We start from the raw sequence: 115,343 nt of genomic DNA on the forward strand, positions 1-115,343 counted from the left end.
TATATAACGATAAGACAAGCGACGAATGAAAATAATAATTTAAAAATTATTCATCTAAAGATATCGACACTTTAATTTCACAATAGAAAAATTAAATTTAGAATTGTTCATATAACAAATAATTCTACATGAAAATTAAAAGTATAAGAAAATAAGCGATTTGAATATGAGAAGAGTTTAATTTTTTGAAAGAAATAATGGTGGGCGCTGACGGGATCGAACCGCCGACATTCTGCTTGTAAGGCAGACGCTCTACCAACTGAGCTAAGCGCCCTTAATGAGAAAAGATAACGAATGTATCTTTATACTCTACATTCTCTAGACAAGGGAATCAAGAGAATGGCGCAGCGGACGGGGCTCGAACCCGCGACCCCCGGCGTGACAGGCCGGTATTCTAACCAACTGAACTACCGCTGCACTACAATACTTTAAAATAAAGTATGGTCACATATATGGTGGGCGCTGACGGGATCGAACCGCCGACATTCTGCTTGTAAGGCAGACGCTCTACCAACTGAGCTAAGCGCCCCAGAAGAAAAACTAATTATTCATTAATTTATTGATATAAGATTTTAACATCTTAAATCATCTTCCAAACACAACCCGAACTGAAAAGTGGCGCAGCGGACGGGGCTCGAACCCGCGACCCCCGGCGTGACAGGCCGGTATTCTAACCAACTGAACTACCGCTGCACTTTCACAATATCGAAATTGTGGGGTAAAACGATGTTAAGTCTTAAGTGGCGCAGCGGACGGGGCTCGAACCCGCGACCCCCGGCGTGACAGGCCGGTATTCTAACCAACTGAACTACCGCTGCACTTGAGAGCTTAACGTAAAGGCTTGGTGGGCGCTGACGGGATCGAACCGCCGACATTCTGCTTGTAAGGCAGACGCTCTACCAACTGAGCTAAGCGCCCTTTAACGTCTTCATCGTTTGTGAGGTGCATTATAGAGAATCTTTAACAGGTGTCAAACGCTTTTCGACTTCTTTTTAAAAAAATGCGAATGAATGATTAAAAATAAGTCATTATTAAGTAAAAAACAATTTTTTGTATTTTATTTAAACACTTATTTCAATATTTTCTGCGTTTACACACCTCATCAAGAATATCTAAAACTCACATTCAGGTTAAAGATTGTTCAGACAAATAAACTAATGCATCTTCAGCCACTAAATCAAATAGCTCAATGATTTCTTCATTACGCATTCGAATACACCCATGTGACATTGGCACCCCCATTGGCTGCGTGTCTGGAGTTCCATGAATGTAGATATAACGTTGCATAGTGTCGTAGCCTTCCCCTTTATTAAACCCAGTCTCTAGACCATCTAACCAGAGAATACGAGAAAGTATCCAGTCTCGCTCAGGATATTGCGCAGCTAACTCAGTGCTATAAACCTCCCCTGTTGGCTTACGCGCGATAAAAACTGCATTTTGGGGAGATTCTGCACCAATTTTCTTTGCCACTCTATGCCACCCACGTGGTGTTCTACCCGTGTTTTCCTGCTCACCGATTCCATTCTTTCCTGTAGAGATAACATAAAACTTATTATGTTTAGGCAAAGTTAATGTTTGATTTGCTAAATCGATAAGAACATCTGCATCTTCGAGTTTAAATTGAGACATTGAACTTATTCTCTTATATCAACTCAAATACATTGAGTTTAAGTAAAAAATTATTGTAATGACTTCTCTTGCAGTGAAAATAAAAGATTATCAATCTTCTTCTATCTACGCGCAGTTTCACTGCTTGTCTTGCACCAAAATAAAAGATTATCAATCTTCTTTTATCTACGCGCAGTTTTACTGCTTGTCTTGCACCAAAATAAAAGATTATCAATCTTTTATTTTGGCTCAGGGCGTAGCCATAACCAAACTGCAACGATGAACATAGTAATATCAGTAAAAGCCTTCACCAAAAGTGGCGCTGAAGTAAATAGCATTATAATTCCGCTAATTGCCATCATTATGCTTGCAATCCACTTCGCTTTACGAGGTACTGTGCCATTGGCTCGCCAATCACGTAATGTTGGACCGTATTTAGGATGATTTAATAACCAATTATCCATTTGTGGCCAGCCTTTTGAAGCAGCCCAAGCAGCCAGAATCAAAAACACTATGGTCGGCATACCTGGTAAAATTGCTCCAATAATGCCTAGCGTGATAAAAATCACGACTAAAGTGCGCCAGAACAATGTTCGCATATATAAACCTTAACCTGCTGTTAGCGTTAGTATAAAGTGTTTTTCTAATATTTTTTGTTGATCCGTTATGAAATTAGGATGAATTACTTCGAGTATTAAATGTATGAATATTGCCTCAGTTAAAACGTCCTATTTCGAACCATGGCTTCAATTTCAACATCCTATCGTTCGACAGCTTGCATTTTGTATTGCTAGTCCAAATTTACTTTACCAACTACCAAAAAGTTTATGTATACAACATCGCTTTAAGCTACATCCAAGTGAGTTTTGGGAAGTTCATTTTCAAAACTATTTACCGCGTTTAATAGAACTCGATCAGTCACCTGAGCCTTTAATTCAGTTTTTATCTCAGCTTAAAAGTACACGCCTAGGTTTACGTTTTGAACATCTACTTTGGTTTTGGTTGCAAGAGGATCAGTATCATCCCTATGAATTATTGGGACATAGTATTCAAAAAATTGAGGGGGCAAAAACCTTAGGCGAACTGGATTTTTTAATTTTAAATAAAGAAACTCAAAAAATTGAACATTGGGAGGTCGCCTTAAAATATTATCTGGGTGAAGCATATTTACATTTAGAACAATGGATTGGCCTAAACCGTCAGGATACTTTAAGCAAAAAGCTTTATCACTTTACCAACAAACAATTTCAGTTTCCTGAAGCCTTAAACTTCGAAATTCAACAACGTTTTGCTGTTTTAAAGGGACAACTTTATCTTCCTTTGGATTTAAATTTGCAGCAGCCCCTACCTGACTGGATAAATTTAAAGCGTCGTTTGGGATATTGGGGCACAACAATTCCTCATTCTTCTTTTTATCGATTAGAAAGACATGAATGGCTGTGTCCAAATAAACAACCTAGTTCAGGTCCGGCACATTGGTGGACAGACGGTTTATATTGTAAAAATGGTCAGGAGGCTCTGTTTTATATGTTTAGACACCCTTCATACTTAAAATTTAAGTCCAACACGCAGAAATTTAAATAATTAACAAGAACTTTAAGATTCTAGAAACATTTTATAACGTTTTTACTATTAAACAGTCATGTTTCTTTTTCCGTTTGTTTTTTAATCTAAATTTACTTCATTATTAAATTTAAACGGAGAAAATGATGAAAAAAGTTTTAGCTGCTTCTGTCATGATTGCTGTTGTTTTAACAGGCTGTAATACGTTTAAGGGTTTTGGTAAAGATGTTTCTAAAGCAGGTGATGCTGTAACGAATACTGCTGAAAAAACACAAGATAAAATGTAAGTTAGAGTTATCACTGAAAAACCTTATCGCTCTGATAAGGTTTTTTTATTTTTACGTACCCATCACGTAGAGATTCGCCTATTATATCGGACTATATTTCACCTGATCAGTACACAATTTCCGGTATGAACCATTCAGATACTCTCTCGCTTAGCCTAGAACTTTTACAGCAACCTTCTGTTACTCCAATTGATCACACTTGCCAGACCATCATGGCAGACCGTTTAAGCCAAGTTGGTTTTCATATTGAACCAATGCGTTTTGATGAGGTAGATAATCTATGGGCACGTCGTGGAACTGAAGAACCTGTATTTTGTTTTGCAGGTCATACTGATGTCGTCCCAACAGGTAAATTAGAAGCGTGGAATTCGGACCCATTTGCACCTGAAATCCGTGATGGAAAATTATATGGTCGTGGTTCGGCAGATATGAAGACAGCTTTGGCAGCTATGGTTGTCGCATCTGAGCGTTTTGTAGCAAAACATCCAGACCATAAAGGATCTATTGCATTTCTGATTACTTCTGATGAAGAAGGTCCTGCGGTTAACGGTACGGTCAAGGTTATTGAGACTCTTGAAGAACGTAACGAAAAAATTAAATGGTGTCTGGTAGGTGAACCCTCAAGTACTCATAAATTAGGTGATATTGTTAAAAATGGGCGCCGTGGTTCACTTAATGCAGTATTAAAAGTCCAAGGTAAACAAGGCCATGTGGCCTATCCACATTTAGCACTAAACCCAATTCATGAAGCATCACCTGCTTTAACAGAGCTATGCCAAAGTGTTTGGGATAATGGAAATGAATATTTCCCGGCAACATCATTTCAGATTTCAAATATTCATTCCGGAACGGGTGCAACCAACGTCATTCCAGGTACTTTAGAAGTTACTTTTAACTTCCGCTATTCAACAGAAGTGACTGCTGAACAGCTTAAACAACGTGTTCATGAGATTTTAGATAAACACGGTTTACAGTATGAAATCGTTTGGAATCTCTCTGGTTTACCTTTCCTGACTCCAGTTGGTGAACTGGTTAATGCGGCTCAAACTGCTATTTTAAATGTAACTGGCACTGAAACCGAGCTTTCAACAAGTGGTGGTACTTCTGACGGACGTTTTATCGCTCCAACAGGCGCACAGGTTTTAGAATTAGGCGTTCTTAACGCAACAATTCATCAAATTAATGAACATGTTGACGTACATGACCTCGATCCACTGACTGATATTTATGAGCAAATTTTAGAAAATTTATTAGCTAAATAAAAATTAAAAAGGAACTCACAATGAGTTCCTTTTTTTATAGATGAAGCGAATTTTGGATATATTGCAAATTAGGAACGTGGTAGCGTTGATTCTCCATACGCACATATTTAAATACAGTTGGATGCTGTAAAGAGTCCTGTATATCTTCGTTTTCATCTACGACTTCAGAAATACGCAGACGAACTGAAACTGGCATCGATTTACATATGAGTGCAAAACGTTGGCTGATATCTTCACTTTCAATAACTAATGCCACCGCTCGCGAATCAATTTCATTATGCACTGTATAGACTGGAAGTTTTACATCATGCCATTCAATATGCTTGATACCATTTTTAACGTCCATAGCTGATAACACTATGTTTTGTGGCAATAGCATCGGCACTTGCTGATCGCATTCAATAATATATGCATCAATAAAACCAGTTGAAACAGTAATTAAATGTTGAAGTTCTTGCTGATCCATTTCGCTAATTAATGATGTACTGATATGACTATCCATTAGGCAAGTTCCTCTTCACGTGTCATGAAAAAAGCTTCAATATTGTGAAGTAAGTCTTCTTCTTGGAAAGGTTTACCCATGTATTGGTTAACCCCTAAAGTAAATGCTCGTTCACGGTGTTTTTCGCCAGTTCTTGATGTAATCATAATGACTGGCATATCTTGATGCAGATCATGATGTCGTACAAGGTTAAGCACCTCAAAGCCATCCATTCGCGGCATTTCGATATCAAGCAGCATCAGATCTGGTTTAATATTTTCCAACTGCTCAATTGCATCAATACCATCTTTAGCAGTGACCACGTCATAGCCCTGACGTTCGAGTAAACGAGTTGTTACCTTACGGACTGTGACAGAGTCATCTACAATCATAATAAGACGGCGTTCATCAGGCTCACGTTGTCTATAGATAGCGTCATTAAGCGGCTTATGTCGGCGGGTAGACTGAATTTGGCGAGCAATATTTTGTCCATCTAAAATTAGACAAACTTGACCATCACCTAAAATAGTTGCGCCTGCAATCGCGCCAATACTAGAGAACTGCTGCCCGATTGGCTTGACCACAATCTGCGCACGTGAACCAATAAGCTGATCAACTAATAATGCAATTGTTTGTCCATTATTAGTCTTAATCATTAATACTGGTAGTGAATACATCATCCCACTTAAACGTGGAATTGGTTGATTACCAACAAACTCAGATAAATAGCGTAATGGATAACGTTTATTTTCAAATTCAAAGAATTCTTGTGCGCTTCCAAAATACTGTTCTAATGATGTTGGCGAAACCCGAACAATTCGATCAATTTGAGCCAACGGAATTGCAAATTGTTGATCAGCAACTTTAACCATTAAGGCATCACTAACCGCTACCGTGGTTGGAACGCGTATTGTAAAGATTGTTCCTTGCCCATACACAGAGTCCACACTCACATGTCCGCCCAAAGCTTTAATATCACTTTGTACAACATCTAGCCCTACACCACGACCTGAAATCTGAGTGACTTGATCGGCTGTACTTAACCCTGGATGGAAAATCAACTGTAAAATATCTTGATGTTCTAATACTTGTTCAGACTTAATCAAACCAGACAATAGGGCCTTTTGACGGACCTTCTCAATATCAATACCTCGGCCATCATCCTTAAATGTAACAACAATATCCGTACCTTGACGATGAATATTCAGTTCAATACGCCCAGTCTCTGGTTTTTGCGCTTGTTCACGTTGCACACGATCTTCTAAACCATGGTCGATTGCATTTCGAAGCATGTGCTCAAGTGGTGTAACCAAACGCTCTAGCATCGTCCGGTCTAATTCACCCTCGGTATTATTAACAAAAAGCTCTGCTGGTCGATCCAACGCAGTAGAAGTCTGCCTCACAATTCTTTGTAAACGAGGTAGCAATCGAGAGAAAGGTACTAATCGTGTTCGCATTAGTCCTTCTTGAATTTCGGCCTGAATACGTGATTGTTGTACCAGCAAACTTTCGGTGTCTCTGATTTTTTCGGATAATGTATTTTTAAAATCCACTAAATCCGATGCAGATTCGGCAAGCGATTTCGACAATTGATTCAATGAAGAATATTGGTCCATCTCTAGAGGATCAAATTCTGTATAACGAGAATGCTCAATACCGTGTTTTGCAATAATCTGGCTTTCTAATTCGCCTTCCATTCGACGTAACTGGTCTGCAAGTCGCTGAATGGCTAATTCCATTTCCACGAGCGTATGACCAAATTGACTGAGATCCATTTCAATTCGTGAACGGTTAATCGAATTTTCACCAGACAAATCAATCATTTTCTCAATTAAATCTGCCGAAACCCGGATCATCTCATTATTTTGTTCAAGATGCTGTGCTTGTTCCCATGCCCCCATCATTGGCGGCGGTTCTGCACCATCACCTTGCACAAAGCTCATTACAGGTTCAGTGCTAAATAAATCAGTTCTGGTCAACTTACTTGGAATTTGTATTGCAGTTTCAATAAACTGAATATTTTCTAAACTTTGTTGTAAACCGTCAAAATGTTGATAATTTTGCTTGAAAATTGCCTCTTTTAACCAAACGATTGCACTCTCTAACAAGTTGTCATAAATATTTGAACTAAAATGATAAAGCGCAAATTTTTCAAAAGCGTTTTCAAGTTGGTAAGCAATCGCTTGTACGGTTTCAAGTCCCACCATACGGGAACCACCCTTCAAGCTGTGCACTGCTCTTTGTAGCTGAAGCAAGATACTACGATTGGTACGCTGCTCAAACCACTGCTTTAATAGGTGATCGGCCATCTCTAACAGCTCGGCCGCTTCCTCCATAAATGTCTGCTCGACAACAGAGTCAATATCCTGATCTTGGATATTGTCTGTACAGCCTTCTGCATCAAAAACTTGTAATTCTGTGTGTTCAACAAGTCTAATATTAGACTCAACAATCTGCTCAAAATTAGAAGTTAACTCATCGAGATTTAACGCAGTATTGTGTATAGCTTCTTGTTGTAATAATTCAAAATTTAATTCCGATATAACATCAGTTTCAGACTCTGCTTGCAACTCTTTAACCGCAAACCCAAGTAAATTATATACCGTACCCGCGCTCTTAAGTGCTTGAATAGTATGAGAAGCAGCATAATCTAAGTGCTGTTCACGTACTATTTGTAGACGATCGGCTAAATCATCTTGAACTAGACGAATAAAATCAATGAGAGCAGATGAAGTAACTAACTGTCTTTGAATTATGCGCTCATAAATACTTTCTAATTCATGTGCAATTAAACCAATATAATTTGCCTGAATCATATTTGCCCCACCTTTTAAGGTATGCAAATAGCGCATCAAATTATTAAGCGCAGCAAAGTTCTCTTGGTCATTAACCCAAATATTAAGATCTGTATCCATTCCTTCAAGCAACTCATCGGCTTCTTCAAGAAAAATATCTAACAGTTCTGGATCAAAATAACGGTTTACGTGCTCAGTAGACATGAACTGGCGATCTAAATGTACACTCTGGCTCATTGCTACATGATCAGTTAATACACTTTCGATAGATGCCGAAGATTCATTTGCTGTTTGTTCTACATCAACACTAAATAGCGACTCAACAACTTCTTGATGAATGTCTAATAGTTCAGAATTAAGGCTTGGAATATGCTGGGTATATAGTTTTAGCTCTTCCAAAATATTTTGGTGTTGCTCAATAATACTAACTCTTTGACCCGCAGCTAATGCATCAAATAACTGAATTAATTGTTGATGTGCTTTTTGATAAATTTCAAAAACATAATCTGATTGTAATAAATCAGGTCGATCAAGCAATACGTCATAGCTATCTTTCAACTGGTTAGTGTATTCATATAAACCAACCATTGCCTGAGACTGGGTATGTTGCAATAACAAATCAGCTTGTTCACTTAAACGCTCAAGATAGTGAGGAAATTCAGAACGAATTCCTTTCTCAAAATCTAACTCTGCATCAAGTAATTCTGAAACATCAAGCTGTAACAGCTGAGATACTAGACCATGTGGAGGCGTGAGTGGGCTCGAATGCTCCCCATGCTGCTCCATATAAGCATCCCAAACCTGATTGAATTGTTTCAGGTTAGAGTCTAATTGCTCATTAGAGTAATGCGCAGCTAATAAATCTAAACAATTTCGAATAAACTGACGGTAATCACGGAGTAGCACGATCTCTTTTGAGTGAGAAGATAGCTCTTCTTGTAATAGGATTTTGAATAAATGCTCAACCTTGGTACTGGCATCAAAAATTGCCTCTACCTGAGCCATTGCCGAGCTACCGCGCAACGTATGTAATGCACGGATGAGCGCATTGTAACTCTCGTGCTGATGTATTTCTTGTTCTAAAAACTGATCGATGGTCGCTAAGTGTTCTTCCGCTTCTTCCATAAATAGGACTAAGGTTTCAGCAAGGTTATGTTCACTTTCTATGGCGGTTTTTAGAATTAAATTATCTGATTCCGGTTCTAAATCATTTACCTCTAAACCAGTCTTCGCTTCCGCAGTAAGAGTATCCCACAATAATAAAAGTTCTTCTAAAGCAGGCTCTAAACTTTGCTGTTGTTGTAATTGTTGTCCCAATAAAATAAGAGGTCTAAAATCTACCGCATGTTCCTTTCTAGATTTAAAGTCATCTACTAATTTAAAAAAATAGAATTTAAATACCAACTGAACATATTGTTGGATGTTAGGAGTTAATCTGAGACTCTCATTGATTACCCGATTAAGCGTATCTTCTACAGTCCAAGCAAGCTCTGCGGAGGATTTAGCTCCAATCATTCGCCCGGAACCTTTCAAGGTATGAAAATGGCGACGGATTTCGGTCAGCGTAGCAAGATTTTTAGATTGCATCCATTCATGAATCAAAGATTGTAATTCAACAAAAATTTCTTCAATTTCTTCAACGAAGATTTCAAGAAATTCGGCATCTTGTTGAGAATAGCTATCTTCCGGTAGCATCATTGCTTCAGTTAAAGTTTTTAATATTTCTTTCATAGCAAAGGCTTCTTTTGCTTATCCCCTAAATGGAGAAAAACGACAGAGTCAACATCAGATAAATAACTGTGTCCCCAATATTTATCTGATGTTGTTAATACTTTTTAGAAGAATAGCGATTATAGAAACAGCTATTCTCATCCCCAATTTAATCAGGTAATTTAAAGTCCGTTACCGATTCACGTAATGACTCTGCCATATTTGCTAATTCAGAAACAGAACGCGCTGTATCGAATGTTGCAGTGGTCGTTTGCGAAGTAATTTCTTGTACGACGGTCATGGTTGTCGCAATGTGACTTGCAGATGCAGACTGAAGTTTTGCTGCATCAGAAATGCTGGCCATTAGGTTTGCCAAGTCACCAGATACTTTTTGAATCTCGTCCAAGGCAATACCTGCATCTTTTGCCAAGTTCGCTCCGCGCACAACTTCAGTTGTTGTTTGTTCCATTGAAATAACAGCTTCATTCGTATCGGTCTGAATTGTTTTAACCAGAGTTTCGATCTGTTTAGTTGCCGATGCTGAACGTTCCGCAAGACGCTGTACTTCATCTGCAACCACGGCAAAACCACGCCCCGCTTCACCTGCCATAGATGCTTGGATTGCTGCATTTAATGCAAGAATGTTTGTTTGGTCCGCAATGTCATTAATTAGCGATACGATGTTACCAATTTCTTGTGAAGACTCGCCCAAACGCTTAATACGTTTAGAGGTTTCCTGAATCTGTTCACGAATCGTGTCCATACCTTCAATTGAACGGTTTACCACTTGTGCTCCATTAGAAGCAATTTGTACCGAACGTTCTGCTACTTCGGTAGATTCGGATGCATTTGAAGATACTTGGTCAATTGATTGCGCCATTTCATTCATTGCGGTTGATGCGCCGGCAATTTCTTGTGCCTGATGCTCTGATGCTTCTGCCAATTGGTTAGTAATACTTTGCGTATCTTGTGTATAGCGGGCAACTTCCTGAGAAGTTTCATGAATTCGGGATACAAGATCACGTAATTGGTCAATCGCGAAGTTAATCGAGTCGGCAATCGCTCCAGTAAAGTCTTCAGATACCGTTGCATATGAACGTAAGTCACCATCTGCCAAGTCGGCGATTTCATCTAGTAAACGTAAAATCGCGTTTTGGTTACGGTCATATTCTTCTTGCAAGGTAGCTACACGTTGTTTATCTGCTTTACTACGAAGTGATAAAAGCTTTAAGACCGAGCTAATTAAGCCAAGAAGTGATAATGTAAGAACTGCAACTAAAGCAAAGGCTTTCCAACCATACTGTGTTTGCTCAGAAAGATCGCCCAGTACAGATAACATTTCATCAGATTCCGAGAGGATCTCACCTGATGACTGACGTACGTTTACAATCTGATCTGTATGTTTAAGAACTGATGCCGCTGCAGATTTTAAAACGTTATCATATTCAGATTTAATACCTTCCAAAGACTCACGTACTTCTGGAGACTCAACTCTAGCAACACCCAATTCAGCATTTCCGTTTAGCTGTGCATTTAAATACACACCAAATGTCTCAATATCGACACCAAAGTCATGTGCTGAGGTTTGAGAGTTTTCGGTACCCACCAAAACGGTGTTAATAGAACGTAAAATACGTTCTGCAATAAATACCTGGTTCTTCGCAATGATCACCTGATTACTTGGTGCTTTTTCGCGAACCATCTTATCAACCATCAAGTTATATTCAGCCTGAATCTCAGGAATAGAATCACTAATCGAGATATTCATGTTATATAACTGATTAATTACGTCCTGATGTGATGAGATCAAGTTAATGTCATAAGACAAAGCTTTCCACAGAACCGCAACCTTTTTGTATTCTTTTGAAGATGTACCATGAATATTTTCAACATCTTTCATATTTTTTGCAAAAAGCTGATTCGATTCAGCTAACTCTTTCATAGCTTTAGGTGATCCAGAAGCCGTTGCTTCTGTAGCCTGTCTAGAAATCGTTTGTGACAATAAGCGTAACTCACCCAAACTACGTGTTAACTGGTTATGTCGAGGTACGCTATAAAATAAATAAACGAGCGAAGCTAAAGCAAATACTAAACATAACAACGCTACATAAAGGACAGGCTTGGACTTTTCACTTTCCCCAAATAAACTGGCGTATTGCTCAATTTCCGACTGGATTTTTGCAATAAAATTGAGACCCGACTTTTCGGACGCAACACGATTGCCGCCTTTCTTTTTAAGCTTAAAGCCCATAGCTTTTCCCCAGAAAATACTCTGTTTTTCACAGCGTAAAAATTAGTTTATAAATTTTGTCGATGCATTCATGTAATGTGGGTTTTGCAATAACCGACTAAATAAAAAGACATGCCAATGCTGGTTATGTTGATGAAAATAACCTTGGCAATAATCTTTTAGATTTTCCTCTAAGTCTAAGCTTTGAGAAAAAAAACTTTTTTTATTAAAGTGCTGAATCCCCAAGACCTGATCCACAACCAACCCCACATACTGGTCGTGATGGCTAATACATAACACTTTTTGGGCAGACGAAAATGTGCTTCGTTGCCCTGAAATAAAATGAGCCAAATCAGAAACCGAAAGTAACCTTCCCCGAATGTTTGCCAAACCTTTCACCCAACTTTGAGCATTTGGAACTGGCGTATATTTCGGTGGATAGATAACTTCTGACACTTCCCCAAGTGGTGCGACGAAGTATTGCCCTCTCATTTCAAAAGCAATCCCTGACCATCGCTGTGCTTCATTTTGAACTGAAGCGTAATTCTTATTACCCCGTTTAGACAAACGAAGTAACTCGATAAATCCATTCGCTGCCATACTCGATCCTATAAAACGGGCATATAACCCCGTTATTTATGTTTTTATGGATGGATGAGTTACTTTAGAAATTGTTTAATTACATCAATCAATTGCTTTTCTTCGATAGGTTTAATCAGATAGTCGATTGCACCTTGACGCTTGCCCCATACTCGGTCAGTTGCCTGATCTTTAGTACTCACGATTACCACAGGAATATGCTTAGTATCTTCATCACGAGTGATCTGGCGGGTTGCCTGAAAGCCATTTACACCTGGCATTACAACATCCATTAACACTAAGTCAGGCTGTTCTGCTTTTGCCAAAGTTACACCATCTGCGCCATTAGATGCTTCAAGTACGTCATAACCATGCTTGGTTAGAATTTCTTTAAAACGAAAAGTTTCTGTTGGTGAATCATCAACAATGAGAATACGTGTCATTTCTTTGCCCTTAAATTACTTAATTATGAACTTACATGATTACGAATCGCGTTTAACAATTCATCTTTGCTAAAAGGTTTCGTCAAATACTCATCTGAACCTACCACACGCCCTTTTGCCTGATCAAATAAACCATCTTTACTAGAGAGCATGATAACGGGAATGTTCTGATAATTTTGAGAGTTTTTAATCAAAGCGCAAGTTTGATAACCATCTAAACGAGGCATCATGATATCGACAAAAATAATATCAGGATTTGCTTCTGCAATTTTGGACAAAGCTTCAAACCCATCCACTGCCGTAATCACTTCACAGCCTTCGCGCTGTAATAGAGTTTCTGCTGTACGGCGAATGGTTTTTGAGTCATCAATTACCATTACTTTCAGATTTTGGAATGCATCTTCCATTTAATCTTCCATCCCCAATAAATATAAAATATAAATGCAATTTAACTTAAAGTTGTTTTTACAGATTTATAAGTATTTTTAACATATCTCACGGTCTATTTTCAATGAGGCATTTCTGTCTACTTTCTCATTTATAAACAATAACTTTTAACCTCATCACACTTTAATTAAAATTATCATTTTTTTTATAATGACTATATTTTTATTCAGCTAAATAATAACTAATATAATAAAGATTAATTATTTAAAAATAAGCGATTTAGCTTTCTTTTTTTTGGGGGATTTTCAATGAATAATCGGATGAAATATGCCTTTTATAGGAACTGCTTGTCTGTATCTGTAGGTATTATTTCCTTCGGTTTGCTCTGTTTCTCAACAACCTTTGCTCTAGCCGATACTTCTAAAGTGGTCTGGTATCGTTATTATGATCAACAAGGTACAGCCAATATTAGTACATCAGTCACCCCTGCTCATATTCGTTATGGTTATGAAGTTCTAGATCGAAATATGCAAGTGATTAAAAGAAACCACTCTTATAATGCCGAGGCTGATTTAAATCAATCAAGTCAACGAGCACTGTCAGCGCGACATAGAGAACTAGATATCAAATTAAAAAAAGCCTATAGCAATAGTAAAACAGCCACGATTAAAAGAGATCAAACATTACTTGCCATAAAGAAGCAAATTAACTATCAACAGGAACAACTCGACCAGTTACAACAAGACAAAATTTTATTTAAACGTCAAGAAATGGAATATTTCAGAAAGAGAGAAGTTATTCCTGAGCACCATAAGACGTTGATTGAAAACAATCTAAATAATATTTACAGAGTCAAACAAACAATTGAAACACTTACCAAGACCTACAACCGTACCAACAGCGAGTATGAAAATATTATCGAACGTTTAAAAAAGCTTGAATAACTGTAAAGGTTTATCAAGAATAGGGGCAAAATAAAATTTGAATTATAGGACGATGCTGTATGCACAAGATGCATCTCACCCCTTCCACTATTTTTAAACTGAGTATTATTAGTTTATGTTTGATTTTAGCTGCATGTAATCAGCAAGAAACAAATAAAACAACAGCATCAGCTCCAGCAAAAATTGAACTCATTCCTCAAGACCTGATAGCTGTTAAAGAGGGAGCACTTGACTCTCAAACTAGATTTACGGGCACTATTCGTGCGGTTCAGCAAAGTTCAATTCAGGCTCAAGTGAGTGCTACGGCGACCACTGTAACTACAAATGTTGGTCAGCAGGTACAAAAAGGCCAAGTTTTAGTGAGATTGAATAATCAGGACAATGTTGCACGCTTGGCCCAAGCGCGTGCCAACCTTGCCTCAGCTCAGTCACAAGCTGAACTTGCACGCAATTTAATGAACCGAAAGCAACGACTTTTTAATCAAGGGTTTATTGCTCGTGTCGAATTTGAACAGAGTCAGGTTGACTATAAAGGGCAACTTGAAAGCGTAAAAGCCCAACAAGCTAATGTTGATATTGCCCGTAAGGCCGATCAAGACGGTATTATCACCAGTCCAATTTCAGGCGTAATTACTAAACGACAAGTAGAACCTGGTCAGACTGTATCAGTTGGGCAGACTCTGTTTGAAATCGTAAATCCAGACCAACTTGAAATACAGGCCAAGTTACCAATTGAGCAACAGTCTGCTCTTAAAGTGGGTAGCAGCATTCAATATCAGATTCAGGGAAATTCTAAACAATTAAACGCGACTCTTACGCGTATTTCACCTGTTGCAGATCAAGACAGCCGACAAATTGAATTTTTTGCAGTTCCTAAAGAAAAAATTGATTCGTTAAGCATAGGAGCTTTCATTAATGGAAATATTCTTCGTAGTGACACTCAGCACGGCCAAACAATTCCTTTAGACAGCATTCAAAATATGCAACATGATCCTTTTGTATGGGTGATACGTAATCACACCATTCAAAAAGTGAAAATTAGAGTGATTGAACAGCGCTATAACGACAATATTGCTTTAGTTGATGGTTTACAAAACACAGATCTGGTGAGCCGTATTCAATTTGAAGATTCCGACATTAATAAAAAAGTGACGGTTACAACCGAAAAAAATAAATAAGGTAGCAAATAGCGTATGTGGTTTACTCGAATCAGTGTGAAATACCCCGTTTTTACTATTATGATGATGATCAGCTTAATGGTACTGGGGCTGGCCTCTTGGAAACGGATGACCGTTGAAGAGTTTCCGAACATCGATTTCCCATTCGTTGTGGTCACTACGCAATATGCTGGTGCTTCACCTGAAGCTGTCGAATCAGATATTACAAAAAAACTCGAAGATCAGATCAATACAATTTCAGGGATTAAACAAATCACTTCACGTTCAAGTGAAGGTTTTTCAATGATTGTGGCAGAGTTTAATCTTGATACGTCATCAGCTCTTGCAGCACAAGATGTTCGTGACAAAATTGCACCCGTTACAGCCCAATTCCGTGATGAAATTGATACACCGATTGTACAACGCTACGACCCCTCTTCTAGCCCGATCATGTCAGTTGTATTTGAATCTAGTAGCATGAGTTTGGCTCAACTAAGTTCGTATGTAGATAAACGTATCGTGCCTCAACTCAAAACCGTTTCAGGTGTCGGTAATGTGAATTTATTGGGGGATGCCAAACGGCAAATACGAATAAAAATTCTTCCTGAGCAGCTGCAAAGTTACGGCATTGGCATTGATCAGGTCATCAATACGCTAAAAAATGAAAATATTGAGGTTCCCGCAGGAACCTTACAACAGAAGAATTCTGAACTGGTTGTACAGATTCAATCAAAGGTTATTCATCCGCTTGCATTTGGCGATTTGGTAATTGCCAATAAAAATGGTTCACCGATTTTTCTAAAACAAGTTGCAACTGTTGAAGATACACAAGCCGAACTACAATCAAGTGCATTTTATAATGGAAGAACAGCGGTCTCTATTGATATTCTAAAAAGTTCCGATGCCAATGTAATTCAGGTTGTCGATAAAACCTACCAAACTTTAGAGAAATTAAAAACACAAATGCCTGCTGGCCTAAATTACAAAATTGTGGCCGACAGCTCTAAAGGAATTCGTGCTTCAATTAAAGATGTGACCCGCACCATTATTGAAGGTGCTGCGTTAGCAGTTTTAATTGTTCTATTATTTTTAGGCTCTTTTCGATCTACAGTCATTACAGGCTTAACCTTACCAATTACTCTGCTAGGAACCCTAACCTTCATCTGGGCTTTTGGTTTCAGCATTAATATGATGACGCTATTAGCCCTATCACTCAGTATTGGTCTCTTAATTGATGACGCAATTGTTGTTCGGGAAAATATTGTAAGACATACTGAACTTGGTAAAGACCATGTCACTGCTGCCCTAGAAGGTACAAAAGAAATTGGTTTAGCCGTACTCGCCACCACACTGACTATCGTGGCCGTATTTTTACCTGTTGCTTTCATGGGGGGACTGATTGGGCGTTTCTTTTATCAGTTTGGCGTAACGGTTAGTACAGCCGTTTTAATTTCAATGTTTATTAGTTTTACGCTCGATCCAATGCTTTCTGCACATTGGAAAGATCCGGTCAAGAAAAAAGATAGTTGGCTACAACGCTTTTTCAACCATATTTCTAATGTGTTAGATCGACTTACCCATGTTTATGAAAAGCTATTAAAGTTGGCCTTACGTTTCCGTTTGATTACGGTCATTATTGCAATTGCTTCATTATTTGCTGCATTAGGACTTTCTAAACTCATTGGAACTGAATTCGTACCTACCCCAGATAAAGGTGAAATTCGGATTCAGTTCGAAACTCCTGTAGATGCTTCTTTGGAATATACCCAAGCTAAACTACATCAAGTTGATCAGATTATTAGACAATTTCCCGATGTCGTTTCCACTTATGGCGTGGTTAATAGTGAAGTAGACTCAGGTAAAAACCATGCAGGTTTAGGTGTTACCTTAAAACCAAAACAAGAACGTAGCTCAGATCTTAATACACTCAATAATAAATTCCGTGAACGCTTACAAACAGTCGCTGGTATTCGAGTAACTTCCATTGCTGCGGCTCAAGATTCAGTCTCTGGCGGGCAAAAGCCAATCATGATTTCTATTAAAGGAACAGATCTGAATGAGCTACAAAAAATTTCAGATCGATTTATTGCTGAAATGGAAAAAATCAAAGGTGTCGTAGATTTAGAAAGTTCACTGAAAGAACCTAAACCAACACTGGGGGTTCAAATTAATCGTGTACTGGCAAGTGATTTGGGTTTGTCTGTTTCTCAGATTGCGAACGCGATTCGCCCATTAATTGCTGGCGATAACGTAACGACTTGGGAAGATCGCGATGGTGAAACTTATGACGTTAATGTTCGTTTAAATGAAAATAAACGTATGCTTCCGCAAGATGTGCAGAATCTATATCTCAACTCTAATAAAACCAATGCAGCTGGGCAAAATATATTAGTTCCACTTAGCGCAGTTGCAACAACCGAAGAAAAACTCGGTGCTTCACAAATTAACCGACGTGATCTTGAGCGTGAAGTACTCATTGAAGCCAACACCTCAGGACGACCTAGCGGTGATATTGGTCAAGACATCGATAAAATGCAAAAGGCATTTAAGCTACCTGCTGGCTATACGTTTGATACTCAAGGTGCCAATGCCGATATGGCCGAATCTGCTGGATATGCATTAACAGCAATTACCCTATCAATTGTATTTATCTACATTGTTTTAGGCTCTCAGTTTAATAGCTTTATTCATCCAGCGGCAATTATGACCTCTTTACCATTGTCACTCATTGGCGTTTTTCTTGCCCTCTTCTTGTTCAAAAGTACCCTGAACCTTTTTTCAATTATTGGTATTATCATGTTGATGGGGCTGGTTACCAAAAATGCGATTTTGCTTATCGATTTTATTAAGAAAGCAATGGATCAGGGTATAAGCCGTTATGATGCAATTTTACAAGCGGGCAAAACCCGTTTACGTCCCATCTTAATGACGACAAGCGCCATGGTGATGGGGATGGTTCCCTTAGCTTTAGGTCTTGGCGAAGGCGGTGAGCAAAGCGCACCAATGGCTCACGCTGTGATTGGAGGCGTGATTACCTCTACCCTGTTGACTCTTGTGGTTGTACCCGTCATTTTCACTTATCTAGATGACTTGAAAAACTTTATGCTGCGTCAAACTCAACGATTCATGTCATAATGCAGCGATTATCGTATAATCTGCGTTTTTATAACGCTTAACTTTTAGGACTTTTTCCATGCGCGCAAGCCGCTTTTTATTTGCAACGTTGAGAGAAACCCCAAATGATGCTGAAGTGATTTCACACCAGCTCATGTTACGTGCGGGGATGATTCGTAAATTGGCATCTGGTTTATATACATGGCTGCCGATGGGAACACGTGTGCTTAAAAAAGTAGATGCGATTGTTCGTGAAGAAATGAACCGCTCAGGCGCAATGGAAGTTTTCATGCCCGTGACTCAACCCGCAAGTCTTTGGGAAGAATCGGGTCGATATGAACAATATGGTCCTGAATTATTACGCTTTAAAGATCGTCATGCGAACCCATTTGTACTCGGGCCAACGCATGAAGAAGTTATTACAGATATGGCGCGTAACGAACTTAAAAGTTATAAGCAGCTTCCTGTAAATTTCTACCAAATTCAAACCAAATTCCGTGATGAAATTCGTCCTCGTTTTGGTGTAATGCGTTCACGTGAGTTCATTATGAAAGATGCTTATTCTTTCCATGCAACTCAAGAATCACTACAAGAAACTTATGATGTGATGTACGACACCTATAGCCGTATTTTCACTCGCTTAGGTTTAGACTTCCGTCCAGTACAAGCCGATACAGGTTCTATTGGTGGTTCAGCTTCACACGAGTTCCATGTATTAGCTGCAAGTGGTGAAGATGACATCGCATTTTCAACTGAATCTGACTATGCAGCGAACGTTGAAATGGCTGAGGCTGTTTTAGTCGGTGAACGTGCAGCACCGGCACAAGAATTTAAATTGGTTGAAACACCAAATCAAAAAACGATTGATGACGTCTGTCAGTTCTTAAATGCTGATCCGAAGCAATCTGTTAAAGCATTATTGGTTCAAGGCGTTGCTGACGAAAAAGGTCAGGTTCCTGTCGTTGCTCTATTTGTACGTGGCGACCACGAACTGAATGAAATTAAAGCCGAGAAGCATCCTTTAGTGGCTGCGCCTCTTACTTTTGCAACTGAAGAACAACTTCAAGCATTTGGTTTAACTGCTGGCTTTACAGGTCCACAAGGTTTAGTCGAAAAAGGCTTAACTGTAATTGTTGACCGCGCTGCATCTGTTCTTTCAGACTTCGTTGCTGGTGCAAATGAAACTGATAAACATGCAGTAGGCGTAAACTGGGAACGTGATGCGCAAATTACCGAAGTTTTTGACTTACGTAATGTGGTTGAAGGCGACCCATCTCCAGATGGTAAAGGCACGCTACAAATTAAACGTGGTATTGAAGTAGGTCATATTTTCCAACTTGGTACTAAATACTCTGAAGCTTTAGGCTGTAAAGTCTTAGGTGAAGATGGCAAACCATTTACTGTAACAATGGGATGCTACGGTATTGGTGTAACACGTGTGGTTGCAGCTGCAATTGAACAAAATTACGATGACAAAGGCATTATGTGGCCACAAGCCATTGCACCTTTTGAGATTGCAATTGTCCCAATGAATGCACACAAATCTCCACGTACTCTTGAAGCAGCAGAAGCACTTTATGCAGAACTTCAAGCTCAAGGTTTTGATGTGTTGCTTGATGACCGTAACGAACGTCCGGGTGTTAAGTTCTCTGACCTTGAATTGATGGGCATTCCACACCGTATTGTGATTGGTGAAAAAGGCCTTGATGCTGGTACTTTTGAATATAAAGGCCGTCGTGATGCTGAAGCTAGCAATTTAACTAAAGAAGATCTTTTAGCTAAATTAGCGCGTTAATTACATACATAACTAAAAAAAGCAGCTTTTAAAAGCTGCTTTTTTTAACTCAATTTTATGCTTGAACTGTTAAATCTTTGATTTTCGCTGATGAACCATTGGTTTTAATAGATTCAATTCCTTTATCTCGTGAAGCTTCGCTCGCATAGAACTGACTCGTGCCAATAACCTGATGATTTGCAGCTTTTAAATTGAAATAAGGTTTCCCATTCTTTGCGGTTAAACGCTCATATCGGGCGTCATCACCACTGTTTTTCTGAATTGATTCAATACCATTTACAGCAGAAGCTTTTGCCTTATATAGCTCACTATTTAAAATAGGTTCACCATTTCCTGCCTTCAAAATAAAGCGGTATTGTCCATCACTCGCTTGTGAAATTTCGTACCATCCTGCCATAAAAACCTCATTTTTTTGTTGGTGTGGGTATGACTTTCGTTATTATTCTGGACGAAAGTTATTTGTTATTTATGACAATATAAAGGGGCAATCATGCCTTGAATAGCCTATTTTTTATACTTTTTCGTAATAAAATTATAATGATGTTAGAAATTAAAAAAGTAGAGATATAAGTGTATATCTCTACTGAAATGTAATTAAAATTAACGGTTTAAGCTTTTTTTACAAATTCAGACTTAAGCTTCATCTGCCCAATACCATCAATTTTACAATCAATATTGTGGCCATCACTTGCATCTGGAACTAAGCGAATTGTTTTTACTTTAGTTCCCACTTTCACAACCGATGATGAACCTTTAATTTTTAAATCTTTAATGACAGTTACGCTGTCACCGTCTGCTAAAACATTGCCGTTTGCATCTTTAATAATTTCTTGTTCTTCAGATGCTGAAACTTCCCCCTCTTTCCACTCATTCGAGCATTCAGGACAAATCAATAATTCGCCATCTTGGTAAGTATATTCTGATTGGCATTTTGGACAATTAGGCAAAGACATGAAAAAAACCTCAAAAAGTATATTATGCGAGATATGACTCATTTTTTAAAGTTTTATATAAAAGACTTTTACCAAAAAAAAATTTATATATTCACTTTAATTTATTGTTCAATAAATATTCCTTCAAAATAATTGCATGGTTATTTTCAAGATCTTTTGCTGAATATAAGAGCGTGAGTTTATGCTTCGATGCGATCTCGTGTAATTCTTTAACTGCTGGATTGGTCTCAAGTTCTTCTAAATAACGCTGTTTAAATTCTTGCCAATGGTCCGGCGTTGCTGCATGAAACCATTTCCGAAGTTCATTTGAAGGAGCCACTTCTTTTAGCCACAAATCTAAATGCGCATTTTCCTTACTAATTCCCCTACTCCACAGGCGGTCAACTAAAATACGCTTTCCATCACTAGGGTCAACATTTTCATAAATTCTTTTAATGTGTATATCCATTTCTGACACCTACTCAGCTTAATCTAAATAGTATTGGCTTAATCATCACATTGATTTGCCTACCTGTACAATTTGAATCTTTTGCTCTAAATATTGTCTAAATTTGCCATTATTCATTAATTCAGGCATACAAATTGCTTTTTAATTCTTCATTATTTTATCAAATGGTAAAAAATGAAATATTATATTTATCCATCTTCATCTCAGAAAGATGCTCCCTATTTGATTTTATCAGCTGGGTTAGGTGGTCATGCTAGTTTTTGGAGTCCACAACTCGAATCGTTAAGTGCACATTTCAACGTCGTGACTTATGACCAAGAAGGTTGTCACCAAGACAGTGCTTTATTACCTGCACACTACCATATGTGTGACATGGCGACTCAAGTACTACACTTATTAGAACATCTTCAAATTCATGAGTTCCATATGATCGGGCATGCTTTGGGTGGCATCATAGGAATGGAACTCGCAAAACAACTACAATCTAGCTTAATTACCATGCTCAGCCTTACACTGATTAATGCGTGGGATGAGTTAGATGCCCATACGCAAAAATGTTTTGATGCCCGTATCGCATTGTTAGCATCAGCAGGCGATGAAGCCTATGTACGTGCACAGGCATTGTTTTTGTATCCTCCAGCATGGATTTCTCAGAATCATAGTCACATTAAAAATACCGAAGATATTCAACTCCAAAACTTTCCACCTAAGACAAATGTATTTGCCCGACTCAAAGCGTTGATGGATTTCCAATTACAAGCAGAGCACGTACAGGCATTGCAAGACACCGCTATTCATATCGTTGCTAATCAAGATGATTTTTTAGTTCCAGTACATAAATCACACGATCTGTTTACTCAACTTGATCATGCTCAAATCAATATTTTGCCTTCTGGTGCACATGCTTCCACAGTGACCGAATCTCAACGACTAAATCAAACGTTCATCCAATTTTTCCATAGCATTAAGGTTTTATCATGAATGCAAAAACATTAAATATTTTAGATCAACTCTTTTTAGAAGCCAGAACCCACAGCAATTGGTTAGACAAAGCCGTCAACCCTGAGCAAATTCAACAAATTTATGATCTGGTCAAAATGGCACCGACTTCTGCCAATTGTAGTCCTGCTCGTTTTGTATTTTTAACAACACCGGAAGCTAAACAAAAACTCAAGCCAGCATTGTCGTCTGGCAATGTAGAAAAGACGATGACAGCTCCTGTCACTGTTTTGGTTGCAACCGATACAAAATTTTATGAAAAATTGCCCAAATTATTTCCCTACGCCGATGCAAAATCTTGGTTTACATCAAGTGAAGCAATGGCACACGAAACTGCTTTTCGTAACAGCTCTTTGCAGGCAGCCTATTTGATTATGGCTTGTCGTAGCTTAGGACTAGATACAGGTCCTATGTCTGGCTTCGACGCGAAACAAGTGGATGAACTGTTTTTTGCACATACCCATCACCATGTTAATCTGATAATTAATATTGGTTATGGAGATAATCAAAAGGTTTATAAGCGCTTGCCACGTTTAAGCTTTGAAGATACATGCAAAATTGAATAGCTCATTCACTTCTTTTTTTAAATTTTAAAAACTGCCTGCTCTAAACATGCAGTTTTTTTTATTTCCAAAATTGATCAAAAGATACGCAATGGAGCACTTTGGACTTATCATGGTGCATAAATGCCATATTTTTTACCATTTGATAAATTTTATACCAAACAATATATTCAAGTTACTAATAAATATTAATTTTAATAAGTTGGCACATAGTATGCATTATTAAAAACACAAAACGAGACACCGGAAATTTAAAGCTTTATATATTTTCGGTGTGATCTTACAAACTCATGATGGGGATTCCATATGAAGATCGGCATCTTTACTCCAATTGGAAATAATGGCTGGTTGCTTTCTGAGAACGCACCGCAATATAAACCGAGTTTTGAACTCAACAAACAGATTGTTCAACGCGCTGAACATTATGGTTTTGACTTTGCTTTATCCATGATCAAATTACGTGGTTTCGGCGGAAAAACTGAATTTTGGGACTATAACTTAGAAACATTTACGCTTATGGCTGGCCTAGCAGCTGTCACCAGTAAAATTAAAATTTATGCAACCGCAGCAACCTTAGTCATGCCCCCTGCAATTGTTGCACGCATGGCATCAACAATTGACTCGATTTCAAATGGTCGCTTTGGGCTAAATGTTGTGACAGGCTGGCAAGCACCTGAATATACCCAAATGAATATGTGGCCTGGGGATGAGTACTTCGGCAAACGTTATGAGTACTTATCAGAATATGTCGAAATTTTAAGAGAGCTTTGGGCAACAGGAAAATCTGACTTTAAAGGCGAGTTTTTCCAAATGGAAGATTGCCAAGTTAAACCTAGGCCTCAAGCAGATATGAAAATTATTTGTGCAGGTCAATCTGAAAGTGGACTTGCCTTTTCTGCAAAATATGCAGACTACAACTTTGTATTTGGAAAAGGGCTAAACACGCCAACAGCATATGCAGAAATCAACGACCGTCTAAAAGCACACACCGATAAAACTGGACGCAATGTTCAAACCTATGTGCTGTTTATGGTCATTGCCGCACAAACAAATGAAGAAGCAATGGCAAAGTGGCAGCACTACAACGATGGTGCAGATCTGGAGGCTATCAACTGGCTCACAAACCAAGGCAATAAAGATAAAAAATCAGGTAATGACACCAATATTAGACAAATGGCATCCAGCGTTTCTCCCGTCAATATCAACATGGGAACTCTGGTTGGTTCTTATGAAAAGGTTGCTGAAATGTTAGATGAAATTTCTAGCATTGAAGGTACTGAAGGCATTTTACTGACCTTTGATGACTTTGTACAAGGTGTTGAAGATTTTGGCCAACGTATCCAACCTCTAATGGCATGTCGTAAACATATTGAAATTGAGGTTGAACCTTCTTCTAGCTTGAATATTTTGGAGAAAACGGCATGAGCAGTGTTACCTCTAATATCGTGTGTGCCGATTTCACTGCACAAATTGGGACGGGCAAAGTATTAAAAGCTGAACCAGAAGCTATTCAGCTTGCCCCTGAACAAACTGCACTGATCGTGATTGATATGCAAAATGCTTATACATCTTTAGGTGGATACCTAGATTTAGCAGGTTTTGATGTCTCAAAGACTAAACCTGTAGTCGAAAATATTAAAAAGGCGATCGATGCTGCACATAGTGCAGGGATTCAAGTCATCTATTTTCAAAATGGTTGGGATAAGAACTACGTCGAGGCTGGTGGTTTAGGTTCACCAAATTTTCATAAATCTAATGCCTTAAAAACCATGCGTAAACGGCCCGAGTTACAAGGTCAACTTTTATCTAAAGGCGGTTGGGACTTTGCCTTAATTGATGAGTTACAACCTCTTCCACAAGACATCATTATTGAAAAGCCACGCTACAGCGGTTTCTTTAACACTGCACTCGACAGCATTTTACGTGCTCGAGGTATTCGTAATTTAGTCTTCGTTGGCATTGCGACTAATGTCTGCGTTGAATCCACCTTACGTGATGGTTTCTTTTTGGAATATTTCGGTGTTGCACTTAAAGATGCTTGCTATCAAGCCGGACCTCAAGAGGCTCACGACGCTGCCTTATATAACATCAAGACTTTCTTTGGTTGGGTATCTGATACCAATTCTTTTATAGAAAGCTTTCAAACAACACCAAAATTGCTCAGTAAATCGGCATAAACATCGCGCCTAAAATATTTCAAAAAAGACGCCTAAATGAGGATAAAGAATATGCCAAAACAAGTTGTTATTCCTGAAGGAACCTCGGCTCCTCTAGCCCCTTATGTACCTGCAACTAAAGCCGACAATATTGTTTATGTTTCAGGAACTCTAGCTTTTGATGAAAATAATACAGTGGTCTACGTAGGTGATGCTGCTGGTCAAACTCGCCATATTTTAGAAACTATAAAAAAGGTAATCGAAACTGCTGGCGGTTCAATGGACGATGTGACCTTCAATTCAATTTTTATTAAAGATTGGGCAGATTATGCGTCGATCAATACAGTTTATGCAGAATATTTTCCAGGCGATAAGCCTGCCCGTTTCTGTATTCAAACAGGATTGGTCAAGCCAGATGCATTAGTTGAGATTGCATCAATTGCCCACGTGGGATGAAGGATGGCAACAATTAAACCAACTCAAATCAGGTATAACACAATGTATTAGCCTCGATTCGTCATGAAAAAAGGTATCGGGGCCGGAGACCAATCATGCAAAAATGTAATAAAAAAAATGCTTCAGACTTATTATTATCTACATCTCATATCCAACCCAGTTCTATACATTTAGAAATTAATCAGGATATTTTTAGACAAGGAATGGCAAATCTTGGAGCAGCAGTCAATGTTATTACAACAGAAGGCCCTGCTGGACAGGCTGGTTTTACTGCATCGGCAGTATGCAGTGTAACGGATACACCACCAACTCTATTAGTTTGTCTGAATCGCTCAGCATCAGTTTTTAATACTTTTAAACAGAATGAGGTGCTTTGCGTCAATACTTTAGCTGCCCATCAAAGTACGCTATCTACAATATTCGGCGGGAAAACACCAATGCCAGAACGCTTTGCTCATGGGGAATGGAGCAAGCTAATCACTGGTTCTCCGATTTTGAATGAGGCATTGGTGTCATTTGATTGTGAAATTGTACAAAGTATGAGCATCGGTAGCCATGATGTCTTGTTTTGTGCGGTCAAAGCAATGAAACACCAAAGTGGACTTAACGCACTGATGTATTTCAACCGCAGTTATTGCGAATTACAAACAGCATGTTAATGCAGATAAAAAAATGAAAAAGAGGATCTGTTATGCGAACAAAAGAACCATGGTTTCCTAAATTTACGCCTTATACAGGTAATTTAGAAACACCTGTGCAGCTTGATGAATATCTTCCACCAGGCAAAAGTATGATTTTGGGGCTACAGCATGCCTTTGCCATGTTTGGAGCAACCGTTTTAGCACCATTGTTGATGGGTTTTGATCCAAACCTCACTATTTTTATAACGGGCATCGGTACAATCCTATTCTTTTTAATCACGGGTGGCCGCATGCCAAGCTACCTTGGTTCAAGCTTTGCATTTATTGGAGCAGTCGCAGCAGCAACAGGCTACACAGGTGTAGGAGCAAACCCAAACATTGCATTAGCTCTTGGAGGAACCATAATTTGTGGTTTGATCTATGCACTCATCGGTTTAGTGGTCATGAAAACTGGAACTGCATGGATTGAACGGTTCATGCCGCCAATTGTCACTGGGGTTATCGTCATGATTATTGGTTTAAATCTTGCTCCGGTAACAATTAAAAGTGTCTCTACTAATAGCTTTGATACATGGATGGCTGTTCTTACTATTTTATGTATTAGTACAGTTGCAGTTTTTACACGAGGCATGATTCGCCGCCTTCTATTACTCATCGGGCTAGTCAGTGCTTATTTTATTTACTTTCTACTTACCAATCTCTTAGGGTTAGGTAAACCAATTGATTTTAGTGTGATCAATCAAGCAGCATGGTTTGGTCTACCTACTTTTCATTCCCCTGTTTTTAATACCAATGCTATTTTACTGATTGCACCTGTCGCGATTATTCTATTGGCTGAAAACTTAGGACATTTCAAAGCTGTTTCTGCCATGACAGGGCGTAATCTATCTCCATATATGGGTCGTGCTTTTTTTGCCGATGGTATTTGTACAAGTTTATCTGCATCGATAGGCGGTACAGGCATGACAACATATGCTGAAAATATTGGGGTAATGGCCGTTACAAAAGTCTATTCCACCACTATTTTTGTAGTTGCGGGGCTGTTCGCAATTTTGCTTGGCCTTTCTCCTAAATTTGGAGCAGTCATCAGTACGATTCCTGTTGCCTTATTAGGCGGCGCCTCGATTGTAGTATTTGGTCTGATTACTGTTGCGGGTGCAAAAATCTGGATCGATAACAAAGTTGATTTTACTAAAAATAGTACGCTAATTATTGCGGCAGTCAGCTTAATTATGGGCGCTGGAAATTTCAGTCTACATATTGGGCCATTTGACTTAGGAGGTATTGGAACTGCGACACTTGCAGCAATTGTTCTTAACCTATTACTCAATCGTACAGAAGCAACAGGAACTAATGCTGTAGAGAAACCTGTGGAGTCTCTTAACCATGTACCACATATCTAAATCAGGAGATATCCATTGATTCAAAGTGTTTCATTTATCGGTTTAGGTGCAATGGGATGGCATATGGCTTCCCATTTAACCCAAGTATGTAGCCAAGTCTATGTTTGGAATCGTACTTTCGCTAAAGCAAAGCAACATGAACAAATCTTTGGTACGCAGGCTGTAGATCTGACACAAGCTCTGCAAGCAGATATTATCTTTTCATGCTTACCTACTAGCCAAGATGTAGAAAATTTAATTGCAGATTCTCAACTAAAACAAGGCTGTATTTGGGTAGACTGCACTAGCGGGGTACCCGACATAGCCAAAAGACTTAATCAACAACTCAAGCATCAAGGTGTGGATTATTTAGATGCTCCCGTTTCTGGGCAGACTATAGGTGCCGAACGTGGAACATTAACAGTGATGGTTGGGGGAAATCAGATCTCCTTTGAAAAAGCTCGCCCAATTATTCAAGCTTTTGCAGGTTTAATTGAATATGTCGGTGACAGTGGTTCAGCATTTGCAGTAAAGGCCGTAAATAATACTTTAATGGCAACCCATTTGTGGGCACTTGCAGAAGGACTCTGTGTACTAAAAGCTCATGGGGTTAACTTACATTCAGCTATAAATTGCATTAATCACTCCAGTGGAAAAAGCAATATTTCAGAAAATATTATGGCTCAACGTGTTCTAAGCAGAAAGTTTGATAAAACCTTTGCTCTAAATTTATTGCAAAAAGATATTGATATTGCAATAGATTTGATCACAGCAAGTAACTTAGATCTCCCCACCTTAAATCTGATTCAACAACAGTTTAACCAGATACATAAAACCGATGCTCAAAACATAGATTTTTCTGCTGTAGTTAAAATATTGGAACAACACAATCAATTAGAACTATATTGAAATATCAAAAAAGCATGGCTATAGCCCTGCTTTTTTATTTCTCATTAATCGTTTTATTGATCAGGAATATCCGCTTCTATTAACAAAGTCAGTAAAGATAAGGATTCTTGCCATCCCAAATAGCATGCTTCCACAGGGATAACTTCAGGTATGCCTTCTTGTGTAATGTATACTTCTGTACCTACTAATACCGTTTTTAATGTAATAGTGACTTGCATGGTTCCCGGTAAATTTGGGTCATCAAACTGGTCGTTATATCGAATTAACTCATTGGGAACTAACTCAACATAGGTTCCACCAAAAGCGTGAGTTGATCCTGTCGAAAAATTGGTAAAACTCATTTTGTATGAGCCACCAACACTTGCATCAAAACTATGGACCTTTGCAGTAAAGCCATGAGGTGGTAACCACTTTACTAAAGCATCTGGATCTAAAAATGCACGATAAACTCGCTCAGCTGGTGCCTTAAACACGCGATGAAATTTTACTGTTCCTGTTGCCATCATATTCTCCTTATTTTAATTTCCTTAAAATTATTGAAATTATGTTTATTAGCTTAAACCTTCCGATTTATTCGAACGTATATTTTTGGTGTTTTTTTAAACAAAAAGCGATCTTCAGGAGAAAATCAAATTACGAAAACTATGGCTGATTTTTTAGTAAAAATGGAGCAAAATAGTCAGCAATCATAAAGAAACATATTGAATTTGAGATTAATCATGAGTCTGCTTGCTTTCTCCTCATATGCTTTAAACGGCGTAGATGCACAAAAGTTTTTACAAGGCCAAGTTACTGTAGATACAGAACGTTTAGCTGAAAATGAAACTCGCTATACAGCCATTTGTGACCTTAAAGGTCGTATTCATTTTGGCTTATGGTTAAAAAAGATTAATGCGGAAAGTTTTGAAATTGTAGTTGCTCAAGATCAAGCAGAAGAGTTTGCCAAACATATTAAAAAGTTTGGTGCTTTTTCGAAAATGACTTTAAGTGAACAAGGCACTGTTTTTCCAAAAATTGCGGGTCATCAAACTGAGTTCTCCACCGTAGAAACAGATATCTCTGAATGGCAAAAACAAGCGATTCTTTCTGGTCAAGCTTGGATTACACAGGCAACTGAACACGAGTTTCAACCCCAAGAATTGCGTTTACATCAACGTGAAGGTGTCAATTACGACAAGGGCTGTTACCTAGGTCAAGAAATCGTGGCACGTCTTTGGTTTAAAGCTAAACCTAAACATTGGTTACATGTAGTACAAGGCATTGGTGAAGTACCTGCGGCGAAAGCTCAACTCCATAACGATGTTGAAGTGGTCAATAGTGTTGCAAATGATGAGGGCTATCTTGCCTTGGTCGTTGCTAAACCCGCAGTCCTTGAAGAGCTAGGCCTTAAAATTCTAGATTTACCAGAAGCCTTAAGCGGTGATGTTGCTAGACCACAATAGCTAATTTTATAGTTAGTTAAAAGCCCACCTATAATATCGTGGGCTTTTTAATAGATACAAAATACTAATGAATTCATTAAATTAGAACGTCAATTTTTTAAGTTTTATATGCCATCATTAACCCTGTTGAAATTAAAGAGAAAAAAGATGAAGACTAAACTTGCTACACTCATGTTGAGTTTGGCTATTTTCGGTTCTGCTCATGCTGACGTTAAAACACTTGAACAAACTCTTAAGACCAATTATCCCGATTTGCCTGTAAAGGGTATTTTTCAATCTCCTGTACAAGGCATTTATGAAGTGTATACAAGCGGTCGTATTGTCTATACCAACCAAGATGCCAAATATTTCTTCGTAGGTAATTTAGTCGACATTAAACAACAAAAAAATATGACTGATGAACGAATTGCTGAATTGGGTAAGATTGATGTTAAAAGCTTACCGCTCAATCAAGCGATTAAATATGTAAAAGGAAAAGGCGAACGCACCATCTACATCTTTAGCGATCCAGATTGCCCGTATTGCCAACACTTAGAACAAAATATGGTTGGGGTTGATAACGTAACGGTATATGTTTTCCTTTACCCTCTGACCAGTTTGCATCCAAACGCCGAAAAAGTATCAACTCAAATCTGGTGCTCAAAAAATCCGGCAGAAGCTTGGACAAACTATATGCTTAACCGTAAGTTACCTACGACCAGCAAAACTTGTTCAACTCCAATTCAGAAAAATATAGCTTTAGGTAGTAAATTAAATATTGATGGAACACCGACTTTGTTCTTGCAAGATGGTCAAAGAATTTCGGGTGTACCAAGTGATGCTAAACAAATTGAAGCATTACTCAAGTCAGCAAAATAATACAGATAGCCATTTTGAACTTTGTCAGAGTGGCTATTATTTTCTCCACAATTTGCCCAAAGTGCAGTGCTTTATATACAAATCGGCTGTTTACTTTCAGCGTTCAAGATTTATGATGAAAACTTGAAACTATTTAATGCATCAATGGATTGATGTAGCTACGAAGTAAAAGGTTAAAAAGAAATGAAGAAATTACTAATCGCAAGCCTAATCACCCTTTCAAGTGCATCAATTTTTGCGGCAGATAATACTACGACTGTTGCTAAAACAGATGCTTTTAAACAAGCTGAACAACTCTATGCAGCAAAAAATTACCCAGCTGCATTTCAGGAAATGCAACGCCTAGCTCAAACGGGTAATGCTCAAGCCATCTATAACTTAGGTTATATGACTCAAATGGGGCAAGGCATAGCAAAAGATTCGTCTAAAGCTATTAAATATTATGAAGATGCCTCAAATAAAGGTTATGCACAAGCGAGTTATACACTTGCGCAAATCTATGAGACAGGTGAACTAGGAGTTACCAAAGATAGCAATAAATTCAGTCAATATATTCAAAAGGCATCAGCTCAAGGTTCTGATGATGCGACTGTAAAAATTGCTACGATTTTATTTGCTCAGAAAAAACCACAGTCTCATCAAATTGCCCTGCAAAAGTTAGCGCCTTTAATTAGAAAAGGCAACTACCCTGCGATTCAGGTCAAAGCCTTTTATGATATTAGCCAAGGTGTAGAAAATAAAAACCCACTCATGAAACGTCAAGGCATTGAGTCTTTACAATCAATTGCACAAAAAGGTTATGCACCAGCTTCTATGGCTTTAGCGACAATGATGGCCAATGGCAATATCATTCCACAAAATTTGCCACAGGCTAAAAAGATTTTTACTGAGTTAGCTAACCAAAATGTTCCCAATGCTAGAGAATCTTTAGCTTCAGTTGATAAAATTATTGCAGAAAAAAGTAAACAACCAGCCGCTACTCCTGCACAGCCAGCCCCGAAAAAATAGTGAATGATTTAAGCCCCGCGAGGGGCTTTTTAATTTACCACCACAAAGCGATAAGTCCGCTCACCCCAATAAAGCCAACAACGGTACTAATCATTAAAGGTGTTAAGGCCTTTTCATTTAGGCCATATGCTTGTCCAAAAATTCCAAAAGCAATTGGCATTGGTAAAGCAGCAATTAACGTTCCTGCGTAAAGCATTTCACGGCTTACATTGGGAGTTATTAAAAAAAGCGCAAAAATAACAGATGGCATTAAGATGACTTTAAATGTCGCCAATAAAACACTTGGCATGTTTACTGTGGTGATTCCAATCCCAACTAAACTGCCGCCAATTGCAAACAAAGCCAAAGGTGATGCCGTGCGCCCAAGTAACTCTAAAGACTGATCAAGCGTGGTAGGAAGATTAACATCTAAAAGAATGCATCCCATGCCAACCAAAATAGCAATAATCACTGGATTCTTGAGTAAATTTAAAAAGGTTTGTTTTAACAGCGGTAAAAGATTTTGTTGTTGATGTAACCCAGCCTCGGCCAAAATCAGCATGAGTGCCACAATCAATAGATTTTCAATGATTAAGGTTAAAGAAATATAGATTGCTGCATGGTTGCCAATCAACATGGTCAAAATAGCAGTTCCCATAAATCCAGTATTGGACATAGAAGCGCCCATCGCGATTACGGCGCTATGGGTTAAACTATTTTTAAAATATTTTCGATAGAGAATAAAAGCCAAGAAAAATAAAATTAAAGAGCCACCGCCATAAGCAATAAAATAGGCAGGATGCCAAATATCTTGTAAATTTTTATTTGCCAAAGAATGAATTAAAAAGGCGGGTAAGGAAATTTTAATTACAAATGCACTAAGTGCCTTGATCTGTTCAGGCGTTACCAATTTGATGAGGACACAAACATAGCCCATCAATAGCAATATCAAGATAGGTAAAATAACCTGAAAAACCACCGCCCACCCTCACTCATCTAAAGAAAAACGGGCAAAGATGACTTTGCCCGATACAGTTAAAAAGAATTAAAAAGCTGTTTTACCCCATGAGGTTGGCAACGTAAATATTGAGGCGCAATTTTAACTTCCGCACCTAAAGCCGCTGCTGCATGCCAAGGCCATCGTGGGTCATATAACATTGCACGAGCAAGACCAATGGCATCAGCTTGCTGATTTTCCAAAATTTGTTCGGCATGTTCTGGCTCAGTAATTAGCCCTACAGCAATGACTGGAATAGACACATGCTTTTTGACTTGTTCAGCAAATGGAACTTGATAGCCAGCTCCAATCTGAATAGATTGATGCTCATGCAAACCACCACTAGACACATGCACATAGGCTGCGCCCAACTGCTCTAAAGCTTTTGATAACCCAACTGTAGATTCAACATCCCAGTGTTCTACACCATCCAACCAGTCGGTCGCAGACAATCTGACTCCTACTGGATAACCATCTGGAACAGCAAGTTTAATCGCCTGCAGGACTTCAAGTGTCATACGCATACGGTTTTCTAAAGAACCGCCATATTCATCAGTACGCTGATTCGCAATTGGCGATAAAAATTGATGTAACAAGTAACCATGCGCACCATGCACTTCAATTAACTCAAAGCCAGCTTCTACGGCACGTTTTGCAGCAGCTGCAAAATCCTGTTGAACTTGTTTAATCTCATCAATGGTTAAAGCATGCGGCGCAGCATCATGCACTGAAAAGGTACTTTCACTTGGAGCAACCGTTTGCCAACCATGAGGCTGATCTTTTGCAATCTGACCTTTACCTAACCACGGTTTTTCAGTAGATGCTTTACGGCCTGCATGTGCTAACTGAATTCCAAATGGCATCGGTGAAAGTGTGCGAACCTTACCCAATAATGTTTTGATTTGGTCACGTTGCTGATCATTCCAAAGTCCAAGGTCAGCATAACTAATACGTCCCTCAGCTTGCACAGCAGTCGCCTCTACAATACAAAGTCCTGCACCAGACAACGCATAATTTGCCCATTGCTGCTCATGCCAATAGGTCACTTCACCGTCATCTGTTGCCGAATATTGGCACATTGGGGCAATTACAATTCTATTGACCAGTTGTAGTGAACCAAAGTTAACCGTTTCAAATAATTTTGCCATTTTTAATTCCTAGAATTGCTTAATTACACGTAAACCTGCGCTCCAGTTACGTCCATCCGCTGGCTCAAAGTAGCGTCCATTACCGTCATTTACGATCACTGAACCTGCATAGTTTTTATCAAACAGGTTATCAACACGGGCAAAGCTATTTACTTTCCAATCGCCCATCACCCATGCATAACCAACGTTAGCTGAGGTTACACTGTAGCTTGGCGCTGCGTCACTATTGGTATCATTCACGTATACTTTATCCATATACTGTACATCTACACCACCATATAGACCGTGTGTAGGCTGCCAAGCCAAAGAGGCATAAGCCTGATTTTTAGCTATACCCGGTATCGCATTCCCTGATGGAATTTGAGCAACACTTCCTGAGGCTGGAATATCCGCATCAAAGGTCGCATCTAAATAGGCATAGCTAGCAGTCGCAGTTAAATCTCGCCACAGTTTTTTATTCCATGCAAACTCGACACCTTCACGTAAAGTTTTATCTGCATTACGGAACGTTGAACGGCCGTTAGAATTCCCTGCTGAAACAATGTCATCTTTGGTTTTAGTTTGGAAAACTGCCAAAGTAAAATCACCCAATTGATTCTGTGACTTTAAGCCTGTTTCATAGGTATCACTCGTTGATGCTGTTAAACCAAAATTAAAACCGCTCAAACCATCTGGACGATATGCCATTTCAGTAAAAGTTGGCGTTTCAAATCCTTTGGCATAACTCACATAGGCCATAAGTTCAGGTAAAATTTGCCAGCTTAAAGCAGCAGAAGGTAAAACTTTATTGTAATCAGTCTTACCACTATCATCACCGTTCACAGTCCCATACTGATCAGGCCCTGAAGTAAAATGATCTTTTGATTTGTAATGCACATTGCTATAACGCACACCCGTATCTAAACGCCATGTTGGTAAGAACTGCCACGAAGCTTGTAAATAGGGATCAATATTCCACAAAGTATTATCTTCTTCGCGGCGTAAATTACCTTTAACACCATAAGAAGGCTGACCGTTTACTAAGTTAAAGTTTTCAAAGCCTTTGCGGTCCTCATCCATCATATCAAGTGCAATACCCGCACTAATCGTCGTATTCGGCAATAGTTCTTTACCAGTCCAACGGAAGTCAGCACCATAATAGTTACGCTCAAAATCAATTACCCCACCAGCATGTGTAGGACTTTTTTGACCTGAGTAAATAGGTTTACCATCTTTTAGCGTTACTTCACCTTTTGGAATCGATTGATATTGTGTCACTTGGCGATTGCCTAAATATACCATCGCATAAAGTTCATTTTTATCATTAATTGGCTTAGACCAGGTCACGCCCGTTTGAGTTTGTTCAATATCTTTACGTACATTAAATTGCTTTAAAAAAGGCACTTGTTGTTTTGGATTAGCATTCCACTGATCATGGGTTAAGCCCTGCGGATCATCTGCATGAATTTTGACATAGTTGGTCACCCAATTGATCTTGCTTCCATCATCTAAATTCCAACTGAGCTTTGCATTATTTAATACTTTTTCTGCACCACTATGTTCTCGGTAACCATCCGTATCGAAATATGATGAACTAATAACATAACTTGGTTCATTCGCACCCTTTGCACCACCTTGTAGCACAAGCCCCGCTCGACTTTTATCGTGGCTACCACCCGAGTAACTCAGCTCAATCGAGTCTTTACCCTGTCCTTCTTTTGTAGACGTTAAAATCGTCCCGCCAGATGAGTTTCCATAAAGCGAAGAAAAAGGGCCTGTTAGTACTTCGACATGGTCCAGACTACTTAAATCAATATTAGAGGTTTGGCCTTGTCCATCTGGCATTGTTGCAGGAATACCATCAACATACAGACGAATACCTCGAACACCAAAAGTAGAACGTGCACCAAAACCACGCATGGAGAGCTGTAAATCTTGCGCATAATTTTCACGATTACGAATCTGTAAACTCGGTATGCCTTTCACAACTTCAGTTAAATTTACTTGTGAAGAAGTATCAACTTGAGGCGCATCTATTCGAAAAACCGAAGCTGGTGTTTGCAAATAAGTTGTATCTGTACGGGTTGCTTCAACATGTAAAGTTGGCAATACCGTAATGTCTTGAGCTAAGTCATCTGCCCAAACAAGTGGGCTAGAAATACAGCCCATACTCATCAAAATACAGTAATGAAGTCGGTCTAAGCGTAATAAGGACATGCTTATTTCCTTTATTTATATTGTAGTTATGATAACAAAAAGTAGTGTCTTGTCTGGATATTGAATTCGCTCTGCATTGTTATAAATCTAGAACAGCCTTTTCGTTATCTAAAAATTGATTTCTAGATTTGAGTTAACGGCTTAAAGATGGATGATCTTTCCAGCAATAGCGCTCCGGCCAATCTTTTGCTTCTTCGGCATAGTCAATTCCAATACGTGGAGTCATCACCACTTCAGGCTGCGTTGATGCCGATTCAATCCATAGCCCAGATTCTTCACCTAAAGTCTGGCCTTTTAAAGACCGATCAATGCCTAAATAGCGTGTCAGTTTGCCGGGTCCAGCTAAAAGCTTATATTCTTTTTTGGTTGAAGCCCCACTTAAAAATGCAGAACGAATCATCACCCCTTCCGGGATGCCTTTTATCTGAGTAATGAGGTTGAGCATTTCATACATGCCATAAATTAAATAGACATAAATCGTGCCACCTGAACCATACATCACATCAGTTCGAGCTGTACGTTTATCATTATAGCTATGGCAGGCTTTATCTCGAATTCCTAAATAAGCTTCCGTTTCGGTAATCGTACACCGAACAACGTGTCCATCAGCTTGTCGCTTACATAGCACGCATCCAATTAAATCATGAGCAACCTGTGAAGTTTCACGTTGAAACCAGCTTAATGGTAAAATATCTGACATAGTAATCTCTGAAATATTACATACCACACGATATACTTGATTATTCCAGTATATCTGTTAATTCTGCGAGTTGGCATGCCTGAGTTACCCGAAGTCGAAACAACCAAAACCAGTTTATTTCCTCTATTGAATCAAAAAGTTCTAAGTGTGGAAGTACGTAACCCAAGCTTACGCTGGGCAATACCTGATGATGTTCAAAAACTTGTTGGGCAACGTCTTATTGGATTAAATCGCCGCTCAAAATATATCTTGGCAGAGTTCGAACAAGATCAAATGCTTTGGCATTTAGGAATGTCAGGAAGCTTCCGTTTATGCAATCCTCAAGATGAATTACGAAAACATGATCACTTCATTATTCGCTTTGAAGAACATGAATTACGTTACCACGACCCACGTCGTTTTGGCTGCATTCTCTGGCTAAACCCTGAAACACAAGGGAAGTTAATTGATACTTTAGGGCCGGAACCTTTAACTAATGACTTCAATGCAGAATATTTAGCTTCAAAACTTAAAAATAAATCAGTCGGCATAAAAATTGCACTTATGGATAATCATGTTGTGGTTGGCGTAGGCAATATCTATGCAACTGAAAGTTTATTTAATGTCGGCATTCACCCAGCTCAGCCTGCTACTGACCTAAATTTCCAGCAGATAGAAAAACTGGTGGTCGAAATCAAACGCATTTTAAAATCAGCGATTGATTTAGGTGGTTCAACTTTACGGGACTACAGCAATGCTATGGGCGAAAATGGTTATTTCCAGCAAACCCTTTTGGCTTATGGACGTGCTGGAGAAATGTGCGTTAATTGTGAGACTACATTAGAAAATCTTAAACTCGGCCAACGCGCTAGTGTATTTTGTCCACAGTGCCAGCCCCTCAAAAAGCCCAACAAGCTCTAATTTTCAGAGGAAGATAAAATGCAAACAGCAATCGTCCGCCATATTCTGGTCAAAGATAAAGACTTAGCTGAACAGCTAAAAAAGAAGCTACAAAATGGGGCTGACTTTGCCAAAATTGCCAAGCAATATTCAACGTGTAACTCAGCAAAACGCGGTGGTGAGCTTGGTGAAGTAAAAAAAGGGCAACTGGTACCTGTTATTGATAAAATCGTTTTTACAGCCGCTGAACGCGTACTGCAAGGTCCAATAAAGAGTCAGTTTGGTTATCATCTTTTAGAAGTTAAATTCAGAATGGGCAGTTTACGTTGATTCCATTATATTAATTATGGTTTTTAAAACTTTGAGCCTGCGCATTCAGTTGGTATGTCCAGGCTTTAATCTGTTTGCCTGACTCAAGCTTTACATCCGTGACGACACGCTGATATTGAAATCCTTCAAAATCATCAAGCATTTTCCAGTTTTCTTCCAGCTTTTCTGTACTAAACACATAGCCTTCAACCCAATCGGCTTTGGGATCTAAAACAATTGCAGTTAATCCTTTATCTGGCCCCCAATCTAAAATATGAATCACGCCTCGCAAGCTGGCTTTTGTCCAACTGCCACCGATCTGCTCTAAAATATGAGCATTGGCTTTATTTGGGCATAAGGTTCCATATACAAAAAGTTGATTCATTTATTTATACCCCTTTTACAATATGCGTAGCTGAGCTTATTGGTAGCTTTTCAATTTTATCAATTTCTTCAGTCCAATATAAAATACTTAGTCATAAAAAACGGCACCTTTAGTACCGTTTTTATTTTTATGAGAAGACTGTTAAGCCTGTTTTTTCAACTCATCACGAATTTCACGTAACAATTGAACATCTTCAGGAGTTGCAGCTGGAGCTTCTGGCTCATTCTTATCACGGCGAAGTCTGTTTAATAATTTCACCATTAAGAAAACTACCCAAGCCAAAATAATAAAGTTGATTAAAATGGTGAGGAAATTACCATAGGTTAAAACATTGATACCTGCTTTTTGCAAAGCATCTAAAGATTGCAGATTGGCAGGGTTTGCTCCTAGAACAATGAATTTCTGTGAAAAATCGACACCACCACCAGTAATTACACTGATAAGCGGCATGATAATATCTTTTACTAAAGAGTCTACGATTTTACCAAAAGCACCACCAATAATCACACCAATGGCTAAATCCATCATATTGCCTTTCACGGCAAATTCTTTAAATTCTTGAATAATACTCATCTAAACATCTCCAGATGTCGGGGGTTAAAACACGTTATATTTTTCTTTTTCATTGGCATCTTATCCATTTAGATAGTACTCGCCATGATATTGATAATTTAATATTTTTATCAAAAAAAGAAAGTTATTTCACACTTTAACAACATATTGTCTGATAAGAAAAATATGATTTAACGATTAAAAAAACCGCTAAATTAATTTAGCGGTTTTTTCTTTTCATTTAAGAAAAATTATTTATCACGGTTACGTTTACGTTCGTTTTCAGTCAAGTAACGCTTACGGATACGGATTGATTTTGGTGTTACTTCCACTAACTCATCATCTTCAATGAATTCAAGTGCTTGTTCAAGCGTGTATTCAACAGCTGGTGTCAACGTTAACGCTTCATCTGTACCAGATGCACGTACGTTTGTTAACTGTTTCGCTTTAGTTGGGTTAACAACCATATCATCTGAACGAGAGTTAATACCAATGATCATACCTTCGTAAACTTCTAACTGAGGTTTAGCGAATAAACGACCACGGTCTTGCAATGTGAATAATGCATAGCCCAAACAAACGCCTTGAACCATAGAAATCAACACACCGTTTTGACGTTTCGCAACAGTACCTTGTTTCATTGGACCGTAATGCGAGAAGCTTGATGTCATGATCCCTGTACCAGAAGTCATGGTCAAGAATTCAGAACGGAAACCAATTAAGCCACGCGAAGGAACAGTTGCTTCAATACGGATACGGCCTTTACCGTCAACTTCCATATTTGTCATTTCACCTTTACGGTAACCCATTTGTTCCATCACAGAACCTTGGTGCTGTTCTTCAACGTCAAATGTTACGTTTTCGTATGGTTCTTGCTTTTCGCCGTCAACTTCTTTCAAAATTACTTGTGGACGTGATACGCCCATTTCGAAGCCTTCACGACGCATGTTTTCAATAAGAACTGAAAGGTGAAGTTCACCACGACCAGACACTTTGAAACGGTCTGGACTGTCAGTATCTTCAACACGTAATGCTACGTTGTGAATCAATTCACGATCTAAACGTTCACGAATGTTACGTGAAGTAACAAATTTACCTTCTTTACCCGCAAACGGTGAGTTGTTTACTTGGAAAGTCATCGTAACAGTAGGTTCATCTACAGATAACGGCGGTAAAGCTTCAACATTTTTCGGATCACAAATCGTGTCAGAAATATGAAGTGCATCGATACCTGTTACACAAACGATATCACCAGCATTTGCCTCTTCAACGTCAACGCGATCTAGACCATGGTAACCCATGATTTTTAAGATACGACCGTTACGTGTTTTACCTTCTTTGTCGATAACAGTTACAGGTGTGTTTAATTTAACTGAACCACGCTGAATACGACCAACACCGATTACACCAACGAAGCTGTTATAATCAAGTGAAGAGATTTGCATTTGGAATGGACCATCAACATCAACTGCTGGTGGTTCAACGATATCTACAATTGTTTGGAACAATGGAGTCATGTCGTCAGCCAATTCTTCTGGAGAAGGACCAGCAACACCACGTAAGCCAGATGCATAAACAACTGGGAAGTCTAGCTGTTCGTCAGAACCGCCAAGGTTGTCGAACAAGTCAAATACTTGGTCAATAACCCAGTCTGGACGCGCGCTTGGCTTGTCAACTTTGTTGATAATTACGATTGGTTTTAAACCACGAGCAAACGCTTTTTGAGTTACAAAGCGAGTTTGTGGCATTGGACCTTCTTGAGAGTCAACCAATAACAATACACAGTCAACCATCGACATTACACGTTCAACTTCACCACCGAAGTCAGCATGTCCTGGGGTGTCCACGATGTTAATGCGGTATTCTGTATTCGTACGAGCATCGGTCCATTTAATTGCAGTGTTCTTTGCAAGAATGGTAATACCACGTTCACTTTCAATTGCACCTGAATCCATCACACGCTCGATTTCACCCGCGCGATCACCTAATGCACCTGATTGTTGTAAAAGTTTGTCGACTAAAGTCGTTTTACCATGATCGACGTGCGCAATGATGGCAATGTTACGGAGTGTTTTAATATCTGACATGTAAATTCGATACGCCTAAAGTTTGAGGGCAAATTATACAGAAAAACACTACTCTTGAGTAGTGACAGTTTATTGACATTGACAAAAAAATTTCTAATAGCCTGTATTTCGTTTTGTAAAGATAGTTATCTCGATTAGAATAGCGCCAATTTGCAAAATTGCGGCGGACCTACACCCATGTCCAATCAACACTCTCAAGACCATTTAGACCTTGTTTATGGTTTAAATGATCGACCAAAACCTTTGATCGCTTTTTTAGCAGCTTTCCAGCATTTGCTTGCGATTATTGTACCAATTGTTACACCCGGCCTTTTAATTTGTTTAGCTTTAGGCGTTTCACGCACTGAAACTAACATGATTTTATCGATGTCTTTGGTGATTTCAGGTATTGCTACTTTTTTACAATGTAAAAAAGTTGGTCCATTTGGTGCAGGCCTTCTTATTGTTCAAGGCACAAGCTTTAACTTTATTGGTCCTATTATTGGTATTGGTAGTGCAATGGTGGCCGCAGGAACACCTGTAAACCAAGTTATGGCTGCAATATTTGGTGTGGTCATTGCAGGTTCCTTCATTGAAATGGGGGTTTCGCAAATTCTTCCATGGGTAAAAAGACTCATTACGCCTTTGGTGACAGGTATTGTTGTTTTATTAATTGGCTTAACGCTTATTAAAGAAGGCTTAATTAGTATGGGTGGTGGCTACCAAGCCATGCAAGATCATACTTTTGCAAGTGCAGACAACCTTATTATGTCATGTACCGTACTTGCCATTATTGTTGTTCTAAATCGTATTCGAGTGGTTTGGATTAAAAGTTCAGCTATTTTAATCGCTTTAGTGAGTGGTTACATTCTTGCCGGATTTATGGGCCATCTAGATTTCTCTGGTATTAAAGATGCGCCACTCGTACAAATCCCAACACCAATGCACTTTGGTTTGAGCTTCTCGTGGGGATTATTCATCCCAATGGCATTCATTTATTTGGTGACCTCATTAGAAGCAATTGGCGATGTGACAGCAACCAGTAAACTTTCCAACCAACCTGTTAACGGTCCAGTATGGATGCAACGTATTAAAGGTGGCGTGTTAGTTAATGGTGCAAACTCTTTATTAGCGGGATTATTTAACACCTTCCCTAGTTCTGTTTTCGCTCAAAACAATGGTGTAATTCAACTCACTGGGGTTGCTAGCCGCTATGTAGGTATATGGATTGCAGCCTTACTTATTTTATTAGGCTTATTTCCTGCGGTAGCTGGTGTTATACAAGCAGTTCCTCAAGCAGTGTTAGGTGGCGCTGTTATGGTCATGTTCGGTGCAGTGGCTGCATCAGGCATTAACATTCTTTCTTCTGTTCACCTTGACCGCCGAGCATTGTTAATTATTGCCATCTCACTTGCATTAGGTTTAGGTGTTGCTCAAGTTCCTCAAATTTTAGAGCACCTTCCAGAATTATTTAAAAATATTTTTAGCTCTGGCGTGGCGACAGGCGGTATTGCAGCATTAATTTTAAATGTTGTACTTCCTGAAACTCATAAATAACTAACTTTTAATTTTGATTACTGCCCAGCTCCCACTGGGCATTCTTCTTCATGAGAGATGTACATGGATCCTAGAAGTGAAGTGGTATTAAGACAGCAAGACTATTTAAAAGGTAGAATCTTGTTAATTAATGCACCGAATGATGCCTTAGTCAGTCAATTACCCGCTGGGACTGATGCGTCAGTCTGGACATGGAACCATGCCGACTATCAGGGTTTTATCAATAACGGAACAAAAGCGCACTTCTCAGTTGAGTTTCCATCACAAGACTTCGACCAAGCAATCATTTTTGTTCCAAAATCTAAAGAGCTCTTAAATTACATATTGCATGTAGTGATGAGCCATCTGAAAACCAATCAATCTGTTTTTTTAGTCGGTGAAAAAAAGGGTGGCGTAGAAAGAGCCGCTAAACAATTACAAAACTTCGGCAAAGTACTCAAACTTGATAGTGCCCGTCACTGTCAATTGTGGCACTTAAAGATTGAGAAAACAGAACAGATTAAACCTCTGGAAAAATGGCTTAAAACTTATACTGTTCAGGTGAATGAACAAGAGCTTACGATTTGCGCCCTACCCGGTGTTTTTAGCCAAAATCATCTAGATATCGGAACTGCTGTTTTACTCCCTTATCTTAATCAGGTGAAATCAGGTAGAATTGCCGACTTCGGGTGTGGTGCTGGAATTATCAGTTGCTATTTGGCAAAAATAAATTCAAGTAATATTATTCATGCCCTAGATATTGATGCTTTCGCTTTACGGTCAACGGAAATGACTTTTAGTCGAAATGGAATAAGTTCAGACCAGTTGAGATTGCAGCCCATTATAGGTATTGCAGACGCTCCAACAGAACTCGATGCCATTGTCAGCAATCCCCCTTTCCATCAAGGTATTCATACCGACTATGATGCAAGTGAAGGACTCTGCCAGAACGCTAAAAAACATTTAAAGGCATCAGGTGAGCTATGGATTGTAGCAAACCGTTTTTTAAACTATCCGATCTTAATTGAGAAGCACTTTGGTCAGTGCCAGATTAAAACTGATCTTCAAGGCTTTAAGGTGTTATATGCCTGTGCATAACAAACTATGTAAGGAATCTCCATGAGCGAAACACATGCTCCTGAAAAACTCCAGCGTAAGCTTGGGGCTCGTCATCTGAATATGATCGCCATTGGTGGTTCCATTGGTACAGGCCTCTTCCTTGCTTCTGGATCAACCATTGCAAATGCTGGCCCGGGTGGAGCACTTCTCGCCTACTCTCTTATTGGCATTATGATTTACTTCTTAATGACCAGTTTAGGTGAGCTTGCAACCCACACTCCAACTTCTGGTGCTTTTTTTACATACGGTAGTCGTTATGTCGAAGAAGGCTTTGGTTTCGCTCTAGGTTGGAACTACTGGTATAACTGGGCAATTACAGTTGCATTCGAACTTGTTGCAGTTCAGTTTATTATGAAGTTCTGGTTCCCGGATATTCCTGGGTTCTATTGGAGTGCCCTGTTCCTTATCGTTATCTTTATGATTAATGCTATGACAGTAAAGGGATTCGGCGAAAGCGAATTCTGGTTCTCAATGGTAAAAGTGATCGCTATCGTTGCCTTTATTATTATTGGATTAGCCATGATCATTAAGATTATGCTAACTCCAGGTGTCGCAGCTTTTGGAAACTGGACCTATAAAGACGCTCCTTTTGTGGGTGGTTTACAAGCCATGATCGGTGTAGCAATGATTGCCGGATTCTCTTTCCAAGGGACAGAAATGGTTGGGGTTGCTGCTGGTGAATCTAAAGATCCAAAGAAAACGATTCCTCTTGCAATCAAACAGATTTTCTGGCGAATCTTATTATTTTATATCTTATGTATTTTCATTATCGGCACTCTCATCGCCTATGATGATCCAAATTTATTACAAGCTGCTACCACTGAAAATATTGCACTTTCTCCATTTACATTGCTCTATGAAAGAGTTGGCTTTGCCTTTGCTGCTGGTTTAATGAATGCTGTCATTCTTACTGCTATCTTGTCAGCAGGTAATTCAGGTATGTACTCTTCAACTCGCATGTTGTTTAAAATGGCTCAGGAAGAACGTGCGCCAAAGTGGTTTGGAAAGCTTGATAGTCGTGGCGTTCCGATGAATGCACTATATGCCACAACATTTATCGCTGCATTTTGTTTCTTGACGACTTTTATTGGTGAAAAACAAGTATTTAACTGGCTACTTAATATGTCAGGTATGTGCGGTTTTATTGTTTGGTTAGGAATTGCTATTTCGCATTATCGTTTCCGCAAAGGTTATATTGCTCAAGGATATAAATTAGAAGATTTAGCCTATCGTGCCAAATTTTTCCCATTTGCCCCTTGGTTCGCGTTTATCCTCTGTTCAATCATTATTTTGGGACAAAACTATCAAGCCATTTTAGGTGGAAAAATTGACTGGTTAGGCCTACTTTCAACCTATATTAGCTTGCCATTGTTCTTAATTATTTGGTTAGGCTATAAGTGGAAAAATAAAACCAAACTGATCCCTTACGATCAAATGAACGTGAAGCCAGAACAAGACTAAAAAGTGGTAATTAAAAATAAATCAAAGATCAAAAACTTGATCTTTGATTTAAAAAGCGTAAAATGCCGTTCATATTTTCAACGGCGCTTTTAAATAAGGAGGACATCATGCCAACACTACAAGGTAAAACAGATTAAATAATTTGGCACGATGTCAGCTCACGGACAAGTGTACAAATTCACTTCACTTGTCCGAATGCTCAAATTTAAGACCTAGCATTCGCTAGGTTTTTTTATGCCTGCACGGACAAAAATAAGAGAAAAATTATGGGCATACAAAAAATATTAAACGAGGAAGCACTTTACGGTGTTCCCGTTAAAATTTTCACTCAAGATATAGATAGTGAAAGTATTGAACAACTGAAGAAAATGGCGCAGCTGCAATTTATCTATTCTCATATTGCAGTAATGCCAGATGTTCATGTGGGAAAAGGCGCGACCGTAGGCAGTGTTATCCCAACTAAACATGCCATTATTCCTGCTGCTGTAGGTGTAGATATTGGTTGTGGAATGAATGCAATCCGTTTAAGTCTAAAGGCTTCACAATTACCTGATAACTTAAGCCGTTTGCGCGATGCAATTGAGCGTAAAGTACCGGTTGGATTTGCTTTACATAAACAAGTCAAAGCAAAAGCTTCAAGTATTATTCCACTTGAAAAAAGCTTAGAACCGATTATCAAAAAGCATCCTGGTCTGGTTCGAATGCTCCGACAATTTGATGCAACATGGCAAAAACAGCTAGGCACTTTAGGTGGCGGCAATCACTTTATAGAACTCTGTATTGATGAAAATCAAGACGTATGGATTATGCTACATTCAGGTAGTAGAGGATTGGGTAACGTCATTGGTACTTATTTTATTGAGTTAGCAAAGAAAGAAGCTCAGCATCGTTTTGGTCATGTACCTGATAAAGATTTAAGTTATTTTGCCGAAGGCTCAAAAAGTTTCGATGATTATGTAGAAGCAGTGGAATGGGCTCAAGAATACGCTTTTGAAAATCGCAAAGAAATGATGCGTTTAATTTTAGAAGCGATTCGCCCTCTTCTACCCTCTTTTCAAATGACCAAGGAGGCTATTAATTGTCATCACAATTATGTAAGCCGTGAAACACATTTTGGCGAAAGTTTATTGATTACCCGAAAAGGAGCAATTCGAGCAGGCTTAGATGAATTAGGTATTATCCCAGGTTCAATGGGCGCACGCTCTTATATCGTCAAAGGTAAAGCCAATCCTGAGTCATTTTGTTCTTGCTCTCATGGAGCAGGTCGCAAGATGAGTCGAAGCAAGGCAAAAACTCTTTTTAACCAGCAAGATCTTATCGAACAAACCCAAGGTATTGAATGCCGCAAAGACAGTGGCGTTGTCGATGAAATCCCAAGTGCTTATAAAGATATTGATAAAGTCATGGCAAATCAGGCCGACCTCATTGAGGTTGTCCACACACTTAAACAAGTTCTATGTATTAAAGGTTAAAACATGAAAATTAAAGAAATGTCAAAAATCAAAGTCCGTAATCAAGTGGCTCTTTCCCCTTTACTTCACAAAGGTGGGATGCATGAAACGGAAAAACCTCGTGCCCAACACCGTAGAGATAGACAGGATACGAAACAGCAATTAAGAAAAGGTGATTGGTAAATAATTTAGACCAAGATCGAAAGTAATTATTATGAAGGAGATATAGAAATGACTAAATATTTTAAAAACCGCAATAAAAAAAGCGACTCTAACGAGTCGCTTTTTTACTGTTCAAGAACTCAAATTATTGAGCTGCTGCAGGAGCTGCCGCTTCTTGACCAGGTTGAACAACTACAGTACGGCTACCAGTGATTGTCGCGAATACACGACGGTTCATAGCACGGCCTTCTTTAGTTTTGTTGTCAGCAATCGGTTGATCCCAAGCGAAACCTTGAGTAGACAAACGAGATGCATCAACATTGTATTCGTTTACAAGAGCTGATTTAACAGAGTTAGCACGAGCTAAAGATAAACGTTCGTTTAACTTACGTGGACCAGTGTTATCTGTATGACCTTCGATACGTGCAGTAGCGTTAGGGTATTCAGTTAACTTCTCAGCAACTTTAGCGATTTCTGGCTTGTATTGGTCTTTGATGTTTGATTTGTTAGTATCAAAGAACACACGAAGTTCCATGTTAAGGTCTTCAGTTAGCTCTTGTGGTTGTGGAGCAACTGGAGTTGGTTCAACTGGAGCAACTTCTACTACAGGAGCAGCAGGCTTCAAGTGACCACCAAGAACTACGTTTAAACCAGCAAGAGCTGTATAGTTCCAGAATTTTTCGTCAAAGTTATAAGTACCACGAGCTTCTGTACGAAGAGATAAAGCATCGTTTAAGCGCCAGAAAGCACCAAAACCAGCGTTACCTAAAGTACCTTCTTCACCATCACGATAAGCTAAACGCGCATCATCAAATTCATATTTATAGTGACCAGCACCTAATAATACGTATGGCTTGATTTTGCTGTCATAGTTTTTAGTGATTAAATCAGAAGTAACATAGAAGTTACCGTTGATTTGTTGTTGTTTGTATTCACCATAGTTAGTGTCTACATCACCTTTTACTTGGCTATATTCAGCTTCGAAACCTAACCATGGTGTTAACTCAATACCAAGAGCTGCACCAACGAACAAATCGTCTTGTAGTTCAGGTCCGTTAGTTAACTCGCCATCTTTACCGCCATTGTTGTGTTGACTGTCTTGGAAAGTGTAACCAAGCAATAATGGTGTAACAGTTACGCCAGCATTAGCAGCAGCTAAAGGTGCAGCGACAAGCATAGCAAGTGCAATACGACTCAATTTCATGGATATCCTCCAGAGATAACAATTGTTGTTCAAGCTCAGCCTAAATTTATTGGCCCCTGAGATATTTTTACCCCAGTATTATTTTTAAGCTATTCACATTTGAATCATACAAACACTTGATAGACTTTCCAAGTGCTTGATAATTTTAATCAAGTAAATTATTGACAAAATTACTTACAATTTCCGTTGTAATTCGGTAATTTTTTACTCAACTAGCAAATATGGACAACTTCTTTCTTTCGCTTAGGGTGATTTTACCAGTATTCTAGCGTCCTGATAACCTTTATTTAATTTTGTGTTTCCTCATTATAAAAAGCCTTATAAATCATTGATAGAACGCATAAAATAAAAATATCAATTCATATATTAAGGAATTTTAATGTTCAAATCTCTTGGTTTCACATTGATGGAACTCACTATAACGCTCGCAATTCTTATGATTATGTTCACTATAGCGCTTCCTTTATACCATCAATTTATGGCTTCGGTAGAATTAAAAAACACGCCTCGACTACTGACAATTCATATACAAAAAGCCAAATACGACGCAATTCTACGACATAAGAGTGTCGTACTTTGCCCAAGTGTTGATTTAACGCTGTGTAATAGTAATTGGGATACAAGCCTTATAAGCTTTGTAGACACAAATCATAATCTACAAAGAGAAAACGACGAAGAGATATTGACCAATGTTGAACTTAATCATCGTTATGGTTCTTTAAAATTTCAAAAATTCGGAAAAAAATTAAATAGTATCGTATTTCAGGGAGACACTGGACTGCCACGCGAGTCTAACGGCAGTTTTACATATTGTTCTTATGACCAGCTTAAAAACTTTAAATTAGTTCTCAGCAAAATGGGACATATTCGTTTAGAAGACCTTAAAAATTGTTAGAACTCTACAGTCTAATGCAGAAGATATCTCTCTGTGTTTTTTGCAATATACTGCCTAGGTTTTAAACATTTCTTATTTTGAGATTAAGAATAACCGGAGATTACAACAATGACTGACATCGTAATTATTAATGGTGCTCGTACTGCTATGGGTGGTTTTCAAGGAGCATTATCAGGGCTTACAGCGCCTGACTTAGGTGCTGTAACCATTAAAGAAGCAATCGCAAGAGCAGGTTTACAACCTACTGATGTCGAAGAAGTCATTATGGGCTGTGTTCTTCCTGCTGGTTTAAAACAAGGCCCTGCTCGTCAAGCAATGCGCAAAGCTGGCTTACCTGATTCTACAGGTGCTGTGACTATTAATAAGCTTTGTGGTTCTGGCATGAAAGCAGTAATGCAAGCAACCGATATGATTAAAGCAGGCAGTGCTGAAATTGTTGTTGCTGGCGGTATGGAATCTATGACAAACGCGCCTTATGTTTTACCAAAAGCACGCGCTGGCTATCGTATGGGCCATGGTGAAATTAAGGATCATATGTTTCTTGATGGGCTTGAAGATGCCGAAACTGGTCGTTTAATGGGTTCTTTTGCTCAAGATATGGCAAATACACGTGGCTATACACGTGAGCAAATGGATGACTTTGCAATTCGTTCTTTGAAACGTGCTCAAAAAGCAATTACCGAAGGTTATTTCAAAGATGAAATTGTTTCGGTTACCGTACCTAGTCGCAAAGGCGATGTTGTTGTTGACCAAGATGAACAACCTTTAAATGCAAAAATCGACAAGATTCCTTCACTTAAACCAGCTTTTGCAAAAGACGGAACAATCACCGCAGCAAACGCGAGTTCTATTTCAGATGGTGCATCTGCATTAGTATTAACATCAAGTGAAGTTGCTGCTCAACGTGGTTTACAGCCGCTTGCGAAAATTATCGCAACAGCATCAAACTCTCAGCACCCTTCAGAATTTACAATCGCTCCTGTTGGTGCCATCGAGAAAGTTCTGAAAAAAGCTGGCTGGAATGCTCAAGATGTTGACCTATGGGAAATTAACGAAGCTTTTGCCATGGTTACCATGTGCCCAATTGATGACTTCAAACTTGATGCTGAAAAAGTCAATATCAATGGTGGTGCTTGTGCACTAGGCCATCCAGTAGGTTCTACAGGTTCTCGTATTATTCTTACACTTATTCATGCATTGAAACGCACGGGTGGTAAAAAAGGTATTGCTGCACTTTGTATTGGTGGTGGTGAGGCTACAGCCGTTGCAATTGAACTCATTTAATTAAAATTAACTATTTTAAAATCCCACTCCGGTGGGATTTTTTATGAAAAAGCTACAAAAAGTGACCCACAAAATCACTTTTAAGTTTTAACTTATTCTTTTAAACGAAAAACAACAATGGACAATAACAATGCAACTCAATCACTATCTCAACTTTCAAGGTCAGGCAGAGCAAGCCTTTAATTTTTATAAGTCAGTTTTTGGCGGCGAGTTCGGCATGTTGAGCCGCTATGGTGATATGCCACCAACAGAAGGTGTGACCTTATCGGAAGCTGACAAAAATTTGGTTCTTCATGTATCTCTGCCAATTAATGAATACACTGTACTTATGGCATCAGATACAAATGATCAGTTCTGCGCTCCTAACAGTGTTTTTACCCAAGGTAATAATCACTACATCTCAATTAATCTTGAAAAAGATGAGCAAGAAAAGGCGAAACAACTTTTTGATGCTTTATCTGTTAATGGTCAAATTGAAATGCCTCTAGAAAAAACATTCTGGGGCGCATTGTACGGCGCTTTTACCGATCAATTTGGCATAAAGTGGATGGTTAATTGCCAATTGGACACATAAATTTAAGCATAAAAAATCCCGCAATTTGCGGGATTTTTTATATCAGGACTTATTCAGCACCTGTTTGATAACTTGCTTGCGGTACAGCCGTTGAAGCTTGATACGGGTTGGTAAAGTCTTGTAAACCCGCCGCTGCTTCTTGCACATCTTTGCCTTCTTTTACGACAAAACTATCAAAACCAGAACGCTTTAAGTAGTTTAAGACATCCTTAAATACATCACCTGTTGCCCGCAACTCACCCTGGAAACCTTGGCGGCGTAATAGTGCTGCAAATGAGTAGCCTCGGCCATCGCCAAAACCTGCAAACTCAATAAAAATTGCATCAAGTTCATTTAAAGGAAATGCATGCTCTTCAGGCGAATCATTCACAGTCACATACAAAGCTTTTTTACCTTGAATGTTTGCTAATTGATCTAGTTGAGCCGTTGTTACCACAACGTCACCTTGAGGAATAACACCATCTTCAGCAATGATTTGATAAGTATTATCTGCAATCGTGCCATCTTTATAAAGCACTGGTAGAGCTGTATTAAGCATATGCACGCTCCTTAAATGGTTGAATTCCTACACGGCGATATGTGTCAACAAAACGCTCACCTTCAGTACGTAAATCAAGATAAGTATTTAATACTTCTTCAATTACATCGGCAACAGCATCTGCTGCAAATGATGGTCCTAAGATGTCACCGATTGATGCATCATGGTCTGAATTACCACCTAATGTAATTTGGTAGAATTCAGCGCCTTTCTTATCTACACCTAAAATGCCGATGTTACCTACGTGATGGTGACCACAGGCATTCATACAACCAGAAATATTTAAGTCTAAATGACCAAGGTCATAAACTTTATCTAAGTCATCAAAACGACGTGTAATTGCTTCAGCAATTGGAATTGATTTTGCATTTGCAAGTGAACAGAAATCACCGCCCGGGCAACTAATAATATCGGTAATGAAACCAATATGTGCACGTGCCATATTTTGCTGTTCAAGCGCCTGCCATACATCGAACAAATCTTTTTGAGGCACATCTGCCAAAGCAATGTTTTGTTCATGAGTCGTGCGAAGTTCACCGAATGTATATTTATCAGCAAGATCTGCAATAAAGTTCATTTCTTCGGTAGTCATATCACCCGGTGCAATACCTGCACGTTTTAGAGAAATCGTAACAATACGATATCCCTTCACTTTATGTGCATGTGTGTTGATATTGAACCATTGCTTGAATTTTGGATGCTCAGCAAATAAAGCAGTAAAGTCTTCATCTGCCAAATCTTGATAGTCAAATGGAATGAACTCTTCATCTAGTTTTTTCAAGATTTCTGGCTGAATTCTTAATGATTCACGTGTATGTTCAAATTCAGCTTCAACTTTCTGAGCAAAAACTTCAGGAGTTAACGCTTTAACTAGAATTTTGATACGCGCTTTATATTTGTTATCACGACGACCATGCAAGTTATAAACACGCAGAACGGCTTCTAAGTAAGAAATTAAATCTTCACGTGGTAAAAACTCACGAATAACGCTACCAATAATTGGAGTACGGCCTAAACCACCACCAGCCATAATTTTGTAGCCGATTTCACCCGCTTCATTACGCACGATATATACACCAATATCGTGAAATGCTGTTGCTGCACGGTCTTTTTCTTCAAGTGCAGAAACGGCAATCTTGAACTTACGTGGCAAAAATGCAAATTCAGGATGGAACGTACTCCACTGACGGATCAATTCACATGTTGGACGTGGGTCTGCAATTTCACCTGCAACCACACCCGCATATTGGTCAGTCGTCGTGTTACGAATACAGTTACCACTGGTTTGAATGGCATGCATTTGTACCGTTGCAAGTTCAGCTAAAATTTCTGGTACATCTTCAAGAGCTGGCCAGTTTAACTGAATGTTCTGACGTGTAGATACGTGTGCGTAGCCACGATCATATTCAGTTGAAACTTCAGCAATTTTACGTAATTGTTTTGAACTCATTAAGCCATACGGCACAGCAATACGCAGCATAGGCGCATAGCGTTGCACATATAAACCATTTTGCAAACGTAATGGACGGTATTCATCTTCAGAAAGTTTGCCCGCTAAATAGCGCTCTGTCTGATCGCGGAACTGAGCAACTCGTTGATTAATCAGCTGCTGATCGAAATCGGTATATAAATACATGGCGTACGGCTAGTAGTTTCATTATTAAGGCAGATAGCATAGCGAGCTTTTATTCATCAATAAAATGCTTTTTTTGCATATTTAATAACGGTTTTATTGATAAGCTTTAATATAAATCGATATAAAAAAAGCCTGGATAAATCCGGGCCCTTTCAAGAGAAGCTTTTTATTTGTTATCTGGTAAGGCATAAGCCACTAAATAGTCGCCCATTTTCGTACCAAATGAACCATGACCACCGGCCATAATCACAACATATTGCTTGCCATTGATTTCATACGTCATTGGTGTTGCTTGTCCACCAGCTGGTAAACGTGCTTCCCAAAGTTTCTTACCGTTAGTGACGTTAAACGCACGTATGTAGTTATCTTGAGTTGCACCAACAAACATGACATTACCGGCAGTAGAAATTGAACCGCCTAAACCAGGCACACCAATTTTCACAGCTGGTAACTGGAACAAGTTCGGTAAGCTGTCACGAATTGTACCAATACGTTTTTTCCATACCACTTCATGAGTTTTTAAATCAACGCCAGCTACATAACCCCAAGCTGGTTGTTTACAAGGTAAACCAAGCGGAGATAGGAATGCGCTAATTTCTACACCATAAGGTACGCCGTACATCGGTTGTACGCCCTGTTCAGTTCCCGCACCTTTTGCAGTTTGCTCACGATTTGGATCAGCAGGAATTAAACGGCTTACGAATGGTAAACCAATCGGGTTCATTACAGCAACTTGACGGTCAGGGTTAACTGACATACCACCCCATTCAAATACACCTAAGTTACCAGGGAAAACTAAAGTACCGTTTTCTGATGGTGGAGTGTAAATACCATCGTAATTTAGACGTTTGAAAGAAACACGACACATGAGCTGATCAAGCATAGTGGCTCCCCACATATCTTTATCTGTCAATTTGTCTTGTGGAGCTAAGTTCAAGTCAGAGAATGGCTGAGTTTTTGAGTAGAACTCACCTTTAGTTTGTGGTCCACGTTTAACTGTTTGTGGAACTGGTTTCTCAGTCACAGGAACAATTGGTTGACCATTACGACGATCAAGAACAAAGGCATTACCTGTTTTCGTCAATACATAGATTGCAGGAACAGTTTGACCAGCTTTATTTTTAATATCAGCTAAAGATGGTTGCGATGGTACATCCATATCCCATAAATCGTGATGGGTTGTCTGGAAGTTCCATACCAACTTACCTGTAGAGGCATTAATCGCTAACATTGAGTTTGCATAACGCTCTTTAAGCTCAGTACGGTCACCACCCCAGATGTCTGGAGTACCTACACCTGTTGGCACATAAACGATATCAAGTTTGGCATCGTATGCTAAAGGTGCCCACGCATTTGGTGAGTTATGAACAAAATTCGTACCTTCACCCGGCATTGCATTTGGATCTGCCGCGCCTGTATCAAATACCCAAAGAAGTTTACCAGTGTTAACGTCGTATCCACGAATCACACCAGATGGCTCTTTGTTTGAGTAGTTATCTGTTACTGAACCAGCAATCACGACAGTTGAACCAGTCACAATACCTGGAGATGTTGGGTTGTAACCACCTGGATAAGCATATGGCATAAACTCTTGCAAGTTCACTTCACCATTTTGACCGAAGTCAGTACATGCTTTACCAGTGTCTGCATTTACAGCAACTAAACGGCCATCATTGACAGGAACAAAGACCTTACGCGGACATTGTGTAGAATTAGATTTCTTGCCTTGAAGACTTGTTGCAAACTCAGTTGTGTTGTTTGCATCGTAATACATCACACCACGACAAGTTAAATGCTGGAACGATTTATCCGTTTTAAGCTTCGGATCAAAACGCCATTTTTCTTTACCTGTAGCAGGATCAATCGAAATTAATTGCTGATGAGCCGTACAGATAAACATGTTATTACCGATTTTAATCGGAGTAACCTGATTGGTTGTTTCGCCAGAGTCATTACCCGTTTTAAGATCGCCAGTACGTAAAGTCCAAGCAACTTTCAAATCTTTTACGTTTTGGTCATTAATCTGTTTCAACGGAGAATAACGCACACCTGCCTGAGTACGACCATAAGCTGGCCAGTCACTCTCTGCAACACCAGGTACAGCTTGAGCAGTTTCCGGCTGAGGTGTTTTGATTTCACCATTAATTTCTTGCGGATCGTTGAAAATCGAATAGACCATCAACAAGATTGCAATTGCTAACGTTGAAGATAAGGCAACTTTACTTGATCCAAGGTTGTTGATTCCACGAGTCACAGCTGGAACCAATAACCATAAACCAAGAATACCTAAAATATCTAAACGAGGTGCAAGAGCCCAAAAGTCAGTTCCAACTTCCCAGACTCCCCAAATAATGGTGCCTAGCATTAAAGCAGCATACACCCACAATGCTGTGGAAGCGCGCTTATAGAGTTGCCATGCAACAATAAGGAGTAATACACCAGCAATAATATAGTAAATTGAACCGCCTAATGTAGCGAGCCAAATACCTCCAATTAACAGGAATAACGCCAATAACCCAACAATAATTACGGTAAAAGTCGTTAATCCTGATCTTGAAGTAGGTTGAGTCATAAACCACCTCTTATCAATCATCATTTTTATCGGAAAGATAGGCCAAACTTTTAATTAAAAATTCGGCATCATCGATACATCTAAAACAAAACTCAGGCATAAACAAAAAACGGAAGGTCAAGTTATTTCAATCAGTGATTTAATCTCGACAATCCGTTTTAGTAGTAAATACGCTTAGAATGCGGTTGAGAATTTAACACCGCCTACCCAAGTGTTATCACCATTTTTTAATGCACCCACATGACGAACATATTGTACATTCGGACGAATAGTCAGCCAGTTGGTAGCATGAATACCGTAGTAAAGCTCGGTATTGTATTCAGTGTCGTATTCTTTATTTTGGACATCGTTCCAATCATCGTTGATATGGATACGCGCAACACCTAATGCCAACTCATCTTGAGGACGTTGATTCAGCAAACCTTTATAGACTAAGCCTACATTTTGCATGTTATCAATTTTGTTGGTATCAGAGTCGTGGAACGTCAGGTTCACAAAACCGGTCAAACCACGGTCTGTTTGATCAGCAGGCTGGAATAATTTTTGTTTTGCAGTAACCCAAACACCTTGCTTATGAGAGTTTTTGGTTTCATCTGCAATTTCTTTCGCATCAGCAGTGCTGTAGTAATAACCTAAACGGTATTCACCAGCCATGCTTTGTGTACCGAGTTTCGGTGACCAAACTACTTCAGCTGGAATAATTGCACCATGCGAACCATCTGTGCTTAGGTTAAAACCTTTGCCTCGGTCCAGATTTTCAGGGTTATATTCATATACACCCACTTGCGTATATAAGTCTGGTTGCAAGTTATATTTAACTCGCATTGCCCATTGGCTGACTGGCCAGTTATACCACTGATCGCCTACCCAGTTCCCCACTTGCGAGCCACACAGTGCCAAGTTCTGGAAATCACAGTCAAAACTATTAAAGTCTTCACCTTCACCAAAACGACCCACTTTAACGTCTAATTTTTGATCCATGAATTTTTTCTTAATCCATAAATCTGTTAAACGCCAAGTTTGCTCGCGCCCCCACACTTCTTGTGCAGAACTCAAATGTCCCGCTAAAGCTGGTGAATGCTCAGAAAGCGACTGACCATCACGATAAGTTAATGTGATTTGAGCTTCTGTATCTTGCCACCCTAAAATTTTGTTTAGATCAAAATGGGTTCCTAGAGCAAGTTGCCCCGTATAAGCACTACCATGCGTAGATGTATTTTTTGAATCTAAAATACCGGCATATTCACCGGTATATCCAAAAGAAAAATCATAACCTTGTGCTTGTAACGCGGTGCGTTGACCGTTCCAATCACCCAACATCCACGGACTATTTGGGTCGAATGCAGCAGCAGCTTGTGCGTGCTGTATAAAAAGAGTAATTGATAAAACGGATAAACAGGAAGCCATCAAGGATTTATGTGTTTTCATGTTTACATACCTTTTATGTCTTTGTTTATAAAGGGTACGCTAATTTTATGTAAAGAAATTATTCAAAATGTTAATCAATTGATTAATCTAATAATAATCTTACTACACATTGTATAAGAAATGGCCTCAGCTCTTTACCATTGCCCTTCACCAAGCTTTTGACCTATAAAGGAATATCTCATTTTTGATCTTGAAAACTTAATTGGGCAAGCCAACTGTGGTTCTGTATCTGCTGTATTATTTTGCAATGGTACATCCACAATCCATCCACGTTGTTGTGCTAAAGGCGAATTTAACGCCTCATTTAGACTTAAGACAGGTTCTACACACACATCAAGATTTGCAAATATTTCATGCCATTCTTTAAATGTTCTGCTTTTAATTTTTTCTTGAATAGCCTGTTTAACTTCTTGTCGGTCTTCGGCATCTAATGAAGCACCTTTTTGTAATAATAAAGACAGATCCAGAGCTATTGATAAACCTGACATAAATTGTGGTTCAAGACTGCCAATTGAAAGATAGCGCCCATCTTGCGTCATATAGTAATCATAGAAAATGCCACCATTGAGCATGCCCTGCTCTGGTGCTTGCTCGACCTGTGCAGCAAGTGTGGCTGATGCAGCCATACTATTTAAACTAGCAACACAATCAGTCATGGAAATATCAATATATTGCCCCAAACCACTACGCCCACGTTCAACGACCGCCGCTAAAATAGCAATGACAGCATGAAGTGAACCACCTGCAATATCTGCAACTTGAATGCCCAACGGTGGCGGACCACTGTCTTGTCGGCCGCTATACCCAGCAATACCAGCTAAAGCTAGATAGTTAATGTCATGCCCAGCTCTGTCTTTATAGCTTCCTGTCTGTCCATATCCGGTAATTGAACAATAAATTAAACGTGGATTAATCTCTGCAAGCGTTGAGTAGTCTAATCCTAGACGGCGCATGACATCAGGCCGAAACTGCTCAATGACAATATCAAAGTCGGAAATCTTGGCTTTAATTAGATCAATACTCGCAGGATCTTTTAAATCGAGAACAATCGATTGTTTATTTCGGTTTAGATAACTATGTGCCGTTGCTTGCCCATTTGCATAGGGTGGCATGATCCGAATTAAATCTGGGCGCGATGGAGATTCAATATGGATGACTTCTGCCCCCATATCGGCTAAGTACATTGTGGCAAAAGGTCCAGGTAAGAGTGTCGAGAAATCGAGAACTTTAAGTCCATTTAATGCTGTCGTCATCGTTTTTTTAACCACTATTATTCATATTTTCTTTTATATTAGTTAAGCAAATATTCTAAAACAATGTCATGTTCAGCCATTTACCTTGATCATTTCGGCAATTTAACATGTAAAAAGTGCTTTTACTCTGTTGTAAATAGCCAATTTATTTTTTTAGACGGTCATTTAGGTCAATTTAAAGTGAACATCAAAGAGACTGAAGGATTCAATATGAGTCGCGATACGATTAGCATCCACTTCGTGAATGCGGCTTTAACAGGCGTAAAGCGCCTTGGCATGGATGTTGAAATACTCCTTTCACATGTGGGCATTGAAGCGGAATTATTACGTCAACCTAAAGCTCGAATCTCACCAGAACAATACACTCGTTTTATAAAAATGTTGTGGATGGTCACACAAGATGAACACGTTGGCTTTGATGTACAACCACGTCGTCTGGGCACTTTTGCCATTATGTGTCAGTTGATTATTCACGCAAAAACATTGGGCCAAGCCCTTGAACTCTCATCTCAATTTTACAAATTATTTGGCGATGAATGGTCTGTAAGCCTAGAGCGTGACAAACATGAAGCACGTCTAGTTCCGCTCATTCCAAAAACTTTAGATCCAGATCATTTCATTACTGAAAGTATGCTCATGATTTGGCACGGTCTAGCATCATGGTTAATTGAACGCCGCTTGCCATTAGAACGTGTTCATTTTAGCTATCCACGCCCTGCGCATGCAGATGAATATGATGCATTATTTTTTGCACCAGTCATGCAATTTGATGCGCCGCGTACTGAAATTACCTTTGCGGCTGATTATCTTGATTTACCAATTCGCCAAGATGAAAAGACACTAGAAGAGTTCTTAAAAGCAGCTCCTGCTCAGCTTTTAGTAAAATTCAAAAACACCAACTCGCTAACTTCTCGTATTCGTGAAGTGCTTAAGAGCCAGATTGGTGAAGAAATGCCAACGCTTAACGACGTTGCATCAATGTTGTATTTATCTCCACAAACCTTACGTCGCCGCTTGGCTGCTGAAGGGAAAAGCTATCAAGGCGTAAAAGATGCTTTACGTCGAGATGCGGCTATTCACTTATTACTCAACCCTGAATTAACACTTGAAGATGTTGCTCAACAAGTTGGTTTTAGTGAAACGAGTACGTTCCACCGCGCATTTAAAAAGTGGACTGGTGTAACTCCTGGTTTATATCGCCAGCTACACGGTTACCACTAATTCTTAACTTCACTTTCGAGTTTCACATTTAGCCCAAGTTCAACTTGGGCTTTTTTGTATTTCTATTGGCAAAAATCATCACCTGACTGGTGCGCTTATCGTCATTGCGTTGCCTTTTAAAACCAGTACACTCAAAACACAACAAAGTTTAAGTAATAAAAAAGGAACTGTTATGAGCGAGGCTTATATTATTGATGCCATTCGCACACCACGCGGAAAAGGAAAAAAAGATGGCTCTCTTTACGAAGTAAAACCAATTACCTTACTCACCACTTTATTAAATGAATTACAGCAACGCCATCAACTCGATACCTCTAAAGTCGACGATATTGTTCTGGGCTGTGTAACTCCTATTGGTGATCAAGGGGGGGACATTGCAAAAACAGCAGCGATTGCAGCAGGTTGGAACGATGATGTTGCTGGTGTGCAAATCAACCGTTTTTGTGCATCAGGTTTAGAAGCAGTCAACATGGCAGCAATGAAGGTTCGCTCAGGCTGGGAAGATTTAGTTGTTGCAGGTGGCGTTGAGTCAATGTCACGTATTCCAATGGGGTCTGATGGCGGACCATGGGCTTTAGACCCTGAAACAAACCTTAAATCATCATTTGTTCCACAAGGTGTCGGTGCAGACCTCATTGCAACTTTAGACGGCTATAGTCGCGAAGATGTAGACACATTTGCCGTGAACTCTCAACAAAAAGCAGCGGCGGCTCAGGCAAACGGCTATTTCGATCAATCAGTGATTCCTGTAAAAGATCACTCAGGCATTTTGATTTTAGAAAAAGATGAGTTTATTAAAGGAAATACAACAGTTGAAGGCCTGACTAAACTCAACCCAAGTTTTGAAATGATGGGACAAATGGGTTTTGATGCCATCGCCTTACAAAAATATCCTGAAGCGCAAAAAATAAATCATGTTCACCACGCAGGTAACTCATCGGGCATTGTTGATGGAGCTGCTGTTGTTTTATTGGCCTCAGAAAAAGCTGTGAAAGAACAAAACCTAAAACCACGCGCTAAAGTTTTGGCTACCGCACTCGTCGGTACAGACCCAACGATCATGCTCACTGGCCCTGCTCCTGCTGCACGTAAAGCTTTAGAAAAAGCTGGCCTCACCATTGATGATATTGACCTGTTTGAAGTCAATGAAGCCTTTGCAGTAGTTGTGATGCGTTTTATCAATGAACTCAATGTTCCACCTGAAAAAGTCAACGTAAATGGCGGTGCGATTGCTTTAGGCCATCCATTAGGTGCAACGGGTGCCATGATTTTAGGCACGCTACTTGATGAGCTTGAACGTCAAAATAAAAAGCGCGGTTTAGCTACGCTCTGTGTTGGTGGTGGTATGGGTATTGCCACCATTATTGAACGCGTATAAAGATTAGGGATATAAAAGATGAGTGCAATCCAATACGAAAAAAATGCCGACAATATTGTCATTTTAACGCTTGATTCAACTGGTCAATCTGCAAACACCATGAATGCCGAGTTTCGTGACTCGCTTGATAAAGTCACCCAAAAACTTAAAGCAGAAACAGCACTTGCGGGCGTTATTTTTCGTTCAGCCAAAAAAACTTTCTTTGCTGGCGGCGACTTAGATGAGCTGATTCAAGTTCAGCCTGAAAATGCGACTGACTTTTTTAATATGGTTGAAAAACTAAAAGGTCATTTACGTGCCATTGAAACTCTAGGCATTCCTGTGGTTGCATCATTAAATGGTACAGCGCTTGGTGGTGGTTGGGAAATCGCATTAAGCTGTCACCATCGTATTGCAATCAATGACCCTAAAAGTAAATTTGGCTTACCAGAAGTTACTTTAGGCCTATTACCGGGCGGTGGCGGTATTGTTCGCATGGTACGCTTACTAGGCCTTCAAAATGCATTCCCGTTTTTAATGGAAGGCAAGCAGTTTGATGTCGATAAAGCAAAATCTTTAGGGTTAATCCACGACACTGCCGAAAACGAACAAGAGCTTTTAGATAAAGCGATCGCCTGGGTAAAAGCTAATCCTAAGTCTCAACAACCTTTTGATGTTAAAGGTTATAAAATTCCAGGTGGCGATCCAAAAACTCCGGCAGTTGCTCAAGTTCTTGCGATTGCCCCAGCCATGTTAAGAGACAAAACCAAAGGTTGTTATCCTGCCCCTGAAGCAATTATGGCGGCAGCGGTTGAAGGTGCTCAGGTCGATGTAGATACCGCTTTACGCATCGAATCTCGCTACTTCACCGAACTCACCACCGGTCAAATCTCTAAAAATATGATCGGTACTTTCTGGCATGGTTTAAATGCCATTAAGTCTGGGGCTAGCCGTCCTGCCGATGTTGCCAAATGGCAAGCGACCAAAGTTGGTGTGCTAGGCGCGGGCATGATGGGTGCAGGCATTGCCTATTCAGCCGCAATTAAAGGCATTCCAGTTGTGTTGAAAGACGTCTCTGCTGAGAATGCTGAAAAAGGTAAAGCTTACTCACAAAAGCTTCTTGATAAACGTGTTTCTCAAGGTCGTATGACCGCAGAAAAACGTGATCAGGTTTTATCTCTGATTACGGCTACAGCTTCAGCGGAAGACCTCCAAGGTTGTGACTTAATTATTGAAGCCGTATTTGAAAACCAAGAGCTCAAAGCCAAAGTCACTCAAGAAGCTGAACAATATTTAGTTGGAGGTGGAATCTTTGCATCGAATACCTCCACCCTACCAATCACAGGTTTGGCAACGGCGAGTAAAGATGCCCAGAAGTTTATTGGACTACATTTCTTTAGCCCAGTCGACAAAATGCAGTTGGTTGAGATTATTAAAGGGAAAAACACTTCAAGTGACACACTTGCTAAAGCCTACGACTTTGTACAACAAATTGGAAAAACGCCGATTGTTGTAAATGATAGCCGTGGCTTCTTTACCAGTCGTGTATTTGGTACTTTCATTCAAGAAGGTATGCGTCTACTTGCTGAAGGTGTCCACCCAGCGCGTATTGAAATGGCAGCACTGAAGGCAGGCATGCCTATAGGTCCTCTCGCTATTCAAGATGAAGTATCTTTAACCTTAACCGAACATGTTGCCAGTGAAGCACGTAAAGCATTACAAGCTGAAGGTAAAGATTTACCTAAAACGCCTGTAGATGAAGTGGTTCATACCATGATTCATGAGCTGAACCGTAAAGGTAAAGCAGCGGGTGCAGGTTTCTATGACTATCCTGAAAATGGTAAAAAGCACCTTTGGGAAGGCTTAAATCGCTGGCAAAAAGATCATGATATTTCTGAGCAAGATATGATTGATCGCATTTTGTTTGTACAGGCTTTAGACACTCTACGCTGTTATGAAGAAGGCGTATTGGAGTCGGTGATTGATGCCAATGTTGGTTCTATATTTGGAATTGGTTACGCTCCGTGGACCGGAGGTGCAATCCAGTTCCTCAACCAATATGGTATCGAGAAAGCACAGAAGCGAGCTGAAGAATTGGCTGCCAAATATGGCGAACGTTTTACACCGCCAGTATTACTAAAAACTAAAGCTGAGCAGAAACAAAATATTCAATAACTTAGGTTTAACGAATATTTAAAAACTGCATAAACCTTACCCATATAAATATATTTTATTTATATGGGTTTTTCTTTATGACCTTTAAGATTTCAGCCTCACGCCTAAATATGCTATAAATAGACTTCATTTTTGTGCTTCTACAGCACATTCGAGAAATCCTTATGTCCGATAAAAATTCTTCCGAGTCAGCAGCTTTAGGCTGGAAATTTGTTCTGATCGTTGGTGTTTTGAGTGCGATTTTCCTTGGCTTTTTCTATTTAGCGATGAGTAATGAACCTGACTATATGCCAGGAGCTCAGCGCAAAGCACAACAAGAGCAAATGCAGCAAAAAGCTGAAAATTCCACAGAGCAACACGCTCAACATAGTAACAACATGTCTGAAATGGATATGAAAGAACATCAGAACTCAACTCAGTAATTAGATATCAAATGACAGATTTTTCCCGTAATGCACTTGTTGTAGAGGGTGGAGGCATGCGTGGTGCCTTTACCAGTGGTGTACTTGACGCATTTTTACAACAACAGTTCAATCCTTTCGATTTATATGTTGGCGTGTCATCTGGCTCAACCAACGTTGCAAACTACTTAGCAGGTCAACAAGGCCGCACGTTAACATTTTATATTGATCACTCACTACGTCCTGAATTTATCGATTACAAACGCTTTTTTAAAGGCGGTGATTTACTTGATTTAAAATGGATGTGGGAGATTGGCGAACAAGAGCATCCGCTTGATCAGCAAAGTCTTTTTGCTAAAAACCCTGATTTTTATATGGTGTTGACGCATGCTAAAACTGGGCATGCTGAATATCTTCGTGCAGGTAAAGACAACTTGTTAAATGCACTTCGTGCATCTAGCTCGATACCGGTTTTAACACGTCATCCTGTTGAAATTATGGGTGAACCTTATTTTGATGGCGGTGTTGCGGATGCACTACCCGTTCACTGGACGGCTCAGCAAAGTGACGTCAAAAAACTGTTAGTTTTACGCACTCGCCCGAAAAACTACTTTAAGGCCAGTAGTCGCGGTGATCAATTCCTCGCGAAATATGCGTTTAAACATCATTATGGTTTTGCAAATAGCTTACGTAGCCGTTGTGCTCGCTATAACGCTTCGGTCGATTTTGTCCGTGGTCCTAACCCAGACCAGCAAATTTTAGAAATTTGTCCACCGCCACTTAAAAATATGGCGGGCCGTTTAAGCACTAATCCGAAAAAGCTTCGCTATAGCTATGAAGTCGGTTTAGAAACAGGTCTACAAGCAATTGAAAGCTGGAATGCAATGAAGTAAACCTAAGTTGAGATTTCTAAAAAGAAGTCTCAACTTAACTCTAAAATCATATCAATATGTGGGATGCCACAATCTAGATATTCCTCGCCTTGAACGACAAAGCCCAATGCTTCATAAAACGCGGTCACATAAGTTTGAGCTGAAAGCTTTAGATAAGGTAAGTTCTGCTGGCGCGCATAATCAATAATGTGCTGCATTAAAATTTTGCCGATCCCTCGCTTGCGATAAGGTACTAAAACAGCTACCCGCCCTACGCTATGCTGTGGTAACAAGCGTGCTGTCGCAATGGACTGATCGCTGTCATACACCATAAAGTGCAGAACTGTGGCATCCAGATCATCCCATTCATCTTCAGGGGAAATTCCCTGCTCTTGAATAAAAACCTGCTCACGAATGAGCTTGGCATCTTGTCCAAACTGCTCCCAATCACCCGCTATAATTCTAAACATCTATTCACCTGCTTAGCATTTACAGCCAATATTTTCGATAGGCAACTGGTCTTGTAATAACAATTCTAGAGTATGTTTTTGAATGCCGTACATTTCTTTCAAAGCTTGAATTTGAGCCATAATCTTGGCATCAGGCTGAGTAACATTTTTACGTTTCGTCGCCAAAATCATTTTATTTTTACTGGTATGTTCAAGCGACACAAACTCAAAAACTTTAGTTTCATAGCCATATGCCTTTAAAAGCAATGCACGTAATGTATCAGTCAACATTTCGGCTTGTTGTCCTGCATGAATGCCGAATTGCAGCATTGGCTGTAAAACTTCTGGACTATGTAATTGTGGACGTAATTCTTTATGACAACACGGCGCGCACATAATCATAGAAGCATTTAAACGAATGCCTGTATGAATCGCAAAATCGGTCGCAACGTCACAAGCATGCAAGGCAATCATGACATCAAGTTTTTCCGGTTGATAACTACGTACATCACCTTCAAAAAAATCTAAATGATTAAAATCAACTTTGTCTGCAACTTTTTGGCAGAACTCAACCAGATTCGGGCGTAATTCAACACCTGTAATTAGAGGTGTTTTCTGCTGTTCTTGCAAATAGTCATATAACGCAAAAGTTAAATAACCTTTACCTGAGCCAAAATCTACAATCCGTAGTTCTTGCTGAGATGCATCAATTTGCTCATAAGCACTCGCAAAAATTTCAATAAATTTATTTATCTGTTTCCATTTACGGGCCATGCTTGGAATGATTTGGCCCTTTTCATCGGTAATACCAAGCTCTTTTAGAAATGCATTGCCCTGCTGTACATAGCGTTGCTTTTCACGATCATGTGTCTGAACCATTTGCGTCGCATTTACCGCCTGCTTTTTACCCATATTTAACATGGCTTTTTTCTTATTTTTTTTAAGTTGAATTTCTTGAGTAGCCGAAAATAAGTTCGCTTGCTTACACTGTATGATTAATTGTTCAATCTGCTGTAAACCCTCTTCAAATGAATAATTTTTGGTCATATCCTGAGTAGTATGGTGATACAAAGCTGAAAGCTGTTTTTGCCCATGTAACTCAACAATACGGAAAGTGATTTTTTCCAGTTGTTCCAAATCTCCCTTATATTGGCTCAAAATCAAACGCTCAAAAGTTTGTTGATCAAGCATTTGCTTAATTTCATGGAAGAATTGCTGTTCTTGCTCAAAGGAAAAAACCGACACGGATATACCTAAAAATGAAGACTCATATGAAATAGAAGTTTAAAGGGTCTAGGATTAAAAATAAAATAACTTTACGACTGTTTTGTATTTCTATACATTCGTATTTTTAATCAAAAAAATTAAACTTATGAGTAAATCTGTACTGGAAACTTACGATCCTAAAGAAGAACTATTTAACGCGTACAGCCATGGAGCTGGTGTCGTTATGGCTGTTATTGCTTCTATCTTTTTAATTATGAAGGGATCTTATCTTTCAACTGCTCAGTGGATTGGTTTATGGGTATACTCATTTAGTCTAATTCTAGTTTTCACCAGTTCAACACTCTATCATTTTGCTCAAACACAAAATCTACGCTACTGGTATAAGAAACTTGACCATACGGCCATTTATTATTTAATTGCTGGGACCTATACCCCTTTCTTAAGCATCGCTATACCTACTACAAAAGCTCATATTCTGCTGATTGCTCTATGGAGCATCGCTGCAATTGGTACACTTTTCAAGTTAGTTTTTATTCATCGCTTTCAAAAAATTTCTTTGCTTGCCTATATATTAATGGGATGGCTTGCCGTGTTCGTCATGGATGATATGCGCACTTATTTAAGTAAAGACGCATTGATTTTCTTGATCATTGGCGGATTAGCTTATACGGTTGGAGCATTGTTTTACGCGTTAAAAAAGGTAAGATATACCCATGCGATCTGGCACATTTTTGTGCTTTTAGGTGCAGGAGCACATTTTCTTGCTATCTATTGGTACATTGTTTAGTTCATTTTTCACTCTTATTCAGTGATCCTGAAAGAGTCATGGATGATGTTCTTTCACGCTATTCTTTGAGAAAAATACGTCTTTAAAAAGAATAGTAAACCAAAAATAAATTTTAACTGATATAAGGTCTTATATGGAGTCAACTTCTGCGACTGCTGCTCCGGCAGTAGCCACTAATTCAAAAGCGCGGGTTTTGTTTGCAAGCTTAGTCGGTACAACCATTGAGTTCTTCGACTTTTATATCTATGCAACAGCTGCCGTAATTATCTTTCCTCACCTGTTTTTCCCTGCTAGTAGTGGTAGTGCCGCAGTCTTACAATCTTTAGCAACCTTCGCCATTGCCTTTATTGCTCGCCCTATCGGTGCAGCGTTATTCGGTCATTTAGGAGACCGTATTGGTCGTAAAGCCACCCTAGTTGCAGCTTTACTGACCATGGGCGTTTCAACTGTATGTATTGGTTTACTTCCAACCTATGCACAAATTGGTCTTGCCGCGCCTTTACTATTGGCTCTATGTCGTCTAGGGCAAGGTTTGGGGTTGGGTGGTGAATGGAGTGGTGCAGTATTACTCGCGACCGAAAATGCCCCAGAAGGTAAAAGAGCTTGGTATGGCATGTTCCCACAGCTCGGCGCTCCAATTGGCTTTATTTTGGCAACAGGTTCATTTTTATTATTGGGTGCAGTCATTCCTGAGCAGGAATTCATGCAATGGGGCTGGCGTATTCCGTTTATTGCAAGTGCTGTATTAGTGATTGTTGGCTTATATATCCGTTTAAAACTCCATGAGACTCCAGCATTTCAAAAGGTCTTGGATAAGCAAAAAGAAGTCAATATTCCATTTAAAGAAGTCTTAACTAAACATACAGGCAAACTTGTACTTGGTACGATTGCAGCAATCTGTACGTTTGTCGTGTTTTATCTTACCACCGTATTTGCCTTAAACTGGGCAACCACTAAACTTGGCTATGCGCGTGGTGAGTTCTTAGAACTTCAACTCTTTGCCACACTGTGCTTCGCTGCATTCATCCCTTTATCGGCTATTTTTGCAGAAAAATTTGGTCGTAAAACAACCTCTATTGGAGTTTGTATTGCCGCTGCAATTTTCGGCTTGTTCTTCTCTAGTATGTTAGAGTCAGGAAATACATTAATTGTCTTCCTTTTCTTATGTACAGGCTTGGCGATTATGGGATTGACTTATGGTCCGATTGGTACAGTTCTTTCTGAACTTTTCCCAATTTCAGTTCGTTATACAGGTTCAGCGTTAACGTTTAACTTGGCAGGCATTTTTGGTGCATCATTTGCTCCACTTATTGCAACGAAGCTTGCTGAAACTTATGGTTTATATGCTGTTGGTTATTATCTTACTGCGGCATCACTTTTATCACTCGTCGCTTTCTTATTCATTCGTGAAACAAAAAATGATGATGTGAATAATCAGATCTAAAACTAAAAAATATTAATATAAAAAAGCCGGTTCAATCTTGAACCGGCTTTTTTTACAAATACAACTTAATTAATCGTTGCTGGATTCGCAGGAGACAAAGCTGGAGTTGTCATATTGCTTGCTGCAACTGCCGCTGGGCCTGCCACTGCTGCTTCCCCAATTAAAGCCACTTTTGCTTTTTCTTGGCTCTTCGTAGATAAAGCAGGGTTAGCTGCCACAATACGATTAATATTTGCTGAGTTTGCCGGAGCAATCGCAGTAGTTTGTAAAATAATTGGGCGATTATTTGTGTTACCCAACGTATAGCGAATGCCTGTACGCGGACTAATCACTGTTGTATTTTCTTGCTTCACTACAGCCTGAGCCGAAGTTGGCCCTTTTGCTGCAAGGACTTTATCAACCGTTGTCGTTTGAGGAGCCGAAGCTGTTTCTGCTGCGAAAACAAAACTAGGCACAGCAAGAACAGTTAAAAATAAAGGTTGTAATACTTTTTTCATTGTCTTTCCAACATACACTCTGGATGAGAAGTAAATAGCATTTAATGCTTAAAACTGCAAACATTATTCACAGGCTTACTACAAACAAAAAAAAGCAGAACAATTGTTCTGCTTTTTTTTGTGCAGGCAGATTAGATCTTACCGTGACATTGTTTATATTTTAGTCCTGAACCACATGGACATGGCGCATTGCGACTTTCTGGAATAGGGAAAGTTTGCTGATCGTCAGACTCGTTCATGGTTTCTTGAGAAAGTGTAACTTCACCCGTTAAACCATCGACATCATCATGTTCAAAAGAAAGCTTCATCGATTCAGCTTGCTGCTGCTGTTGAGCTTCCATTTCTGCAAGTTCTTCTGGGGTTGGGATATGAACGCGAGACAAGTCAGTCACAACATCAGTTTTAATAATGCTCAACATATTTACAAACAGGTTGAAAGCTTCTTTCTTGTATTCTTGTTCAGGATTCTTTTGCGCATAGCCACGTAAGTGAATACCTTGACGCAAATAATCCATTGCAGCTAAGTGATCTTTCCAATGGCGGTCAAGAGAGTTTAAAACGAAGTGACGTTCAAGCATTGCTGCTGATTCGTCACCCATTTGAGCGCGTCGTTGACGATAACGTTCAATCACTTCATCACTGATTCGCTCAACTAAACCTTCTTCATCTAGACGGCGATCTTGATCTAACCATTCTTGAATTGGTAGCTCAATACCTAAGTCAATACGTAAAGCATTCTCTAAACCTTCAACATCCCACTGATCATGAATTGACTCTGGTGGAATAAAGTTCGCAATCACGCCTTTCATCACTTCATGATGCATTTCTTCGACGTATTCTTTTAAAGTATTTTCAGCTAGCACTTCATCACGTTGTGAATAAATGATTTTACGCTGTTCATTATTCACATCATCGTATTTCAATAAGTTTTTACGAATATCAAAGTTACGTGCTTCAACTTTACGCTGAGCGTTCTCAATTGAACGACTCACCATTTTATGTTCAATCGCTTCGTCTTCTTTTAAACCCATCGCACGCATCATGCCAACGACACGGTCGCCTGCGAAAATACGCATAAGGTCATCTTCAAGAGACAAATAGAAACGAGAAACACCAGGGTCACCCTGACGGCCCGCACGACCACGTAACTGGTTATCAATACGACGTGATTCATGGCGTTCAGAACCAATGATATGCAAACCACCTGATTGCAATACATCTTCATGATCTTGTTCCCATTGTGCTTTCAGATGTGCTTCATCTTCAGCAGTAGGGTTTTCAAGTTTGGCAAGTTTTGCTTTCCAGTTACCACCTAAGATAATGTCAGTACCACGACCAGCCATGTTGGTTGCAATCGTTACCGCATTCGGGCTACCTGCCTGAGCAATAATATCAGCTTCACGTTCATGTTGTTTTGCATTCAACACTTCATGGTGAATACCAGCTTGCATTAACTTAGAAGATAAAATTTCACTGGCTTCAATGGTTGCTGTACCAATAAGAATCGGTGCAACACCTTGCTGGCGAATATTCATAATTTCTTGAATAATCGCTTCATATTTACCGTTACGGTTTAAATAAATTAAGTCGTTTTGGTCATTACGTACCATTGGGCGGTGAGTTGGAATAATCACAACATCAAGGCCATAAATTTCTTTCATTTCCGCAGCTTCAGTATCAGCAGTACCTGTCATACCTGAAAGCTTTTTATATAGACGGAAATAGTTCTGGAATGTTGTGGTTGCTAAAGTCTGGTTTTCAGGCTGAATTTCCAAACCTTCTTTTGCCTCAACAGCTTGATGCAAACCTTCTGACCAACGACGACCTGGCATTGTACGGCCAGTATGTTCATCAACAATAACCACTTCACCATCGTGAATAATATAGTGAACATCGCGTTGGAATAAGAAATGTGCACGAATAGCGGCAGACACATGATGAACAAGACTTAAATTCGTTGCTGAATATAAGCTTTCACCTTCGGCTAACAAGCCCATCTGAATAAGCTCTTGCTCAACAGTTTCATAACCAATTTCGGTCATTTCAACTGAACGCTGCTTTTCATCAATCCAGAAATGCCCGCCATCTGCGACTTTTTCTTCTTTTTGCGGACGTAATCTAGGTGGAATTGTGTTAATTGCAGCATAAAGATGCGAAGAGTCTTCACTTTGACCAGAAATAATTAATGGTGTACGTGCTTCATCAATCAAGATTGAGTCAACTTCATCGATAATGGCATAGTGCAAGCCACGCTGTTTCTTTTCTGCTAAAGAAAACACCATGTTGTCACGTAAGTAGTCAAAACCGAATTCGTTATTGGTACCGTAAGTAATATCAGAAAGATAAGCTTCCGCTTTTTCTGATGGACCTTGCATTGAATAAATGGTACCAATTGATAAACCCAAAAATTCAAATAATGGGCGGTTCAACTCAGCATCACGCTGTGCTAAATAATCGTTCACAGTAATGACATGAACGCCTTCGCCACTTAATGCGTTTAAATAACACGCCAAAGTACCCATCAGGGTTTTACCTTCACCGGTACGCATTTCGGCAATCTTACCTTCATGTAAGGTAATACCACCAATAAGCTGAACGTCATAGTGACGCATGCCCATTACACGTTTGGCAGCTTCACGACACACTGCAAACGCTTCTGGAAGTAATTTATCTAAACTTTCGCCATTATTATAACGTTGTTTGAATTCTGGAGTTTTTGCAGATAAGTCTGCATCGCTTAAAGCTGATATCGTCGGCTCGAGCGCATTGATTTGCTCAACAATTTTGCGCATGCGTTTGAGTTCGCGCTCATTTTTTGTACCGAAGATACCTCCGATCAGACTTGCCAACATGGATAAACTCTCTAAATCTTGCTTGGTCAAATGAATAAACTTTTTCTCAGTCGTTTATTATGGTGCCAGAAATTTGAAGTACAAGGGTTTTGCACAAAACCCCTAAAAAAAATCTGATAGTTAGACGAATGGTTTTATCATTCACCTAGTCCCCCGTAATGTGCCTTGCACCTAAAAACGTAACATTAACGCTCATCTATTAAGCATAACTTCCGAGAAATCTAATTTAGCAAATTTACCTTAAAGTTACATTGATTAAGCACATAAAATAGTGAGTTTTAGTCATATATATTTACACTTATATAAAAAACTCATAATAAAATACAAAAACAATAATTTTAATCATAAAGATAATGCTGCATATTTATTGGATCGAATAACAAATTATGAGCAATTGAGGAACGATCATGACACTACGATTAGGAGACATTGCCCCCGATTTTCAACAAGAATCGAGCGAAGGCACAATTAATTTTTATGATTTTCTAGGGGATAGTTGGGGAATTTTATTTTCACATCCAGCCGACTATACTCCAGTATGTACAACAGAGTTAGGTTACACAGCAAAATTAAAAGATGAATTTACGAAGCGTAATGTTAAAGCGATTGCTCTGTCAGTAGATGATGTAGAGTCTCATAAGGGTTGGATCAATGACATTAATGAAACACAAAACACGACTGTAAATTTTCCAATCATTGCAGATAAAGACCGTAAAGTATCTGAGCTATATGGTTTCATTCATCCAAATGCCAGTGAAACGCTTACAGTGCGTTCTTTAGTGATTATTGATCCGAATAAAAAAGTTCGCTTAATTATTACCTACCCTGCTTCAACAGGCCGAAATTTTAATGAAGTCTTACGTGTTGTTGACTCATTACAATTAACTGATAAGCATAAAGTAGCGACGCCAGCGAACTGGCAACAAGGCGAAGATGTCGTTATTGTTCCCTCACTTAAAGATGAAGAAGAAATTAAACAGCGCTTCCCTAAAGGCTATACAGCGGTTAAACCTTATTTACGCTTAACACCACAGCCTGAAAGTAATAAAGCCGACTAAAGACTTTATTACTTGCAAGACAAACGAAGTGCGTAGGCAAACATTTGAGAAGTTAGCTACAAGACAAGCAAAGCGCGTAGGCAAACATTCGAAATTTTCCTAATACAAACTGTCAGTGGCACGTACGCAACTAGTTAAAAAGTTCATAACAGGACATGCGAAGCAAGTACCAATTTTTTAGAAAATCTTAAGTAAATATCACACCCTAAAAAGTCATCCAGCGCGATGGCTTTTTATTTATGTATTGAATACACATGGTTTTTACTGCTCAGATCAGTTATAACTCGAAGCGATTCGGTATAAAAAATAAAAATCATGATCTATAAAATTCATCATTTAAAGTGTGGCAGCATGTGCCCTGTTTGTGCCCCACTCTTTGGACAAAAAGGCTTCCGGGCTGAAGTCGTCTGCCATTGCCTTCTGGTTGAAACCGATCGAGGTCTAGTGCTCATTGATACAGGTTTTGGATTGCAAGATTACCTACACATGAAGCAGCGACTAGGTTCATTAGTCCAACGTCTAGGCAAAATTGAGACTAACCTTGAGTTTAGTGCCATCCAGCAAATCCAAAAGCTTGGGTTTAATCCTAAGGATGTACAGCACATCTTTGTTACTCATCTTGATTTTGATCATGCAGGTGGAATTTCAGATTTCCCCCATGCCACTGTCCATGTTTTAGCAGCAGAATATAATGCGGCCCAACTTCCAAATTTTAAGGGAAAACTTCGTTATAGGACCAATCAATATAAAGATCATCGCTACTGGAACTTTGTTGAATATCAGCAAGGCGAAGCATGGTTTAACCTTGAAAAAGTAAAAGGCTTTCCTCTGTTTCAAGATGAGATTTTAATGGTGCCTCTATTGGGTCACTCAGCTGGTCATTGTGGTATTGCTATAAAGCAACAAAATCGATGGTTATTATTTTGTGGAGATGCATACTATTCACATCTAGAGTTAAACCCTAAAAATAAATTAAGATCACTTAGTTTGCTGGAAAAAACATTTGCAGAAGATAATGAGAAACGTCTTGTTAATCTCAAACGCTTACAGCATTTAGCTCAACATGAGCCAACGATTGAAATAATTTGTGCTCATGATCCTTATGAGCTTAACCGGTACCAAACATGAAAAAATTATCGCTCATTACACTTGTCATCTGTATAAATTTACAGGGATGTATGCAGCATGAAAGTATTGCCCATGAGCATCGCCCCCAAGACTGGGGGACCTTAGTCTCTGAGACCCATAACTTTTATCAGATTAGTGATACTGTTTTTCGCAGTGAACAACCCGATGCAATGATGATTCCTGAGTTAAAAAGCCATCAAATTGAAACTATTATTAACTTAAGGGCTAAAGCGGCAGATGATTTAGTTTTTAAAAATGAAAATTTCAACCTTGTGCATATTCCTATCAATACATGGGCAATCGACCGACAAGATCTATTAGAAGTCATGCAACAAATTAAAGTTGCCAAGCAGAATAATCAACGTGTTCTATTGCACTGCTACCATGGTTCAGACCGTACAGGAGCTAGTGTTGCCATGTATCGAATTATTTTTGAGAATTGGGCAATTGATGATGCGGTTAAAGAAATGAAACAAGGCGGTTATGGCTATCATATTATCTGGAAGAACATTGACCGCCTATTTACACCTGAAAATGTTAAATGGACTCAACAGCAACTGTCGAATTCTAGCAGTTAAAGACTGGATTGCTTTTGTATGCAAACACGAGTATTAGGCAAATAAGTTGGCTCAATCACCAACTTATTTATTGTTTTTATTATTATCAATTACATCGAAAAACATACATTTAAAGATAGATGATTATCAAAAATATGATTTAACTTTATGATTTTCCCAAAGCGGCGTTGCTAAGTAATACCTTCAAAATTTCAGAATCACCACCATCACTGTCTGTCACTAATAAAAAGACTTCGCCATCGGATCTCGACTCGAACCAAGTAATCCCTTCAACCTTGATTGGCAGCGTTTGTCCGTTCGCATCTCGAATCAAATGAGCTGCTAAAGCTTTACCCTCAGGCGAAAACACCAAAATAAAACTTCCCAAGACAACACCGTCATCATAGGTATTGAGTGTTTGTTCGACCGTAGCTGTAGCAACAATCAAATTTTTATCCGCTAAAAAACAAGCATCTGAAATACCACTTGCTGAACCATCAAGCTCAGCTAAGCTCAGTTTGAGCGAATGTATAAATGCATTTTCTAAGGATTTTCCTGCTTGAATTTTGTTTAAATCAAAGACTAAAACCCCATGATGGAGATTGATGTTACCACGTTGAAAGATATAGAGATAACGATGGTCTGAACATATGGCTTCTATATTGAGATCAGCTCCGCCTGTTAATTCAACCTGATGCTGCAAAAAATCGTAATCAACCGCATCCCAGAAAGTTCTGACCTGATCATTGGCAGGGTTATAGAGTAATGCTCGTTTTCGATTTTCTGTAGAACCCGAGCCCATCACCAAAAGCTGTGATTGTCCGTTCCAACTTATGGAGGTTAAAGCTTCAAAATCAGGCTTCTGTTCTTTGTTTAATGCACTTAGCGGTATTTGCTCTGAAGGTTCAAATAACGGAATTTTTTCAAAGACCGTTGCATCGGCCATGTTCTGGGCTCGATTGATTCTTAATAAATAAGGGAGATTATCACCAACAAAGTAAACATCATCCCCCACACAAGCGACTCCAGACAGTGCGCTAATCACCGACTCTTGTGCAAAAACAAATTGTTCTAATATTTTGATCGTTGTATTCATCTTCAAGATCCCCTATTGAATGGAACACTCCTCACAAGAATAAAGCCTTTGAAGTGTTCCTGATTTGATTTAGGGGATGATCAGCCGTTATCGCTGATCAAGCGGTACCCAGTCAATGACCCAAGCCGATTTCATATTTAAACTTGAATCAGAAGTAATTTTCTTACGAGCTGCATCTGCTGTATCACGGTCTTTCGCTGGTCCAACCATAATACGGATTCCTTTGCTGGTTTGGCTCGTAGTTACCTTGTAGCCTTTAGCTCGTAATTTAGAAACAACTGAATCTGCATTTGCTTGGTTAGCAGCCAATGCAACTTGCACCATCCACTTTTTATCACCATTTTCCAGCAGTTCACGTGCTTTTTCAGCATCAGCTTTTTTATCAGCTTCGGCTTTGCGTTTAGCATCTGACGCTTTCTTATCAGCTTCTGCTTGACGTTTTGCTTCAGCTGCTTTCTTATCAGCTTCCGCTTGGCGTTTTGTTTCAGCTGCTTTCTTATCGGCTTCTGCCTGACGTTTTGCTTCAGTTGTTTTCTTGTCAGCTTCTGCTTGACGTTTTGCTTCAGCTGCTTTCTTGTCAGCTTCTGCTTGGCGTTTTGCTTCAGCTGCTTTTTTGGCTGCTTCTGCTTGTCGTTTTGCTTCGGCTGCTTTTTTATCTGCATCTATTTTTGAAGTATCAGTTGTTTTATTCGCTACATTGGCTTGCTGGTTTTTAGCTTTCGCCTCACCCACTAACTCTGGTGGAATATTATCTGAACTTTCTTGAGCTGCTGTACGGCGCGCATTAATCGCAGCGTACTCTGCCGCTGCTTTACGAGCAGCGTCGGCTTCAGCTTGCTGTTGCATTGCTAAAAACTCTGCTGCACGTGCTTCCTGTTCTGCAACAGCTTTTTCACGCGAACGGCGCTGTTCTTCTAGCAAACGCTTTTCTGTTTCAACATCAACCGCTAGAGGTTGTAGTTGTACCATTTGTCCTTCGGTTGCTTGCTTTGGCTTAGTTTGAGTTTTTGGTGATGTGGATGCAGGTGGTTGAACTTCAACCTGTTTTATTTCCTCATTTCCTTTTAGAAGTAATGCTGCCAATAAAACACCACCACCCAGTAAAACAACACCACCCATCCAGCGTTGTTTGTTATTCATTGACATTCTTCCAAATACTCCCAAATCGCTTCTAAAGTATGAAACGAACCACAGGCCAAAATCAGCTGATTGTTATTTGTTTGCTCAAGCGCTGATTTAAATGCCTCTTTGATATTGCCATATTGTTGTACTGTCTGACCTTGCAAGGCCTCAGTGAGCTGCTGAATCGATGCAGCACGCGGCACATTCAATTCAGCAATTTTCCAATGTAAAACAGTAGGTTTCAATAAATCGACTACTGATTTTATATCTTTATCTGCCAGCATTGAAAATACTGCGACAACTTCTGTGTACTGTTTATTGTATTCTAAGAAATTTCGCAATTGCTTTAACAAAAATTCAACACCATGTGGATTGTGTCCGGCATCAAAAATTACTGTTTTGCCTTCCACTTGGCGCTGTTCAAAACGTCCTGCTAAGCGTGCAGCTTGAATACCTTTTTCTAAAGCAGACTGAGAAATTTCAAGTCCGCTATTTAAAATGGCTGCAACCGCCCCCGCAATATTTTCGATGGCTAAACGGCCTAAAGGAAGCTTTAAAGTGGTTCCTTCTGAGGCAAAGTACCAGTTTTGTCCATCATCGGCGAGTTTATAAAAATAATCACGATTAACGGTATATAAAATTGCTTGCGTACTTTCTGCTTTATCTTGAATTGCTTGAGGTAAAAGTTGTTCGCCAGCAAAGACAACCGGAATTTGTGGACGAATAATTCCTGCTTTTTCAAAAGCAATTTTTTCAATGGTATCGCCTAACCAATCAGTATGATCTAGGCCAATATTAGTAATAACCGCAACGTTGGGATCAATTACATTAACAACATCTAAGCGTCCGCCCAAACCAACTTCGAGCACCCATACGTCGCATTGCTGTTGTTTAAAAATGACAAAAGCAGCCAAAGTGGTTGCTTCAAAAAAAGATAAGCTTAAATCACAATCGCGACGAGCCTGATCGACTTGAACAAAAGCATCAATCAGACTTTGATCATCGATTTCGACTCCACCTAATTTGACTCGTTCATTAAAGCGATAGATATGGGGCGACTGATATAACCCAACTTTATAACCCTGCTGATTTAATATAGCAGCTAGTGTGGTTGTCGTTGAGCCTTTACCATTCGTTCCGGCTACTGTAAAAACTTTAGCAGTAGGCTGAGTTACACCGAGCTTTTCTGCAACAGGAATTACACGTTCCAGACCAAGATCTATCCCTGTAACGTGAACATGGCTCCAATAATTGAGCCATGTATCTAAAGAATCTATTGAAAGTGGAGCTTGTTGATTCAAGGTAAGTTCATCAATTTCGATACAAGTCGAGATACAGTATCACGTAAAGCATGACGATGAACAATCTGATCGATTACACCATGATCAAGCAAATATTCTGCACGTTGGAACGGCTCTTCCAATGTTTCACGTACAGTTTGCTCAATTACACGTTTACCCGCAAAGCCGATCATGGCTTTAGGTTCAGCAATATGAATATCACCCAACATTGCTAAAGAAGCTGTTACACCACCATACACCGGATGTGTTAAAACTACGATATAAGGTAAGCCTGCATCTTTTAATCTTTGGATCGCCGCTGAAGTACGCGCCATTTGCATAAGTGACAACATGCCTTCTTGCATACGTGCGCCACCAGAAGCTGCGAAACAGACTAATGGTTGACGTTTTGCAATAGCAAGTTCGGCAGCCTGAACAAAACGGTCGCCCACTACAGTACCCATAGAGCCGCCCATAAAGTCGAACTCAAAAGCACATGCAATCAAATCAACGCCATTTAAATTGCCTTGCATTGCAATTAAAGCTTCTGTTTCACCAGTTTTGCTTTGTGCTTCACGCATACGATCTGGATATGGCTTGGTGTCGACAAACTTTAACGGGTCTTTCGCGCTAAACTCTTGTCCTAATTCTGTTACTACATTGTCGAAGAACCAGTTCAAACGATCACGAGCTTTCATTCGTAAGTGTTCATCACACTGCGGGCAAACATACGCATTGAAAGAGATTGCTGTACGTGTCACGAGAGCATGACATTCAGGGCATTCAATCGTTGGCTCAGTAAATGTTGCTTTGAGAATTTGTTGCTCATTTGCGACTTCAATACCTGGAACCGGACGTTGTGTCCATGGGGTCGCAGGGTTAAGAACTTTCCCTGATTTCACTTCTTGATTCATACTAACTCATCGAGCGCTGCTCGAAGCTCCTTGACTTTATTCACCGTCTGTTCAACAGCGTCATCCGCTGCCAACGTTGCAAAATTTTTAACGAAAGCACTACCCACAATCACAGCATCAGCAACACTACCCATTGCTTTTGCTGAAGCGGCATCACTAATACCAAAACCAACACCAACTGGAATATCAGTGGCATTTTTGATTTTCTGAATACGTGCAGCAGCTTCTGCCGTATCTAGTGTTGCGGCTCCCGTTACACCCTTGAGTGAAACATAGTAGATAAATCCACTTGCCTGATTTGCCACATGTTGAATGCGTTGGTCTGTAGAAGTTGGCGCGAGCAAGAAGATTTGATCCATGTCATGTTGCTTCAACACAGCACCAAACTCTTTTGACTCTTCGGGCGGTAAATCCACCAGCAATAGGCCATCTACACCACACTGTTTCGCGTGAGAAATAAATTTCTCATAACCAATCACTTCAACCGGATTTAAATAACCCATTAAGACAACAGGTGTATCCTGATCCTGTTCACGGAACTCCTTTACCATATTAAGAGCATCTAATGTGTTAGTCCCTGCTGCAAGTGCACGTTCAGCGGCAAGCGCAATTACCGGACCATCAGCCATTGGATCTGAAAATGGTAAACCAAGCTCAATGACATCTACTCCTGCCGCAACCATTTTATGCAGTAACGGAACTGTTACTTGCGGTTGTGGATCACCCGCCATAACATAAGATACAAGCGCTTTACGTTGTTGGGACTTAAGCTTTTCAAAACGGGTGGCAAGACGTGACATAGGGTTGTGCTTTCCTTGAATTATTTAAAATTGAGGAGTTGTTTGTAGAAATACAAGAACATCGCATTTTAACGCTATTTTTTGTCCATTGAACAGCTCTAACGTTATGGCGATATTCGATTGTATGATTCATACAACCCATGGCGTACATTTATCAATATTTTGAAACTTTTCTCAATGATCAAAGCTTCCTATTTTCGAATCATTATTAGATCGTCATCTAAATAGAAAACCGCCATAAAAAGACTATTTCACTGCATTTTTATGGGTTAGCTGTAATTGTCTTTTTCTTGTGAGTAAGGTTTGTCCTGTCAAATTTTTATGGGCCCGTGCAAGTGCCGACTGGTCCGAATATCCCAATTGTTCAGCAATTAAAGTTAGGCTTGCATTTTGGTTGAGTAATATTTCACAACGTCTCATGCGCTCTGCATCTAAAATTAATTTAAATGAAGTGTTTAATGACTGTAGCTGACGCTGCAAGCTTCGCACTGAAATATTCAACTCGATGGCAATATCTTCTATTTTAGGGGCTTGCTGCCTTTGCTTAAAATATTCATGTACGATCCAATGGATTTGCTGAGCTAAATCTGTATGTATTTTACGCTGAGCTAACGCCTCTTCTGCCTGTTTTACCAAAAGTTGCATTAAAGTCGGGTCTGCATCTTGTGGACGAATACTTAGCCCCTCACTTGCAAAAGTTAATGCATAGTAAGATTTTTCAAATGATAATTTGCATTGGAAGAAACGCTGATAGTGCACTAATGGGCCACGTGCGCGGTGCACGAACTCAACTTGTTGCAAAAGAAAATCATGTAATGGCGCAATTTGTTTGGCAAGCTGCACCATAGCCGCCAAGGTCAGTTCACAAAGTATAATATTACTGTCATCAACCAACGGCCAATACAAACGAATTTTAGAAGCGTCTTGTTCAACTTGCATAGGCACAACTTGTTCACCATCAATCACCAGACGATGAAACTTCATGACATATTCGAGCACCTGCGCAAGGCTATCACTTCGGGATGCCATATAACCCAACACACCAAAATTGGCAGGTGTAATACAGGTCGCCATTTCCAAAGCTAAATTGGAAACTTGTAGTCGAGATTCGGTCAGCTCTAAAAGCTCAAGAAAAAAAGTTAAAGATGATTGAGCATCGATAGAAGCAGATAAGATATTTTGAACTTGGCGAGCTTGTGCTTCAGTTAAGTTTAATAACCGCCAATCCATCCCCTTTTCTTTTAAATACGTATTCCAAAGGTAAAAATAACCATTTGAAATAGTGAAATCCTGCATGGCTCATCCTTTTTCTAATGCCATCTTGTCGCAAACTGTATAAAAATTGGCAATAACTGTCAAAACAAAGCCGACCAGTCGCGACATACTAGTGAACATGTTAGATGCGAGAAATAAAAATATGAACGCACATGTTGCTTATCAGGTCGAACCAGTGGTTCGTAAAGATTTAGATTTTCATTTAAACGAAGCACCTCGCTTTTGGTTTAATAATGATCCTTTTTTGACTCGTATGTTTGATGCACTCAGCTTAACCTTTCCAGATGGAGAGCGTTATTTTATCGAATGCGTTCGTATGTTCCGTGACAAAATTGATGATCCAGAACTACAAAGGCGAGTTGTGGACTTTATTAAACAAGAAGCTCAGCACGGTATTGCTCATGACAAAATGAATCAAATCATGAAAGAGCAAGGCATGCCCGTTGACCAGTTCACGGCCACGCTGAAAAAGATTTTCCGCTTTGAACTGACAAAACGCTCACCTCAATACAATATTGCTATGACTGCTGCTGCCGAACATTTAACAGCCTTAATGGCAGAGACATTTTATAGCAACAAAAAAACATTGGAAAATGCACATCCGTATGTTCGAGCACTGTTTGCATGGCATGCCATTGAAGAAATGGAACACCGTGATGTTGCTTTTGATGTCATGAAGCAAGTCGGTGAAGTACCTGAGTCGACTCGTCGTTTTGTATTAGTTGCTACAACAGTATTGATGTTTGGTTTTACGCTTTATCGCACCAATGTCATGTTGAAATGTGATGGTTTTAGTTCTAGAGAAAGACTCTTGATGAGCCTTAAGGGTTTACCTTGGTTCTTTGGTAAAAATGGTACTTTAACAGCCATGAAAAGCCAATATCTGGACTGGTTTAAAAAAGACTTCCACCCAAGTCAGCATCCGGTGATTCGCCAATACCCTGTTTGGATTGAAACATTAGAGAAAACAAATGATCCAATTGCGGCTGGTGAAGCATTTTGGCAAGCAGGTTTATAGCCTGCTTGTTACCATTTTGCATAATGTTGTTCTAGTAAACCGTATTGCTCATTACAAGTGATGACATCATTCATTTCATGTTCAATCGTGCCACTAATTTTAGCTTGCCACTGATTGAACTGGCTTCCAATCATTCTTAAGTTAATATTTTCGTATCTACACCAACCAATATGGATTTGTAGATTAAGCTTTTGATCTAGAGAACTAATTTGCCAAAGTTCATCACTTACTTTTTCAAATAGAACATCTGTCAGGGGAAATAAAACCCCATTAATCCATAAACAGTTTTCGTTACCAAAGCTTTCATTCACGCCAGAAGCTAAATTTAGGCCAATACGTCTGCCTTGTTCATCCCAGAAATTACACGAAAGCCAAAACCAAGCTGTTTCAGGACGCAAAAAACCGCAGGTATCATCTAAAGATGCAAAAGTCTTTTCATCAAATTGTACAATTTGATTTTGTTTATTAATAAATATCCCCTCTACACCCAGCGTGGTCTGCTTTTGAGTATAGGTCCAACCATTAATTCCTGTCGGTGTACATAAACTTAATATATCGGTGCCAGCACAAAAAATTCGAGCGCTCAGTTGAATCTCACCATATTTAGTGACTCGAATGTACCGCACACCATTGGCATGCTGAATATCAAATTGATAAGGCCATTTAGAAAAATAGCTTTGGTTAAAAAGCGGCTGTTCATCTAGATTGGTCTTATGTCCCAAAGGCTGAATTGCATTCCATTCAATTACCTGCTGGGTTTCATGATCATAAATATAGAAAAAACCGTGCCCAACCCAGCCAATATCCGCAATGGCCAGACCAATACTATAATGTTTATGTTGAATGCCGCAGAATTTAAATTTTTTATATTTTAATTGCTTACGCCAGCCTTTTAAGACCTTACCATAAGGGGTTTTATAAATATAATGTTGTACATGAATGGTTGACGGTACAGATTCAAAACGCCCATAACGAGGCTGTCCATTTTCTTGAATTAAATCCATTTACCCACTTCCATATGAATATTAGATTTCAAATGACCTATACCACGGTCAAATACGTATTTTCCCAAACTGTTGCAGCAAAATCGCCTTTTATTAAATGAATATAGCGTCCTGCTACACAATCTATTGCTAAGCAATCATCAATATCAATGACTCGATCTGTATGCGCTTTTTGCCACTGCCGATCTATAAATTGTTTACCCAGTTGTTTTGCAATGACTGCATTAGGTGCAACGACAAACTCATAACGATGGAGCTCACCAAATTCATGAGCATTATATCCGCCCAAATTAATTAAATATAACTTTAAGTCATCTGGTTTTGGTGCTGCATCGGTGAAGTGAATTTGATAATTTTGCTCTTGAGATTTTACTCCCGAAAGCTTAGCCCAAGCATCAATATGTAATCCTTGAGCCTCACCAAACCAAGCCTGTTTAAGTTGAGGATAAACTTCTTCTAAAGTATCTCCTACAGCCATGACAACATCATGAACTTCTGTATTAGCGCGGGCATGACGCCCACCCAACATTACCATAAACAGACTTGGCATTTTTATTCTCGCTTACATCTCAACCATTTCTACGCCATCAATGCGTGCAACAGTCATCAAATCTTTATCACCACGACCTGAAACAGTCGCAATAATAATCTGATCTTTAGACATCGTTGGTGCAAGCTTAGATACATAAGCCATGGCATGTGAGCTTTCAAGCGCAGGAATAATCCCTTCAATTTTGGTTAAATCACGGAAGCCTTGCAGAGCCTCTGTATCATTAATCGGCACGTACTCTACGCGCTTCATATCTTTCAAGAAGCTGTGTTCAGGACCAACACCCGGATAATCTAACCCAGCAGAGATACTGTGTGTCTCGATAATCTGGCCTTGCTCGTCACTCATCAAGTAAGTACGGTTACCGTGCAACACGCCAACGTGACCTGCATTTAATGGTGCAGAGTGTTTACCAGTTTCAATACCTAAACCAGCTGCTTCAACACCATACATTTTCACATTGGCATCGTTTAAGAATGGATAGAACAAGCCCATTGCATTTGAACCACCACCGACGCAAGCAACCAATGCATCTGGTAAGCGACCTGCTTGTTCCAAAATCTGTTTACGCGCTTCACGACCAATAATCGATTGGAAATCACGTACAAGTTGTGGGTATGGGTGAGGACCTGCCACCGTACCAATCACATAGTAAGTACTATCAACATTAGTTACCCAGTCACGCATCGCTTCGTTCATGGCATCTTTAAGTGTTTTTGAACCACTTTGCACAGGTACAACAGTTGCACCCAATAAACGCATACGATAAACGTTCATGGCTTGACGCTTAACGTCTTCAGCACCCATGTACACTACACATTCAAGACCCAAACGCGCTGCAATTGTTGCAGTTGCCACACCATGTTGCCCAGCACCAGTCTCGGCAATAATACGTTTTTTACCAGAAAGCTTTGCCAATAACGCCTGACCAATCGTGTTGTTTACCTTATGTGAGCCTGTATGGTTCAAGTCTTCACGTTTAAGATAAATTTGGGCACCACCTAACTCTTTTGACCATCGCTCAGCATAATAAAGTGGACTAGGACGACCTACATAGTAGGCGAGATCGCGGTCGAATTCTGCCAGAAACTGTTCATCATTTTTCATGCGGGAATAGAGATTTTCTAAATCTTCCAATGCCGCCATTAGAGTTTCTGACACAAAACGTCCGCCATGGATACCGAAATGCCCTGCAGCATCTGGGTACTGTGTATAGTCAATCACATTGTTTTGCTGATCCACGTTGGACTCCTTGCATAAATCGTTCAATGAGTTGTTGGTCTTTTATACCTTTTGCGGACTCTACGCCTCCGCTCACATCTACTGCAAAAGCACCGGTAGTATGAATAGCGTCAATGACATTGTCAGGAGTTAAACCGCCTGCCAAGATTAAAGGAATATCAAGTTTTGGGAATTTAGACCAGTCAAACTGATGTCCTGTGCCCCCTTTAAGCTCAGGATGCCACGCATCGAGCAATACAGCACTGGCACCAGCCGCCTGATATTTTTGAATTTCAGCAATTACATCTAGTTCAGGTTTAACCTGAATCGCTTTATACCAGCGACGTTTACAATGGCGAGCTATTTCCTGACATTGTTCTGGAGTTTCGTCGCCATGTAGTTGTAATACATCTAGGGGAACACAATCAAGTACTGACTGAATCTCAGTAGCACTTGCATTCACAAACAAACCAACAAGTTGTACATAAGGAGGAATAAGTTTAACTAGTTCTTGTGCCTGCTCGAGTGTGACATGTCTTGGACTTGGTGGAAAAAATACAAAACCAATTGCATCTGCTCCAGCCGCAACTACTGACTGGACATCTTGAGGGCGAGTAATTCCACAGATTTTCGCTCGTGTACGTTTCTGGTTTGAAGGGCTCATGATCTGCCTAAACTACAACCATTTCTTAAAATAAGCGCCATTGTAATGCAATTTTTGCCCCTTGCGTAAAAGTTCTCTGGGAATTGGGCTAAATGACATTGTATGAAATAAATTGCCACTTTATACTGCGTCAAATTGGAAGCAAGTGTAAGCAACTCATGCTTTAGGGAAGCTGGTGAAAGTCCGGCACTGCCCCCGCAACGGTAACAATGTAAAACATATTTTTTAAGTCAATTTTGACTTACACCACTGCAGTTCTGTGGGAAGGTGAATATGTCCATAAATTAAATATGGCGCTGAAGTCCGGAGACCTACTTGTTTCATCTATCTACCCGATCATTCACGTGGGGTGAATGTATGGAGCATGTTATGTCTAAGTCTTTTCAACCTACTCGTCTGGTAGGGGCTATCGCTATTGCGATGGGGTTTTCACCTATTACTTTTGCTGAAGATACAACGAATGCAACTCAGCTTGATCCAATTGTAGTGACTGCTTCAAAAAGTGCTGAAAAAGCGAGCGAAGTTCCAGCACGTATTTCAGTGATTGATGAAAAAACAATTGGGCAGAATTCATTATTAAATGTTTCGGATATTATCCAACGCGATCCTTCTGTTTATATAAAACAAAGCGGTGGTCTAGGTCAGATTTCTGAAATTTCCCTTCGTGGCACTAAATCAGTTCATACATTAGTTCTTAAAGATGGTGCTCGTTTAAATAGTCAAAATGAGCTTGGCCCATTATATCCGGCATTTTTAGATACAACAGATGTTCAACAAATTGAGATTCTAAAAGGACCTGCATCAGTTCAATATGGCAGTGATGCTATTGGTGGTGTCGTCCAGTTAATTTCTAAAAAACCAGAGAAAACAGGTGCTGAGTTAACGGGTATTTATGGTGAAAATAATACCTATAAGGCTATTGTTAATACCAATCTCGTGACTGACCAAGGGTTCTATGCACAAGTAGGCGGGCAACGCTTAGAAAGTGATGGAACACGTATTTTTGAAAGCCAGCCAGAAAATGAAAAAGCCAGTTATGATCAAAAAGGCTATCACGCTAAAATAGGATTCTTCCAAGAAAACTTAATAGATGCTTCTGCTTCAATTAGTGAAAATAAAGGCACGAATGTTTTTAGTAATGACTACATAACCAATACAGCACAACGTCAATTTGAAAATCGAGTTATCAACACAAAAGTTGCTTATAATATTTTGCCTGATTTAATCATTAATGCACACTATGCAAATGTTCGGGATAAACAAAATGTTCCTGCTTATGGCTCATATTACAATACTGAAAATAATGAGAGTGATTTAAATCTGAAATGGAAATTCACTCCGAACCAAAATATTTTAGTTGGTGCCACCTATAACGATGCAAATTATAAAAGTAATACCATCCTAAATGCAGATAAAAGTGTAAATAGCACAGGTTATTATCTACAGCATCAACTCAAAAATGATCTTTTTGATACGCAAGTTGGCGTTCGTTTAGAAGACAATCAACGCTTTGGTACCCATACTGTTGGCCAAGGTGCTATTCGCTATCATTTCCTACCGAATGCTAGCATATATGCAAATATCGGTAGTGCTTTCAGAGCTCCGACCTTAAATGAACTTTATTCACAATGGGGAGGAAATGAGAACTTAGCACCAGAAGAAAGTACCTCTTATGAAATGGGGATGAACTATGATCTTACGTCAAATGTGAGTACTAATTTTTCTGTTTATCATACAAAAATTAAAGATCTTATAGCCTACAATGCTGGTACTAATACAAATATAGCCAAAGCAAACTTTACAGGTGGTGAAGCTGGAATAAAGTGGCATCAGGATGATCTATTCTTGTCCACTGAATATGCTTACGTAAAAACAGAAAATGAAAAAGATAATACAGAAATTGCTTACCGTCCTCGCCAGACTATCACTGTAAGTACAGGTTTAGAAAATGCAATTTACGGAATTAGTGCCTCTTTAATTGCAAGATCTAAATCTTATGCAGACTCAGCAAATTCTATGCGAGTACAGGGTTATGCAACTGTAGACTTAAATGCTTATTGGAATATTATTCCTAACGTAAAAGTATTTACCAATATCCAAAACGTAGGCGATGTTCAATATCGTGAAGTATTAAATACGTATCCTTCAAATGACTGGTATGTTAATACAGGTCGCCAAGCTTCTGTTGGCGTAACTTTCCGTTATTAATTTCTCACTTTAATTATAAAAATATTTTCTTAACTCCAGTTTCGGGGTAATGTTCTGACCGACATTATCCCCTTTTTTATGTTCAGGATATCTATCATGGGACACCGTTTAAGCAAAATCTATACACGCACAGGCGACTCAGGCACAACAGGTTTAGGCGATGGCTCTCGTGTTGCCAAAGACGATTTACGAATTGCAGCATTGGGTGATGTCGATGAACTGAATGCCATTATTGGGGTACTTCGTGCTCAAATCACTGCAAGTCAAGTACAAGTAATAGACAAAGCAAATTGGGATAAGAGTTTGAGCTTAGTTCAACACTGGCTTTTTGACTTAGGCGGCGAGGTTTGTATTCCAAACTACAATTTACTTCAGCCTGTTTGCATTGAATTTCTTGAAAAAGAAATTGATCGTATGAATGAAGACTTACCGATGCTTAAAGAGTTTATTCTACCGTCAGGCTCTTTAACTTGTAGTTATGCCCATCAGGCGCGTGCTGTTTGCCGCCGTGCAGAACGATCTCTACTCTCAGTACAAACACGCGACCAGAATATTCAAACCACGGCGCTCCAACTTCTAAACCGTTTATCCGACTGGTTGTTTGTTGCTTCTCGTGCTTTACAACGTGCCGAAGGTGGACAAGAAGTGCTTTGGCAAAAAAATATTAATGAGATTATTTAAAAATAGATTAGATTAAGAATGGTCTCTGTTCTTTTGAAGAGACCATTCTTAAAAATACTTGATAGAAGAAAATTATGCGCATTATTGGTCATCGTGGTGCACGCAAAGAAGCTCCTGAAAACACGCTAGGTGGTTTTCAGCACTTAAAAAATCTAGGTATTCGTGGTGTCGAATTTGATATTCGTCAGCTTCAAGATCAAGAATTAGTCGTTATCCATGATGATAACTTTTTACGTACTGCGGGAATAGATCAAATTGTTGAGCAATCGAGTTTGGCTCAAGCATTGTTATTTGATCATCGTCAAAACTGGCCCAATTGGCCAAATTCAGAGCCGACACCTACACTGACGGGCGTTTTAAACTTACTTGATAACTTCGATCATATTGAAGTTGAAGTAAAAGCCGTAAGAGACATGGCTTTAGCAGAAAGACTCGTTCAAAAGCTTGAGACTGAATTGCAGGGTTTTGAGAAAATCATAACAATCACAAGTTTCGATCTTCAGATTCTAACTGCCTTACGCGATATAAAATCTCAATTTAAACGAGGCTTATTGGTTGAGCTTCCAGTGGGTGCAATCGCAATTGAGCTTGCGCATCAATATGGCTGCGGTCACATTGGCTGGCACGATCAACTTGCAACAGATGAAATGATTCAGCTTTCACAACAGGCTGGCTTGAACATTAGTGTCTGGACAGTGAATGATGTAGAAAGGGCCAAAAGGCTAAAAGACTTAGATGTACAAGGGCTAATTACAGATATTCCAACAACCATGTTACAAGCGCTTTAGATATGAAAAAGGTGGTTCTACCACCTTTTATTATTTCTTTTGTGCCTGAATCAATCGCTGACCGCTTTGGTCAAGCAAATAGAGTGTATTGCCTACCAACTGAAATTTTTGAATGCGCTGTAAAGAATCAATCAATTCTGCTTCTTGAGCCAATGCACCATCACAACTTGAATGTCCTGCATTGACCTGCATATCAAGTTTTTGCTGACTAAAATCAAATGTATATCGACCGAACACTCCGTTACATCCCGTATGGCCTGAAACTGTTTTAACAGCAGAATTTAAAGAAAGAACTGGCCATTGGTTAAAAAACTTGGCCTTGTGACCATTAATCTGGGTAATTTGCCAATCAATATCTTGAATGCCATCAGGACTCACTCTCTTTTTTATAACTGGGGGTTGAACATGATGAACTGTTTTTTTTGTTTGAACTGTTTTTGTATTTTGATTGGGCGCACTTTGACATGCTGCTAATACAAGACTGATTGTGACCAAGATACACTTCAATGATAATTTTCTTGCAATATCAATGCTGTTCTTTTTTTTCAATCGTTGTACGTTCATTAAACAACTTCTCCTACTTGAAAAACTCTGTGACATAGTTTAAATCTGTTACCGTTCTTTCAATACATCTGTACAATAATGTTAGTGATTCTCACTAAGCACGTGCTAATATGAAGGATAGAATAGCAATATATCTTGATGATTGGTTTTGCTATGTCGTTTTGTCTTTGTACCTTGTCTGACAAGGTTTCTAGGAGCGCTGCCGGATATGACTTCCGCCCCACTCAAAGCCCCAATTAACTGGACCGCTAGCATTACCTTAATTGGTTTACCAATTCTTGCTGCAATCATAATCCCGATTTATGCGTATTATTATGATTTTAGTGTAAGCGCATGGGTAAGCTTATTTTTTCTTTTAGCTCTAAGTAGTATGGGGATTACTGCTGGTTATCACCGCCTGTGGGCTCACCGAGCTTATGAAGCGTCGTTACCACTTAAAATTCTTTTAATGATTGGTGGAACATTTGCCGTGCAAAATAGTATTTTGTTCTGGGCATCTGGTCACCGTACACACCATCGACATGTTGATCATGTTGATGAAGATCCATATTCAATTAAGCGTGGTTTTTGGTATGCCCATATGGGCTGGATGATCCGCGATCATTCACCATCTAAGCCAGATTTTAAAAACGCGCCAGACTTATTGAACGATAAACTGGTGATGTTTCAACATAAGTACTACGGTTTACTCGTAGTTGCAGTTCATGTTGGAATTTTAGGCTTAATTGGTTGGGCAACGGGTGATTTGTGGGGTGTAATCCTCATAGGTGGCCTATTGCGATTAATCATTAGCCATCAAGTCACTTTCTTCATTAACTCGCTTTGCCACATGTGGGGTAACCGTCCTTATACAGACGAAAACACTGCACGTGATAATTTCTGGTTAGCGATTGCTACTTGGGGCGAGGGTTACCACAACTATCACCATATCTTCCAGTATGACTATCGTAATGGCGTGAAATGGTGGCAATATGACCCAACTAAATGGTTGATCTGGTCATGTTCGAAACTTGGTTTAGCTAAAAATTTACGTCGTATTCCAAGCTTTAATATTAAAAAAGCAGAATTAGCGATGAAGTTCAAATACGCTGAACAAGACCTTGCTATTTATGGTCATGATGTAAATGCTGACATTAGTCAAATGAAGCAACGTATTGCACAAGAATACGAAGCATTTACCCATACTTTAAATGATTGGGCAAAACTTAAAGAACAAGAGTTACAAGTGAAAAAAGCAGCAATGGCTGAAAAGATTCATAGAATGGATCACAAGCTTAAAGTTGATTTTCAATTGCTTGAACACCGTTTAAGTCATCATCGTGAGTGTTTAGAAACTTTAATGCGTAACATTAAAAAGAACACTAACGTAGTATCAGACTAGAATAAGTTCTTATCTAAAATAGCTCTTTCGGGAGCTATTTTTATGCCCGCTTTTTAACTATGGTATAGTTAAATCCGCTCTCTCTATTTTGCCAAGCCCATGCAATTTAATCCGCTCTATCCTTCACTTCCGTCTAAATTATTCCATGTTCAGCAGCCATCGCCTTTACGTGGTGCAAAAGCGGGCCATTTCAATACCGCTTTGGCAGATGAATTACAATGGTCAGAAGACGAAAAAAATGCATGGGTTGAAATCTGTAGCGGACAGCGCACTTTCTCTGAATTCCCTTCTCTGGCTATGGTCTATGCTGGCCACCAATTTGGACAATGGGCAGGTCAACTTGGCGATGGCCGCGGCTTACTCATCGCTCAGATACTAAATACAAAAGGTCAAACTATAGACTTACACCTTAAAGGTGCAGGTCCGACGCCCTATTCAAGAATGGGAGATGGCCGCGCAGTGTTGCGTTCTGTCGTCCGCGAATATTTAGCTGGACATGCTTTAAATGCTTTAGGAGTGGCTTCTAGTCACGCAGTAGGATTTACAAGCTCAGCTCAAGGCGTACAGCGTGAAAAACTAGAACTAGGAGCAATGCTACTCAGAACGTCTGAATGTCATATCCGTTTAGGGCATTTTGAGTGGATTAATCAATACGCTCCAGAGTTGCTGCCAGAATTTACTCAAAAATGTATTGAATGGCACTATCCAGAATGCCAAGAAGCAGAACAACCAATTTTAGCATTTGCCAAAGCAGTTATTAGAAATACGGCAATCATGATCGCAAAATGGCAATTGGTGGGATTTGCTCATGGCGTAATGAATACCGATAACTTAAATATTACTGGTTCTACACTCGATTTTGGTCCATATGGCTTTATGGAACGTTTCCGTCCGAACTGGATTAATAACCACTCGGATTACCAAGGCCGTTATACTTATCAAAACCAACCAAGTATAGGCCATTGGAATTTATGGACTTGGTTAAACAACTTAATTCCTCTCGCAACACCAGAAAATAAAGATCAGTTCAAACTTGATTTAGCCGCTTGCCTAGAAGATTTTGAACCAACCTTCATGGAACATTACACAACTGGTTTATGTAAAAAAATGGGATTACCTCATTTTCATAAAGACAGCCTTGAATGTAGTTTTGCCTTTTTAAGAATCTTACAAACTGAACAACTCGACTACACTCAGAGCTTTCTTCGACTTCAAAATAAAGAATATAAAACTCTACGAGATGATTGCCTTGATATTCGACAGTTTGATGAGTTTCTTAACCAATATCAAAGCATTCGTGAACATCAAGATACCGATGAACTTGATGCGAATATGCAAAAAGCTAATCCAGTTTATATTTTACGTAATCATATGGCTCAACGTGCTATTGATGCGGCAGAACGAGATGATTTTAGCGAAGTAGATCGTTTATTTAAGCTGCTTGATCAGCCATATACACGACAACCAGAACTTGAACAGCCACAAGATTTAGGCCCGTTACCAAGTGATGTACCAGATGTAGCGGTAAGCTGCTCTTCTTAATCCTTTAAGAACTAAGACTCTCTTAAGCTGCTTTAATGATAGTTTAAGAGAGTTTCTTAAACATCAAAGAATAATATATGAAAATCAGACCTATCATTATTTGTACACTTCTTGTGATTCCATTAGGAATCACTTTTTATAATTATGAAAAATATTTACCGACTTTTACATCATCTCATAAAGCTCTTTCAACAGAAGAAATATTAGAACTAATCAAGACAAAGCCCATCACCTCAATTGAAGTATTTAAAAATCAACGCATACTTCTACTTAAAAATAATAACGAGGTGATTCGTCGTTATCCTATTCGTCTAGGCTTTAACCCTGAAGGACATAAGCACTTTGAAAATGATGGTAAAACGCCTGAAGGTATTTATTCTATAGACTGGCGAAACTCACAAAGTGCATATTATAAATCTTTGCATATTTCCTATCCCGATGCGAAAGATATTGCTTATGCCAAGCAACATAATCAACCAACGGGAGGAGATATCATGATTCATGGATCAGTTCCAAAATCATTTTTATCTATGCCTTTTAGCTCGACTTATATGCCACATAAGGATTGGACACTAGGATGTATCGCCGTTAGAAATGCGGATATAGATGAGATCTGGCAATTAGTACCGAATCAGACAAAGATTATAATTTATCCATAAAATCTTTAAAACTATCCACATTTTCTGTGGATAACATTGTGGTTATCCACAGAATAACTTTTGTGAGTGCTTATTCTTCTGGGTATTCGAAGCGGTAACCTACACCGTAAACAGCTTGAATCCATTCATGACGGTTACCAGTTTCAGCCGCTTCACTAATTTTTCGACGCAAGTTTTTGATATGACTGTCAATTACACGATCGGCAACGTCAAAACTATCTGGATTAATATGATCCAATAATTGTGCTCGTGAATAGACTTGTCCAACATGCTCTAAAAATAGCTCAAGTAAACGAAATTCGGTTGGCGTTAAGCTCAACGATTTTTGTTGATACCAAATTCTTTGCTGTGCTTTATCAATTCGGAAAGAATCATTTTGTTCAGGCTCTGCCTTTCGCTCTAAACGGCGTAAAACGGCCTGTACGCGAGCGACCAACTCTTTTGGGCTAAACGGTTTACATACATAATCATCAGCGCCCATGTTGAGACCCAATACACGATCAATTTCTTCGGTACGGGCAGTCACCATAATAATCGGTAAATCTGACTGTTCACGAACCTTACGGCAAATGGTCAAACCATCCATTCTTGGAACCATTAAGTCCAGAACCATTAAATTAGGTTTACGTTGCTGGAAACTCGCATAGGCATCTTGACCATCATGAAACATACTTACTTCAAAACCGGCAGCCTCAAGATAATCCCGCACCAAATGCGCTAATTCGACTTCATCTTCAACCAACATCACATGTTTCATGAGATATTTTTCCTTTTATATTTAACTCTGCTTTTTAAAAGTGAGTACACAACGTAAACCACCTAATGGTGAATGTTCAAAACTGAGTGTACCACCAAGCGCTTGCGCAATTTTACAAGACAAAGCCAAGCCTAGCCCTGTTCCACCTGTACTACGCGTACGCGAATCATCTACGCGATAGAATCGTTCACCTAAACGTGATAACTGCTCATCATTTAAACCAAATGGACTGTCATCAACATACAAAGTCCACTCCTGCGGAGTTTGAGCTGTATGAATATGAATTTTGCCACCTGTTTCTGTGTAACGAATACTATTACTAATTAAATTAACAATAATCTGTTTAAACCGATCACGGTCTAATAATAGCGGAGAACTTGTTCCTTCAACTTGAATTTCGAGACCAGCTTGCTCAAGTTTCGGTTTAAAATTTTCAACCTCTTGTAATACAACTTCCCACGGATTTACAGAACTCAAATAACACTTGAGTTGTTGTGCATCTGCCTGTGCCAAGTCTGCAAGGTCTTGTGTTAATTTTTTCAGACTTGAAACCTGACGCATCATCGCCTCCAGATGTTCAGGCGTTGCTTTTCGAATACCGTCTTGCATCGCTTCAATTTGTGCTTGCAATACAGCCAATGGCGTTTTTAATTCATGGGAAGTATCCGCCACCCATTGACGACGTGATTCTTCATGCCGATGTAAAATTTCTGCCAAATGGTTCAATTGCGTTGATAAATCACCTAATTCGTCATTTCGCTTAATAATAACTTGATGCTGATAATTTCCTTTCGTTAATTCATTTGTCGCATTTAATAAACGCTGAATCGGTTTCTTAAAATAAGTCGCCATCAATAGCGCTGCAACTAAACTTGAAAGTAAGGTTAAAGCATAAATTAAGAGTAAATAACGCTTTTGATTACTAAAGAAATTAATACTTAAAGCATCTTCTTTATCTAAAACGGGTTTTAAGCCCAAATATCCCACGACTTGATTGTTTAAGATAATCGGGCGAAATGACATCTGATCTGAAGAAGGCGGTTCACCCACCACAAACTGGTGATTTGCATCATATAAAGATAAACGAGAACTTAAACCCAAACGGTCAGGCAAAGCAATAAAACGCTTCTTACCATTTTGAGTTTCAATATCTTTTAAGCTGCCCTTCTTTGACTTATTTTTATCATCACTTGGCCGAAACTGATTTGCACTTAATGGGAATCTTAATCCTTCAAATGGTTGATATTGAGAAGGTAAATTTTGCTCAAGCGTTTTTAACTCTTCATCACTAAAAATAGTATTTTTATTTGTCGGCGCAACTTGAGGTGAAATATTGATGAGGGCATGTTCATCGAAAGAATGCTGTTGAATAGCAATATCATATTGGCGACGAAGCCACCACTGCGAGAGACGATCATAATCATCGGGAGCTGCTGTCCCTTCAATTTGTAAAATTTGTGCCTGAATCGCATTCCCCCAATCATGGTACACCGTATAGACATCGCCAAGATTGGTAATGAGGCGGTCGAGCTTTTGCATTTCAACGTCGGCTACATATTTGGCGAAGTTCTTTTGCATTGTCCAGTGCAAAACACTCAAGCTTGCGGTCGCAATAAGCAATGTGGTGAGCAAGACTGTTAAAAATAACCGTAATGCAATGGGAACACGTAGAACGTTCAAAAGCACTCTCTCATTTTTACGCTAAAGGGGGTCTGCTGGTAGTTCATTTGATAATTGTGACGAAGGCTATTTTTCTTGTATTTCTAGGCAAGAGATACGCAGCTTAGTGATCTAAGCAAGTAACTCTTAACGACGAAATGCTGAAAAATAGTCCCGTCCTGAAAGGTTATGGCTAAAACTGCCATAATCTTCGTTATGAAGCTTGCCAAGGACATATCATTGCCTGTGCTTCATGCCTCGTTTATGTGGTTTTAGCCTATAACACAATTCATAAAATGAACTACCAACAGACCCTAACATTGTAACCAACAACGAAAAGAAAAACTCTCCATTGTTTCTACATCTTTATTATCTAATCTTTAAGCCATCTTAAAACACAACATTAAAAGGCTTTTAAACATGAAAATGACGGCAAAAATTGCATTATTCAGTGCGGCAATTGTAACTATGGGAAGTTTAGCGGCTTGTCAATCAACGACTCAACCACAAAAACCAGAACATCGCATGATGCAAGATGGCCCACGTGAGGGTCACCATCGTATGAAGCACCGCGAATTCACACCTGAACAAAAAGCAGCATGGGAACAACACCGTTCAGAACGTAAAGCTCGCTTTGAACAAATCCAAAAAGCATGTGATGGCAAGGCGAATGGACAGAATATAAATGTGCAAGTTGGCGATAAAACAATTGAAGGTACCTGTAACCTTCGTTTTGAACCAAAACGCCCTCAACCACCAGTTAACGCCCCTGCTCCAACATCAGCTCAAGCAAAATAATTCTAAAAACCATACAAAAAAGGCGCCAATCGGCGCCTTTTGTTTATACATAACTATTTACGATTTTGACTATTTGTATCATATAAACATAACCAAAAGTGTTTACACTCAAAGCACTTAGCTAGTTTAAGCATTTTTTTCTTGACTTTGCAGTCACAAAGTAAAGGTCCTGAGGTGCTTGTGCAGTTATGCAAGTTGTTGCACGATGTAATAGTCCAAGGTGCCTGATGGCACATTATCATAGATTAAGATTATAACTCTGGTTTCACCAGTATTGAGGAACCCGATATGCCACAATACAAAGCGCCCTTACGTGATATGCAATTCGTTTTGCATGAATTATTAAATGCTGAAGAACACTATGCAAAATTACCTGATTTCCAAGGTAACGTAAGCCGTGAATTGGTTGATCAATATTTAGAAGCTGCGGCAGACTTTTGTGAAAATGAACTTTCTCCTTTAAACCAAGTTGGCGACCGCGAAGGTTGTACTTGGAATGATGGTGTAGTTACCACTCCAACAGGCTTTAAAGAAGCTTATCAAAAATATATTGAACTTGGCTTTCCGTCTTTATCAGCAGAAGAACAATACGGTGGTCAGGCTTTACCTAACTCTCTAGGTATTGCAATTTCTGAAATGGTTGGTACAGCAAACTGGTCTTGGGGTATGTACCCTGGCTTGTCTCATGGTGCTGTACGTACATTAGAACATCATGGTTCTGATGAACAGAAAGATATTTATTTACCAAACCTTGTTTCAGGTGTCTGGACAGGTACGATGTGCTTAACTGAATCTCATGCAGGTTCGGACTTAGGTATTATCCGCTCTAAAGCAGAACCAAATGCTGACGGTAGCTATGCAATTTCTGGCGAGAAAATCTTTATCTCTGCTGGTGAACACGACATGGCTGAGAACATCATTCATATCGTTCTTGCACGTTTACCAGGTGCGCCAAAAGGCACTAAAGGTATCTCATTATTCATCGTTCCTAAATTCCATGTAAATGCAGATGGAACTGTGGGCGAGCGTAATGCGGTACGTTGTGGTTCTATCGAACACAAAATGGGTATTCATGGTAACGCGACTTGTGTCATCAACTTTGACCAAGCAAAAGGTTATTTGATTGGACCTGAAAACCGTGGTTTGAATTGTATGTTCACCTTCATGAACACAGCACGTATTGGTACTGCTGTTCAAGGTTTAGCAGCTTCTGAATCATCTTTCCAAGGTGCGTTAACTTACGCGAAAGAACGTTTAGCAATGCGTTCACTTTCTGGTCCGAAAGCTCCAGAAAAAGATGCAGATCCAATTATTGTTCACCCTGCTGTTCGTAACATGCTTTTAACTCAAAAAGCATTTGCTGAAGGTGGCCGTGCGCTTGTTTACTTACTTGCTCAATACGCTGACATCGTTGAAAAAGGCGAAACAGAAGAAGAGCGTAAGTTTGCTGACAACATCTTGTCTTTACTGACTCCAATTGCAAAAGCATTCTTAACTGAAACTGGTTCTGAATCTGCTAAGCACGGTGTTCAAGTCTTCGGTGGTCATGGTTTCATTTCTGAGCATGGCATGGAACAAATCGTACGTGATACACGTATTGCTTGCTTGTATGAAGGTACAACTGAAATTCAGGCACTTGATTTGTTAGGCCGTAAAGTATTGCAAACTCAAGGTGCAATGCTAAAAGACTTTACCAAAATGGTTCACAAATTTGTTGAAGCAAACAAAGACAACGCTGCCATGAAAGAATTTGTTGAGCCGCTTGCAGCGCTTAACAAAGAATGGGGCGATCTCACCATGCAAATTGGTATGCGCGCAATGCAAAACCCAGATGAAGTAGGTGCTGCTGCTGTAGATTACCTCTACTTCTCAGGTTATATCACTTTAGCGTACCTATGGGCTCGTATGGCACTTGTTGCACAAGAGAAATTAGCAGCGGGTACTAGCGAAGTTGACTTCTACAATGCAAAAGTAACAACTGCTCGATTCTACTTCAAAAAAATCTTGCCACGTGTTCGCTCACATGTCGATGTGATTGCAGGTGGTCTCGATCCATTAATGTCATTAGATGCTGAACATTTCGCTTTCTAACCATAGTTAGTTGCGATATGCAATGTTAAAAAACGAAAAAGGACTGCTCAGTTTTGACGGTCCTTTTTTTATAAAATCAATGATAAATTTACACTTTAAATTCCATATCCATTTCGTTTTACAGGATATCTAGCACAGGCCAATGTGCACAAAAAAGGTGAACGATTATGCCAATTTACAATGCTCCTTTAGCTGATATGAAATTCATCTTAAATGATGTATTCAAAGCAGAACAATTTTGGCAGTCTAATGAGAAACTCGCTCATGTAGATGCTGCAACTGCTGAAGCAATTTTAGAAGAAATGGCTAAATTTGCTCAGAACGTAACTCATCCATTAAACCGTACCGGTGATGAAGAAGGCGCTCGCTATGAAAACGGCGAAGTGTTCACACCAGCTGGTTTTAAAGATGCATTCCGTCAATATGCAGAAGGCGGTTGGATTGGCTTAGGTGCCGACGAAGAATGGGGCGGTCAAGGCATGCCAAAAATGCTCACCGTTCTTTCTGATGAAATGTTATTTGCGACTAACCCATCATTTATGCTCTACCCGCTTCTTTCTGTGGGTGCAGGCATGGCTTTAAGCAGCTATGCATCTCAAGAACAAAAAGAAACTTACTTACCTAAGATTTATTCAGGTGAATGGTCAGGCACCATGTGTTTGACAGAGCCACATGCAGGTACTGACTTAGGTATTATCAAAACTAAAGCAGAACCTAATGAAGACGGTACTTATAACATTACAGGTACTAAAATCTTCATCACTGGTGGTGACAACGATTTAGCAGAAAACATCATTCACTTGGTACTTGCTAAAACACCTGATGCCCCTGCTGGCTCACGTGGCATCTCGCTCTTTATCGTACCTAAGTATCTTGTAAATGAAGATGGTTCATTAGGTGAACGCAACTTAGTTGGACCAGGTTCTATCGAACATAAAATGGGGATCAAAGCATCTGCAACTTGTGTGATGAACTTTGATGCAGCAAAAGGTTACCTCGTTGGTAAAGAAAACGAAGGTCTTGCTGCCATGTTTGTCATGATGAACTACGAACGTTTATCAATGGGTATTCAAGGTTTAGGCGCATCTGAGTTTGCATATCAAAATGCAGCACAATATGCGACTGACCGCTTACAAGGCCGTAGTGCAGCAGGTGTTCAATCACCAAACAAACCAGCAGATAGCATTTTGGTACATGGTGACGTACGTCGTATGTTGTTAAACGTACGCGCAAACAATGAAGCATCTCGTGCTTTTGCAGTGTATGTAGGTCAACAGCTCGATATCACTAAATTCTCAACTGATGCAGAAGCTGTAAAAAAAGCCAATAATCGCGTTGCACTTTTAACGCCGATTGCTAAAGCTTACCTCACAGATACAGCGTTCCAAGCAACTTTAGATGCTCAAATGGTATTTGGTGGTCATGGCTATATCCGTGAATGGGGTATGGAACAATGTATCCGTGATCTCCGTATTGCTCAAATTTACGAAGGAACGAACGGCGTTCAATCTCAAGATTTAATTGGTCGTAAAACCATTAAATGTGGCGGCGTGTTCATTGCTGAATACATCACTGAAATTCGTGACTTTGCAAACGACTTAGACACAGACTTAAACTTCATTAAAGATTCAACTTTAGATGCTGCAACTGAAATTGAAGCTATTACTCAGTTCATTATTGAACAAGCTGCTGAAAACGTAGATTTCCCAAATGCTGCGGCAGTTGATTATTTACATGCAGTTGGTCTACTCAGCTTTGCGTTTATGTTTGCAAAAATTGCAGGGGCAGCAAAAGATAAGTCTGGTGATTTCTATCAAAACAAACTTGCTTTAGCTCAATATTTTGTTGAACGTATCTTGCCAGATATTGATGCGCGTATTGCTAAAATCAAAGCAGGTTCTGACTTAGTTATGGGCTTTAGTGAAGACTACTTCACAAACCAAGCTTAATTAATTATTGAATAAAAAATGCCTGAGAAATTAGGCATTTTTTTTAATTCAACAAAAGCTCAAAAAATCTTATCTTTTTAATTTCTCTACTAAAAAATCAGCAGTAATATTTACACTGGGTAATAATCCTCGTCTTGTTAACATGAGCAAACTGGTCGTTACATTACCTGCAGACCAATCTGGTAAAACATGAATTAGACTTCCATTCGATAGTTCATTCACACAAAATGTTTCGGGTAAAAGCGTAATACCAATTCCTCGCTTCGCAGCACCTTTCAAAACTTCTGCTTCATTTGCCACAAAGCGAATATTTGGTCGTACAATCTCTTTTTCTCCAGACATATGCTTGAAGGACCAAGGATTCATTTGCAGATCAGACCATAATCCTTGATGGTCCACTAAATCTTGTGGTGAATTAATTGAGGCTGTGTTCATTAAATAAGTAGGTGCAGCAACAGCAATAATCTTGTCATTTGTCAGCACACGTTGAATTAACCCAGAATCTGGTAATGATTGAAAATGACTACGGATCACAATATCAAAGTTTTCACTCATGACATCTACGTAGCGATCAGTTACCTCTATTTGTAATAATAATTTAGGATAACGTTCTGCAAGCTCAGGTAAACAATCAGATAAAAGAAACTGAGCAATTGGCACCGAAGCACTCAATCTGACCACACCACTAGGCTCTTGTTGCTGTATTAATAAATTTTCTTCAGCATAGCGAAATTCATCGACCGCATTTTTAGCATGCTGATAAAAAAGCTTTCCAGCTTCACTTAGTACAAAACTACGTGAACTACGATGGATTAAGGTTAAACCTAGCTTATTTTCTAATATCGCCACACGCTTACTAATCGTGGATTTAGGTAAATTGAGTTGTTTAGCTGCAGCAGAAAATCCTTGATGCTCTACAGCCACAACAAAGAGAAAAACGTCATTCAAATTTTGTCTAAGTAGCATTCTTCAATGTCCATATATGTAGACAATAAGTTTCATAATACCTGACTACTAGAAACTTTTCTGCCGACTTAAGATGATTCTACACACCACACAAGAGTAATCATCATGTCAACTTTCACTTTATTTTATGGTATCCCTTCTGGTTGTTCATTTGGCTCTATTGTTGCATTGGAATGGTCTGGTTTACCCTATCAACTATGTAGAATCGAGATGCCAGTACAATGCAATACCGAGGCATACCGCCGAATTAATCCTGTAGGTGAAACACCAGCCCTGCTCTACGACAATGGTAAAGTCTTAACGGAAAGCATGGCGATCTTGAGTTATCTCATGGCAAAAAGCTCAAACACTACTTTTCACTATCAACAAGGAACAGAAAAATTTAATCAGTTCAATCAGAAGCTAGCTTTCTTAAATACCACGTTATTCAACGCATTTAGCCCCTTATGGTATAGCCTTGAGCATTCTTCATCGGAAGAAGCCACTCACGCATTACGTGAATATGGAGCAACACAAGTCAAAAAAGCATTTACTGCTTTAGAGCATAGCTTGACAGAGCAAACATGGTTAATGGGCGATCAATTGTCTTTCGTTGATGGCTACTACGCGGGTATAGCACGCTGGTTGAAATATCATGATGTAATTGATATTAATCATTTCCCGAACTGCCAGCGTCTTTATCAGCAACTACAAGATCAAGCAGCTGTAAAATTTGCACATGCTATCGAACAAGAACAGGCTATTGAGAGTACTGGTAACTTTTTAGGTCATATTTCACTTGAAGATATTCTCCAACAACATACAAACTTAAGATAACTTTTTGTTGGCTATCATGCTCCAAATATAGAGCAAAGAGGCTTTAGTGAAGATTAATTTATAACTCAATTTCAGTTAAATAATAAATAAAAAATGCCTGAACTTTCAGGCATTTTTTTGTTTATAAAGATTATTTCCTAAGGCGCTAAAAGTAACTTTCCTGTGGTTTTTCTTGATTCTAAATCTTGGTGGGCAAGCGAAGCCTGATCAAGTGAATAAACTTTATTTATATTTACCTTTAATATATTTTCTTCTATTAATTTAAACACCTCATGCGCTCTCTTTTGTAGTTCTTCTCTAGTCGCTGTGTAGGTAGCCAATGTCGGTCTCGTTAAATAAATTGATCCTTGTTTCGATAAAGCAATTGGATCAATAGGTGGAACTTTTCCACTGGATTGGCCAAACAAAACTAACAGCCCTAATGGCTTAACAACAGAAAGACTTCCTTCATAAGTCACGAGTCCAATAGAGTCATAAACGACATCTACACCTTGGCCTTGCGTAACTTCTCTACAAACTTCCACAAAATTTTGATTACTCGTATCAATTACAAAGGTGGCTCCAGCAGATTGAGCTAGAACTACTTTTTCATTTGAAGATACAGTTGTTATAACGGTTGCACCCTGTTTTTTTAATAATTGAACGAGCAATGCACCTACGCCACCCGCTCCTGCATGAACCAACGCAACTGTTTCAGAGTTAACCTTATAAGTCGAATAAGCTAAATAATGGGCTGTAATTCCCTGCAATAAACCAGAGGCTGCAATCTCATCACTAATATTTTCTGGAATATGAATTAATTTATCTACGGGAATACTCACATATTCTGCATAAGCCCCATTTGAAGCAAGCCAAGCAACTCTATCACCTGTCTTAAATTCTGAACTTAAAGATTCAACGACAATACCAGCCCCTTCTTGCCCCAAAATATAAGGTAAAGATGGTAGAGGGTTTACGCCTTTACGTTGATAAATATCTGAAAAATTGATCCCGGCTCTTGAGACTTTTACTAAAACTTCCCCATTTTTTATTTGTGGTTTTTCTATTTCTTCATAAATAAGTTCATCAGGATTTCCATAACGATATAGCTTTACCGCTTTCATTTTTTATCCTTTCATACTTAGTAAAATTTAATTTATTTTTACCATAATAATGAACACAAAGCTTATTCCTCTACTTTTTTCTTTTATTAAATAAAGATAAAGTTTTTAAACTAGCTATTTCCATTGGCATGAAATTTGTTTAGTTTCTAAACATTACGAAGCAAATAAAAGATCTCATCATGCCTGATCCTAAAAAATACGAGCGGATTCTAGACCGTTTCGGTCATTATGCCGTTGAAGCTTTTCATTATTTAGCCCTGTTTATTATTGGCTGTATGGTGGCGTGGTCCGCAGCCAATACTGTTTTTGAAATTTTAACCGTCAAAAAGTACGCTTCGATTGATGATATTTTATTATTATTTATATACTTAGAGCTTGGAGCAATGGTTGGGATTTACTTTAAAACCAATCATATGCCTGTACGCTTTCTTATTTATGTTGCGATTACGGCATTAACCCGTCTACTCATTTCAGATATCCAACACGACCATAAAGCAGATATGGACCAAGTCATTATTACAGGCTCAATTCTTATTTTAGCTTTATCTATTTTAGTCGTTCGTTTTGCGTCTTGGAATTATCCTTCGGTGATGAAAGAGAAACATGCAAAAACACCCACAACCTTAAAGCCTCCTCAGCCTCAAGATGATGAATTAGCGTAAAAAATGGCCTCAACATTGAGGCCATTTATATATTCTTTATTTCAAAATTAACGAACACGATAAATTTGATGTTTTGAGTCGACTAATAGATATTGGTTAGGTGTTTTAACCCAATGATATCCACGTGGTGGCTCATATAAGCGATTCGCTCGCCAGTCTGAAACATAATAACGGCTATTGCGGTATTGAGTAGGAATACGTTCACCACGCTTGAATGCAACATAACGGCCATAATGCTTTCCACGATCGGCATTTGACCAACTTGGAGCCCGATGATCATTACGGTAATCATGGCGACGGTCATCACGATCACGATGTTCATATCGGTCATGGTCTCTACCATGATTATTATCCCAACGATGATTTGTATCGGCCATCGCGGTAGCTGATATACCCAACATTAATGTCGAAAGTACAAGAACGATTGGCTTTTTCATGGCCCATTTCCTTTTTATCCTGATATGAAGCTAGATTAAAAGACAGTCAAGGAGAAACCATGAATAAAACAGATGAGATTGCTAAGGTTTGTAATGACTATAAAGAAAATATGAAGAATCTGTATCTATGCTAACATTAGCTTTTTTCTAGCTAGGTCAATTGCTGTGTCTGAAATCAGTTTTGAACGTCTTCATCAATTTTTTTGCAAAGTTCCAACCGTACAAGAAGCCCGTATCATGGCTCATGGAGCAGATGGCGAACATGCTTGGTGGTTTAAGTTCAGTATTGATGTAGAACACCCACTTGCATGGCAAACAGTTCAAGAATTAGGGCATGTTTTAAACTACCTATCAACAAATGAACGCCTACCGACCTTATTCTTTCCTGTTTCTCCACCACCTTATATGAACGGTGAAGCAAAAGATTTTTTATCGTGGATTATTCAATGTAATCATCCGGAGTTTTCTCCAGATGTGGTCTGTGACTGGCTTGAGGCACGTTTACCAAATCCTGTAGATGATGAGTCACAGTGGAAAATTAAGACTGATTTGAGTGAATTAGAAAAGTTAGATGATAAGACTTTGGATCAATTGATTCCGCCAGCGCCTTAAAATCATATTATTTAGTTTTATCCTTCTTATTGCACAGCCTTTACTTACAGTGATGTTCTAATGTCTTTTGTATAGGCTAATGCCTCACTTTTGAAAGGTCAAAAGTGACAAAAACCATTGTTTCACTGATGTAGCTTCCCTGCCACACAGTGAAACGGCGACATCCATGTCGCCAATCATCTTGCCAATTTTGTACAAAATCACGGCAGCGAATAAGCTTCAAGCTTACGATGAAACTAAGTAAGACTCCGTCGTGAACATAGAGTCTTACCGTTTATATAAAAAATAGAATTAAAAAGTCGACAATCCTGACCATTCCATAAAACGATAAATCCAGTATTTCACTTTCGACTCATCTGCATACTTCGCGTAATCTACGCTCATCTGTTTACCTTGCAGGTTTGACCACGATGTATTGAAGTAATCTTGAGCATCTTGAAAGACTTGATCTTGAACTTTTCCAATGACCAACATGTCAGTTTCAAGGTTATAATTTTTTAAATTACGGGCTGTAAAATTAGCCGATCCTACAATCAACTCAGCTTGCTGAGCGTTATATTTTAATATCATTTTGCTATGGTTCTGCTCGCCATGCGTATCACACCAACGAATTGGAATGCCCACAGCATGTAGCTCTGAAGCCACCTGACGGTTTGGAATACCATTCTTTTGTCGACCAAATGCATCTTTATTAGGATCAAGCAAAACGCGAACAACCACACCTCTTTCTTGAGCATTTTTTAAGGCTTGAATAATCTTGCGCTCAGATAAATAGAACATACTTAAATCAAGATTCTCTTTTGGCTTCGCCGAGTTAATCAATTTTAATACAGATTGATAAATCGCGCCTTCAGTTAAGACTTGGACTTGAGGTTTGGTTATGTCTTTTTCAAAATCACCTAAAATGAGCGAGGGTGCACTACTTCCCGACATTCGTGCAACCGCTGCTTCAGTTTGTAGAACATCAGCCGCTGTGGCTCCTGTTACAACCAACGCAACATTAGAATGTCTAGAACTACCATCGTGTGGGTTTGCCGAAGTTACGAGTGATTTCCAGCCTGCATCGGTATCGACTACCACAGTTTTACGGTGATTCGCCTTAAAGTTAAATAAATTCAGATAACTACGAAGTGTAATTTTTTCATCACCAAACGGATTAGGTAACCAGCCTTTGTCTGGGTTATTCCCAATATTCTGGCAACAGATGTACCATAAGCCGGACCAGAATGGGTTAGATGCACGTAATGGGCCTAAATTGGTTTCAATTACATCAACACCCGCTTGGCGTAACTGTCGATAATGCTCAGGCTTTAGGCCACCGTAAACCGAATTAATCGGGTCGGTAATCATCACAATTTGGATTTGACGGTTTTGTCTTTTTTTACTCACTAATGCATCGGTTAACTCTTGCATAAGTGGTCTTTGCTTTATTTTTGAATCACCAACTTCTGAATTAAATAAGAACATATCCACGACTATGGTGGTTTGCGCCTCATCAATCATTTTCAAGATTTCATTAAAGATATGCTGATCAAGCTGCTGTTGGCCTTTTGCATCAAGATAGGTTTTATCTGCTAAAAATTTAACGTCGGCATGTCTAAGCTTGCCACTAAAGTTGATGCCTTGTGGCAATGGTTTTACTGTGTGGTAAATTGCCGATGCAAGATATGCAATAGCAACAACGCAAAGTAATACCGCCATATAACGACGCCCTGACCAATTTATTTTTTGATGAATTCGCTGAAAAATACGCATAAAAAAGACCTAACTTGATGCTTTCAAATTAGGTCTTTTGGATTGATTTTTCAAGTTTAGTTTCGTGTTAAAGCCTTAAAATTTAAAATCAACACCTACTGTAAAATTGCGCCCAACTTGTGGAATATTTGATAAGAACGATGCATGTTGATAAACCGTGTCGTCTAACAAGTTATTCGCTTTCATATAGACGCGATAATCTGTTTTTACACCATATTGCCCAGAATATGCCACACCAAGATTGAGCATGTTATAGCCTTCAGTTTCAGTCTCGTATGCCGCGATTTTGTCTTGGTTAAAGACATGATAATACTCGGCAGAACCGCTAAAACCATCACCGAAGTCTGCATCGACTTTAGTTCCTAAGCGTCCTGCTGGAATACGTGGTGCATTTCCTTCTGCATCAATTTTACCGCGCACATAGTCACCAAAAGCACTGATCTTGTACATTGGGGTAATTTGATAACCAATTTCACCCTCTGCACCATAGAAACGCGCTTTATCTTGGGTGTATTGAACTAAACGGAAGTCTTTATAGCGGTCAAGGGTTTGCGCATAGATATAATCATCAAACCAGTTATGGTAAACATGAAGATGATAGTCGAGTTTGTCATTGTCATAATGCAAACCTAATTCAACATTATTCGATTTTTCCTTACTGAGCTGATCGTTTCCTAACTCATAAGTATTGGTCGCAAAGTGCCCACCATTTGCATATAACTCTTGAGCTAAAGGTAAACGTTCTTGATGTGACGCTACAAAAGAAAGTTTATAGTTTGGCGCAAACTCCCAGTTCGCAGCACCAGCATAAGAGAATGCAGAACCATCAAAATCTTGTTTAGAGTTATCATCTACATCAATTTCTTGCTGATCTGCACGTGCAGAAAGCTCAAAATGTACGTCTTTCCATTGTTTATGTTCTAAGGCAAATACGCTCCACTTTTTGGTAGTGGTCGGTGCCATAAAGGCTTCTTCGCCTGTTAAATCTAATTTTTGCTGGCCCAACTGTGCACCAATGACGCCTTCCCAATCAGCAATCGGGTTATGTACTAACTCAATACGTCCGTCATAGCCCTTGTTTTGGAATCGGGTCGCAATTGTCCCTTCTTCAATTTCATCATGTTGATAGTCAGTATAACTTGCCTGAGCACGTAACTTTTGAAAGCCCGCAAAAGGATCATTTAACTCAGTTTTAAAATCATAACGCTCGGATTTTAAGTCAATCCATGGGCCGCCATGTTCGTGATCATGTTCTTCATGATTATGAGCTTCTTCACCATCTTCATGCTCATGATCACCACAATGTAAATGCGGTATTCCGCCTAGATGAGCGCTACAACTTTCGTATTCATGGCTATGCCCCGGTAAACCATATTGGTCTCGACGGTTGCTATAAGAAATACCGGTATAACCTCGGTCATAAATCCAAGATAACCCGACGTTAACTGAATCACCCTGAGCAAAAGTATTGTCTACACGGCGTTCTTTTTCACCTTCATGAATATAATTTGGTGCAATGTAGTTATTCGCATCACGTGTTAACCCCTCAACGCGTAAAGCCACTTGGCTGCCCAAACCGACAGTTACACCAGCGCTCGCTAGTTTTTCATCACTTCCAGTGTTGTAACGTAAACCAACTTGTCCTTCATAACCGTTTTCAGGCATTTGCGTAGGGATCTTGTTATCAATTACGTTGACTAAACCACCGACAGTTCCCGCACCAAATAGCAAAGTAGATGGACCTCGAATCACTTCAACTTGCTTTGCAAGAACAGGGTCTACAGTTACTGCGTGGTCAGGAGACAAGGTCGAGACATCAATATTTTCTGATGAATTTTGAAGCACCTTAACACGTGGACCATCTTGTCCCCGAATGACTGGACGACTCGAACCAGCCCCAAACTGATTAGCATAAATTCCCACTTCGCTACTGAGTGCATCCCCAATGGTGACAGCACCTTGCGATAAATGCTTTTGATCAACGACTGTATCTGCAACAGCAAAATCTTGTGAAGTTTGCTCAAGTGGATGAGCCTTAATTCGAATAGTTTCTAACTTTTCAACATTTTCATTTTCTGCTGCAAACGAAGGAACGGATATGACAGCTAAAATGGATAAGGTCAAAATATTTTTATAGAACAACATGAGGTGATTCTCTAATCGTTACGCGTCTTGTTTTGTTATATTATAACATTTCGATTCTTTTGCAATAAAAAACATTTATTAACCGACGATTCGCTAGACTGGTCAACTAAATGATGTGAGTAATTTTTGATTTCTAATGCCTTTTACAATCTCTCATGCCGTTATAGCTCCGCCTCTATCCAAGCTTAGCCAAAACACTTTGCCAATTGCCGCTTTAGCTATTGGGAGTATGACACCCGATCTTAACCGCTTATTTACAGTTCATTCCAGCATGCTGACTCACCAATGGAAGGGACTGATTTATCCTAACCTTGCATTAGGCTTACTTTTTTGTGCTGTTTGGTATTTTCTTTACCGTCCAGTGATTTACCGTTTTTTTGGTGTGCAACATGATTTTGTGCTCAATTCTTTAAAACGTATTTTTTTATTTTTGATTGGAACATTGCTTGCGCTAATCATCGGCATAGCGACACATCTAATTTGGGATGGCTTAACGCATGCAGACTTTCGAACTTTTATATTTAAAGATGTTTTAGCAACGACTGTTCATCTTTTTGGACGTCCATATCCATTACATCGTCTTTTACAACTTGGCTCCTCTGCTCTTGCTTTGCCTTTTCTCGCTTGGATGTGCCTGCACTATTACCAGCGCTATAAACAACATTGGAAAGTAAGTAGAAAAATTAAAGTTTTTGTGTGGACTCTTTTTATACTATCTACACTCTTAGGTTTATTTTCATTTTGGGATTATGCCCACTACATTCCTCATGAGGTTTGGCATGCTGATACCTATTATTTCACAGGCCGCTCTATTAATGAGTTTATGCAGGGTTGGTTAAGTAGTTTTAGCTTAGGATGCCTATTATTCTTGTTTTTAGATCGGCAACAAAGAATGGGATAATTTGGAAATCTTGCTGCCAAATTGCTCATTTTCAGGTTAATTTCTGCGGTTTTTTGATCTACTTCTTGTGACAAACCATGCAACAAGGCATAATCGAAAACTTATTTTTTTTGACGGTGCGCGGTTTACGCATCCGTCTTTTCAGCCAATATAGTTTGGATAATCTTCATTATGATGCGAACTCATTACTGTGGCTCTTTAACTGAAGCCCAAATCGACCAAACCGTTACACTATGCGGTTGGGTACATCGTCGCCGTGACCATGGCGGTGTTATTTTCCTTGATATGCGTGACCGTGATGGCCTCGTTCAAGTGGTTATTGACCCAGATACTCCAGAAGCATTTGCAACTGCAGATAAAGCACGTTCTGAATATGTATTAAAAATTACAGGTCGTGTTCGTCGCCGTTATGAAGGTACTGAAAATGCCAATATGGTGAGTGGTCAAATTGAAGTTTTAGGTAAAGATATCGAAGTTCTTGCCGCTTCAGAAACACCTCCATTCCCGTTAAATGATGAAAATACCAATATTTCTGAAGAAATTCGTTTGAAATATCGTTTCTTAGATATTCGTCGTCCTGAAATGTTGGATCGTTTACGCTTCCGTTCTAAATTGACTAATCTTATTCGTAATTATTTCGAAGATAATGGTTTCTTAGACGTTGAAACACCTATTTTGACACGTGCAACACCTGAAGGTGCGCGTGACTACTTAGTACCAAGTCGTGTACAAAATGGTAGTTTCTATGCACTTCCACAATCACCACAATTATTCAAACAATTGTTGATGGTGGGTGGTATTGATCGTTATTACCAAATCGCAAAATGTTTCCGCGACGAAGACTTACGTGCTGATCGTCAACCAGAATTTACTCAAATCGACGTTGAAACATCGTTCATGAGTGACGATGACATTATGGACTTAATGGAAGTCCTCACTGTGAAGATGTTCGATGAACTTCTTGGCGTTAAATTCGATAAATTCCAACGTATGACGTATGCAGATGCAATGCGTGACTATGCATCAGACAAACCTGACATGCGTATTCCGTTGAAACTCGTCGACGTTGCTGACTTAATGCAAGAAGTAGAGTTCAAAGTATTTGCGGGTCCTGCAAAAGATCCTAAAGGCCGTATTGTTGCCTTACGTGTTCCAGGTGCAGCATCATTGCCACGTAGCGCAATCGATGAATACACCAAATTCGTTGGCATCTATGGTGCAAAAGGTTTGGCCTACATCAAAGTTAATGAACTCGCTAAAGGAATTGAAGGTCTTCAATCTCCAATCGTGAAATTCATTGAACCGATCGTACTTGAACTGTTGGCACGTGTTGGTGCGCAAGATGGCGATATCGTATTCTTCGGTGCAGATAAAGCTAAAGTTGTAAATGATGCAATGGGTGCTCTTCGTGTGAAGATTGGCCATGATTTGAATCTTTCAACGTGCGAGTGGGCTCCTCTTTGGGTTGTTGACTTCCCAATGTTTGAAGAAACTGATGACGGCAAATGGACTTCTGTTCACCATCCATTCACGCTACCAAAATCAAGCGTAGAAGAAGTGAAGAGCAATCCAGGTGAAGCACTTTCTGTTGCTTACGACATGGTATTGAACGGTACTGAAGTTGGTGGTGGTTCACTTCGTATTTATACATTAGAAATGCAAAAAGCGATTTTTGAAGCGCTTGGTATTTCTGATGAAGAAGCAGAAGAGAAATTCAGCTTCTTATTAAATGCACTTCGTTATGGTGCTCCTCCTCACGGTGGTTTGGCATTTGGTCTTGACCGTTTAGTGATGTTAATGACTGGCGCGACTTCTATTCGTGACGTTATTGCATTCCCTAAAACTAAGACTGCTGAATGTCCACTTACTCAAGCACCTGCTCCTGTTGAAGCAAATCAGCTTCGTGACTTAGGCATCCGCTTACGTGAAAAGCCCAAAGCTGAAGAAACTAAATAATTTTTAGATTTTCAAATTAAAAACCCTGCTTATGCAGGGTTTTTTATTAATTAATATCAATAACATAATTCACTTAAGTAAGCTATGCTTTGCGAATAGGCAGGTCAGTGGCATAATATCACCACTTTTTCTCCCTTGGTAATTCATTATGGCAATGCGCTCTGATGTACGTCGACATGCTTTAATCGTAATTGTATTCTCTCTGGCGCAATGGTTTTTCATGCGCTATATCCTTGCAAATGAATTATTTAATATCAATACAAATCAACGTATTCTTTATTTCTGCATAAGCAGCCTAGCAGGTGCATTGCTTATTTTTGTTGCACTGATTTATATGGTTTTAAAAGGCAATGCCGATAAATAAAAAGATATTTCTATTTATCATTTGAGGTTGTTATGGGTCTACGAAAATCTACAAGAAAAATTTTTCGTTATTTATTATTTAATTTAAGGTTCTACAAAGATATAAGATTTAAGAACATTGATTCAGAAAACTTTGCAGATCCTATTATTTTAAATCCTTTAGCTAATTCCCCAATTATTATACCTAAGATAATTTGGATGTATTGGGACTCAGAAATACCTGAACTGGTAAAAAGGTGTTTTAATCAAGTAAGACTATTAAATCCAGAATATCAAGTTTATATTTTAAATTCTGAAAACATATCAGAATTTTGTGATTTTGATTTTTCAGCTTACAAAAATTTAACTCCCCAACAAAAATCAGATTTATTAAGATTTTATCTTCTTTATTATTATGGAGGAATATGGCTAGATGCAAGTATTATAACCTATACTAATCTTGAATGGATTATCGATGTTTGTAAAAACAATAAAACATCTGCTTTTGCATATTATCGAGCTGCGAATACGACAGTAAAAGAATATCCTGTTATAGAGAATTGGTTACTTGCCTCAGAAAAAGGAAATATTTTCTTTAAAAAATGGTTAGATGAATTATCTTATGCTTTAAAGCTTGGAGTTAAAAACTATATTTCTGAAATCAGAAATACAAAACCGAATTATTGTGAATACTTTCAAAATATAGGACTACTTGAGTATCTAATCGCTTATGTGGCTTGTCAAAAAGTCTTACGAGAAATGCCAACCAGTATCTCGCTGATTAATTGTGATAAAAATGCCTTTTTATATCAAAATATTGATTTGAAATGTAATATTTATTTCATTGAAGCTTTAGTTTTAAAACATAGACCTGATCAAATGCCCTTCCTGATTAAATTAATCGGATCTGATCGAGCACTATTAATTCCCTATGTGCTTAAAAATAAATTTAAAAATAATTCTTTTTTAGATTTTTAAAAAAGAGGTAATTTAATTACCTCTTTTATTTTTAGACTTATTTATTTAAGGGATATTTTTTATATATTAATTTCGCAAAATTATAATTTATAGATTCACCATAGCGACTTTTAGGTAAATCTAAAGATTTTGCACGCTCCCCCTCGATCGCGCTTAACTGCGTATCCTTTTCACCTAATTTAATTACCGGATGATCTACTAAATATGTCATCAAGATATGAGAATTATCACTGAAGTCAAACAAATAACTCCAGTCATCTGCTTTTCTAATTAAATAATGATAAGCAATTAAATTTTTAGCCATTTCACGATCAACCACATACGCAACAGCATAATTTACACGATTATAAAAGTGAGGATGTACTTCTAATATATCTTTATTAAAAATTTTCTCATTTTTTAATATTCCTCTAACTTTTAAACTTTCTTTCATCTGTATACCGCCTAAACTAAGTAAAATATTTTTAGGCAAATTAAGTTTTTTGAGTTCTGTTTCCAAATCTTGGAGATTTAAGTCATGGGGTAAAACAGCATCATCTTCAAAAATTAATGCGTATTCATCTTCCAATTCAAGAAAAAGCTCTAAAGCTTTTAAATGAGACAAGGTACAACCTAACTCTGCTGGAGTTAATGGTTTAGAGCGTCCTTTTACAGCTTTTTCAAAATATTCTTTTGCTGAAAGTTCTCCCCCTTTAATTCCTACCTTCGTTATAGGTAAATTTCCTTTTTCAAAAAAATTTTGGCCGAGGAATTTACTTAAACGAGGTGATTTTTCATCTTCGATAGTTACAACATAAATCTTCATTAAGCTACTCCCCTTTTAAACAGCAAGTATCATATCTAATGTAAAATAGAGTTAATATATCTTTTTTATTTTCTTGTATTGTCATGATTCGTTCAATTCAAAAAAAATGGTACAAATACCAACAAGCAAAAAAAGCAAAATCTTTTGACTCTCATTGGTATATGCGTTTCGGCTGGCTAGAACAACCCTTTACAACACTTGAGCAATTACATTCACTCTTTGAAATCCATTCCCCTAAAAAGTTTACATTTGCAGATAGCTTTTATGCTTATGAAAATGGCCGTCATTTTATTTTTTTTGAAGAAGTCGATGATCAGCATCCTGTGGGCTTTCTTTCGGTCTTGGAAGTTTTTAAAGACGGAACCTACACATCACCTGAGACAATCTTAAAACTCGACTATCACCTCTCTTATCCTTGTATATTCAAAGTAAAAGACACTTGGTACATGATTCCAGAAACTTCGGCTAATAAAACCATTGAGCTTTGGACATGTACTGAGTTTCCACTGAAATGGGAAAAGCATTCTAATCTAATCGAAAATATCGAAGCAGTAGACAGCACACCTTTTTATCATGAAGGCTTATGGTATCTTTTTACTTCAACGCGGCGTGATTGTAAGAAGTTTGGTGACCGCTTAGATCTATTCTTTACCAAAGATATTTTGAATCCTAACTGGCAAGAGCACCCAATGAATCCAGTGTGCAGAGGCAGTCAGCAGTTTCGTATGGCGGGCAAGCCTTTTATTTATAAAGGGCAACTGGTTCGACCAAGTCAAGATTCTTTAAAGCGTTATGGTGGGAATATCGAATTAAAGGCGATTACTCAGCTCAGCCCAACAGCTTATGAAGAAAAATTGCTAGAAGTGGTTTTGCCTGACTGGAATCAGGCAGATGACGGTTGCCATACTATTAATGTCGAAGATAACTTTGTGGTACTTGACGCCATTCGTCTTACACCAAAAAATAATTAAGTTTTTAACAGCTGCTTATAAATATTAAGCGTCTGCTCAGCCATGGCTGGCACAGTGAGCTCAGCCTTGGCTTTTGTATAAAGTGGGCTAAAATCATCTTGTGCAGCTGGTTTAAGTGCAGTTTGAATGGCTTTAGCTAAACCTTGTGCATCACCAATTTCTGCCAGATATTGTTCTGGCAGCCACTCAATCACACCGTTGACTTTGGTTGAAGCCATTGCTTTATCGGCCTGTAAAGCCTCAACCATCACCAATGGAAAACCTTCGCGGTCAGAAGATAAAACTACAACATCTGCCAACTGAACCAAATCTCGAGCATCAGTTCTAAACCCAAGAAAAGCGACTCGACTTTGC

General features: G+C 39.1%; 105 protein-coding genes, 6 tRNA genes, 1 pseudogene and 1 riboswitch (1 of these 113 running past the window's edge). Of the genes and pseudogenes, 57 read left to right on the forward strand and 55 right to left on the reverse strand.

Annotated features, from left to right (window positions below; genetic code table 11):
- Positions 1-198: 198 nt before the first annotated feature.
- From MSG66_RS12255 to MSG66_RS12290, 8 genes are all read right to left on the reverse strand, one after another.
- Positions 199-274 (reverse strand) — tRNA-Val (locus MSG66_RS12255).
- Between the two features lie 66 nt (positions 275-340).
- Positions 341-417 (reverse strand) — tRNA-Asp (locus tag MSG66_RS12260).
- Between the two features lie 36 nt (positions 418-453).
- Positions 454-529: transfer RNA gene (locus MSG66_RS12265), tRNA-Val, on the reverse strand.
- 87 nt (positions 530-616) lie between these two features.
- Positions 617-693 (reverse strand) — tRNA-Asp (locus MSG66_RS12270).
- Between the two features lie 48 nt (positions 694-741).
- Positions 742-818: transfer RNA gene (locus MSG66_RS12275), tRNA-Asp, on the reverse strand.
- Between the two features lie 24 nt (positions 819-842).
- Positions 843-918 (reverse strand) — tRNA-Val (locus MSG66_RS12280).
- A gap of 207 nt (positions 919-1,125) precedes the next feature.
- Complete coding sequence (gene elsL / locus MSG66_RS12285) at positions 1,126-1,629, reverse strand: cell wall-recycling L,D-carboxypeptidase ElsL (protein WP_324654249.1); 504 nt, start codon at positions 1,627-1,629, stop codon at positions 1,126-1,128.
- Positions 1,630-1,847: 218 nt separating this feature from the next.
- Positions 1,848-2,207 (reverse strand): YbaN family protein, encoded by a 360-nt coding sequence (locus MSG66_RS12290; RefSeq protein WP_324654250.1) that lies wholly within the window; start codon positions 2,205-2,207, stop codon positions 1,848-1,850.
- Positions 2,208-2,310: 103 nt separating this feature from the next.
- On the opposite strand from MSG66_RS12290, the gene MSG66_RS12295 reads away from it, so the two are divergent.
- The 3 genes from MSG66_RS12295 (at position 2,311) to dapE (ending at position 4,720) form a co-directional block, all read left to right on the forward strand.
- On the forward strand, positions 2,311-3,192 hold the full coding sequence (locus tag MSG66_RS12295) for a DUF1853 family protein (RefSeq protein ID WP_324654251.1): 882 nt from the start codon (positions 2,311-2,313) through the stop codon (positions 3,190-3,192).
- Positions 3,193-3,314: 122 nt separating this feature from the next.
- Positions 3,315-3,458 carry an entericidin A/B family lipoprotein gene (locus tag MSG66_RS12300; RefSeq protein WP_003655297.1) on the forward strand — a complete coding sequence of 48 codons (144 nt, stop codon included), beginning with the start codon at positions 3,315-3,317 and terminating at the stop codon, positions 3,456-3,458.
- Between the two features lie 125 nt (positions 3,459-3,583).
- The gene (dapE, locus tag MSG66_RS12305; protein ID WP_324654252.1) at positions 3,584-4,720 is read left to right on the forward strand and encodes a succinyl-diaminopimelate desuccinylase; all 1,137 of its coding nucleotides are present in this window, start codon (positions 3,584-3,586) and stop codon (positions 4,718-4,720) included.
- 34 nt (positions 4,721-4,754) lie between these two features.
- Here the strand turns inward: dapE and MSG66_RS12310 are convergent, their stop codons facing one another.
- The 6 genes from MSG66_RS12310 to pilG form a co-directional block, all read right to left on the reverse strand.
- The gene (locus MSG66_RS12310; RefSeq protein ID WP_262473920.1) at positions 4,755-5,222 is read right to left on the reverse strand and encodes a hypothetical protein; all 468 of its coding nucleotides are present in this window, start codon (positions 5,220-5,222) and stop codon (positions 4,755-4,757) included.
- Positions 5,222-9,727, reverse strand: coding sequence for an Hpt domain-containing protein (locus tag MSG66_RS12315; RefSeq protein ID WP_324654253.1), 4,506 nt, complete (start codon positions 9,725-9,727; stop codon positions 5,222-5,224). Before MSG66_RS12315 ends, MSG66_RS12310 begins: the two co-directional genes overlap by 1 nt.
- Before the next feature lie 148 nt (positions 9,728-9,875).
- Positions 9,876-11,957 carry a methyl-accepting chemotaxis protein gene (locus MSG66_RS12320; RefSeq protein WP_324654254.1) on the reverse strand — a complete coding sequence of 694 codons (2,082 nt, stop codon included), beginning with the start codon at positions 11,955-11,957 and terminating at the stop codon, positions 9,876-9,878.
- A gap of 42 nt (positions 11,958-11,999) precedes the next feature.
- Positions 12,000-12,536, reverse strand: a complete 537-nt coding sequence (locus tag MSG66_RS12325) for a chemotaxis protein CheW (protein WP_005309806.1) — start codon at positions 12,534-12,536, stop codon at positions 12,000-12,002.
- A 59-nt stretch (positions 12,537-12,595) separates the two neighbouring features.
- Positions 12,596-12,958, reverse strand: a complete 363-nt coding sequence (locus MSG66_RS12330) for a response regulator (RefSeq protein ID WP_005036319.1) — start codon at positions 12,956-12,958, stop codon at positions 12,596-12,598.
- A gap of 23 nt (positions 12,959-12,981) precedes the next feature.
- Positions 12,982-13,365, reverse strand: coding sequence for a twitching motility response regulator PilG (gene pilG / locus MSG66_RS12335; protein ID WP_042897425.1), 384 nt, complete (start codon positions 13,363-13,365; stop codon positions 12,982-12,984).
- A 288-nt stretch (positions 13,366-13,653) separates the two neighbouring features.
- Between pilG and MSG66_RS12340 the strand changes: the two genes are divergently transcribed.
- From MSG66_RS12340 to MSG66_RS12355, 4 genes are all read left to right on the forward strand, one after another.
- Complete coding sequence (locus MSG66_RS12340; RefSeq protein WP_262473915.1) at positions 13,654-14,289, forward strand: hypothetical protein; 636 nt, start codon at positions 13,654-13,656, stop codon at positions 14,287-14,289.
- 68 nt (positions 14,290-14,357) lie between these two features.
- Positions 14,358-15,467 carry an efflux RND transporter periplasmic adaptor subunit gene (locus MSG66_RS12345; RefSeq protein ID WP_324654322.1) on the forward strand — a complete coding sequence of 370 codons (1,110 nt, stop codon included), beginning with the start codon at positions 14,358-14,360 and terminating at the stop codon, positions 15,465-15,467.
- 15 nt (positions 15,468-15,482) lie between these two features.
- Positions 15,483-18,581, forward strand: coding sequence for an efflux RND transporter permease subunit (locus tag MSG66_RS12350; RefSeq protein ID WP_324654255.1), 3,099 nt, complete (start codon positions 15,483-15,485; stop codon positions 18,579-18,581).
- Positions 18,582-18,639: 58 nt separating this feature from the next.
- On the forward strand, positions 18,640-20,355 hold the full coding sequence (locus tag MSG66_RS12355; protein ID WP_202743454.1) for a proline--tRNA ligase: 1,716 nt from the start codon (positions 18,640-18,642) through the stop codon (positions 20,353-20,355).
- A 55-nt stretch (positions 20,356-20,410) separates the two neighbouring features.
- Here the strand turns inward: MSG66_RS12355 and MSG66_RS12360 are convergent, their stop codons facing one another.
- From MSG66_RS12360 to MSG66_RS12370, 3 genes are all read right to left on the reverse strand, one after another.
- Entirely contained in the window at positions 20,411-20,752 is a 342-nt protein-coding gene (locus tag MSG66_RS12360) for a YegP family protein (protein WP_324654256.1), read from the reverse strand.
- Positions 20,753-20,963: 211 nt separating this feature from the next.
- Entirely contained in the window at positions 20,964-21,308 is a 345-nt protein-coding gene (locus MSG66_RS12365) for a zinc ribbon domain-containing protein YjdM (protein WP_042897436.1), read from the reverse strand.
- Between the two features lie 91 nt (positions 21,309-21,399).
- The gene (locus MSG66_RS12370) at positions 21,400-21,756 is read right to left on the reverse strand and encodes a DUF488 domain-containing protein (protein ID WP_324654257.1); all 357 of its coding nucleotides are present in this window, start codon (positions 21,754-21,756) and stop codon (positions 21,400-21,402) included.
- Between the two features lie 174 nt (positions 21,757-21,930).
- Between MSG66_RS12370 and rutD the strand changes: the two genes are divergently transcribed.
- The 8 genes from rutD (at position 21,931) to MSG66_RS12410 (ending at position 28,862) form a co-directional block, all read left to right on the forward strand.
- Entirely contained in the window at positions 21,931-22,737 is an 807-nt protein-coding gene (gene rutD, locus MSG66_RS12375; protein ID WP_324654258.1) for a pyrimidine utilization protein D, read from the forward strand.
- The gene (locus tag MSG66_RS12380; protein WP_324654259.1) at positions 22,734-23,321 is read left to right on the forward strand and encodes a malonic semialdehyde reductase; all 588 of its coding nucleotides are present in this window, start codon (positions 22,734-22,736) and stop codon (positions 23,319-23,321) included. Before rutD ends, MSG66_RS12380 begins: the two co-directional genes overlap by 4 nt.
- A gap of 303 nt (positions 23,322-23,624) precedes the next feature.
- The gene (gene rutA / locus MSG66_RS12385) at positions 23,625-24,743 is read left to right on the forward strand and encodes a pyrimidine utilization protein A (protein ID WP_133971906.1); all 1,119 of its coding nucleotides are present in this window, start codon (positions 23,625-23,627) and stop codon (positions 24,741-24,743) included.
- Positions 24,740-25,495, forward strand: a complete 756-nt coding sequence (gene rutB / locus MSG66_RS12390; protein ID WP_324654260.1) for a pyrimidine utilization protein B — start codon at positions 24,740-24,742, stop codon at positions 25,493-25,495. Before rutA ends, rutB begins: the two co-directional genes overlap by 4 nt.
- 51 nt (positions 25,496-25,546) lie before the next feature.
- Entirely contained in the window at positions 25,547-25,930 is a 384-nt protein-coding gene (rutC, locus tag MSG66_RS12395; RefSeq protein WP_133971902.1) for a pyrimidine utilization protein C, read from the forward strand.
- Positions 25,931-26,025: 95 nt separating this feature from the next.
- Positions 26,026-26,589, forward strand: a complete 564-nt coding sequence (rutF, locus tag MSG66_RS12400; protein WP_133971900.1) for an NADH-dependent FMN reductase RutF — start codon at positions 26,026-26,028, stop codon at positions 26,587-26,589.
- Between the two features lie 32 nt (positions 26,590-26,621).
- A complete protein-coding gene (gene rutG, locus MSG66_RS12405; protein WP_324654261.1) occupies positions 26,622-27,974 on the forward strand; it encodes a pyrimidine utilization transport protein G in 1,353 nt (450 codons plus the stop codon).
- 15 nt (positions 27,975-27,989) lie between these two features.
- Complete coding sequence (locus MSG66_RS12410) at positions 27,990-28,862, forward strand: NAD(P)-dependent oxidoreductase (RefSeq protein ID WP_324654262.1); 873 nt, start codon at positions 27,990-27,992, stop codon at positions 28,860-28,862.
- 53 nt (positions 28,863-28,915) lie between these two features.
- On the opposite strand, the gene MSG66_RS12415 is transcribed toward MSG66_RS12410, so the two are convergent.
- Positions 28,916-29,368, reverse strand: coding sequence for an SRPBCC family protein (locus tag MSG66_RS12415; protein WP_324654263.1), 453 nt, complete (start codon positions 29,366-29,368; stop codon positions 28,916-28,918).
- Positions 29,369-29,406: 38 nt separating this feature from the next.
- On the opposite strand from MSG66_RS12415, the pseudogene MSG66_RS12420 reads away from it, so the two are divergent.
- From MSG66_RS12420 to MSG66_RS12435, 4 genes and pseudogenes are all read left to right on the forward strand, one after another.
- Positions 29,407-29,522 (forward strand): annotated as a pseudogene (locus tag MSG66_RS12420) (hypothetical protein).
- A gap of 59 nt (positions 29,523-29,581) precedes the next feature.
- A complete protein-coding gene (locus MSG66_RS12425) occupies positions 29,582-30,304 on the forward strand; it encodes a folate-binding Fe/S cluster repair protein (protein ID WP_324654264.1) in 723 nt (240 codons plus the stop codon).
- A gap of 147 nt (positions 30,305-30,451) precedes the next feature.
- Positions 30,452-31,162, forward strand: a complete 711-nt coding sequence (locus tag MSG66_RS12430) for a DsbC family protein (protein WP_324654265.1) — start codon at positions 30,452-30,454, stop codon at positions 31,160-31,162.
- Positions 31,163-31,345: 183 nt separating this feature from the next.
- Positions 31,346-32,170, forward strand: coding sequence for a tetratricopeptide repeat protein (locus MSG66_RS12435; protein ID WP_324654266.1), 825 nt, complete (start codon positions 31,346-31,348; stop codon positions 32,168-32,170).
- A 34-nt stretch (positions 32,171-32,204) separates the two neighbouring features.
- Here the strand turns inward: MSG66_RS12435 and MSG66_RS12440 are convergent, their stop codons facing one another.
- The 4 genes from MSG66_RS12440 to MSG66_RS12455 all read right to left on the reverse strand — a co-directional run bounded on the left by MSG66_RS12440 (position 32,205) and on the right by MSG66_RS12455 (position 37,190).
- Positions 32,205-33,128, reverse strand: a complete 924-nt coding sequence (locus MSG66_RS12440; RefSeq protein WP_324654267.1) for an AEC family transporter — start codon at positions 33,126-33,128, stop codon at positions 32,205-32,207.
- Positions 33,129-33,184: 56 nt separating this feature from the next.
- Positions 33,185-34,294, reverse strand: a complete 1,110-nt coding sequence (locus tag MSG66_RS12445; protein WP_324654268.1) for an NADH:flavin oxidoreductase/NADH oxidase — start codon at positions 34,292-34,294, stop codon at positions 33,185-33,187.
- 9 nt (positions 34,295-34,303) lie between these two features.
- On the reverse strand, positions 34,304-36,490 hold the full coding sequence (locus MSG66_RS12450; RefSeq protein ID WP_324654269.1) for a TonB-dependent receptor: 2,187 nt from the start codon (positions 36,488-36,490) through the stop codon (positions 34,304-34,306).
- Between the two features lie 133 nt (positions 36,491-36,623).
- Entirely contained in the window at positions 36,624-37,190 is a 567-nt protein-coding gene (locus MSG66_RS12455; protein ID WP_133971883.1) for a DNA-3-methyladenine glycosylase, read from the reverse strand.
- Between the two features lie 75 nt (positions 37,191-37,265).
- Here MSG66_RS12455 and mutM point away from each other — a divergent pair, with 75 nt between their 5' ends.
- Together mutM and MSG66_RS12465 are read left to right on the forward strand one after the other, a co-directional pair.
- The gene (gene mutM, locus MSG66_RS12460) at positions 37,266-38,090 is read left to right on the forward strand and encodes a bifunctional DNA-formamidopyrimidine glycosylase/DNA-(apurinic or apyrimidinic site) lyase (protein ID WP_133971881.1); all 825 of its coding nucleotides are present in this window, start codon (positions 37,266-37,268) and stop codon (positions 38,088-38,090) included.
- An 18-nt stretch (positions 38,091-38,108) separates the two neighbouring features.
- Positions 38,109-38,399, forward strand: a complete 291-nt coding sequence (locus MSG66_RS12465) for a peptidylprolyl isomerase (protein WP_042897457.1) — start codon at positions 38,109-38,111, stop codon at positions 38,397-38,399.
- A gap of 10 nt (positions 38,400-38,409) precedes the next feature.
- Here MSG66_RS12465 and MSG66_RS12470 read toward each other — a convergent pair whose 3' ends face one another.
- The 3 genes from MSG66_RS12470 to typA form a co-directional block, all read right to left on the reverse strand.
- Positions 38,410-38,763 (reverse strand): gamma-glutamylcyclotransferase family protein, encoded by a 354-nt coding sequence (locus MSG66_RS12470; RefSeq protein WP_133971879.1) that lies wholly within the window; start codon positions 38,761-38,763, stop codon positions 38,410-38,412.
- Between the two features lie 141 nt (positions 38,764-38,904).
- The gene (gene mscL, locus MSG66_RS12475) at positions 38,905-39,336 is read right to left on the reverse strand and encodes a large conductance mechanosensitive channel protein MscL (protein WP_133971877.1); all 432 of its coding nucleotides are present in this window, start codon (positions 39,334-39,336) and stop codon (positions 38,905-38,907) included.
- Positions 39,337-39,566: 230 nt separating this feature from the next.
- Positions 39,567-41,402, reverse strand: a complete 1,836-nt coding sequence (gene typA, locus MSG66_RS12480; RefSeq protein ID WP_042897462.1) for a translational GTPase TypA — start codon at positions 41,400-41,402, stop codon at positions 39,567-39,569.
- A 177-nt stretch (positions 41,403-41,579) separates the two neighbouring features.
- Between typA and MSG66_RS12485 the strand changes: the two genes are divergently transcribed.
- From MSG66_RS12485 to MSG66_RS12505, 5 genes are all read left to right on the forward strand, one after another.
- Positions 41,580-42,938, forward strand: coding sequence for a uracil-xanthine permease family protein (locus tag MSG66_RS12485; protein ID WP_042897464.1), 1,359 nt, complete (start codon positions 41,580-41,582; stop codon positions 42,936-42,938).
- A 63-nt stretch (positions 42,939-43,001) separates the two neighbouring features.
- A complete protein-coding gene (locus MSG66_RS12490; protein WP_324654270.1) occupies positions 43,002-44,015 on the forward strand; it encodes a class I SAM-dependent methyltransferase in 1,014 nt (337 codons plus the stop codon).
- Between the two features lie 21 nt (positions 44,016-44,036).
- Positions 44,037-45,497 carry an amino acid permease gene (locus MSG66_RS12495; protein WP_042897465.1) on the forward strand — a complete coding sequence of 487 codons (1,461 nt, stop codon included), beginning with the start codon at positions 44,037-44,039 and terminating at the stop codon, positions 45,495-45,497.
- A gap of 266 nt (positions 45,498-45,763) precedes the next feature.
- The gene (locus MSG66_RS12500) at positions 45,764-46,969 is read left to right on the forward strand and encodes an RtcB family protein (protein WP_324654271.1); all 1,206 of its coding nucleotides are present in this window, start codon (positions 45,764-45,766) and stop codon (positions 46,967-46,969) included.
- Positions 46,970-46,972: 3 nt separating this feature from the next.
- The gene (locus MSG66_RS12505; protein ID WP_005036254.1) at positions 46,973-47,131 is read left to right on the forward strand and encodes a hypothetical protein; all 159 of its coding nucleotides are present in this window, start codon (positions 46,973-46,975) and stop codon (positions 47,129-47,131) included.
- Positions 47,132-47,255: 124 nt separating this feature from the next.
- Here the strand turns inward: MSG66_RS12505 and omp38 are convergent, their stop codons facing one another.
- The gene (omp38, locus tag MSG66_RS12510) at positions 47,256-48,314 is read right to left on the reverse strand and encodes an outer membrane protein Omp38 (RefSeq protein ID WP_133971871.1); all 1,059 of its coding nucleotides are present in this window, start codon (positions 48,312-48,314) and stop codon (positions 47,256-47,258) included.
- A gap of 379 nt (positions 48,315-48,693) precedes the next feature.
- Here omp38 and MSG66_RS12515 point away from each other — a divergent pair, with 379 nt between their 5' ends.
- The 3 genes from MSG66_RS12515 (at position 48,694) to MSG66_RS12525 (ending at position 51,067) form a co-directional block, all read left to right on the forward strand.
- Positions 48,694-49,209, forward strand: a complete 516-nt coding sequence (locus MSG66_RS12515) for a GspH/FimT family pseudopilin (RefSeq protein ID WP_133971869.1) — start codon at positions 48,694-48,696, stop codon at positions 49,207-49,209.
- Between the two features lie 108 nt (positions 49,210-49,317).
- Entirely contained in the window at positions 49,318-50,493 is a 1,176-nt protein-coding gene (locus MSG66_RS12520) for an acetyl-CoA C-acyltransferase (protein ID WP_324654272.1), read from the forward strand.
- Positions 50,494-50,623: 130 nt separating this feature from the next.
- A complete protein-coding gene (locus MSG66_RS12525; protein ID WP_202743470.1) occupies positions 50,624-51,067 on the forward strand; it encodes a VOC family protein in 444 nt (147 codons plus the stop codon).
- Between the two features lie 49 nt (positions 51,068-51,116).
- Here the strand turns inward: MSG66_RS12525 and MSG66_RS12530 are convergent, their stop codons facing one another.
- The 5 genes from MSG66_RS12530 to MSG66_RS12550 form a co-directional block, all read right to left on the reverse strand.
- On the reverse strand, positions 51,117-51,605 hold the full coding sequence (locus tag MSG66_RS12530; RefSeq protein ID WP_324654273.1) for a DUF934 domain-containing protein: 489 nt from the start codon (positions 51,603-51,605) through the stop codon (positions 51,117-51,119).
- On the reverse strand, positions 51,598-53,241 hold the full coding sequence (locus MSG66_RS12535) for a nitrite/sulfite reductase (protein ID WP_042897474.1): 1,644 nt from the start codon (positions 53,239-53,241) through the stop codon (positions 51,598-51,600). Before MSG66_RS12535 ends, MSG66_RS12530 begins: the two co-directional genes overlap by 8 nt.
- Positions 53,242-53,407: 166 nt before the next feature.
- The gene (locus MSG66_RS12540; protein WP_324654274.1) at positions 53,408-55,813 is read right to left on the reverse strand and encodes a glucose/quinate/shikimate family membrane-bound PQQ-dependent dehydrogenase; all 2,406 of its coding nucleotides are present in this window, start codon (positions 55,811-55,813) and stop codon (positions 53,408-53,410) included.
- Positions 55,814-55,987: 174 nt separating this feature from the next.
- A complete protein-coding gene (locus MSG66_RS12545) occupies positions 55,988-57,220 on the reverse strand; it encodes a carbohydrate porin (protein WP_128814471.1) in 1,233 nt (410 codons plus the stop codon).
- A 155-nt stretch (positions 57,221-57,375) separates the two neighbouring features.
- Entirely contained in the window at positions 57,376-58,494 is a 1,119-nt protein-coding gene (locus MSG66_RS12550; RefSeq protein ID WP_324654275.1) for a CaiB/BaiF CoA-transferase family protein, read from the reverse strand.
- A gap of 210 nt (positions 58,495-58,704) precedes the next feature.
- Between MSG66_RS12550 and MSG66_RS12555 the strand changes: the two genes are divergently transcribed.
- From MSG66_RS12555 to MSG66_RS12575, 5 genes are all read left to right on the forward strand, one after another.
- Entirely contained in the window at positions 58,705-59,715 is a 1,011-nt protein-coding gene (locus MSG66_RS12555) for an AraC family transcriptional regulator (protein ID WP_042897494.1), read from the forward strand.
- A gap of 172 nt (positions 59,716-59,887) precedes the next feature.
- On the forward strand, positions 59,888-61,093 hold the full coding sequence (locus MSG66_RS12560; protein ID WP_324654276.1) for an acetyl-CoA C-acetyltransferase: 1,206 nt from the start codon (positions 59,888-59,890) through the stop codon (positions 61,091-61,093).
- An 18-nt stretch (positions 61,094-61,111) separates the two neighbouring features.
- Positions 61,112-63,247, forward strand: coding sequence for a 3-hydroxyacyl-CoA dehydrogenase NAD-binding domain-containing protein (locus MSG66_RS12565; RefSeq protein WP_324654277.1), 2,136 nt, complete (start codon positions 61,112-61,114; stop codon positions 63,245-63,247).
- A 164-nt stretch (positions 63,248-63,411) separates the two neighbouring features.
- Entirely contained in the window at positions 63,412-63,669 is a 258-nt protein-coding gene (locus MSG66_RS12570) for a hypothetical protein (protein WP_133971853.1), read from the forward strand.
- An 11-nt stretch (positions 63,670-63,680) separates the two neighbouring features.
- Positions 63,681-64,541: a patatin family protein gene (locus MSG66_RS12575; protein WP_324654278.1), complete on the forward strand. Its 861-nt coding sequence runs from the start codon at positions 63,681-63,683 to the stop codon at positions 64,539-64,541.
- Between the two features lie 29 nt (positions 64,542-64,570).
- Here the strand turns inward: MSG66_RS12575 and MSG66_RS12580 are convergent, their stop codons facing one another.
- A complete protein-coding gene (locus MSG66_RS12580) occupies positions 64,571-64,990 on the reverse strand; it encodes a GNAT family N-acetyltransferase (protein WP_324654279.1) in 420 nt (139 codons plus the stop codon).
- Between the two features lie 12 nt (positions 64,991-65,002).
- A complete protein-coding gene (locus tag MSG66_RS12585; RefSeq protein WP_324654280.1) occupies positions 65,003-66,214 on the reverse strand; it encodes an SAM-dependent methyltransferase in 1,212 nt (403 codons plus the stop codon).
- A gap of 127 nt (positions 66,215-66,341) precedes the next feature.
- Between MSG66_RS12585 and trhA the strand changes: the two genes are divergently transcribed.
- Together trhA and MSG66_RS12595 are read left to right on the forward strand one after the other, a co-directional pair.
- Positions 66,342-66,983 (forward strand): PAQR family membrane homeostasis protein TrhA, encoded by a 642-nt coding sequence (gene trhA / locus MSG66_RS12590; protein ID WP_042897496.1) that lies wholly within the window; start codon positions 66,342-66,344, stop codon positions 66,981-66,983.
- A gap of 133 nt (positions 66,984-67,116) precedes the next feature.
- Positions 67,117-68,427, forward strand: a complete 1,311-nt coding sequence (locus MSG66_RS12595) for an MFS transporter (protein ID WP_324654281.1) — start codon at positions 67,117-67,119, stop codon at positions 68,425-68,427.
- A gap of 65 nt (positions 68,428-68,492) precedes the next feature.
- Here the strand turns inward: MSG66_RS12595 and MSG66_RS12600 are convergent, their stop codons facing one another.
- A complete protein-coding gene (locus MSG66_RS12600) occupies positions 68,493-68,924 on the reverse strand; it encodes a hypothetical protein (RefSeq protein WP_324654282.1) in 432 nt (143 codons plus the stop codon).
- Between the two features lie 131 nt (positions 68,925-69,055).
- A complete protein-coding gene (gene secA, locus MSG66_RS12605) occupies positions 69,056-71,776 on the reverse strand; it encodes a preprotein translocase subunit SecA (protein WP_324654283.1) in 2,721 nt (906 codons plus the stop codon).
- 407 nt (positions 71,777-72,183) lie between these two features.
- Between secA and MSG66_RS12610 the strand changes: the two genes are divergently transcribed.
- The 3 genes from MSG66_RS12610 to MSG66_RS12620 all read left to right on the forward strand — a co-directional run bounded on the left by MSG66_RS12610 (position 72,184) and on the right by MSG66_RS12620 (position 74,540).
- The gene (locus MSG66_RS12610; protein ID WP_324654284.1) at positions 72,184-72,834 is read left to right on the forward strand and encodes a peroxiredoxin; all 651 of its coding nucleotides are present in this window, start codon (positions 72,184-72,186) and stop codon (positions 72,832-72,834) included.
- Between the two features lie 315 nt (positions 72,835-73,149).
- Complete coding sequence (locus tag MSG66_RS12615; protein WP_324654285.1) at positions 73,150-73,962, forward strand: MBL fold metallo-hydrolase; 813 nt, start codon at positions 73,150-73,152, stop codon at positions 73,960-73,962.
- Positions 73,959-74,540: a dual specificity protein phosphatase family protein gene (locus tag MSG66_RS12620; RefSeq protein WP_324654286.1), complete on the forward strand. Its 582-nt coding sequence runs from the start codon at positions 73,959-73,961 to the stop codon at positions 74,538-74,540. The genes MSG66_RS12615 and MSG66_RS12620 overlap by 4 nt, the downstream gene beginning before the upstream one ends.
- A gap of 145 nt (positions 74,541-74,685) precedes the next feature.
- Here MSG66_RS12620 and MSG66_RS12625 read toward each other — a convergent pair whose 3' ends face one another.
- The 6 genes from MSG66_RS12625 to MSG66_RS12650 form a co-directional block, all read right to left on the reverse strand.
- A complete protein-coding gene (locus tag MSG66_RS12625) occupies positions 74,686-75,615 on the reverse strand; it encodes a DUF6929 family protein (RefSeq protein ID WP_324654287.1) in 930 nt (309 codons plus the stop codon).
- An 87-nt stretch (positions 75,616-75,702) separates the two neighbouring features.
- Positions 75,703-76,761 (reverse strand): SPOR domain-containing protein, encoded by a 1,059-nt coding sequence (locus MSG66_RS12630; protein ID WP_202743484.1) that lies wholly within the window; start codon positions 76,759-76,761, stop codon positions 75,703-75,705.
- Positions 76,752-78,038 (reverse strand): bifunctional tetrahydrofolate synthase/dihydrofolate synthase, encoded by a 1,287-nt coding sequence (gene folC / locus MSG66_RS12635; RefSeq protein ID WP_202743485.1) that lies wholly within the window; start codon positions 78,036-78,038, stop codon positions 76,752-76,754. Before folC ends, MSG66_RS12630 begins: the two co-directional genes overlap by 10 nt.
- The gene (accD, locus tag MSG66_RS12640) at positions 78,035-78,931 is read right to left on the reverse strand and encodes an acetyl-CoA carboxylase, carboxyltransferase subunit beta (RefSeq protein ID WP_262473843.1); all 897 of its coding nucleotides are present in this window, start codon (positions 78,929-78,931) and stop codon (positions 78,035-78,037) included. Before accD ends, folC begins: the two co-directional genes overlap by 4 nt.
- On the reverse strand, positions 78,928-79,731 hold the full coding sequence (gene trpA / locus MSG66_RS12645) for a tryptophan synthase subunit alpha (RefSeq protein WP_017392444.1): 804 nt from the start codon (positions 79,729-79,731) through the stop codon (positions 78,928-78,930). Before trpA ends, accD begins: the two co-directional genes overlap by 4 nt.
- Before the next feature lie 246 nt (positions 79,732-79,977).
- A complete protein-coding gene (locus MSG66_RS12650) occupies positions 79,978-81,027 on the reverse strand; it encodes an AraC family transcriptional regulator (RefSeq protein ID WP_324654288.1) in 1,050 nt (349 codons plus the stop codon).
- 121 nt (positions 81,028-81,148) lie between these two features.
- On the opposite strand from MSG66_RS12650, the gene MSG66_RS12655 reads away from it, so the two are divergent.
- Positions 81,149-82,024 carry a metal-dependent hydrolase gene (locus MSG66_RS12655; protein WP_202743488.1) on the forward strand — a complete coding sequence of 292 codons (876 nt, stop codon included), beginning with the start codon at positions 81,149-81,151 and terminating at the stop codon, positions 82,022-82,024.
- A gap of 8 nt (positions 82,025-82,032) precedes the next feature.
- On the opposite strand, the gene MSG66_RS12660 is transcribed toward MSG66_RS12655, so the two are convergent.
- Genes MSG66_RS12660 through MSG66_RS12675 form a run of 4 tightly spaced genes read right to left on the reverse strand, consistent with a single transcriptional unit; the run spans position 82,033 to position 85,463 of the window.
- A complete protein-coding gene (locus tag MSG66_RS12660; protein WP_324654289.1) occupies positions 82,033-83,028 on the reverse strand; it encodes a DUF2804 domain-containing protein in 996 nt (331 codons plus the stop codon).
- Positions 83,029-83,065: 37 nt separating this feature from the next.
- Entirely contained in the window at positions 83,066-83,578 is a 513-nt protein-coding gene (locus MSG66_RS12665) for a DUF1543 domain-containing protein (protein ID WP_262473833.1), read from the reverse strand.
- A gap of 12 nt (positions 83,579-83,590) precedes the next feature.
- Positions 83,591-84,820: a tryptophan synthase subunit beta gene (trpB, locus tag MSG66_RS12670; protein WP_042897516.1), complete on the reverse strand. Its 1,230-nt coding sequence runs from the start codon at positions 84,818-84,820 to the stop codon at positions 83,591-83,593.
- Positions 84,795-85,463: a phosphoribosylanthranilate isomerase gene (locus tag MSG66_RS12675; protein WP_324654290.1), complete on the reverse strand. Its 669-nt coding sequence runs from the start codon at positions 85,461-85,463 to the stop codon at positions 84,795-84,797. Before MSG66_RS12675 ends, trpB begins: the two co-directional genes overlap by 26 nt.
- 126 nt (positions 85,464-85,589) lie before the next feature.
- Positions 85,590-85,797: riboswitch (cobalamin riboswitch) on the forward strand.
- Between the two features lie 23 nt (positions 85,798-85,820).
- Here MSG66_RS12675 and MSG66_RS12680 point away from each other — a divergent pair.
- From MSG66_RS12680 to MSG66_RS12690, 3 genes are all read left to right on the forward strand, one after another.
- The gene (locus MSG66_RS12680; RefSeq protein WP_324654291.1) at positions 85,821-87,671 is read left to right on the forward strand and encodes a TonB-dependent receptor plug domain-containing protein; all 1,851 of its coding nucleotides are present in this window, start codon (positions 85,821-85,823) and stop codon (positions 87,669-87,671) included.
- Between the two features lie 96 nt (positions 87,672-87,767).
- Positions 87,768-88,352, forward strand: a complete 585-nt coding sequence (locus tag MSG66_RS12685) for a cob(I)yrinic acid a,c-diamide adenosyltransferase (protein ID WP_324654292.1) — start codon at positions 87,768-87,770, stop codon at positions 88,350-88,352.
- Positions 88,353-88,426: 74 nt separating this feature from the next.
- The gene (locus MSG66_RS12690; RefSeq protein ID WP_324654293.1) at positions 88,427-89,140 is read left to right on the forward strand and encodes a glycerophosphodiester phosphodiesterase; all 714 of its coding nucleotides are present in this window, start codon (positions 88,427-88,429) and stop codon (positions 89,138-89,140) included.
- 30 nt (positions 89,141-89,170) lie between these two features.
- Here MSG66_RS12690 and MSG66_RS12695 read toward each other — a convergent pair whose 3' ends face one another.
- Positions 89,171-89,704 carry an META domain-containing protein gene (locus tag MSG66_RS12695; protein WP_133971811.1) on the reverse strand — a complete coding sequence of 178 codons (534 nt, stop codon included), beginning with the start codon at positions 89,702-89,704 and terminating at the stop codon, positions 89,171-89,173.
- A 208-nt stretch (positions 89,705-89,912) separates the two neighbouring features.
- Between MSG66_RS12695 and MSG66_RS12700 the strand changes: the two genes are divergently transcribed.
- From MSG66_RS12700 to MSG66_RS12710, 3 genes are all read left to right on the forward strand, one after another.
- Entirely contained in the window at positions 89,913-91,085 is a 1,173-nt protein-coding gene (locus tag MSG66_RS12700) for an acyl-CoA desaturase (protein ID WP_324654294.1), read from the forward strand.
- A 99-nt stretch (positions 91,086-91,184) separates the two neighbouring features.
- Positions 91,185-92,627, forward strand: coding sequence for a protein adenylyltransferase SelO (locus MSG66_RS12705; RefSeq protein ID WP_324654295.1), 1,443 nt, complete (start codon positions 91,185-91,187; stop codon positions 92,625-92,627).
- A gap of 77 nt (positions 92,628-92,704) precedes the next feature.
- Positions 92,705-93,286 carry a L,D-transpeptidase family protein gene (locus MSG66_RS12710; RefSeq protein WP_324654296.1) on the forward strand — a complete coding sequence of 194 codons (582 nt, stop codon included), beginning with the start codon at positions 92,705-92,707 and terminating at the stop codon, positions 93,284-93,286.
- 70 nt (positions 93,287-93,356) lie between these two features.
- Here the strand turns inward: MSG66_RS12710 and MSG66_RS12715 are convergent, their stop codons facing one another.
- Together MSG66_RS12715 and baeS are read right to left on the reverse strand one after the other, a co-directional pair.
- Entirely contained in the window at positions 93,357-94,043 is a 687-nt protein-coding gene (locus MSG66_RS12715; RefSeq protein ID WP_003655179.1) for a response regulator, read from the reverse strand.
- 21 nt (positions 94,044-94,064) lie between these two features.
- Positions 94,065-95,723, reverse strand: coding sequence for a sensor histidine kinase efflux regulator BaeS (baeS, locus tag MSG66_RS12720; RefSeq protein WP_324654297.1), 1,659 nt, complete (start codon positions 95,721-95,723; stop codon positions 94,065-94,067).
- Between the two features lie 399 nt (positions 95,724-96,122).
- Between baeS and MSG66_RS12725 the strand changes: the two genes are divergently transcribed.
- From MSG66_RS12725 to MSG66_RS12735, 3 genes are all read left to right on the forward strand, one after another.
- Positions 96,123-96,500 carry a hypothetical protein gene (locus tag MSG66_RS12725; protein WP_262473818.1) on the forward strand — a complete coding sequence of 126 codons (378 nt, stop codon included), beginning with the start codon at positions 96,123-96,125 and terminating at the stop codon, positions 96,498-96,500.
- Positions 96,501-96,788: 288 nt separating this feature from the next.
- Entirely contained in the window at positions 96,789-98,591 is a 1,803-nt protein-coding gene (locus MSG66_RS12730; RefSeq protein ID WP_324654298.1) for an acyl-CoA dehydrogenase C-terminal domain-containing protein, read from the forward strand.
- A 167-nt stretch (positions 98,592-98,758) separates the two neighbouring features.
- Entirely contained in the window at positions 98,759-100,540 is a 1,782-nt protein-coding gene (locus MSG66_RS12735; protein ID WP_324654299.1) for an acyl-CoA dehydrogenase C-terminal domain-containing protein, read from the forward strand.
- Positions 100,541-100,609: 69 nt separating this feature from the next.
- Here the strand turns inward: MSG66_RS12735 and MSG66_RS12740 are convergent, their stop codons facing one another.
- A complete protein-coding gene (locus tag MSG66_RS12740) occupies positions 100,610-101,488 on the reverse strand; it encodes a LysR substrate-binding domain-containing protein (protein ID WP_324654323.1) in 879 nt (292 codons plus the stop codon).
- 123 nt (positions 101,489-101,611) lie between these two features.
- Between MSG66_RS12740 and MSG66_RS12745 the strand changes: the two genes are divergently transcribed.
- Positions 101,612-102,322 (forward strand): glutathione S-transferase family protein, encoded by a 711-nt coding sequence (locus MSG66_RS12745; protein ID WP_133971797.1) that lies wholly within the window; start codon positions 101,612-101,614, stop codon positions 102,320-102,322.
- Between the two features lie 137 nt (positions 102,323-102,459).
- Here MSG66_RS12745 and MSG66_RS12750 read toward each other — a convergent pair whose 3' ends face one another.
- Positions 102,460-103,425 carry a quinone oxidoreductase gene (locus MSG66_RS12750; RefSeq protein WP_324654300.1) on the reverse strand — a complete coding sequence of 322 codons (966 nt, stop codon included), beginning with the start codon at positions 103,423-103,425 and terminating at the stop codon, positions 102,460-102,462.
- A gap of 179 nt (positions 103,426-103,604) precedes the next feature.
- Here MSG66_RS12750 and MSG66_RS12755 point away from each other — a divergent pair, with 179 nt between their 5' ends.
- Positions 103,605-104,087, forward strand: coding sequence for a phosphate-starvation-inducible protein PsiE (locus MSG66_RS12755; protein WP_005036172.1), 483 nt, complete (start codon positions 103,605-103,607; stop codon positions 104,085-104,087).
- Positions 104,088-104,134: 47 nt separating this feature from the next.
- Here the strand turns inward: MSG66_RS12755 and MSG66_RS12760 are convergent, their stop codons facing one another.
- A complete protein-coding gene (locus MSG66_RS12760) occupies positions 104,135-104,524 on the reverse strand; it encodes an RcnB family protein (RefSeq protein WP_202743502.1) in 390 nt (129 codons plus the stop codon).
- A 165-nt stretch (positions 104,525-104,689) separates the two neighbouring features.
- Here MSG66_RS12760 and MSG66_RS12765 point away from each other — a divergent pair, with 165 nt between their 5' ends.
- Positions 104,690-105,136 (forward strand): hypothetical protein, encoded by a 447-nt coding sequence (locus MSG66_RS12765; protein WP_133971791.1) that lies wholly within the window; start codon positions 104,690-104,692, stop codon positions 105,134-105,136.
- A gap of 291 nt (positions 105,137-105,427) precedes the next feature.
- Here MSG66_RS12765 and MSG66_RS12770 read toward each other — a convergent pair whose 3' ends face one another.
- Positions 105,428-106,891, reverse strand: coding sequence for a phospholipase D family protein (locus tag MSG66_RS12770; protein WP_324654301.1), 1,464 nt, complete (start codon positions 106,889-106,891; stop codon positions 105,428-105,430).
- A 75-nt stretch (positions 106,892-106,966) separates the two neighbouring features.
- Positions 106,967-109,036 carry a zinc piracy TonB-dependent receptor ZnuD gene (znuD, locus tag MSG66_RS12775; RefSeq protein WP_324654302.1) on the reverse strand — a complete coding sequence of 690 codons (2,070 nt, stop codon included), beginning with the start codon at positions 109,034-109,036 and terminating at the stop codon, positions 106,967-106,969.
- 136 nt (positions 109,037-109,172) lie between these two features.
- Between znuD and MSG66_RS12780 the strand changes: the two genes are divergently transcribed.
- The 4 genes from MSG66_RS12780 (at position 109,173) to MSG66_RS12795 (ending at position 113,213) form a co-directional block, all read left to right on the forward strand.
- The gene (locus MSG66_RS12780; protein WP_324654303.1) at positions 109,173-109,937 is read left to right on the forward strand and encodes a DUF4184 family protein; all 765 of its coding nucleotides are present in this window, start codon (positions 109,173-109,175) and stop codon (positions 109,935-109,937) included.
- Positions 109,938-110,108: 171 nt separating this feature from the next.
- Positions 110,109-111,893, forward strand: a complete 1,785-nt coding sequence (gene aspS / locus MSG66_RS12785) for an aspartate--tRNA ligase (RefSeq protein WP_005036159.1) — start codon at positions 110,109-110,111, stop codon at positions 111,891-111,893.
- A gap of 148 nt (positions 111,894-112,041) precedes the next feature.
- Positions 112,042-112,257 (forward strand): hypothetical protein, encoded by a 216-nt coding sequence (locus MSG66_RS12790; RefSeq protein WP_042897543.1) that lies wholly within the window; start codon positions 112,042-112,044, stop codon positions 112,255-112,257.
- A gap of 32 nt (positions 112,258-112,289) precedes the next feature.
- On the forward strand, positions 112,290-113,213 hold the full coding sequence (locus MSG66_RS12795; protein WP_324654304.1) for a glycosyltransferase family 32 protein: 924 nt from the start codon (positions 112,290-112,292) through the stop codon (positions 113,211-113,213).
- 37 nt (positions 113,214-113,250) lie between these two features.
- On the opposite strand, the gene MSG66_RS12800 is transcribed toward MSG66_RS12795, so the two are convergent.
- Positions 113,251-114,018, reverse strand: coding sequence for a glycosyltransferase family 25 protein (locus tag MSG66_RS12800; RefSeq protein ID WP_324654305.1), 768 nt, complete (start codon positions 114,016-114,018; stop codon positions 113,251-113,253).
- 83 nt (positions 114,019-114,101) lie between these two features.
- Between MSG66_RS12800 and MSG66_RS12805 the strand changes: the two genes are divergently transcribed.
- Complete coding sequence (locus MSG66_RS12805) at positions 114,102-114,989, forward strand: hypothetical protein (protein ID WP_324654306.1); 888 nt, start codon at positions 114,102-114,104, stop codon at positions 114,987-114,989.
- Here the strand turns inward: MSG66_RS12805 and MSG66_RS12810 are convergent.
- A protein-coding gene (locus MSG66_RS12810) for a glycosyltransferase (protein WP_133971777.1) crosses the window boundary here: on the reverse strand, positions 114,986-115,343 show its final stretch. The gene runs 677 nt beyond the window's last position; 358 of the gene's 1,035 nt are visible here — the last part of the coding sequence; its start codon lies beyond the right edge, outside the window; its stop codon occupies positions 114,986-114,988. The genes MSG66_RS12805 and MSG66_RS12810 overlap by 4 nt on opposite strands.

The sequence above is a fragment of the Acinetobacter sp. IK31 genome (assembly GCF_035615195.1).
Taxonomy (GTDB): domain Bacteria; phylum Pseudomonadota; class Gammaproteobacteria; order Pseudomonadales; family Moraxellaceae; genus Acinetobacter; species Acinetobacter calcoaceticus_C.

Bases quoted from the DNA above. Each gene is read 5' to 3' on its own strand.
- MSG66_RS12755 (WP_005036172.1), top strand. From the start codon at position 103,605: ATGCCTGATCCTAAAAAATACGAGCGGATTCTAGACCGTTTCGGTCAT.
- MSG66_RS12345 (WP_324654322.1), top strand. From the start codon at position 14,358: ATGCATCTCACCCCTTCCACTATTTTTAAACTGAGTATTATTAGTTTA.
- MSG66_RS12750 (WP_324654300.1), bottom strand. From the start codon at position 103,425: ATGAAAGCGGTAAAGCTATATCGTTATGGAAATCCTGATGAACTTATT.
- MSG66_RS12415 (WP_324654263.1), bottom strand. From the start codon at position 29,368: ATGATGGCAACAGGAACAGTAAAATTTCATCGCGTGTTTAAGGCACCA.
- MSG66_RS12665 (WP_262473833.1), bottom strand. From the start codon at position 83,578: ATGCCAAGTCTGTTTATGGTAATGTTGGGTGGGCGTCATGCCCGCGCT.
- MSG66_RS12465 (WP_042897457.1), top strand. From the start codon at position 38,109: ATGCAAACAGCAATCGTCCGCCATATTCTGGTCAAAGATAAAGACTTA.
- MSG66_RS12450 (WP_324654269.1), bottom strand. From the start codon at position 36,490: ATGTCCTTATTACGCTTAGACCGACTTCATTACTGTATTTTGATGAGT.
- rutA (WP_133971906.1), top strand. From the start codon at position 23,625: ATGAAGATCGGCATCTTTACTCCAATTGGAAATAATGGCTGGTTGCTT.
- pilG (WP_042897425.1), bottom strand. From the start codon at position 13,365: ATGGAAGATGCATTCCAAAATCTGAAAGTAATGGTAATTGATGACTCA.
- MSG66_RS12705 (WP_324654295.1), top strand. From the start codon at position 91,185: ATGCAATTTAATCCGCTCTATCCTTCACTTCCGTCTAAATTATTCCAT.
- MSG66_RS12795 (WP_324654304.1), top strand. From the start codon at position 112,290: ATGGGTCTACGAAAATCTACAAGAAAAATTTTTCGTTATTTATTATTT.
- MSG66_RS12545 (WP_128814471.1), bottom strand. From the start codon at position 57,220: ATGGCTTCCTGTTTATCCGTTTTATCAATTACTCTTTTTATACAGCAC.
- MSG66_RS12675 (WP_324654290.1), bottom strand. From the start codon at position 85,463: ATGAGCCCTTCAAACCAGAAACGTACACGAGCGAAAATCTGTGGAATT.
- MSG66_RS12355 (WP_202743454.1), top strand. From the start codon at position 18,640: ATGCGCGCAAGCCGCTTTTTATTTGCAACGTTGAGAGAAACCCCAAAT.
- MSG66_RS12425 (WP_324654264.1), top strand. From the start codon at position 29,582: ATGAGTCTGCTTGCTTTCTCCTCATATGCTTTAAACGGCGTAGATGCA.
- MSG66_RS12515 (WP_133971869.1), top strand. From the start codon at position 48,694: ATGTTCAAATCTCTTGGTTTCACATTGATGGAACTCACTATAACGCTC.
- MSG66_RS12555 (WP_042897494.1), top strand. From the start codon at position 58,705: ATGAGTCGCGATACGATTAGCATCCACTTCGTGAATGCGGCTTTAACA.
- typA (WP_042897462.1), bottom strand. From the start codon at position 41,402: ATGTCAGATATTAAAACACTCCGTAACATTGCCATCATTGCGCACGTC.
- MSG66_RS12540 (WP_324654274.1), bottom strand. From the start codon at position 55,813: ATGACTCAACCTACTTCAAGATCAGGATTAACGACTTTTACCGTAATT.
- MSG66_RS12615 (WP_324654285.1), top strand. From the start codon at position 73,150: ATGATCTATAAAATTCATCATTTAAAGTGTGGCAGCATGTGCCCTGTT.
- MSG66_RS12625 (WP_324654287.1), bottom strand. From the start codon at position 75,615: ATGAATACAACGATCAAAATATTAGAACAATTTGTTTTTGCACAAGAG.
- MSG66_RS12365 (WP_042897436.1), bottom strand. From the start codon at position 21,308: ATGTCTTTGCCTAATTGTCCAAAATGCCAATCAGAATATACTTACCAA.
- elsL (WP_324654249.1), bottom strand. From the start codon at position 1,629: ATGTCTCAATTTAAACTCGAAGATGCAGATGTTCTTATCGATTTAGCA.
- MSG66_RS12360 (WP_324654256.1), bottom strand. From the start codon at position 20,752: ATGGCAGGATGGTACGAAATTTCACAAGCGAGTGATGGACAATACCGC.
- MSG66_RS12340 (WP_262473915.1), top strand. From the start codon at position 13,654: ATGAATAATCGGATGAAATATGCCTTTTATAGGAACTGCTTGTCTGTA.
- MSG66_RS12780 (WP_324654303.1), top strand. From the start codon at position 109,173: ATGCCTTTTACAATCTCTCATGCCGTTATAGCTCCGCCTCTATCCAAG.
- rutD (WP_324654258.1), top strand. From the start codon at position 21,931: ATGAAATATTATATTTATCCATCTTCATCTCAGAAAGATGCTCCCTAT.
- MSG66_RS12805 (WP_324654306.1), top strand. From the start codon at position 114,102: ATGATTCGTTCAATTCAAAAAAAATGGTACAAATACCAACAAGCAAAA.
- rutF (WP_133971900.1), top strand. From the start codon at position 26,026: ATGCAAAAATGTAATAAAAAAAATGCTTCAGACTTATTATTATCTACA.
- MSG66_RS12320 (WP_324654254.1), bottom strand. From the start codon at position 11,957: ATGGGCTTTAAGCTTAAAAAGAAAGGCGGCAATCGTGTTGCGTCCGAA.
- MSG66_RS12370 (WP_324654257.1), bottom strand. From the start codon at position 21,756: ATGGATATACACATTAAAAGAATTTATGAAAATGTTGACCCTAGTGAT.
- znuD (WP_324654302.1), bottom strand. From the start codon at position 109,036: ATGTTGTTCTATAAAAATATTTTGACCTTATCCATTTTAGCTGTCATA.
- secA (WP_324654283.1), bottom strand. From the start codon at position 71,776: ATGTTGGCAAGTCTGATCGGAGGTATCTTCGGTACAAAAAATGAGCGC.
- rutB (WP_324654260.1), top strand. From the start codon at position 24,740: ATGAGCAGTGTTACCTCTAATATCGTGTGTGCCGATTTCACTGCACAA.
- MSG66_RS12310 (WP_262473920.1), bottom strand. From the start codon at position 5,222: ATGGATAGTCATATCAGTACATCATTAATTAGCGAAATGGATCAGCAA.
- MSG66_RS12595 (WP_324654281.1), top strand. From the start codon at position 67,117: ATGGAGTCAACTTCTGCGACTGCTGCTCCGGCAGTAGCCACTAATTCA.
- MSG66_RS12435 (WP_324654266.1), top strand. From the start codon at position 31,346: ATGAAGAAATTACTAATCGCAAGCCTAATCACCCTTTCAAGTGCATCA.
- trpA (WP_017392444.1), bottom strand. From the start codon at position 79,731: ATGTCACGTCTTGCCACCCGTTTTGAAAAGCTTAAGTCCCAACAACGT.
- MSG66_RS12700 (WP_324654294.1), top strand. From the start codon at position 89,913: ATGACTTCCGCCCCACTCAAAGCCCCAATTAACTGGACCGCTAGCATT.
- MSG66_RS12575 (WP_324654278.1), top strand. From the start codon at position 63,681: ATGACAGATTTTTCCCGTAATGCACTTGTTGTAGAGGGTGGAGGCATG.
- aspS (WP_005036159.1), top strand. From the start codon at position 110,109: ATGATGCGAACTCATTACTGTGGCTCTTTAACTGAAGCCCAAATCGAC.
- MSG66_RS12790 (WP_042897543.1), top strand. From the start codon at position 112,042: ATGGCAATGCGCTCTGATGTACGTCGACATGCTTTAATCGTAATTGTA.
- mscL (WP_133971877.1), bottom strand. From the start codon at position 39,336: ATGAGTATTATTCAAGAATTTAAAGAATTTGCCGTGAAAGGCAATATG.
- MSG66_RS12630 (WP_202743484.1), bottom strand. From the start codon at position 76,761: ATGTCAATGAATAACAAACAACGCTGGATGGGTGGTGTTGTTTTACTG.
- MSG66_RS12330 (WP_005036319.1), bottom strand. From the start codon at position 12,958: ATGACACGTATTCTCATTGTTGATGATTCACCAACAGAAACTTTTCGT.
- dapE (WP_324654252.1), top strand. From the start codon at position 3,584: ATGAACCATTCAGATACTCTCTCGCTTAGCCTAGAACTTTTACAGCAA.
- MSG66_RS12610 (WP_324654284.1), top strand. From the start codon at position 72,184: ATGACACTACGATTAGGAGACATTGCCCCCGATTTTCAACAAGAATCG.
- MSG66_RS12295 (WP_324654251.1), top strand. From the start codon at position 2,311: ATGAATATTGCCTCAGTTAAAACGTCCTATTTCGAACCATGGCTTCAA.
- MSG66_RS12290 (WP_324654250.1), bottom strand. From the start codon at position 2,207: ATGCGAACATTGTTCTGGCGCACTTTAGTCGTGATTTTTATCACGCTA.
- MSG66_RS12495 (WP_042897465.1), top strand. From the start codon at position 44,037: ATGAGCGAAACACATGCTCCTGAAAAACTCCAGCGTAAGCTTGGGGCT.
- MSG66_RS12490 (WP_324654270.1), top strand. From the start codon at position 43,002: ATGGATCCTAGAAGTGAAGTGGTATTAAGACAGCAAGACTATTTAAAA.
- MSG66_RS12760 (WP_202743502.1), bottom strand. From the start codon at position 104,524: ATGAAAAAGCCAATCGTTCTTGTACTTTCGACATTAATGTTGGGTATA.
- MSG66_RS12580 (WP_324654279.1), bottom strand. From the start codon at position 64,990: ATGTTTAGAATTATAGCGGGTGATTGGGAGCAGTTTGGACAAGATGCC.
- MSG66_RS12770 (WP_324654301.1), bottom strand. From the start codon at position 106,891: ATGCGTATTTTTCAGCGAATTCATCAAAAAATAAATTGGTCAGGGCGT.
- MSG66_RS12550 (WP_324654275.1), bottom strand. From the start codon at position 58,494: ATGACGACAGCATTAAATGGACTTAAAGTTCTCGATTTCTCGACACTC.
- MSG66_RS12730 (WP_324654298.1), top strand. From the start codon at position 96,789: ATGCCACAATACAAAGCGCCCTTACGTGATATGCAATTCGTTTTGCAT.
- MSG66_RS12600 (WP_324654282.1), bottom strand. From the start codon at position 68,924: ATGAAAAAAGTATTACAACCTTTATTTTTAACTGTTCTTGCTGTGCCT.
- MSG66_RS12710 (WP_324654296.1), top strand. From the start codon at position 92,705: ATGAAAATCAGACCTATCATTATTTGTACACTTCTTGTGATTCCATTA.
- MSG66_RS12350 (WP_324654255.1), top strand. From the start codon at position 15,483: ATGTGGTTTACTCGAATCAGTGTGAAATACCCCGTTTTTACTATTATG.
- MSG66_RS12655 (WP_202743488.1), top strand. From the start codon at position 81,149: ATGAACGCACATGTTGCTTATCAGGTCGAACCAGTGGTTCGTAAAGAT.
- MSG66_RS12650 (WP_324654288.1), bottom strand. From the start codon at position 81,027: ATGCAGGATTTCACTATTTCAAATGGTTATTTTTACCTTTGGAATACG.
- MSG66_RS12430 (WP_324654265.1), top strand. From the start codon at position 30,452: ATGAAGACTAAACTTGCTACACTCATGTTGAGTTTGGCTATTTTCGGT.
- MSG66_RS12525 (WP_202743470.1), top strand. From the start codon at position 50,624: ATGCAACTCAATCACTATCTCAACTTTCAAGGTCAGGCAGAGCAAGCC.
- MSG66_RS12735 (WP_324654299.1), top strand. From the start codon at position 98,759: ATGCCAATTTACAATGCTCCTTTAGCTGATATGAAATTCATCTTAAAT.
- MSG66_RS12470 (WP_133971879.1), bottom strand. From the start codon at position 38,763: ATGAATCAACTTTTTGTATATGGAACCTTATGCCCAAATAAAGCCAAT.
- accD (WP_262473843.1), bottom strand. From the start codon at position 78,931: ATGAATCAAGAAGTGAAATCAGGGAAAGTTCTTAACCCTGCGACCCCA.
- MSG66_RS12500 (WP_324654271.1), top strand. From the start codon at position 45,764: ATGGGCATACAAAAAATATTAAACGAGGAAGCACTTTACGGTGTTCCC.
- MSG66_RS12695 (WP_133971811.1), bottom strand. From the start codon at position 89,704: ATGAACGTACAACGATTGAAAAAAAAGAACAGCATTGATATTGCAAGA.
- MSG66_RS12560 (WP_324654276.1), top strand. From the start codon at position 59,888: ATGAGCGAGGCTTATATTATTGATGCCATTCGCACACCACGCGGAAAA.
- MSG66_RS12680 (WP_324654291.1), top strand. From the start codon at position 85,821: ATGGAGCATGTTATGTCTAAGTCTTTTCAACCTACTCGTCTGGTAGGG.
- MSG66_RS12380 (WP_324654259.1), top strand. From the start codon at position 22,734: ATGAATGCAAAAACATTAAATATTTTAGATCAACTCTTTTTAGAAGCC.
- MSG66_RS12505 (WP_005036254.1), top strand. From the start codon at position 46,973: ATGAAAATTAAAGAAATGTCAAAAATCAAAGTCCGTAATCAAGTGGCT.
- MSG66_RS12300 (WP_003655297.1), top strand. From the start codon at position 3,315: ATGATGAAAAAAGTTTTAGCTGCTTCTGTCATGATTGCTGTTGTTTTA.
- MSG66_RS12565 (WP_324654277.1), top strand. From the start codon at position 61,112: ATGAGTGCAATCCAATACGAAAAAAATGCCGACAATATTGTCATTTTA.
- rutC (WP_133971902.1), top strand. From the start codon at position 25,547: ATGCCAAAACAAGTTGTTATTCCTGAAGGAACCTCGGCTCCTCTAGCC.
- MSG66_RS12455 (WP_133971883.1), bottom strand. From the start codon at position 37,190: ATGTCAGATATTTTACCATTAAGCTGGTTTCAACGTGAAACTTCACAG.
- rutG (WP_324654261.1), top strand. From the start codon at position 26,622: ATGCGAACAAAAGAACCATGGTTTCCTAAATTTACGCCTTATACAGGT.
- MSG66_RS12485 (WP_042897464.1), top strand. From the start codon at position 41,580: ATGTCCAATCAACACTCTCAAGACCATTTAGACCTTGTTTATGGTTTA.
- MSG66_RS12690 (WP_324654293.1), top strand. From the start codon at position 88,427: ATGCGCATTATTGGTCATCGTGGTGCACGCAAAGAAGCTCCTGAAAAC.
- MSG66_RS12315 (WP_324654253.1), bottom strand. From the start codon at position 9,727: ATGAAAGAAATATTAAAAACTTTAACTGAAGCAATGATGCTACCGGAA.
- MSG66_RS12535 (WP_042897474.1), bottom strand. From the start codon at position 53,241: ATGTATTTATATACCGATTTCGATCAGCAGCTGATTAATCAACGAGTT.
- MSG66_RS12745 (WP_133971797.1), top strand. From the start codon at position 101,612: ATGTCAACTTTCACTTTATTTTATGGTATCCCTTCTGGTTGTTCATTT.
- omp38 (WP_133971871.1), bottom strand. From the start codon at position 48,314: ATGAAATTGAGTCGTATTGCACTTGCTATGCTTGTCGCTGCACCTTTA.
- trhA (WP_042897496.1), top strand. From the start codon at position 66,342: ATGAGTAAATCTGTACTGGAAACTTACGATCCTAAAGAAGAACTATTT.
- MSG66_RS12800 (WP_324654305.1), bottom strand. From the start codon at position 114,018: ATGAAGATTTATGTTGTAACTATCGAAGATGAAAAATCACCTCGTTTA.
- MSG66_RS12660 (WP_324654289.1), bottom strand. From the start codon at position 83,028: ATGGATTTAATTCAAGAAAATGGACAGCCTCGTTATGGGCGTTTTGAA.
- MSG66_RS12445 (WP_324654268.1), bottom strand. From the start codon at position 34,294: ATGGCAAAATTATTTGAAACGGTTAACTTTGGTTCACTACAACTGGTC.
- MSG66_RS12325 (WP_005309806.1), bottom strand. From the start codon at position 12,536: ATGGCAGCGAATGGATTTATCGAGTTACTTCGTTTGTCTAAACGGGGT.
- MSG66_RS12570 (WP_133971853.1), top strand. From the start codon at position 63,412: ATGTCCGATAAAAATTCTTCCGAGTCAGCAGCTTTAGGCTGGAAATTT.
- MSG66_RS12685 (WP_324654292.1), top strand. From the start codon at position 87,768: ATGGGACACCGTTTAAGCAAAATCTATACACGCACAGGCGACTCAGGC.
- MSG66_RS12530 (WP_324654273.1), bottom strand. From the start codon at position 51,605: ATGCTTAATACAGCTCTACCAGTGCTTTATAAAGATGGCACGATTGCA.
- MSG66_RS12715 (WP_003655179.1), bottom strand. From the start codon at position 94,043: ATGAAACATGTGATGTTGGTTGAAGATGAAGTCGAATTAGCGCATTTG.
- MSG66_RS12620 (WP_324654286.1), top strand. From the start codon at position 73,959: ATGAAAAAATTATCGCTCATTACACTTGTCATCTGTATAAATTTACAG.
- MSG66_RS12725 (WP_262473818.1), top strand. From the start codon at position 96,123: ATGAAAATGACGGCAAAAATTGCATTATTCAGTGCGGCAATTGTAACT.
- MSG66_RS12520 (WP_324654272.1), top strand. From the start codon at position 49,318: ATGACTGACATCGTAATTATTAATGGTGCTCGTACTGCTATGGGTGGT.
- mutM (WP_133971881.1), top strand. From the start codon at position 37,266: ATGCCTGAGTTACCCGAAGTCGAAACAACCAAAACCAGTTTATTTCCT.